The 111291-nt window shown below is 57.5% G+C and carries 105 protein-coding genes and 3 pseudogenes (1 of these 108 only partly in view); 51 read left to right on the forward strand and 57 right to left on the reverse strand.

Going from position 1 to position 111291, the window contains the following annotated elements:
* Nucleotides 1–90: 90 nt before the first annotated feature.
* Entirely contained in the window at nt 91–444 is a 354-nt protein-coding gene (locus tag L6D64_RS22430; protein WP_176507280.1) for a hypothetical protein, read from the reverse strand.
* Nucleotides 445–719: 275 nt separating this feature from the next.
* Here L6D64_RS22430 and L6D64_RS22435 point away from each other — a divergent pair, with 275 nt between their 5' ends.
* Nucleotides 720–5585, forward strand: a complete 4866-nt coding sequence (locus tag L6D64_RS22435; protein ID WP_176507281.1) for an NAD-glutamate dehydrogenase — start codon at nt 720–722, stop codon at nt 5583–5585.
* Between the two features lie 168 nt (nt 5586–5753).
* Here the strand turns inward: L6D64_RS22435 and ppsR are convergent, their stop codons facing one another.
* Nucleotides 5754–6572, reverse strand: coding sequence for a posphoenolpyruvate synthetase regulatory kinase/phosphorylase PpsR (ppsR, locus tag L6D64_RS22440; RefSeq protein WP_054885785.1), 819 nt, complete (start codon nt 6570–6572; stop codon nt 5754–5756).
* Between the two features lie 191 nt (nt 6573–6763).
* Here ppsR and ppsA point away from each other — a divergent pair, with 191 nt between their 5' ends.
* The 8 genes from ppsA (at nt 6764) to L6D64_RS22480 (ending at nt 14981) form a co-directional block, all read left to right on the forward strand.
* On the forward strand, nt 6764–9139 hold the full coding sequence (gene ppsA, locus L6D64_RS22445; protein ID WP_176507282.1) for a phosphoenolpyruvate synthase: 2376 nt from the start codon (nt 6764–6766) through the stop codon (nt 9137–9139).
* Between the two features lie 102 nt (nt 9140–9241).
* Nucleotides 9242–10234, forward strand: a complete 993-nt coding sequence (locus L6D64_RS22450; protein ID WP_236192576.1) for an alpha/beta fold hydrolase — start codon at nt 9242–9244, stop codon at nt 10232–10234.
* Between the two features lie 221 nt (nt 10235–10455).
* Nucleotides 10456–10947 carry a ribonuclease E activity regulator RraA gene (gene rraA / locus L6D64_RS22455; RefSeq protein ID WP_054883439.1) on the forward strand — a complete coding sequence of 164 codons (492 nt, stop codon included), beginning with the start codon at nt 10456–10458 and terminating at the stop codon, nt 10945–10947.
* 27 nt (nt 10948–10974) lie between these two features.
* Entirely contained in the window at nt 10975–11970 is a 996-nt protein-coding gene (locus L6D64_RS22460) for a zinc transporter ZntB (RefSeq protein WP_176507284.1), read from the forward strand.
* Nucleotides 11971–12063: 93 nt separating this feature from the next.
* Nucleotides 12064–12327, forward strand: coding sequence for a CrfX protein (locus tag L6D64_RS22465; protein ID WP_103449775.1), 264 nt, complete (start codon nt 12064–12066; stop codon nt 12325–12327).
* Between the two features lie 2 nt (nt 12328–12329).
* Complete coding sequence (locus L6D64_RS22470; RefSeq protein ID WP_054883442.1) at nt 12330–13154, forward strand: mechanosensitive ion channel family protein; 825 nt, start codon at nt 12330–12332, stop codon at nt 13152–13154.
* A gap of 112 nt (nt 13155–13266) precedes the next feature.
* Nucleotides 13267–13833, forward strand: a complete 567-nt coding sequence (sigX, locus tag L6D64_RS22475) for an RNA polymerase sigma factor SigX (protein ID WP_033696348.1) — start codon at nt 13267–13269, stop codon at nt 13831–13833.
* 110 nt (nt 13834–13943) lie between these two features.
* On the forward strand, nt 13944–14981 hold the full coding sequence (locus tag L6D64_RS22480) for an OmpA family protein (protein ID WP_054883443.1): 1038 nt from the start codon (nt 13944–13946) through the stop codon (nt 14979–14981).
* 91 nt (nt 14982–15072) lie between these two features.
* Here L6D64_RS22480 and L6D64_RS22485 read toward each other — a convergent pair whose 3' ends face one another.
* The 4 genes from L6D64_RS22485 to L6D64_RS22500 all read right to left on the reverse strand — a co-directional run bounded on the left by L6D64_RS22485 (nt 15073) and on the right by L6D64_RS22500 (nt 20364).
* Nucleotides 15073–16740 (reverse strand): bifunctional protein-serine/threonine kinase/phosphatase, encoded by a 1668-nt coding sequence (locus L6D64_RS22485; RefSeq protein ID WP_176507285.1) that lies wholly within the window; start codon nt 16738–16740, stop codon nt 15073–15075.
* 8 nt (nt 16741–16748) lie between these two features.
* Entirely contained in the window at nt 16749–17960 is a 1212-nt protein-coding gene (locus tag L6D64_RS22490) for a nitrate/nitrite transporter (RefSeq protein WP_176507286.1), read from the reverse strand.
* 614 nt (nt 17961–18574) lie between these two features.
* Nucleotides 18575–19150, reverse strand: a complete 576-nt coding sequence (locus tag L6D64_RS22495) for an ANTAR domain-containing response regulator (RefSeq protein ID WP_236192586.1) — start codon at nt 19148–19150, stop codon at nt 18575–18577.
* An 11-nt stretch (nt 19151–19161) separates the two neighbouring features.
* Nucleotides 19162–20364: a CmpA/NrtA family ABC transporter substrate-binding protein gene (locus tag L6D64_RS22500; RefSeq protein WP_176507729.1), complete on the reverse strand. Its 1203-nt coding sequence runs from the start codon at nt 20362–20364 to the stop codon at nt 19162–19164.
* Between the two features lie 127 nt (nt 20365–20491).
* Here L6D64_RS22500 and L6D64_RS22505 point away from each other — a divergent pair, with 127 nt between their 5' ends.
* Nucleotides 20492–21517: a quinone-dependent dihydroorotate dehydrogenase gene (locus tag L6D64_RS22505; protein WP_085674892.1), complete on the forward strand. Its 1026-nt coding sequence runs from the start codon at nt 20492–20494 to the stop codon at nt 21515–21517.
* A gap of 97 nt (nt 21518–21614) precedes the next feature.
* Here L6D64_RS22505 and rmf read toward each other — a convergent pair whose 3' ends face one another.
* A complete protein-coding gene (gene rmf, locus L6D64_RS22510; protein ID WP_079227119.1) occupies nt 21615–21830 on the reverse strand; it encodes a ribosome modulation factor in 216 nt (71 codons plus the stop codon).
* Between the two features lie 563 nt (nt 21831–22393).
* Here rmf and rlmKL point away from each other — a divergent pair.
* Together rlmKL and L6D64_RS22520 are read left to right on the forward strand one after the other, a co-directional pair.
* A complete protein-coding gene (rlmKL, locus tag L6D64_RS22515; protein WP_176507730.1) occupies nt 22394–24586 on the forward strand; it encodes a bifunctional 23S rRNA (guanine(2069)-N(7))-methyltransferase RlmK/23S rRNA (guanine(2445)-N(2))-methyltransferase RlmL in 2193 nt (730 codons plus the stop codon).
* Nucleotides 24587–24680: 94 nt separating this feature from the next.
* Complete coding sequence (locus tag L6D64_RS22520) at nt 24681–27074, forward strand: sensor domain-containing diguanylate cyclase (RefSeq protein WP_176507731.1); 2394 nt, start codon at nt 24681–24683, stop codon at nt 27072–27074.
* Nucleotides 27075–27146: 72 nt separating this feature from the next.
* Here L6D64_RS22520 and dacB read toward each other — a convergent pair whose 3' ends face one another.
* Nucleotides 27147–28610, reverse strand: coding sequence for a D-alanyl-D-alanine carboxypeptidase/D-alanyl-D-alanine endopeptidase (dacB, locus tag L6D64_RS22525; RefSeq protein WP_176507732.1), 1464 nt, complete (start codon nt 28608–28610; stop codon nt 27147–27149).
* 187 nt (nt 28611–28797) lie between these two features.
* Here dacB and L6D64_RS22530 point away from each other — a divergent pair.
* Nucleotides 28798–28860: pseudogene (locus L6D64_RS22530) on the forward strand (hypothetical protein); the annotation flags it as partial.
* 260 nt (nt 28861–29120) lie between these two features.
* Here L6D64_RS22530 and L6D64_RS22535 read toward each other — a convergent pair.
* Together L6D64_RS22535 and L6D64_RS22540 are read right to left on the reverse strand one after the other, a co-directional pair.
* On the reverse strand, nt 29121–29465 hold the full coding sequence (locus L6D64_RS22535) for a YggL 50S ribosome-binding family protein (protein WP_176507733.1): 345 nt from the start codon (nt 29463–29465) through the stop codon (nt 29121–29123).
* Nucleotides 29466–30529: 1064 nt separating this feature from the next.
* On the reverse strand, nt 30530–31723 hold the full coding sequence (locus L6D64_RS22540) for a tetratricopeptide repeat protein (protein ID WP_176507734.1): 1194 nt from the start codon (nt 31721–31723) through the stop codon (nt 30530–30532).
* A 575-nt stretch (nt 31724–32298) separates the two neighbouring features.
* Between L6D64_RS22540 and L6D64_RS22545 the strand changes: the two genes are divergently transcribed.
* Nucleotides 32299–33267, forward strand: coding sequence for a UPF0158 family protein (locus L6D64_RS22545; protein WP_176507735.1), 969 nt, complete (start codon nt 32299–32301; stop codon nt 33265–33267).
* A 15-nt stretch (nt 33268–33282) separates the two neighbouring features.
* Nucleotides 33283–34128 carry a hypothetical protein gene (locus tag L6D64_RS22550; RefSeq protein ID WP_176507736.1) on the forward strand — a complete coding sequence of 282 codons (846 nt, stop codon included), beginning with the start codon at nt 33283–33285 and terminating at the stop codon, nt 34126–34128.
* An 80-nt stretch (nt 34129–34208) separates the two neighbouring features.
* Here L6D64_RS22550 and L6D64_RS22555 read toward each other — a convergent pair whose 3' ends face one another.
* From L6D64_RS22555 to L6D64_RS22570, 4 genes are all read right to left on the reverse strand, one after another.
* Entirely contained in the window at nt 34209–35036 is an 828-nt protein-coding gene (locus tag L6D64_RS22555; RefSeq protein WP_176507737.1) for a hypothetical protein, read from the reverse strand.
* Between the two features lie 258 nt (nt 35037–35294).
* Nucleotides 35295–36578, reverse strand: a complete 1284-nt coding sequence (locus tag L6D64_RS22560; RefSeq protein ID WP_176507738.1) for an SMODS domain-containing nucleotidyltransferase — start codon at nt 36576–36578, stop codon at nt 35295–35297.
* Complete coding sequence (locus L6D64_RS22565; RefSeq protein ID WP_176507739.1) at nt 36571–37191, reverse strand: SLATT domain-containing protein; 621 nt, start codon at nt 37189–37191, stop codon at nt 36571–36573. The genes L6D64_RS22560 and L6D64_RS22565 overlap by 8 nt, the downstream gene beginning before the upstream one ends.
* A gap of 124 nt (nt 37192–37315) precedes the next feature.
* Nucleotides 37316–37594, reverse strand: coding sequence for a DUF3892 domain-containing protein (locus tag L6D64_RS22570; protein WP_176507740.1), 279 nt, complete (start codon nt 37592–37594; stop codon nt 37316–37318).
* A gap of 484 nt (nt 37595–38078) precedes the next feature.
* Here L6D64_RS22570 and L6D64_RS22575 point away from each other — a divergent pair, with 484 nt between their 5' ends.
* The 4 genes from L6D64_RS22575 to L6D64_RS22590 all read left to right on the forward strand — a co-directional run bounded on the left by L6D64_RS22575 (nt 38079) and on the right by L6D64_RS22590 (nt 45807).
* On the forward strand, nt 38079–40760 hold the full coding sequence (locus L6D64_RS22575; protein WP_176507741.1) for a UvrD-helicase domain-containing protein: 2682 nt from the start codon (nt 38079–38081) through the stop codon (nt 40758–40760).
* Between the two features lie 398 nt (nt 40761–41158).
* The gene (locus L6D64_RS22580) at nt 41159–43114 is read left to right on the forward strand and encodes an ATP-dependent nuclease (RefSeq protein ID WP_176507742.1); all 1956 of its coding nucleotides are present in this window, start codon (nt 41159–41161) and stop codon (nt 43112–43114) included.
* The gene (locus L6D64_RS22585) at nt 43111–44775 is read left to right on the forward strand and encodes a UvrD-helicase domain-containing protein (RefSeq protein ID WP_176507743.1); all 1665 of its coding nucleotides are present in this window, start codon (nt 43111–43113) and stop codon (nt 44773–44775) included. Before L6D64_RS22580 ends, L6D64_RS22585 begins: the two co-directional genes overlap by 4 nt.
* A gap of 294 nt (nt 44776–45069) precedes the next feature.
* Entirely contained in the window at nt 45070–45807 is a 738-nt protein-coding gene (locus L6D64_RS22590) for a hypothetical protein (protein WP_054901949.1), read from the forward strand.
* Between the two features lie 576 nt (nt 45808–46383).
* On the opposite strand, the gene L6D64_RS22595 is transcribed toward L6D64_RS22590, so the two are convergent.
* Nucleotides 46384–47415 (reverse strand): hypothetical protein, encoded by a 1032-nt coding sequence (locus L6D64_RS22595; protein WP_176507744.1) that lies wholly within the window; start codon nt 47413–47415, stop codon nt 46384–46386.
* A 149-nt stretch (nt 47416–47564) separates the two neighbouring features.
* On the opposite strand from L6D64_RS22595, the gene L6D64_RS22600 reads away from it, so the two are divergent.
* The gene (locus L6D64_RS22600) at nt 47565–48059 is read left to right on the forward strand and encodes a hypothetical protein (RefSeq protein WP_054901947.1); all 495 of its coding nucleotides are present in this window, start codon (nt 47565–47567) and stop codon (nt 48057–48059) included.
* Nucleotides 48060–48424: 365 nt separating this feature from the next.
* On the opposite strand, the gene L6D64_RS22605 is transcribed toward L6D64_RS22600, so the two are convergent.
* A complete protein-coding gene (locus L6D64_RS22605) occupies nt 48425–49975 on the reverse strand; it encodes a TIGR04141 family sporadically distributed protein (protein ID WP_176507745.1) in 1551 nt (516 codons plus the stop codon).
* 181 nt (nt 49976–50156) lie between these two features.
* Here L6D64_RS22605 and L6D64_RS22610 point away from each other — a divergent pair, with 181 nt between their 5' ends.
* Together L6D64_RS22610 and L6D64_RS22615 are read left to right on the forward strand one after the other, a co-directional pair.
* Nucleotides 50157–50366, forward strand: a complete 210-nt coding sequence (locus L6D64_RS22610) for a hypothetical protein (protein WP_176507746.1) — start codon at nt 50157–50159, stop codon at nt 50364–50366.
* 2 nt (nt 50367–50368) lie between these two features.
* Entirely contained in the window at nt 50369–50695 is a 327-nt protein-coding gene (locus L6D64_RS22615; protein ID WP_236192577.1) for a hypothetical protein, read from the forward strand.
* A gap of 952 nt (nt 50696–51647) precedes the next feature.
* Here L6D64_RS22615 and L6D64_RS22620 read toward each other — a convergent pair.
* Genes L6D64_RS22620 through L6D64_RS22630 form a run of 3 tightly spaced genes read right to left on the reverse strand, consistent with a single transcriptional unit; the run spans nt 51648 to nt 53678 of the window.
* Nucleotides 51648–51821 (reverse strand): hypothetical protein, encoded by a 174-nt coding sequence (locus L6D64_RS22620; protein ID WP_176507747.1) that lies wholly within the window; start codon nt 51819–51821, stop codon nt 51648–51650.
* A gap of 58 nt (nt 51822–51879) precedes the next feature.
* Nucleotides 51880–53079 carry an XRE family transcriptional regulator gene (locus tag L6D64_RS22625; protein ID WP_176507748.1) on the reverse strand — a complete coding sequence of 400 codons (1200 nt, stop codon included), beginning with the start codon at nt 53077–53079 and terminating at the stop codon, nt 51880–51882.
* Nucleotides 53076–53678, reverse strand: coding sequence for a hypothetical protein (locus L6D64_RS22630; protein WP_236192579.1), 603 nt, complete (start codon nt 53676–53678; stop codon nt 53076–53078). Before L6D64_RS22630 ends, L6D64_RS22625 begins: the two co-directional genes overlap by 4 nt.
* A 500-nt stretch (nt 53679–54178) precedes the next feature.
* On the opposite strand from L6D64_RS22630, the gene L6D64_RS22635 reads away from it, so the two are divergent.
* Nucleotides 54179–55393, forward strand: a complete 1215-nt coding sequence (locus L6D64_RS22635) for an FAD-binding oxidoreductase (RefSeq protein WP_176507750.1) — start codon at nt 54179–54181, stop codon at nt 55391–55393.
* 137 nt (nt 55394–55530) lie between these two features.
* Here L6D64_RS22635 and L6D64_RS22640 read toward each other — a convergent pair whose 3' ends face one another.
* A complete protein-coding gene (locus tag L6D64_RS22640; RefSeq protein ID WP_156340891.1) occupies nt 55531–55704 on the reverse strand; it encodes a hypothetical protein in 174 nt (57 codons plus the stop codon).
* Between the two features lie 41 nt (nt 55705–55745).
* Between L6D64_RS22640 and L6D64_RS22645 the strand changes: the two are divergent.
* Nucleotides 55746–55932 (forward strand): annotated as a pseudogene (locus tag L6D64_RS22645) (hypothetical protein); the annotation flags it as partial.
* A 276-nt stretch (nt 55933–56208) separates the two neighbouring features.
* On the opposite strand, the gene L6D64_RS22650 reads toward L6D64_RS22645, so the two are convergent.
* Nucleotides 56209–56499, reverse strand: coding sequence for a hypothetical protein (locus L6D64_RS22650; RefSeq protein ID WP_232964198.1), 291 nt, complete (start codon nt 56497–56499; stop codon nt 56209–56211).
* Between the two features lie 178 nt (nt 56500–56677).
* Here L6D64_RS22650 and L6D64_RS22655 point away from each other — a divergent pair, with 178 nt between their 5' ends.
* Entirely contained in the window at nt 56678–57817 is a 1140-nt protein-coding gene (locus tag L6D64_RS22655) for a glutathione-independent formaldehyde dehydrogenase (protein ID WP_176507751.1), read from the forward strand.
* A gap of 91 nt (nt 57818–57908) precedes the next feature.
* Here the strand turns inward: L6D64_RS22655 and L6D64_RS22660 are convergent, their stop codons facing one another.
* From L6D64_RS22660 to L6D64_RS22670, 3 genes are all read right to left on the reverse strand, one after another.
* The gene (locus L6D64_RS22660) at nt 57909–58157 is read right to left on the reverse strand and encodes a hypothetical protein (protein ID WP_176507752.1); all 249 of its coding nucleotides are present in this window, start codon (nt 58155–58157) and stop codon (nt 57909–57911) included.
* 78 nt (nt 58158–58235) lie between these two features.
* Nucleotides 58236–58700: a hemerythrin domain-containing protein gene (locus L6D64_RS22665; RefSeq protein ID WP_176507753.1), complete on the reverse strand. Its 465-nt coding sequence runs from the start codon at nt 58698–58700 to the stop codon at nt 58236–58238.
* Between the two features lie 93 nt (nt 58701–58793).
* A complete protein-coding gene (locus tag L6D64_RS22670) occupies nt 58794–60548 on the reverse strand; it encodes a glycoside hydrolase family 15 protein (protein ID WP_176507785.1) in 1755 nt (584 codons plus the stop codon).
* A 248-nt stretch (nt 60549–60796) separates the two neighbouring features.
* On the opposite strand from L6D64_RS22670, the gene L6D64_RS22675 reads away from it, so the two are divergent.
* Nucleotides 60797–61030, forward strand: coding sequence for a hypothetical protein (locus L6D64_RS22675; protein ID WP_146024565.1), 234 nt, complete (start codon nt 60797–60799; stop codon nt 61028–61030).
* A gap of 35 nt (nt 61031–61065) precedes the next feature.
* Here the strand turns inward: L6D64_RS22675 and L6D64_RS22680 are convergent, their stop codons facing one another.
* The 3 genes from L6D64_RS22680 to L6D64_RS22690 are packed head-to-tail and all read right to left on the reverse strand — an operon-like array spanning nt 61066 to nt 62540.
* Nucleotides 61066–61509, reverse strand: coding sequence for a DUF421 domain-containing protein (locus L6D64_RS22680; RefSeq protein WP_054902874.1), 444 nt, complete (start codon nt 61507–61509; stop codon nt 61066–61068).
* Nucleotides 61510–61518: 9 nt separating this feature from the next.
* A complete protein-coding gene (locus L6D64_RS22685; RefSeq protein ID WP_054902873.1) occupies nt 61519–62025 on the reverse strand; it encodes a hypothetical protein in 507 nt (168 codons plus the stop codon).
* 11 nt (nt 62026–62036) lie between these two features.
* Nucleotides 62037–62540: a CinA family protein gene (locus L6D64_RS22690; protein WP_054902872.1), complete on the reverse strand. Its 504-nt coding sequence runs from the start codon at nt 62538–62540 to the stop codon at nt 62037–62039.
* Nucleotides 62541–62693: 153 nt separating this feature from the next.
* On the opposite strand from L6D64_RS22690, the gene L6D64_RS22695 reads away from it, so the two are divergent.
* The gene (locus L6D64_RS22695; RefSeq protein ID WP_176507754.1) at nt 62694–62855 is read left to right on the forward strand and encodes a hypothetical protein; all 162 of its coding nucleotides are present in this window, start codon (nt 62694–62696) and stop codon (nt 62853–62855) included.
* A 52-nt stretch (nt 62856–62907) separates the two neighbouring features.
* Here L6D64_RS22695 and L6D64_RS22700 read toward each other — a convergent pair whose 3' ends face one another.
* A complete protein-coding gene (locus L6D64_RS22700) occupies nt 62908–63765 on the reverse strand; it encodes an SDR family oxidoreductase (RefSeq protein ID WP_176507755.1) in 858 nt (285 codons plus the stop codon).
* 196 nt (nt 63766–63961) lie between these two features.
* Between L6D64_RS22700 and L6D64_RS22705 the strand changes: the two genes are divergently transcribed.
* From L6D64_RS22705 to L6D64_RS22745, 9 genes are all read left to right on the forward strand, one after another.
* Nucleotides 63962–64486 carry a hypothetical protein gene (locus L6D64_RS22705; protein ID WP_054902870.1) on the forward strand — a complete coding sequence of 175 codons (525 nt, stop codon included), beginning with the start codon at nt 63962–63964 and terminating at the stop codon, nt 64484–64486.
* Between the two features lie 32 nt (nt 64487–64518).
* On the forward strand, nt 64519–65592 hold the full coding sequence (locus tag L6D64_RS22710; protein ID WP_104834334.1) for a zinc-binding metallopeptidase family protein: 1074 nt from the start codon (nt 64519–64521) through the stop codon (nt 65590–65592).
* Nucleotides 65593–65664: 72 nt separating this feature from the next.
* Nucleotides 65665–66756, forward strand: a complete 1092-nt coding sequence (locus L6D64_RS22715; protein ID WP_176507756.1) for an alpha/beta hydrolase — start codon at nt 65665–65667, stop codon at nt 66754–66756.
* A 55-nt stretch (nt 66757–66811) separates the two neighbouring features.
* Nucleotides 66812–67909: a catalase family protein gene (locus L6D64_RS22720; RefSeq protein ID WP_104834336.1), complete on the forward strand. Its 1098-nt coding sequence runs from the start codon at nt 66812–66814 to the stop codon at nt 67907–67909.
* A 116-nt stretch (nt 67910–68025) separates the two neighbouring features.
* Nucleotides 68026–68319, forward strand: coding sequence for a DUF6555 family protein (locus L6D64_RS22725; protein ID WP_060510441.1), 294 nt, complete (start codon nt 68026–68028; stop codon nt 68317–68319).
* Nucleotides 68320–68357: 38 nt separating this feature from the next.
* Complete coding sequence (locus tag L6D64_RS22730; protein ID WP_172455977.1) at nt 68358–68516, forward strand: hypothetical protein; 159 nt, start codon at nt 68358–68360, stop codon at nt 68514–68516.
* Between the two features lie 16 nt (nt 68517–68532).
* On the forward strand, nt 68533–68757 hold the full coding sequence (locus L6D64_RS22735; protein WP_176507757.1) for a DUF2188 domain-containing protein: 225 nt from the start codon (nt 68533–68535) through the stop codon (nt 68755–68757).
* Nucleotides 68754–69188 carry an HhH-GDP family DNA glycosylase gene (locus L6D64_RS22740; protein ID WP_054902864.1) on the forward strand — a complete coding sequence of 145 codons (435 nt, stop codon included), beginning with the start codon at nt 68754–68756 and terminating at the stop codon, nt 69186–69188. The genes L6D64_RS22735 and L6D64_RS22740 overlap by 4 nt, the downstream gene beginning before the upstream one ends.
* A gap of 82 nt (nt 69189–69270) precedes the next feature.
* Nucleotides 69271–69705: a response regulator gene (locus L6D64_RS22745; protein ID WP_054902863.1), complete on the forward strand. Its 435-nt coding sequence runs from the start codon at nt 69271–69273 to the stop codon at nt 69703–69705.
* Here the strand turns inward: L6D64_RS22745 and L6D64_RS22750 are convergent.
* Complete coding sequence (locus tag L6D64_RS22750) at nt 69702–70118, reverse strand: low affinity iron permease family protein (RefSeq protein ID WP_054902862.1); 417 nt, start codon at nt 70116–70118, stop codon at nt 69702–69704. The genes L6D64_RS22745 and L6D64_RS22750 overlap by 4 nt on opposite strands.
* Nucleotides 70119–70284: 166 nt before the next feature.
* Here L6D64_RS22750 and L6D64_RS22755 point away from each other — a divergent pair, with 166 nt between their 5' ends.
* On the forward strand, nt 70285–71628 hold the full coding sequence (locus tag L6D64_RS22755; protein WP_176507758.1) for a cation:proton antiporter: 1344 nt from the start codon (nt 70285–70287) through the stop codon (nt 71626–71628).
* Nucleotides 71629–71687: 59 nt separating this feature from the next.
* On the opposite strand, the gene L6D64_RS22760 is transcribed toward L6D64_RS22755, so the two are convergent.
* Nucleotides 71688–71906 carry a con-10 family general stress protein gene (locus tag L6D64_RS22760; protein WP_104834338.1) on the reverse strand — a complete coding sequence of 73 codons (219 nt, stop codon included), beginning with the start codon at nt 71904–71906 and terminating at the stop codon, nt 71688–71690.
* A 136-nt stretch (nt 71907–72042) separates the two neighbouring features.
* On the reverse strand, nt 72043–72495 hold the full coding sequence (locus L6D64_RS22765; RefSeq protein WP_176507759.1) for a response regulator: 453 nt from the start codon (nt 72493–72495) through the stop codon (nt 72043–72045).
* A 267-nt stretch (nt 72496–72762) separates the two neighbouring features.
* Between L6D64_RS22765 and L6D64_RS22770 the strand changes: the two genes are divergently transcribed.
* Nucleotides 72763–73041, forward strand: a complete 279-nt coding sequence (locus L6D64_RS22770; protein WP_104834340.1) for a hypothetical protein — start codon at nt 72763–72765, stop codon at nt 73039–73041.
* A gap of 51 nt (nt 73042–73092) precedes the next feature.
* Here the strand turns inward: L6D64_RS22770 and L6D64_RS22775 are convergent, their stop codons facing one another.
* The 3 genes from L6D64_RS22775 to L6D64_RS22785 are packed head-to-tail and all read right to left on the reverse strand — an operon-like array spanning nt 73093 to nt 75900.
* Nucleotides 73093–74418, reverse strand: a complete 1326-nt coding sequence (locus L6D64_RS22775) for an SDR family oxidoreductase (RefSeq protein WP_104834341.1) — start codon at nt 74416–74418, stop codon at nt 73093–73095.
* A 32-nt stretch (nt 74419–74450) separates the two neighbouring features.
* The gene (locus L6D64_RS22780) at nt 74451–74684 is read right to left on the reverse strand and encodes a PLD nuclease N-terminal domain-containing protein (RefSeq protein ID WP_054902856.1); all 234 of its coding nucleotides are present in this window, start codon (nt 74682–74684) and stop codon (nt 74451–74453) included.
* 13 nt (nt 74685–74697) lie between these two features.
* Nucleotides 74698–75900, reverse strand: a complete 1203-nt coding sequence (locus L6D64_RS22785) for a zinc-dependent alcohol dehydrogenase (protein WP_054902855.1) — start codon at nt 75898–75900, stop codon at nt 74698–74700.
* A 280-nt stretch (nt 75901–76180) separates the two neighbouring features.
* On the opposite strand from L6D64_RS22785, the gene L6D64_RS22790 reads away from it, so the two are divergent.
* A complete protein-coding gene (locus L6D64_RS22790; protein ID WP_054902876.1) occupies nt 76181–76492 on the forward strand; it encodes a hypothetical protein in 312 nt (103 codons plus the stop codon).
* A 126-nt stretch (nt 76493–76618) separates the two neighbouring features.
* Here the strand turns inward: L6D64_RS22790 and L6D64_RS22795 are convergent, their stop codons facing one another.
* Nucleotides 76619–77002 carry an NUDIX domain-containing protein gene (locus L6D64_RS22795; RefSeq protein WP_060513155.1) on the reverse strand — a complete coding sequence of 128 codons (384 nt, stop codon included), beginning with the start codon at nt 77000–77002 and terminating at the stop codon, nt 76619–76621.
* 216 nt (nt 77003–77218) lie between these two features.
* Between L6D64_RS22795 and L6D64_RS22800 the strand changes: the two are divergent.
* Nucleotides 77219–77446 (forward strand): annotated as a pseudogene (locus tag L6D64_RS22800) (NUDIX domain-containing protein); the annotation flags it as partial.
* A gap of 75 nt (nt 77447–77521) precedes the next feature.
* Here L6D64_RS22800 and L6D64_RS22805 read toward each other — a convergent pair.
* On the reverse strand, nt 77522–77695 hold the full coding sequence (locus L6D64_RS22805; RefSeq protein WP_156340949.1) for a hypothetical protein: 174 nt from the start codon (nt 77693–77695) through the stop codon (nt 77522–77524).
* Between the two features lie 241 nt (nt 77696–77936).
* On the opposite strand from L6D64_RS22805, the gene L6D64_RS22810 reads away from it, so the two are divergent.
* Nucleotides 77937–78227 carry a hypothetical protein gene (locus L6D64_RS22810; protein WP_054902851.1) on the forward strand — a complete coding sequence of 97 codons (291 nt, stop codon included), beginning with the start codon at nt 77937–77939 and terminating at the stop codon, nt 78225–78227.
* Between the two features lie 35 nt (nt 78228–78262).
* Here L6D64_RS22810 and L6D64_RS22815 read toward each other — a convergent pair whose 3' ends face one another.
* Both L6D64_RS22815 and L6D64_RS22820 read right to left on the reverse strand, forming a co-directional pair.
* Complete coding sequence (locus L6D64_RS22815; protein ID WP_060513156.1) at nt 78263–78490, reverse strand: hypothetical protein; 228 nt, start codon at nt 78488–78490, stop codon at nt 78263–78265.
* Between the two features lie 12 nt (nt 78491–78502).
* Entirely contained in the window at nt 78503–78793 is a 291-nt protein-coding gene (locus L6D64_RS22820) for a hypothetical protein (RefSeq protein WP_054902849.1), read from the reverse strand.
* Nucleotides 78794–79050: 257 nt separating this feature from the next.
* Between L6D64_RS22820 and L6D64_RS28600 the strand changes: the two genes are divergently transcribed.
* Together L6D64_RS28600 and L6D64_RS22825 are read left to right on the forward strand one after the other, a co-directional pair.
* Nucleotides 79051–79485 (forward strand): NUDIX domain-containing protein, encoded by a 435-nt coding sequence (locus tag L6D64_RS28600; protein WP_176507760.1) that lies wholly within the window; start codon nt 79051–79053, stop codon nt 79483–79485.
* A 57-nt stretch (nt 79486–79542) separates the two neighbouring features.
* The gene (locus L6D64_RS22825; RefSeq protein ID WP_054902847.1) at nt 79543–79815 is read left to right on the forward strand and encodes a PepSY domain-containing protein; all 273 of its coding nucleotides are present in this window, start codon (nt 79543–79545) and stop codon (nt 79813–79815) included.
* A gap of 196 nt (nt 79816–80011) precedes the next feature.
* Here L6D64_RS22825 and L6D64_RS22830 read toward each other — a convergent pair whose 3' ends face one another.
* The 5 genes from L6D64_RS22830 to L6D64_RS22850 all read right to left on the reverse strand — a co-directional run bounded on the left by L6D64_RS22830 (nt 80012) and on the right by L6D64_RS22850 (nt 85642).
* On the reverse strand, nt 80012–81148 hold the full coding sequence (locus tag L6D64_RS22830) for a sensor histidine kinase (RefSeq protein WP_054902846.1): 1137 nt from the start codon (nt 81146–81148) through the stop codon (nt 80012–80014).
* Nucleotides 81149–81724: 576 nt separating this feature from the next.
* Nucleotides 81725–82063: a stress-induced protein gene (locus L6D64_RS22835; RefSeq protein WP_104834347.1), complete on the reverse strand. Its 339-nt coding sequence runs from the start codon at nt 82061–82063 to the stop codon at nt 81725–81727.
* A gap of 675 nt (nt 82064–82738) precedes the next feature.
* Entirely contained in the window at nt 82739–83533 is a 795-nt protein-coding gene (locus L6D64_RS22840) for an OBAP family protein (protein ID WP_104834349.1), read from the reverse strand.
* Between the two features lie 247 nt (nt 83534–83780).
* The gene (locus L6D64_RS22845) at nt 83781–84473 is read right to left on the reverse strand and encodes a DUF421 domain-containing protein (protein WP_104834350.1); all 693 of its coding nucleotides are present in this window, start codon (nt 84471–84473) and stop codon (nt 83781–83783) included.
* Between the two features lie 644 nt (nt 84474–85117).
* A complete protein-coding gene (locus L6D64_RS22850) occupies nt 85118–85642 on the reverse strand; it encodes a toll/interleukin-1 receptor domain-containing protein (RefSeq protein ID WP_054902842.1) in 525 nt (174 codons plus the stop codon).
* 1134 nt (nt 85643–86776) lie between these two features.
* Here L6D64_RS22850 and L6D64_RS22855 point away from each other — a divergent pair.
* A complete protein-coding gene (locus L6D64_RS22855) occupies nt 86777–87673 on the forward strand; it encodes a hypothetical protein (protein ID WP_308809884.1) in 897 nt (298 codons plus the stop codon).
* A gap of 168 nt (nt 87674–87841) precedes the next feature.
* Nucleotides 87842–88204, forward strand: a complete 363-nt coding sequence (locus L6D64_RS22860) for a histone-like nucleoid-structuring protein, MvaT/MvaU family (RefSeq protein ID WP_176507763.1) — start codon at nt 87842–87844, stop codon at nt 88202–88204.
* Between the two features lie 72 nt (nt 88205–88276).
* On the opposite strand, the gene L6D64_RS22865 is transcribed toward L6D64_RS22860, so the two are convergent.
* The gene (locus L6D64_RS22865; protein ID WP_176507764.1) at nt 88277–88747 is read right to left on the reverse strand and encodes a helix-turn-helix domain-containing protein; all 471 of its coding nucleotides are present in this window, start codon (nt 88745–88747) and stop codon (nt 88277–88279) included.
* A 249-nt stretch (nt 88748–88996) separates the two neighbouring features.
* Here L6D64_RS22865 and L6D64_RS22870 point away from each other — a divergent pair, with 249 nt between their 5' ends.
* Together L6D64_RS22870 and L6D64_RS22875 are read left to right on the forward strand one after the other, a co-directional pair.
* Nucleotides 88997–89485: a hypothetical protein gene (locus tag L6D64_RS22870; protein ID WP_176507765.1), complete on the forward strand. Its 489-nt coding sequence runs from the start codon at nt 88997–88999 to the stop codon at nt 89483–89485.
* Between the two features lie 62 nt (nt 89486–89547).
* A complete protein-coding gene (locus L6D64_RS22875; protein ID WP_236192583.1) occupies nt 89548–90018 on the forward strand; it encodes a hypothetical protein in 471 nt (156 codons plus the stop codon).
* 245 nt (nt 90019–90263) lie between these two features.
* On the opposite strand, the gene L6D64_RS22880 is transcribed toward L6D64_RS22875, so the two are convergent.
* Together L6D64_RS22880 and gapS4a are read right to left on the reverse strand one after the other, a co-directional pair.
* The gene (locus L6D64_RS22880) at nt 90264–90683 is read right to left on the reverse strand and encodes a hypothetical protein (RefSeq protein ID WP_236192584.1); all 420 of its coding nucleotides are present in this window, start codon (nt 90681–90683) and stop codon (nt 90264–90266) included.
* Complete coding sequence (gene gapS4a, locus L6D64_RS22885; RefSeq protein ID WP_176507766.1) at nt 90683–91618, reverse strand: GapS4a family protein; 936 nt, start codon at nt 91616–91618, stop codon at nt 90683–90685. Before gapS4a ends, L6D64_RS22880 begins: the two co-directional genes overlap by 1 nt.
* Nucleotides 91619–92049: 431 nt before the next feature.
* On the opposite strand from gapS4a, the gene L6D64_RS22890 reads away from it, so the two are divergent.
* Together L6D64_RS22890 and L6D64_RS22895 are read left to right on the forward strand one after the other, a co-directional pair.
* A complete protein-coding gene (locus L6D64_RS22890) occupies nt 92050–93474 on the forward strand; it encodes a hypothetical protein (protein WP_176507767.1) in 1425 nt (474 codons plus the stop codon).
* A 742-nt stretch (nt 93475–94216) separates the two neighbouring features.
* The gene (locus L6D64_RS22895; protein ID WP_176507786.1) at nt 94217–94759 is read left to right on the forward strand and encodes a metallophosphoesterase family protein; all 543 of its coding nucleotides are present in this window, start codon (nt 94217–94219) and stop codon (nt 94757–94759) included.
* 164 nt (nt 94760–94923) lie between these two features.
* Here L6D64_RS22895 and L6D64_RS22900 read toward each other — a convergent pair whose 3' ends face one another.
* The gene (locus L6D64_RS22900) at nt 94924–95688 is read right to left on the reverse strand and encodes a hypothetical protein (protein ID WP_176507768.1); all 765 of its coding nucleotides are present in this window, start codon (nt 95686–95688) and stop codon (nt 94924–94926) included.
* Between the two features lie 437 nt (nt 95689–96125).
* Here L6D64_RS22900 and L6D64_RS22905 point away from each other — a divergent pair, with 437 nt between their 5' ends.
* A complete protein-coding gene (locus L6D64_RS22905) occupies nt 96126–97076 on the forward strand; it encodes an RES family NAD+ phosphorylase (RefSeq protein WP_236192585.1) in 951 nt (316 codons plus the stop codon).
* Between the two features lie 464 nt (nt 97077–97540).
* Here the strand turns inward: L6D64_RS22905 and L6D64_RS22910 are convergent, their stop codons facing one another.
* The 4 genes from L6D64_RS22910 to L6D64_RS22925 are packed head-to-tail and all read right to left on the reverse strand — an operon-like array spanning nt 97541 to nt 103955.
* On the reverse strand, nt 97541–98959 hold the full coding sequence (locus tag L6D64_RS22910; RefSeq protein ID WP_176507769.1) for a tyrosine-type recombinase/integrase: 1419 nt from the start codon (nt 98957–98959) through the stop codon (nt 97541–97543).
* Nucleotides 98940–99554 (reverse strand): hypothetical protein, encoded by a 615-nt coding sequence (locus L6D64_RS22915; RefSeq protein WP_176507770.1) that lies wholly within the window; start codon nt 99552–99554, stop codon nt 98940–98942. The genes L6D64_RS22910 and L6D64_RS22915 overlap by 20 nt, the downstream gene beginning before the upstream one ends.
* Nucleotides 99551–101671 carry an integrase gene (locus L6D64_RS22920; protein WP_176507771.1) on the reverse strand — a complete coding sequence of 707 codons (2121 nt, stop codon included), beginning with the start codon at nt 101669–101671 and terminating at the stop codon, nt 99551–99553. The genes L6D64_RS22915 and L6D64_RS22920 overlap by 4 nt, the downstream gene beginning before the upstream one ends.
* A complete protein-coding gene (locus L6D64_RS22925; protein ID WP_176507772.1) occupies nt 101649–103955 on the reverse strand; it encodes a hypothetical protein in 2307 nt (768 codons plus the stop codon). Before L6D64_RS22925 ends, L6D64_RS22920 begins: the two co-directional genes overlap by 23 nt.
* A gap of 65 nt (nt 103956–104020) precedes the next feature.
* Between L6D64_RS22925 and L6D64_RS22930 the strand changes: the two genes are divergently transcribed.
* Complete coding sequence (locus L6D64_RS22930) at nt 104021–104332, forward strand: 50S ribosome-binding protein YggL (RefSeq protein ID WP_176507787.1); 312 nt, start codon at nt 104021–104023, stop codon at nt 104330–104332.
* A 38-nt stretch (nt 104333–104370) separates the two neighbouring features.
* Here the strand turns inward: L6D64_RS22930 and L6D64_RS22935 are convergent, their stop codons facing one another.
* The 6 genes from L6D64_RS22935 to L6D64_RS22960 form a co-directional block, all read right to left on the reverse strand.
* Entirely contained in the window at nt 104371–107970 is a 3600-nt protein-coding gene (locus L6D64_RS22935; protein ID WP_176507773.1) for a transporter substrate-binding domain-containing protein, read from the reverse strand.
* An 8-nt stretch (nt 107971–107978) separates the two neighbouring features.
* Nucleotides 107979–108599 carry a response regulator transcription factor gene (locus tag L6D64_RS22940; protein WP_176507788.1) on the reverse strand — a complete coding sequence of 207 codons (621 nt, stop codon included), beginning with the start codon at nt 108597–108599 and terminating at the stop codon, nt 107979–107981.
* A 276-nt stretch (nt 108600–108875) separates the two neighbouring features.
* A complete protein-coding gene (locus L6D64_RS22945; protein WP_176507774.1) occupies nt 108876–110207 on the reverse strand; it encodes a deoxyguanosinetriphosphate triphosphohydrolase in 1332 nt (443 codons plus the stop codon).
* Nucleotides 110208–110310: 103 nt separating this feature from the next.
* Nucleotides 110311–110640 carry a hypothetical protein gene (locus tag L6D64_RS22950; RefSeq protein ID WP_176507775.1) on the reverse strand — a complete coding sequence of 110 codons (330 nt, stop codon included), beginning with the start codon at nt 110638–110640 and terminating at the stop codon, nt 110311–110313.
* Entirely contained in the window at nt 110637–111011 is a 375-nt protein-coding gene (locus L6D64_RS22955) for a phage holin family protein (RefSeq protein WP_152955821.1), read from the reverse strand. The genes L6D64_RS22950 and L6D64_RS22955 overlap by 4 nt, the downstream gene beginning before the upstream one ends.
* Before the next feature lie 9 nt (nt 111012–111020).
* Nucleotides 111021–111291, reverse strand: partial view of an ElaB/YgaM/YqjD family protein gene (locus tag L6D64_RS22960; protein WP_099815566.1) — the 3' portion only. It continues 44 nt past the right edge of the window; 271 of the gene's 315 nt are visible here — the last part of the coding sequence; its start codon lies off the right edge, out of view — the gene reads right to left on this strand; it ends in the stop codon at nt 111021–111023.

Raw genomic sequence — 111291 nt, forward strand, 5'->3', positions numbered from 1 at the left:
AATGGGGTCAGTGGGGGGTGCGGGTGCATGAGTGTCTGGTCTCATCTGCGCTGCAAATCGACCGGCGTGCACCCGGCACCCACTAAAAAATCACAGCTCGCTGACAAAGGTGCCGGTGCCATCGAGGATATTGCGCAATGTCAGCGCCACCTCCTCAAGGTCAGTCCCCGCCGAAGTCAGCACGATCTCCAGCGCTTCATCCCCTTTCAGCGCATCCCGATCACCGGCTGCCACTTCGATCAGCAGGCGCTGCGCGCTCAAGGTCACCTTCAACCCATCCAGCGTCGACGGCTCGTCATCCAGGGTCAGGTCGACGGTGTCTTCATCCGGATAACGGGTCAGCAAGAACATCTGCCCCTTGTCGCTGTGGCAGCACAAGGTCGCCATGTTGTCTTCCTCGTCATCGCAAGGGGTGGCGAACAGCACGGCGGTGTGGATTTGCATGGCTACGACTCGGGTCAAGGGTAATGGGAGGGAATTCTGACAGCCTTGCAGCCATCCATAAACGTAAAGTTGCCAGCCCTTGACCGAAATTGTCGCAGCCTCGCAAGCGGCGATGACCGCTCAGTCGTTAAGCTTCGGCGAGCCCTGGACGTGCCTGCCACGTTCAACGTCTGGTTTTTACCGTCCGGCTTGCCATGGGTTGGCTATCGTTGATCCGTACATGGCGGACATGCGCGACGCTTCAACTACTACAAAGCCCAAGCGGAGTACCACAGATGGCGTTCTTCACCGCAGCCAGCAAAGCCGACTTCCAGCACCAACTGCAAGCGGCCCTGGCGCAGCACATCAGCGAACAGTCCCTGCCACAAGTGGCGCTGTTCGCCGAGCAGTTCTTCGGCATCATCTCTCTGGACGAACTCACCCAGCGCAGGCTTTCGGACCTTGCCGGCTGTACCCTCTCGGCGTGGCGCATCATCGAGCGCTTCGACCCCGAATACCCGCAAGTGCGGGTGTACAACCCTGATTACGAGCGCAATGGCTGGCAGTCGACCCACACCGTGGTCGAAGTGCTGCATCACGACTTGCCGTTCCTGGTCGACTCGGTGCGCACCGAGCTCAACCGCCGCGGCTACAGCATCCACACCCTGCAGACCACGGTGCTCAGCGTGCGCCGCGGTGCCAAGGGCGAACTGCTCGAACTGCTGCCCAAGGGCACCCAGGGCGAAGGTGTGCGCCATGAGTCGCTGATGTACCTGGAGATCGACCGCTGCGCCAATGCCGCCGAACTGACCGTGCTGGCCCGCGAGATCGAGCAGGTGCTGGCTGAGGTACGCGTGGCGGTGGCTGATTTCGAGCCGATGAAAGCCAAGCTGCGCGAAATCCTCGCCGAGGTGGAAAACACCGCCTACGGCCCGGCCCAGCATGAAAAGGGCGAGGTCAAGGCCTTCCTCGAATGGCTGCTGGACAACCACTTCACCTTCCTCGGCTACGAAGAATTCACCGTCCAGGCCGACAGCGACGGTGGCCAGATGGACTACGACGAGCAGTCGTTCCTCGGCCTGCCGCGCCGCCTGCGGGTGGGCCTGACGGCGGAAGAACTGCGCATCGAAGACTACGCCGTGGCCTACCTCAACGAACCGCTGCTGCTGTCGTTCGCCAAGGCCGCGCTGCCCAGCCGCGTGCATCGCCCGGCCTACCCGGACTACGTGTCGATCCGCCAGCTGGATGCCGACGGCAAGGTCATCAAGGAGCACCGCTTCATGGGCCTGTACACGTCGTCGGTGTACGGCGAGAGCGTGCATGCCATCCCTTACATTCGCGTGAAGGTCGCCGAAGTCGAACGCCGGTCCGGCTTCGACCCGAAAGCGCACCTGGGCAAGGAACTGGCCCAGGTGCTCGAAGTGCTGCCACGCGACGACCTGTTCCAGACCCCGATCGACGAGTTGTTCAACACCGTCATGTCGATCGTGCAGATCCAGGAACGCAACAAGATCCGCGTGTTCCTGCGCAAGGACCCGTACGGGCGCTTCTGCTACTGCCTGGCCTACGTGCCGCGCGAGATCTACTCCACCGAAGTGCGGCAGAAGATCCAGCAGGTGCTGATGGAGCGCCTGAAGGCCAGCGACTGCGAGTTCTGGACCTTCTTCTCCGAATCGGTTCTGGCGCGCGTGCAGCTTATTCTGCGGGTCGACCCGAAGAACCGCATCGACATCGACCCGCAGCAACTGGAAAACGAAGTGATCCAGGCCTGCCGCTCGTGGCATGACGACTACTCGGCGCTGGTCATCGAGAACTTCGGCGAAGCCCAGGGCACCAACATCCTGGCTGACTTCCCCAAAGGCTTCCCGGCTGGCTACCGCGAGCGTTTCCCGGCGCATTCGGCGGTGGTCGACCTGCAGCACGTGGTGGCGCTGTCCGAGCACAAGCCGCTGGCGATGAGTTTCTATCAGCCGCTGACCCGCCTGGGCGACCGCCTGCTGCACTGCAAGCTGTACCATGCCGATACCCCGCTGGCGCTGTCGGACGTGCTGCCGATCCTGGAAAACCTTGGCCTGCGCGTACTCGGCGAATTCCCGTACCGCCTGCGCCACACCAGCGGGCGCGAGTTCTGGATCCACGACTTCGCCTTCACCTACAGCGAAGGCCTGGACCTGGACATCCAGCAGCTCAACGACATCCTGCAGGATGCCTTCATCCACATCGTCAAGGGCGACGCCGAGAACGATGCCTTCAACCGTCTGGTGCTCACCGCCGGCTTGCCATGGCGTGACGTGGCGTTGCTGCGTGCCTATGCCCGTTACCTGAAGCAGATCCGCCTGGGCTTCGACCTTGGCTACATCGCCAGCACCCTGAACAACCACACCGAGATCGCCCGCGAGCTGACCCGGTTGTTCAAGACCCGCTTCTACCTGGCGCGCAAGCTCACCACCGAAGACCTGGACGACAAGCAGCAACGCCTGGAGCAGGCGATCCTCACCGCCCTGGACGATGTTCAGGTGCTCAACGAGGACCGCATCCTGCGCCGCTACCTGGACCTGATCAAGGCCACCCTGCGCACCAACTTCTACCAGCCGGATGGCAGCGGCCAGAACAAGTCGTACTTCAGCTTCAAGTTCAACCCCAAGCTGATTCCCGAGCTGCCCAAGCCTGTGCCGAAGTTCGAGATCTTCGTCTATTCGCCACGGGTCGAGGGCGTGCACCTGCGCTTTGGCAATGTCGCCCGCGGCGGCCTGCGCTGGTCGGACCGCGAGGAAGACTTCCGCACCGAAGTGCTGGGCCTGGTCAAAGCCCAGCAGGTGAAGAACTCGGTGATCGTGCCGGTCGGCGCCAAGGGTGGCTTCCTGCCGCGCCGGCTGCCGCTGGGCGGTAGCCGTGACGAGATCGCCGCCGAGGGCGTGGCGTGCTATCGCATCTTCATCTCCGGCCTGCTCGACATCACCGACAACCTCAAGGACGGTGGCGTGGTGCCGCCGGCCAACGTGGTGCGTCACGATGACGACGACCCGTACCTGGTGGTGGCGGCCGACAAGGGCACCGCCACCTTCTCCGACATCGCCAACGGCATCGCCATCGACTACGGCTTCTGGCTCGGCGACGCGTTCGCCTCGGGTGGCTCGGCCGGTTATGACCACAAGAAGATGGGTATCACCGCCCGTGGCGCCTGGGTCGGTGTGCAACGCCACTTCCGCGAGCGCGGCATCAATGTGCAGCAGGACCCGATCACCGTGATCGGCATCGGCGACATGGCCGGCGACGTGTTCGGCAACGGCCTGCTGATGTCCGACAAGTTGCAACTGGTGGCGGCGTTCAACCACCTGCACATCTTCATCGACCCGAACCCGGACCCGGCCACCAGCTTCGTCGAGCGCAAGCGCCTGTTCGACCTGCCGCGCTCGGCCTGGAGCGACTACGACACCAGCATCATGTCCGAAGGCGGCGGGATTTTCCCACGCAGCGCCAAAAGCATCGCCATCAGCCCGCAGATGAAGGAACGCTTCGCCATCGAAGCCGACCGCCTGACCCCGACCGAGCTGCTGCACGCGCTGCTCAAGGCACCGGTCGACCTGCTGTGGAACGGCGGTATCGGTACCTACGTCAAGGCCAGCACTGAAAGCCACGCCGATGTCGGCGACAAGGCCAACGATGCCCTGCGCGTCAACGGCAACGAACTGCGCTGCAAGGTGGTAGGCGAGGGCGGCAACCTCGGCATGACCCAGCTCGGTCGTGTCGAATTCGGCCTGCATGGCGGTGCCACCAACACCGACTTCATCGACAACGCCGGTGGCGTGGACTGCTCCGACCACGAAGTCAATATCAAGATCCTGCTCAACGAAGTGGTGCAGGGTGGCGACATGACCGAGAAACAGCGCAACCAGTTGCTCGGCAGCATGACCGACGAAGTGGCTGGCCTGGTGCTGGGCAACAACTACAAGCAGACCCAGGCCCTGTCGCTGGCAGCCCGCCGCGCCCGCGAGCGGATCGCCGAATACAAGCGCCTGATGGCCGACCTCGAAAGCCGTGGCAAGCTGGACCGCGCGATCGAGTTCCTGCCGTCCGAGGAACAGCTGGCCGAGCGCCTGGCCGCTGGCCAGGGCCTGACCCGCGCCGAGCTGTCGGTGCTGATTTCGTACAGCAAGATCGACCTCAAGGAGCAGCTGCTCAAGTCGCTGGTGCCGGACGACGACTACCTGACCCGCGACATGGAAACCGCCTTCCCGCCGTCGCTGGTCAGCAAGTTCGCCGACGCCATGCGCCGTCACCGCCTGAAGCGCGAAATCGTCAGCACCCAGATCGCCAACGACCTGGTCAACAACATGGGTATCACCTTCGTCCAGCGCCTGAAGGAGTCGACCGGCATGAGCCCGGCCAACGTCGCCGGGGCCTATGTGATCGTGCGTGACATCTTCCACCTGCCGCACTGGTTCCGTCAGATCGAGGCGCTGGACTATCAGGTGCCGGCGGAGATCCAGCTGACCTTGATGGACGAGCTGATGCGCCTGGGCCGCCGCGCCACCCGCTGGTTCCTGCGCAGCCGCCGCAACGAGCAGGATGCCGGGCGTGACAGCGCGCACTTCGGGCCGAAGATCGCCCAGTTGGGGCTCAAGCTCGACGAGCTGCTGGAAGGCCCGACCCGCGAGCGCTGGATGGTGCGCTACCAGAGCTTCGTCGATGCCGGTGTGCCGGAGCTGCTGGCGCGCATGGTTGCCGGTACCACCCACCTGTACACCCTGCTGCCGATCATCGAGGCCTCGGACGTGACCGGCCACGACCCGGCGCAGGTGGCCAAGGCGTTCTTCGCCGTGGGCAGCGCGCTGGACCTGACCTGGTACCTGCAGGAAATCAGCAACCTGCCGGTGGAGAACAATTGGCAGGCCCTGGCCCGCGAGGCGTTCCGTGACGACATCGACCTGCAGCAGCGGGCGATCACCATCTCGGTCTTGCAGATGGCCGATGCGCCGGAAGACATGGACGCCCGGGTGGCGCTGTGGGCCGAGCAGCACCGGGTGATGGTCGAGCGTTGGCGCGCCATGCTCGACGACCTGCGCAACGCCACCGGCACCGACTATGCGATGTACGCGGTGGCCAACCGCGAGCTGGTCGACCTGGCGCTGAGTGGCCAGGCGGCGGTGGTGCCGTCCTGAGTCTGGTAGTGAGGTAAAAGAAAGCCCCGGCAGCGATGCCGGGGCTTTTTTTGTACACCTGTGCCGGCCCTTTCGCGGGCAAGCCCGCTCCCACAGGGATCTCATTGACCTTGGGGTATGTGCAATACCTGTGGGAGCGGGTTCACCCGCGAAGAGGCCGGTGCAGGTTTACTTGAACCTGCGCTCGACGCCTTTTTCCACCAGGATCTTCGCCGAAATCTCTTCCACCGAAAAATGCGTCGAATTGATGTTGGGAATGTTCTCCCGGCGGAACAGGTTCTCCACCTCGCGCACCTCGAATTCGCACTGGGCAAAGCTCGAATAGCGGCTGTTGGGCTTGCGCTCGTGGCGGATGGCGGTCAGGCGGTCGGGGTCGATGGTCAGGCCGAACAGCTTGCTGTGGTGCTTCTTCAGCACCGCCGGCAATTGCAGGCGCTCCATGTCGTCCTCGGTCAGCGGATAGTTGGCGGCGCGAATACCGAACTGCATGGCCATGTACAGGCAGGTCGGGGTCTTGCCGCAGCGCGACACGCCGACCAGGATCAGGTCGGCTTTGTCGTAGTAGTGGGTGCGCGCGCCGTCGTCGTTGTCCAGGGCGAAATTCACCGCCTCGATGCGTTCCATGTAGTTGGAGTTGCCGCCAATCGAGTGCGATTTGCCGACGGAATACGACGAATGGGCGGTCAGTTCCTGTTCGAGCGGGGATAAAAACGAAGAAAAGATGTCGATCATGAAGCCGTTCGACGTCGCCAGGATCTCGCGGATGTCCTGATTGACGATGGTGTCGAAGATGATCGGCCGCATGCCATCGCGCTCTGCGGCGGCATTGATCTGCTGCACCATGGTCCGCGCTTTTTCCGGGCTGTCGATGTACGGACGAGTGAATTTATTGAACGGAATGCTTTCGAATTGAGCGAGCAGGCTCTGGCCCAGGGTTTCGGCGGTGATGCCGGTGCCATCGGAGATGAAGAACGCGGTTCGTTTCATTTGCGATCTGGGCCTTAAGCTGATGACGTTTCTTGGATATGATAAGTTCGGTTTGCCGAATGCGGCTGTCAGCAATTCTGCCATATTTTGCGAACCTATATTCCAGGTACAGGCCACAAGCGTCCGGCCCAGTCAACGAAGGCAGGCGGGCGCCCTTGAGCTTTTCCAATACAGTTAGTGGAGAGATCACCTTGGTAGAGTACGTAGTTTCCCTCGATAAGCTCGGCGTCCACGATGTGGAGCATGTGGGGGGCAAGAACGCATCCCTGGGCGAGATGATCAGTAACCTCGCTGGTGCCGGTGTGTCGGTGCCGGGCGGCTTTGCCACTACGGCTCAGGCGTACCGTGACTTCCTCGAACAGAGTGGCCTGAACGACAAGATTCACGCTGCGCTCGATGCGCTGGACGTTGATGACGTCAACGCCCTGGCCAAGACCGGCGCGCAGATCCGCCAGTGGGTGATGGAGGCCGACTTCCCGGCCCGCCTGGATGCAGAAATCCGCACCGCCTTCGCCGAAATGTCCCAGGGCAACGACAACATGGCCGTGGCCGTGCGTTCCTCGGCCACCGCCGAAGACCTGCCGGACGCCTCGTTCGCCGGCCAGCAGGAAACCTTCCTCAACATCCGTGGCGTCGACAACGTGATCCGCGCGGCCAAGGAAGTGTTCGCCTCGCTGTTCAACGACCGCGCCATCGCCTACCGCGTGCACCAGGGCTTCGACCACAAGCTGGTGGCCCTGTCCGCCGGCGTGCAGCGCATGGTCCGTTCGGAAACCGGCACCGCCGGCGTGATGTTCACCCTCGACACCGAGTCGGGCTTCCGTGACGTGGTGTTCATCACCGGCGCCTACGGCCTGGGTGAAACCGTGGTGCAGGGCGCGGTCAACCCTGACGAATTCTACGTGCACAAACAAACCCTGCAGGCTGGTCGCCCGGCCATCCTGCGCCGCAACCTGGGCAGCAAGGCGATCAAGATGGTCTATGGCGACGAAGCCAAGGCCGGCCGCTCGGTCAAGACCATCGAGGTCGACCGTGCCGATCGCGCCCGTTTCTGCCTGAGCGACGACGAAGTCAACGAACTGGCCAAGCAGGCGATGATCATCGAGCAGCACTACCAGCGCCCGATGGACATCGAGTGGGCCAAGGACGGTGATGACGGCAAGCTGTACATCGTCCAGGCTCGCCCTGAGACCGTGAAGAGCCGCGCCAGCGCCAACGTCATGGAACGTTACCTGCTTAAAGAGAAGGGCACCGTGCTGGTCGAAGGTCGCGCCATCGGCCAGCGCATTGGCGCTGGCAAGGTCCGCGTGATCAACGACGTGTCCGAGATGGACAAGGTGCAGCCCGGCGACGTGCTGGTTTCCGACATGACCGACCCGGACTGGGAACCGGTGATGAAGCGCGCCAGCGCCATCGTCACCAACCGTGGCGGGCGCACCTGCCACGCGGCGATCATCGCCCGTGAGCTGGGCATCCCGGCCGTGGTCGGTTGCGGCAATGCCACCCAGGTGCTCAAGGACGGCCAGGGCGTGACCGTATCCTGCGCCGAAGGCGACACCGGCTTCATCTTCGAGGGTGAGCTGGGCTTCGACGTCAAGCAGAACTCGGTGGACGCCATGCCGGAGCTGCCGTTCAAGATCATGATGAACGTCGGCAACCCGGACCGCGCCTTCGACTTCGCCCAGCTGCCCAACGCCGGTGTCGGCCTGGCACGCCTGGAATTCATCATCAACCGCATGATCGGCGTGCACCCGAAGGCACTGCTGAACTATGCCGGCCTGCCCGCCGAGCTGAAGGAAAGCGTCGACAAGCGCATCGCTGGCTACAACGACCCGGTCGGTTTCTATGTCGAGAAACTGGTCGAGGGCATCAGCACCCTGGCGGCAGCCTTCTACCCGAAAAAGGTCATCGTGCGCCTGTCGGACTTCAAGTCCAACGAGTACGCCAACCTGATCGGCGGCAAGCTGTATGAGCCGGAAGAAGAAAACCCGATGCTGGGCTTCCGCGGCGCCTCGCGCTACATCAGCGAGTCGTTCCGCGACTGCTTCGAGCTCGAGTGCCGTGCGCTCAAGCGCGTGCGCAACGAGATGGGCCTGACCAACGTCGAGATCATGGTGCCGTTCGTGCGTACCCTGGGCGAAGCCAGCCAGGTCGTCGACCTGCTCGCCGAAAACGGCCTGGCCCGTGGCGACAACGGCCTGCGTGTGATCATGATGTGCGAGTTGCCGTCCAATGCCATCCTCGCCGAAGAGTTCCTCGAATACTTCGACGGCTTCTCCATCGGCTCCAACGACCTGACCCAGCTGACCCTGGGTCTGGACCGTGACTCGGGCATCATCGCCCACCTGTTCGATGAGCGTAACCCGGCGGTGAAGAAGCTGCTGGCCAACGCCATCCAGGCGTGCAACAAGGCCGGCAAGTACATCGGCATTTGCGGCCAGGGCCCATCGGACCACCCGGACCTGGCCAAGTGGCTGATGGAGCAGGGCATCGAAAGCGTGTCGCTGAACCCGGACTCGGTCCTGGAGACCTGGTTCTTCCTGGCCGAAGGCCAGGGCGCGGCCTGATGCGGTAAATTGCGGGGGCGCGTCTGGCGCGCCTCCGCCTGGTTTTTTCCAGGGCGAGCTCCAGTGATGGATCCCGCCCTTTTTTGTGCACCAAGCAACCTTATGCAAAGCAGCAGCAACCTTTTTCCCGTGGCCTTGCTCAGTGCCGAGCGCCGCGGCGACCTCAGCGAAGACGTGTACCGGATCAAGGCCGGCAACGGCCCGGACCCCAGTGTCGAGCTGGCCGTGACCCGCCTGGGGCTGGCCGATCAAGGCCGGCCCCAAGGTGTGCCGGTGATTCTGCTGCATGGCAGTTTCTCCAACCGGCGCTTCTGGTACTCGCCCAAGGGCATCGGCCTTGGGGCCCATCTGGCGCGGGCCGGGTTCGACGTATGGATCCCGGAAATGCGCGGCCACGGGCTGTCGCCGCGTAACCGCAACTGGAAGCACAACAGCGTGGCCGATTATGCCCGCGACGATCTGCCACTGATCGGTGCATTCGTGCGCGAGCAGTCTGGCCAGGCGCCGCACTGGGTCGGCCACTCTCTGGGTGGCACTACCTTGGTGGCAGCCTTGGGTGGCGGCTTTATCAAGGCTGAACAGGTGGCCAGCGTGGCGCTTTTCGGAACCCAGGTCAGCCGGGTCTATTGGCCGCTCAAGGTGCCTCCGCTGACCTGGGGAGCGAAGCTGCTGCTCAAGCGTTGGGGGCAGATTTCCGGGCCGCGCTTCAAGCGTGGGCCGGAGGACGAGCCGATCGGCCTGGCGCTGGAGAGCATGCGCTGGCATGGCCTGTTCGGGCGCTTTGGCGACAAGCAGAACGACTGGTGGGCGGGGTTGGCCGAAGTGGACGTACCGTTGCTGGCGGTGGCCGGCGCGGGGGACTTCCAGGACCCGGTGTGGGCCTGCCGCAAGCTGTTCGATCAGCTGGGCGGGGAGCGCAAGCAGTTCCTGCGTCTGGGCCGTGAAGAGGGGTTCGAGGCCTTTGGCCATGTCGACATGCTGGTGAGCAAGGCGGCGCAGGTGCAGGTATGGCCGTTGGTTGAGCGCTGGTTGCGCGACCCGCTGTTGCCGGTGCATGAATCGACGGTGGTGCGCGAGCCTTTGCCTGTCAGTTGAATCTGCTTCGCCTGTGCCGGCCTCTTCGCGGGACAAGCCCGCTCCCACAGGTACTGCACAATGCTTGAAACTTGAGCAGTACCTGTGGGAGCGGGCTTGTCCCGCGAAGAGGCCGGTCCAGGTTGAATGCAAATGACTGCCCGGTCCCGGATGACTGCAACAGCTTCTACGGTGTAGCCTTGGCCGATACCCGCCTTCGTTGTGACTGACAGGAGCTTCCCATGCAGCATTACGTAACGCCCGACCTGTGTGACGCCTACCCGGACCTGGTTCAGGTGCTCGAACCCATGTTCAGCAACTTCGGTGGCCGCGACTCCTTCGGTGGCCAGATCGTGACCATCAAGTGCTTCGAAGACAACTCGCTGGTCAAGGAGCAGGTCGAGCTCGATGGCAAGGGCAAGGTCCTGGTGGTCGACGGGGGTGGCTCGCTGCGCCGTGCGCTGCTGGGTGACATGCTCGCCGAAAAGGCAGCCAAGAACGGCTGGGAAGGCCTGGTGATCTACGGTTGCGTGCGTGACGTCGATGTACTGATCCAGACCGACGTCGGTGTACAGGCGCTGGCCAGCCACCCGATGAAAACCGACAAACGCGGCATCGGCGACCTTAACGTGGCCGTGACCTTTGCCGGTGTCACCTTCCGCCCGGGCGAGTACCTGTATGCCGACAACAATGGCGTGATCATCTCGCCAAGCCCGCTGAAAATGCCGGAGTGACGCGCGGTACGCGCTGATGGAGCTTTGATGTTCGAGGAAGACAACGCGCAGTGGGGGTTGGTGCATGCCCTGGTGCTCGATGGTAAAGGTGGCGCGCGTTCGATTGCCCGGACCGAGCTGGACGGCCTGCAGCTGCAACCCCAGCAAAGCCTGTGGTTGCACTGGGATCGCAGTCATCCGCAAACCCGCACCTGGTTGTTGCAGGACAGTGGCCTGAGCGAGTTCGCCTGCGACCTGCTGCTGGAAGAAAACACCCGGCCACGGCTGTTGCCGCAGGCCGGTGAGCAGATGTTGCTGTTCCTGCGCGGGGTCAACCTCAACCCGGGGGCAGAGCCCGAGGACATGGTTTCGGTACGCATTCATGCCCAGGCGCAGCGGGTCATTTCGCTGCGTTTGCGGCCATTGCGTGCCAGCGATGAAATCCTTCAGCAGCTTGAAGAGGGCAGGGGGCCGAAATCGGCGTCCGAGCTGTTGCTGTTGATGGGGGAGTTGCTGACCGAGAAGGTCCAGAGCCTGGTCAGCGACCTCTCGGAGCTGGTCGATCTGGAAGAAGAGAAGGTTGAATCTGACGAACGGTATACACCGGAGCAAGGCAGCCTTCAGCAGATTCGCCGCCGCGCGGCGGGCTTGCGTCGCTTCCTGGCACCTCAGCGTGAGATCTACGCCCAGCTGTCACGCAGCAAATGGAGCTGGTTCTGCGATGCCGATGCCGATTACTGGAACGAGCTGAACAACAGCCTGATCCGCTACCTCGAAGAGCTTGAGCTGACCCGCGAGCGGGCAGCGCTGGTGCTGGAAAGCGAAGACCGCCGGCGCAGCGAGCGGATGAACCGGACCATGTACCGCTTCGGCATCATCACCTGCATCTTCCTGCCCATGAGCTTCGTCACCGGGTTGCTCGGTATCAATGTCGGCGGTATTCCGGGGGCGAGCAACCCTTATGGCTTCCTGCTGGCCTGCATCGTCGTGCTCGGCCTGGCAGTGGGGCAGTGGTGGTTGTTCCGGCGGTTGCGCTGGGTATGAACATGCCGAGCCGTCATGAGACAATCGTTCCACTGCGATGTGTGACCCATCGCCCGGCCGCCTCGTCTCTGAGTGACACTGCGCGAGGTGCCCATGCACGATCCGTTTGAAGAATCACTGCGTGACCTGCTCAAGGCGTCGCCCTCCGGTGAGGAGCGAGACGATGCCGCGTGCCTGGGTCGCGTGCTGAAAACCGCCAACCGCCAGGTCGGTGCCGGTGATCTGTTCAGCCTGCTTGGCCGCTGGAGCCAGGCGCTGCTGATCGCCGTGAACAATGGCTCGGCGCACGTTGCGCCGGTGCGTCGACACTCTACCCGCAACGCTGCCAATGGCAGCAAAGCAGATAAGGCCGATTGAATATGGAACTCGATCTCTGGACCCAGAGCCTGGTCACTGCCATGACCGCCCTATGGACCAAGGTAGCGAACTTCATCCCCAACCTGTTCGGCGCGCTGGTCGTGGTGCTGCTCGGTTTCGTGGTGGCCAAGCTGCTCGACACACTGCTTTCCAAGCTCCTGGCCAAGTTCGGCCTGGACCGTCTCATGGCCGGTACCGGGCTGACCAAGATGCTTGGCCGGGTTGGCATCCAGGTGCCGATCTCGACGTTGATCGGCAAGATCGTCTACTGGTTCGTGTTGCTCATCTTCCTCGTCTCGGCCGCCGAGTCGTTGGGCCTGGAGCGGGTTTCGGCGACCCTGGACATGCTCGCCCTGTACCTGCCCAAGGTGTTCGGCGCAGCCCTGGTACTGCTGGCCGGCGTGCTGCTGGCGCAGGTGGCCAATGGCCTGGTGCGCGGTGCGGCCGAAGGTATCGGCCTGGAGTATTCCGCCGGCCTTGGGCGCATCACCCAGGGCCTGGTGATCATCATCAGCATCTCGGTGGCCATCAGCCAGTTGGAGGTCAAGACCGACCTGCTCAACCACGTGATCGTCATCGGGCTGATTACCGTTGGTCTGGCCGTTGCGCTTGCCATGGGCCTTGGCAGCCGCGAAATCGCCGGGCAGATCCTGGCCGGCATCTATGTTCGCGAACTGTACCAGGTCGGCCAGCAGGTGCGGATTGGAGAGGTTGAAGGAATGATCGAAGAGATCGGCACAGTCAAGACGACGCTGTTGACCGATGAGGGCGAGCTGGTGTCGCTGTCCAATCGCGAGCTCCTCGAGCAGCGAGTCAATAGCCGCTAACCGCACAAAAGCTGTTAATGTATGCCGCCGCGAAATCAGCCCCAGGGGTTGAGCGGCGACATTGACCTGACTGTCGGCCAGATCCGTTTTGAATAAAGTTCATTCGCCGCCCATGCGTTACGACCCCCGCGAACTCACCGACGAGGAGTTGGTGGCGCGTTCGCATGAAGAGCTGTATCACGTAACCCGCGCCTATGAGGAGCTCATGCGGCGCTACCAGCGGACCCTGTTCAACGTCTGTGCGCGTTATCTGGGGAACGACCGCGATGCTGATGATGTCTGTCAGGAAGTGATGCTGAAGGTGCTCTACGGTCTGAAGAACTTCGAGGGCAAGTCCAAGTTCAAGACCTGGCTCTACAGCATTACCTACAACGAATGCATTACCCAGTACCGCAAGGAGCGTCGTAAACGCCGGTTGATGGATGCCTTGAGCCTGGACCCTGTAGAAGAGGCGTCCGAAGAGAAGGCTCCGAAGCCGGAAGAAAAAGGCGGTCTGGACAAGTGGCTGGTGCATGTGAACCCGATTGATCGGGAAATTCTGGTGCTGCGTTTTGTCGCGGAACTGGAATTTCAGGAAATCGCCGATATCATGCACATGGGCTTGAGCGCAACGAAAATGCGCTACAAGCGCGCGCTAGACAAGCTTCGTGAGAAATTTGCAGGGTTGGATGAAACTTAGCCCTCTGCAAATATCTCTAACGGATCGGCGAGTTCTGCTAGACTTGCCGTCGAGTTGTCCCCCGGATGTTGGTGGGACTGCTTAACTATCACCAGATGGGGATTTAACGGATGAAATTGAAAAACACCTTGGGCTTGGCCATTGGCTCGCTCGTCGCTGCTACTTCGTTCGGCGTTCTGGCTCAAGGCCAAGGCGCGGTCGAAGTCGAAGGCAACGTGACCAAGCAGTACTACGACAGCGAGCGTAACTTCAAGAACGACGGCACCAACCCTGGTGTTCGTCTGGGTTACTTCCTGACTGACGACGTCTCCCTGGACCTGGGCTACAACGAGACTCATAACGCTCGTGGCGAAGTCTTCAACAAAGACATCAAAGGTTCCAAGGCCAAGCTGGACGCTACCTACCACTTCGGTACCGTTGGCGACGCTCTGCGTCCGTACGTTTCCGCCGGTTTCGCTCACGAGAGCCTGGGCCAGGCCACTCGTAGCGGCCGCGACCACTCCACCTTCGCCAACGTTGGCGCTGGCGCCAAGTGGTACATCACCGACATGTTCTTCGCCCGTGCTGGCGTTGAAGCCATGTACAACATCGACGACGGCAACACCGAGTGGGGCCCAACCGTTGGTGTTGGTCTGAACTTCGGTGGTAGCGGTGGCAAAGTGGCTGCTGCTCCGGCTCCAGTTGCTGAAGTCTGCTCCGACTCCGACAACGATGGCGTTTGCGACAACGTCGACAAGTGCCCAGACACCCCAGCCAACGTAACCGTTGACGCTGATGGCTGCCCGGCTGTTGCCGAAGTCGTTCGCGTTGAGCTGGACGTCAAGTTCGACTTCGACAAGTCGGTCGTCAAGCCAAACAGCTACGGCGACATCAAGAACCTGGCTGACTTCATGAAGCAGTACCCACAGACCACCACCGTGGTTGAAGGTCACACTGACTCCGTTGGTCCAGACGCCTACAACCAGAAGCTGTCCGAGCGTCGTGCCAATGCTGTCAAGCAGGTTCTGACCCAGCAGTACGGTGTTGAATCCAGCCGCGTTCAGTCGGTTGGCTACGGCGAAACCCGTCCGGTTGCTGACAACGCCACCGAAGAAGGCCGCGCTATCAACCGTCGCGTTGAAGCTCAGGTAGAAGCCCAGGCCAAGTAATTGGTTTGACGCTTCAATGAAAAACCCGGCCTCGGCCGGGTTTTTCTTTGTCTGTCATTTACGCAGCCACTGTATCCCCGGCAAGGCACTTTCAAGCTTTTAGCAGGGCGAACAGCAGCATCACGTTCAACACCAGGGACAGCAGGGCCAAGCTGCGCCACACCTTCACCGGCTCACGCTCCAGCAGCGGGCGAGGGCGGCTGGGCAGTTCCTGGCGGTCGCCGCGTTCGAGCAACAGTAACCATTGCTCGGCGGTCTCGAAGCGATGCGCCGGGTCCGCCGCCACGGCCTGCAGCAAATGGTGCTGCAACCATTCGGGCAGGTCGGGGCGATAGCGGGATGGATTTACGGCCTGACCAAGGCGTGGGCGCTGGAAGGCCTCGATCTCCCCATAAGGATAATGCCCGGTCAGCAAGCGATAGAGCGTGACGCCGGCGGCGTACAGGTCTTGGCGCGGGCTCGGTGGCTGGCCTTGGTAGGCTTCCGGGGCGATATACGACGGCGTGCCGGGCAATTCGTGCAACGGTTCCTCGGACAGCCCCGGGCAATACGCCAGGCCGAAGTCCAGCAAGCGTACCTGGCCGTCATCGCCCAGGTGCAGGTTTTCCGGTTTGATGTCGCGGTGCAGCAGGTTTCGTCGGTGCAGCACGCCGATGGCCTGGAGCAGCTGACGGGCGATTTCCAGCCATTGTGCAAGCGCTAACGGGCCATGGGCTTCGAGGTGCGTGGCGAGCGTCTTGCCGCTGTGTTCGCGCATCACGTAATACAAGTGCTGGCGCCGGCCGGCGGCATGCAGTTCGGGGAAGTGGCGGCCGGCGACCCGGCGCAGGAACCACTCTTCCAGCAGTAGGGCCTGGGCTGCACCAGGTTGCTGTTCCCGCTCGGCGGGCAAGGTTTTCAACAGCCAGGGCTGGCCGTTGGCATCACGTACGCGGTAAAGCAGTGACTGGCGACTGTGCGCCAGGCACGTTTCGACCTGCCAGCCATCGAGCGCCTGGCCCTCGCGCAGCGGGCCAGGCAATGGCCATTGCTGCAGTTGCACCAGGGTGTCGCCGAGGTTGACCGTGCCCAGTTGCTCGACCCGCACCAGCAAGGCGCTGGCGTTGTCCTGGCTGCCGTTGTGATGGGCGCTGGCAACCAGGGTGTCGGCGGCCGCCTGCAGGTCGGGCTGCTCGCGCAGAATGGCCTGAATGTGCTGGTCGCCAAGGCTGGCCCAGACGCCGTCGCTGAGCAGCAGGTAGCACTCGCCAGCTTGCAGTTCGCCCTCCAGGTAGTCGACCAGCAGATGCTGGTCCAGGCCTAGGGCGCGCTTGAGCACATGCTGCATGCCGGGCTGGTCCCAGACGTGGTCTTCACTCAGGCATTGCAGGCGCCCGGCGTGCCAGCGATAGGCCCGGCAATCGCCCACGTGGGCCAGGGTGAAACGGCGCCCGCGCAGCACCAGGGCGCTCAGTGTGGTCAGCAGCGGCTGGCTGCCTTGGGCACGCAACCAGCGATTCTGTGCCAGCAGCAGGCGGTCGAGGGCCTGGGCCACACCCCAGGTGGCGGGCGTCGCGTAGTAATCCATGGCCAGCGCCTGCAGGCTGGCGCGAGCGGCGAGGCCACCGTCGGCACATTGGCTGACGCCATCGGCAAGGGCGAACAGGTAGCCCTTGCTGGCGGCCAGCTCCGCCGCCGGCGTGACCAGGCGCAGGGCATCCTGGTTCTCCATGCGTGGCCCGGTGGCGCTGGCCTGGGCGAAGCTGAGCTGCAGGCTCATGGTCATCCTCAGACCCGTGCAGCGGTAACCGCTGCCGAGCCCCAGGTGGTACGCCAGCGTTGCTTGACCCCGTGCAGGCCGAACCAGGCGAGCACGCCGAGGCTGGCGAACATCCACAGGCCCAGCTGATAGTCGCCGGTGTGCTGCTTGATGGCGCCGAGCCCTGCTGCCAGCAGGAAGCCGCCGATGCCACCGGCCATGCCGATCAGCCCGGTCATCACGCCGATCTCCTGGCGGAAGCGTTGCGGTACCAGCTGGAACACCGCGCCATTGCCAGCGCCGAGGCCGAGCATGGCACTGACGAACAGCGCCAGGGCGGCTGCGGCACTGGGCAGGTTGAAGCCAACTGCCGCGATGCAGATGGCAGCCACGCTGTACATGCCGAGCAGGGTGCGGATGCCGCCGAAGCGGTCGGCCAGGGCACCACCCAGCGGGCGCATCAGGCTGCCGGCGAACACGCAGGCGGCGGTGTAGTAGCCGGCGGTCACCGGGCTCAGGGCGTACTGGTCGCTGAAGTAGCCGGGCAGGGCGCTGGCCAGGCCGATAAAGCCGCCGAAGGTGACGCTGTAGAAGAACATGAACCACCAGCTGTCACGGTCGCCCAGGGCACTGAGGTAATCGGCTGCTGCCTTTGGCTTGGGCCGCTGCGGGGCATTGCGGGCCAGCAGGGCGAACAGCGCCAGGGTCAGCAACAGCGGGAGCACGGCAAAGCCGAACACGTTGTTCCAGCCAAACCCGGCAGCCAGCACCGGGGCCAGCAGGGCGGCGAACACCGTACCGGAGTTGCCTGCGCCGGCGATGCCCATGGCCTTGCCCTGGTGCTGTGGCGGGTACCACTGCGAGGCGAGCGGCAGCGACACGGCGAACGAGGCGCCGGCCACACCGAGGAACACGCCCAGCAGCAGGGCTTGCTCATAGGTGTGCACCCTCAGGTACCAGGCGCCGGTCAGGGCGACGATGACAATCGTCTGGCCGATCAGGCCGGCGGCCTTTGGCGACAGGCGATCGACCAGCACGCCCATGACGAAGCGCAGCACTGCACCGGCGAGGATCGGCGTAGCCACCATCAGGCCGCGCTGCTGGGCGCTCAGTTGCAGGTCGGCAGCGATCTGCACCGCCAGCGGGCCAAGCAGGTACCAGACCATGAAGCTCAGGTCGAAATACAGGAACGCGGCGAACAGCGTGGGCACATGCCCGGATTTCCAGAAGCTGGTACTCATCGAACACCTCACTCGGCAATGCAGCGGAAACGAAAAGACGCCGCTACCCGGTCCACTGGCGTGGAGGGGAGAGCGACGTCTTTGTCGGGAGTTTTATGAGGCAACCGCCGTTGGCTACCGGTGAGGTTTATTCAGCAAGAGCTGGGCCAACTTTTTACTTGGCAGGCGATCCCTGTAGATACTGTCTGGGCTGGCTGGTGCTTGCCTCTACATAGTGTCTGGGCTCAGAGGTGCCTGCCTTTAGCTCTTTAGCACCTATGAGATCGAGCGCCGCCCGCGCGGCGCATCGCGGGCAAGCCCGCTCCCACATCTGTTTCGGGCCAATCTCTCCTATGAAGCCAACAGGGACCGCCTTGTTAGCATGGCGATGCATCTCGGTGGGAGCTTATGCCGCCCCACCTGTCTCCAGTCATACACCAAGGCGGATCCTGTTGGCGGCACAGGAGTAACTGGCCCGAAACAGATGTGGGAGCGGGCTTGCCCGCGATGCGCCGCGCGGGCGGCGCTCGATCTCACAAGCGCTGAACAGTTAGAGACAAGCACCTATCAGCCCTTACACCATCCAGAGGCATGCACCTGTAGCCCTGACACTATCTACAAGGCCGTCAGCAGCGCTAGCCGAGCATCTCATGCATGGCAATGATCTGCTCGGCCACCTGGACCAGCTTCTGCTGCCGGCTCATGGCCTGCCGGCGCATCAAGGTGTAGGCCTGTTCTTCGTTGCAGTCCTTCATCTTCATCAGCAGCCCCTTGGCCTGCTCGATGCGCTTGCGCTCTGCCAGTTGCTGGTCACGGGCCAGCAACTGTGCCTTGAGTGCCTGGTCGCTCTCGAAGCGCGCCATGGCGACATCGAGAATGGGCTGCAGCCGCGCCGCCTGGATGCCTTCGACGATGTAGGCGCTGACCCCGGCCTGGATCGCCTGGCGCATCACCGTCGGGTCGTGCTCGTCGGTGAACAGCACGATGGGCCGTGGCTGGTCGCGGCTGACCAGCACCACCTGTTCCATCACGTCACGGTCAGGTGAATCGGTATCGATCAGTATGACGTCCGGGCGCACCGTTTCGACGCAGGCGGGCAGGTCGATGGTCAGGTCTGGCGCCTCGATCACCTCGAATCCGGCTTCGCGCAATGCGGCCTTGAGGCGGCCAAGCTGCTTCTGGGTGTCGTCGATCAGCAGGATGCGCAGCATGGTCATGGCCCTCACAGACCGACTCGGGCATCGGGCGCCTGGCCCAGGGCGTGCAGGCGGAAGCTGCGGGCGTAGGCATAGGGGTCGGTACCGTCCCAGCGCGTGCCGTCGATGAGCAGGCTGCTGCGCATGGCTGAGCCGGGGCTGCTCACGCCGAGTGCGTCAGCGGCTTCGCGGTACAGCTGCAATTGCTGCACCTGGCGAGCCACGCCGAGGTAGTCGGGGTCATCGCGCAACAGGCCCCAGCGACGGAACTGGGTCATGAACCACATGCCGTCGGACAGATAAGGCAGGTTGGCGCGGCCTTGATCGAACAGGCGCAGGGCGTGCCGGTCGTGCCAGGTGTTGCCCAGGCCGTCCTGATAGTTGCCCAGCAGGCGCGGCTCGATGTTTTCGAGCGGTGTGTCGAGGTAGGCGCTGCCGCTGAGCAGTTGCGCGGTGCTGCGCACGTTCTCCGGGCTCTGTTCGATGAACCGGCTGGCAGCGAGTACTGCCTTGACCAGTGCGCGGGCGCTGTTGGGGCAGTGCTCGACGAAAGCGCGGGTGCAGGCCAGTACCTTCTCCGGGTGGTCGGGCCAGATCGACTGGCTGGTGGCCAGGGTGAAGCCCTGGCCCTGGCTGACGGCGGCGGCAGCCCAGGGCTCGCCGACGCAAAAGCCGTCGATGCGCCCGGCCTGCATGTGCGCCGTCATCTGGGCCGGCGGCACCACCACGCTGGTGACGTCGTGCAGCGGGTGGATGCCCTGGCTGGCCAGCCAGTAATACAGCCACATGGCATGGGTGCCGGTGGGGAAGGTCTGGGCGAAGGTCAGCCGTGCGCCCTGCTGGTGCACCCGCTGCGCCAGTGCCTCAGGGCTGGTCACGCCCTGCTGCTGCAAGGCGGGTGACAGGTTGATGGCCTGGGCGTTCTGGTTCAGCCCCATGAGCACCGCCATGGCGCTGGCCGGTACACCGCCGATGCCCAGGTGCACGGCATAGACCAGGCCGTACAGGCAATGGGCGGCATCCAGCTCGCCGTTGGCCAGCTTGTCGCGCAGGCCGGCCCAGGACCCCTGACGTACCAGGTTGAGGGTCAGGCCGTGCTGCTGGGCAAAGCCCTGGGTGGCAGCGACCACCACCGAGGCGCAATCGGTCAGGGCCATGTAGCCGATGTTGAGGCGGGTTTTTTCCGGCGCGTCGCTGCCGTTTACCCAGGCTAGAGGTGCGGTATTCACAAAGGTCCTCGCCTGTACTGAATAGGCTGTAGGCAAACGAAGTAGCAACCCATGTGCCAAGCCCCTGTCATGCCGGGCGCGCGCTGGCTATAATCGCTGCCTCACTTACCCCGAGCCTTGCCCGCCCATGTATACCCTGGCCCGCCAGCTGCTGTTCAAGCTTTCTCCGGAAACCTCCCATGACCTGTCCCTGGACCTGATCGGCGCCGGTGGCCGGCTTGGGCTCAACGGTGTGCTGTGCAAGCAGCCGGCGGCGCTGCCGGTGACCGTGATGGGCTTGAACTTCGCCAACCCGGTGGGGCTGGCGGCGGGCCTGGACAAGAACGGCGCGGCCATCGACGGCTTTGCCCAGCTGGGCTTCGGCTTCGTCGAGATCGGCACCGTGACCCCGCGTCCGCAGCCGGGCAACCCCAAACCGCGGTTGTTCCGCCTGCCGCAGGCGACGGCGATCATCAATCGCATGGGTTTCAACAACCTGGGCGTCGATCACCTGCTCGAGCGTGTGCGGGCTTCGCGTTACGACGGCGTGTTGGGCATCAATATCGGCAAGAACTTCGATACCCCGGTCGAGCGTGCAGTCGACGATTACCTGATCTGCCTGAACAAGGTCTATACCGAAGCCAGCTACATCACCGTCAACGTCAGCTCGCCGAATACCCCCGGCCTGCGCAGCCTGCAGTTCGGCGACTCGCTCAAGCAACTGCTCGATGCGTTGGCCGAGCGCCGTGAGCAGCTGGCCGCCGAGCATGGCAAGCGCGTGCCGCTGGCGATCAAGATCGCGCCAGACATGAGCGATGAGGAAACCGCGCTGGTGGCAGCGGCACTGATGCAATCGGGAATGGATGCGGTGATTGCCACCAACACCACCCTGGGCCGCGAGGGTGTCGAAGGTCTGGAGCATGGCGGTGAGGCTGGCGGCTTGTCGGGTGCGCCCGTGCTGGAGAAGAGCACGCACATTGTGAAGGTGCTGGCGGGCGAGCTGGGTGGCAAGCTGCCGATCATCGCCGCCGGTGGCATTACCGAAGGCCGCCATGCGGCAGAGAAGATCGCCGCCGGGGCGAGCCTGGTGCAGATCTATTCGGGCTTCATCTACAAGGGCCCTGCGCTGATCCGTGAGGCGGTGGATGCAATCGCGGCAATGCCCAAGGCCTGAAGGCGGGCATAAAAAAGGGCCCCTTCAAGGGGCCCCTGGGCCGAAGCCCGCCGCCCGGATAGGGCGCGCATGGGTAACTCGAATTCAGTGTCCTCGTTCAGCCAACGGCGTGATTTTCGTTGAGTCTATGGATGCCAGCGGTGCCAGTCATTCCGTCCCAGTTATCACCGCGACCTTCGCGCCAGCCGTTGATCCAGGCTTGGCGAACTGAAGGAAGTGTAAAGGGGCAAAGTTCGCGGGATTTGCCGGTGACCCCGTATTGATAGCCACGTGAATATGCTCTTTCCAACGGATCACGCTTAAGTCTTCTCATAGGGTGTTGCCCTCACTTGTTGACTGTAATGTCCCGTCGGCCTCTCCGAGGCCGGGCAGAGTCTTTCTGCCGGTTTTGCGCTCGCTGCCGGCGTGGCGAGCTGAAAGTGCCGCCTCATTGCGAAGCGGCCTGAGACCAGTTCTAACGAATGCAGGTCACGGTGGGAATGATCAATTTGTCATAAGCACGTAACCTTTCCGAGGGTGAGGGGATAAGTAAATAAATGCGACTCAACCTTGTTTGGCGTTGAGCCCGCTATGATCAGGGTTTGCCGAACCTTGGCGTCATTTCGCCAGCGTTGCGACGGGATGACAGAAATATTTGGTAATGCGACGAAGGGTCACACGGCCCGCGACGTCGACGGAAATTATTGGTACTGCCTGATGATCTAAGCTGTTTTTGCCACTTGGCGAGCGGCAGATCGATCAGGCGGCCCGGCCCCTCGGTTGCGATGACGCAGCGGGGAAGGCCACTCGGACGCTTGCTGGAAGGGCGTTCGGGCAAACATCGGCAAGGCGATGCGTCGCCTCGTCACTTACATAGCCCAAGGCGCTGGAATACTCATGTCGGACCGTTTCGAACTCTATCTCACCTGCCCCAAAGGCCTGGAAGGCCTGCTTGCCGAAGAGGCCCGAGGCCTCGGCCTGGATGATGTGCGTGAGCACACCTCGGCCATTCGCGGCGCCGCCGACATGGAAACCGCCTACCGCCTGTGCCTGTGGTCACGCCTGGCCAACCGCGTGCTGCTGGTGCTCAAGCGCTTCTCGATGAAGAATGCCGACGACCTCTATGATGGCGTGCATGCCGTCGACTGGGCCGACCACCTGGCCGCCGACGGCACCCTGGCCGTGGAATTCAGCGGCCATGGCTCGGGCATCGACAACACTCACTTCGGTGCGCTCAAGGTCAAGGACGCGATCGTCGACAAACTGCGCAACCGTGAGGGCCTGCGCCCATCGGTGGAAAAGGTCGACCCGGATATCCGCGTGCACCTGCGCCTGGACCGTGGCGAGGCGATCCTCTCGCTCGACCTGTCCGGCCACAGCCTGCACCAGCGTGGCTATCGCCTGCAGCAAGGCGCCGCGCCGCTGAAGGAAAACCTGGCCGCTGCGGTGCTGATCCGCGCCGGCTGGCCGCGCATTGCTGCCCAAGGCGGCGCCCTGGCCGACCCGATGTGCGGTGTCGGTACCTTCCTGGTGGAGGCGGCGATGATCGCTGCCGACATTGCCCCCAACCTCAAGCGTGAGCGCTGGGGCTTCAGTGCCTGGCTCGGCCATGTGCCGGCCACCTGGCGCAAGGTCCACGAAGAGGGCCTGGCCCGTGCGCAAGCCGGCCTGGCCAAGCCGCCACTGTGGATTCGCGGTTACGAAGCCGACCCGCGGCTGATCCAGCCGGGGCGCAACAACGTCGAGCGTGCCGGCCTGGGCGACTGGGTGAAGATCTACCAAGGCGAAGTCAGCACCTTCGAGCCACGCCCGGACCAGAACCAGAAAGGCCTGGTCATCAGCAACCCCCCGTACGGCGAGCGCCTGGGTGACGAAGCCAGCCTGTTGTACCTCTACCAGAACTTTGGCGAGCGCCTGCGCCAGGCCTGCATGGGCTGGGAAGCGGCGGTGTTCACCGGCGCGCCGGAGCTGGGCAAGCGCATGGGCATCCGCAGTCACAAGCAATATGCCTTCTGGAACGGCGCCTTGCCGTGCAAGCTGCTGCTGTTCAAGGTTCAGCCTGATCAGTTCGTCACCGGCGAGCGCCGCGAGGCCCAGGCCGACAATGGCGAGTCCCGCCGCCCAGCGGCGGTTGCCAGCGAGCCGGCACGCCTCTCGGAAGGCGCACAGATGTTCGCCAACCGCCTGCAAAAGAACCTCAAGCAGCTGGGCAAGTGGGCCCGCCGCGAGCAGGTCGACTGCTACCGCCTGTACGATGCCGACATGCCCGAGTATGCCCTGGCAGTCGACCTCTATCAGGATTGGGTGCACGTGCAGGAATACGCAGCCCCGCGCTCGATCGACCCGGACAGGGCCCAGGCACGCCTGCTCGACGCACTGGCGGCGATCCCCCAGGCACTGAACATCGACCCGCAGCGAGTGGTGCTCAAGCGCCGCGAGCGCCAGAGCGGCACGCGCCAGTACGAGCGTCAGGCCACCGAAGGCCGCTTCCAGGAGGTGAACGAGGGCGGCGTCAAGCTGCTGGTCAACCTTACCGACTACCTGGATACCGGGCTGTTCCTCGACCACCGTCCGATGCGCATGCGCATCCAGCGCGAGGCGGCTGGCAAACGCTTCCTCAACCTGTTCTGCTATACCGCCACGGCGACCGTGCACGCGGCCAAGGGCGGCGCCCGCAGCACCACCAGCGTCGACCTGTCGAAAACCTACCTGGACTGGGCACGGCGCAACCTGGCGTTGAACGGCTTCTCCGAGCGTAACCGCCTGGAGCAGGGCGACGTGATGGCCTGGCTGGAAGCCAACCGCGACAGCTACGACCTGATCTTCATCGACCCGCCGACCTTCTCCAACTCCAAACGCATGGAAGGGGTGTTCGACGTCCAGCGCGACCATGTGCAATTGCTCGACCTGGCCATGGCCCGCCTGGCACCCGGCGGCGTGCTGTATTTCTCCAACAACTTCCGCAAGTTCCAGCTCGATGAGCATGTCAGCACGCGCTATGCCGTGGAGGAAATCAGCGCCCAGACCCTGGACCCGGACTTCGCTCGCAACAACCGGATCCACCGCGCCTGGCGCCTGCAGTTGCGTTAATTGGACGAGGCGCATTGCGCGCCTAGTGGCCAATAGCTATAACTCAGCACAGGGCCAGAAGTTTCGCAGGACGCTGACGTGATGAGATCTCTCTATGTCGAAGTGGGGCGTGCGTGCGAAGGTACTGGGCCTGTGCCGCGAGGCAATGGCTGCCTGGGCGGTGGCGCTGGTCGCGTTGGTGGCCGGCGTGCTGCTGTCGGCTGGCCTCGCGCTGGCCGCGCAGGCGTTCTACAAGCAGCAGTTGCGCCAGCGCTTCGAACTGTTGGCCAGCGAGCGCCATAGCCGTATAGCCGAGCGTTTCGACGACCAGGAGCAACGCCTGGATGGCTTGCGGCGCTTCTTCACCTACGCCAATGAAATCACCCCGAGCGAGTTCGATGGCTATGCCCGGCCCTTGTTGCAGCGGACCCAGGCGTATTCCTGGGCGCCGCGGGTCGAGGGCGGGCAGCGGCGCGAGTTCGAGCGCCAGGCCAGTGCCTGGCTGGGGCAGGATTACCTGATCCGCGAGGTGGATGGCGCTGGGCACTGGCACCCTTCGCCACGCCGAGCCTATTACTACCCGGTGCTGTATACCCAGGCCGAGCGTATGCAGGGGCAGCCCTACGGGCTCGACCTGCGCAGCCAGCCGGCCCGTGAGCAGGCCTTGGCGCGCGCCACGCTGCCGGGCAGCATGGCGGTTTCCGAGCCGCTGGACATGCTCAGCGTCGCCCCGGACCTTAGCCGTGGGCTGTTGATGGTCGCACCGGTATTCCGTGCTGCATGGCCGGATGACCCGCCAGCGGGATATGTCATGGCCTTGCTGAACGTGCGCCAGTTGGTCACCGAAGGCCTACCCATCGCTGAAGACGACAATCTGGTGGTGCGCATCATCGACCCGAGCGGGCGGGACGGCCACGAAGTGTTGTTCGATTCACAGAATCCGGTGGCGGCACTGGCCATGGTCAGCACGCAGCTGCTGCGTCTTGCCGACCATCATTTTCAGCTCGACATGCGCCCGAGCCAGGCATTCCTGCGGGCCAACCAGTCCACTGCCGCCTTGGCCGTGGGGCTGCTGGGCGGCTTGTTGAGCCTGCTGCTGAGTGTTTTGCTGTACAACCTGTTCAGCCAGCGCCAGCGTGCCTTGACCCTGGTCGAGCAACGTACGGCGGAGCTGCGGGTCAGCGAGCAATCGTTGCGCGAGACCCACAACCAGTTGCGCAGCGTACTGGATGCCGCGACCCAGGTGGCCATCATCGCGACCGGCCTCAAAGGCGAGATCAGCACCTTCAACGCCGGTGCCGAACGCATGCTGGGTTATTCGGCCAGCGAGGCGATCGGGCACCTGCACCTGGAGCACCTGGTGATGCCTGAAGAACTCAGCCAGCGTGCCCATGCTTTGAGCCTGCGCTATGGGCGGCACATTGCCGGAGGCCAGGCAATGTTCGCCGAGACCATTCAGGAGAGCGGCGGCGAACCTGGCGAGTGGACCCTGGTGCGCAAGGATGGCAGTCATTTGCTGGCCAACATGCTGGTGACTGCCGTGCTCGACGAGCAGGGGCTCTGGGTCGGCTACCTGGCGATCTGTATCGATGTCACCGAGCGGCGCCGGGTGCACGAAGCCCTGGCCCTGCGAGATCGGTTGCTGGAGAAGCTCAGCGCGGAAGTGCCGGGCGGGATCTACCAGTACCGGCTGGACGCCGATGGCCACTCGTGCTTCCCCTACGCCAGTCAGGGGCTGTTCGACATCTACGAGGTCGACCTGCAACTGCTGCGCGAGGATGCTTCGGTGGTGTTCGAGCGCATTCATCCCGATGACCTGGAGCGCGTGCGCCGTTCGGTGCGTTATTCCGCCGAACACCTGTCGCCGTGGCGCGAAGAGTACCGGGTATGCCTGCCGCGGGCCGGATTGCGTTGGGTGCGCGGTGAGGCAACGCCCGAGGTCGGCGAGAACGGTTGCACGCTATGGCATGGCTATCTCACCGATATTTCCGACCTCAAAGGGGTGGAAGAAGAGTTACGGGCGCTGTCGGTCACCGATTCGCTGACCGGTATTCATAACCGCCGCTATTTTCAGGAACGACTCAAGGTGGAACTGGATCGTGCCCAGCGTGACAAGCAGGACCTGGCCGTGATCATGCTCGACATAGACCATTTCAAGCGCATCAACGATCAGTACGGCCATGCCGTGGGTGACCATGTACTGCGCAGCCTGTGCCAACGCATTGGCCAGCGCTTGCGCCGCACCGATGTGTTCTGCCGGTTGGGTGGGGAGGAGTTCATGGTGCTGTGCCCTGGAAGCAATGTCGAACAGGCGCGGACGCTGGCCACGGAGCTGTGGCAAGGCGTGCGCAGTGTGCCAGTGGATGGGGTAGGCAAGGTGACTGCAAGCTTTGGCGTGGCCGGGTGGCGGCAGGGGGAGGGAGCTGATGCCCTGTTGTTGAGGGCGGACGCGGGGGTATATGCGGCCAAGCAGGCAGGCCGCGACCGGGTTGAGGCAGAGTTGACCTGAAGTTTCTTTGTTGCCTGCACCGGCCTCTTCGCAGGTGAGCCCGCGAAGAGGCCGGTGCAGGTTATCGAAGCATCAAGGTGCTGCAGCCGTGGCGTTGTTGTTCAGCTTCGGCTGGCGGTACAGGTCCAGCAGCACTTGGTCGAGCACCTGCGAGGCGCCCCATGGCTTCGGATCGTTGAGGATCGCCGCCACCGCCCAGGTATTGCCGTTGCTGTCGCGGCTGAAGCCGGCGATCGCCCGTACGGTATTCAGGGTGCCGGTCTTGATGTGCCCTTCGCCGGTCAAAGCGGTGCGCTTCAGGCGTTTGCGCATGGTGCCGTCCATACCCACCAGTGGCATCGAACTCATGAACTCGGCGGCATACGGGCTGTTCCACGCCGCTTGCAGCAGTGCCGCCATTTCGCGGGTGCTGACCCGCTCGGCGCGCGACAGGCCGGAGCCGTTCTCCATCACCAGGTGCGGCGCGGTGATGCCTTTCTTGGCCAGCCACTGGCGCACCACGCGCTGCGCGGCACGGGCGTCGTCGCCGTCGGCGTCGGTGCGGAACTGCGCGCCGATGCTCAGGAACAGCTGCTGGGCCATGGTGTTGTTGCTGTACTTGTTGATGTCGCGGATCACCTCAACCAGGTCGGGCGAGAAGGCCCGGGCCAGCAGGCGAGCGCTCTTGGGCACGTTTTCGATGCGGTCACGGCCCTGGATGCTGCCACCCAGCTCGTTCCAGATGGCCCGCACGGCACCGGCAGCGTAGGTCGGGTGGTCAAGCAGCGACAGGTAGGTCTGCGAATTGCAGCCATCGCCCAGCTGGCCGGTGACGGTCACGCTGATGCCGTCGGCTTGCTGCACCGGGTTGTAGCGCACGTCGCCGCTGCACTGCTTGGAGGCCACGGCCTTGACCTGGTTGTCGATGTGGATGCTGGCGATCGGTGGCTCGACGGCAACGGTGACCTTGCCGCCGTCGTTGCGGGCAACGAAGCGCAGGGCCTTGAGGTTGATCATCAGCGAATCCGGCTTGACCAGGAACGGCTTGTTGACGTCGCCACCGTCATCGTCGAACTGCGGCAGGTTGGGTTGCACGAAGTGGCTGCGGTCCAGTACCAGGTCGCCGGTAACGGTGCGCACGCCATTGGCGCGCAGGTCACGCATCAGCAGCCAGAGCTTTTCCATGTTCAGCTTGGGGTCGCCGCCGCCCTTGAGGTAGAGGTTGCCATTGAGCACACCGTTGCTCAGGGTGCCGTCGGTGTAGAACTCGGTCTTCCATTGGAAAGTGGGGCCGAGCAGCTCAAGGGCGGCATAGGTGGTGACCAGCTTCATGGTCGAGGCTGGGTTGACCGATACATCCGCGTTGAACACGGTCGCCGAGCCAGGACCGTTAAGCGGCAGCATGACCAGTGACAGTGCGCTGTCCTGCAGCTTGTTGGCCTTCAGTGCTTGCTGGACTTTCGGCGGCAGGGAGGTATTGACGGCAGCTGCCTGGCTGGGCAATGCCAGCGGCAGCAGCAGGCCAGCGAGAACGAGGGGGCGGAGCTTTTTGATCATATGGATTAAATACCCTGCGCACGAGGGAAAAAGACAATGGGGCTGTACGAGATGATCACCCCAGGATGAAATATAGAGCGCATTATGCCCCAAGCGCAGCGCTGATGCGCCACGTTCGACGGAAAAGCGCCTTTGTAGCGTGGAAACTGGTAAAGTGCCGCGCGTTAATACTCAAGAGGATTGTTTCATGGCTACCAACCGTTCCCGTCGTCTGCGCAAGAAGCTGTGCGTTGATGAATTCCAGGTTTTGCCAATTAGCGAAAAATAGTCGGTCGGTTGTCAAAAATCCCTCTTCATCTCCTTCCAAATCTGGCTCGCCTCATGCCGCATCCCCTGCCGGCAGCCATCAGTAAGCTCTCGTTCGCACCTATCCAATCCCCCAGATCGCCCCGGCCTTCAGGCTACGAATTGGCCTTGAGCTACAAGCTCGCTTTGCGACCGCCCATAAAAAAACCACCTCGAAAGGTGGTCTTTTGACAATCCGCAGTTACTCGCTGCGGCTCAGCGCGATCACTTAGCTGCGTTGATCGGCTTTTCTGGATACCAGGCGTCGAGCAGAGGGCTGACTTCAACCTTGGTCACTTCGCTACGGCCTTTGAGCCATGCTTCAACAGCTGCACGTTGCTCTTCGGTAACCGAACCGCGCTCGGCTTTGCAAACCAGACCGAAGTCATCGCCGCCGACGTAATCCAAGCCATTAGCGTCCATGGCTTCGGTCAGGAAGTCATCGAGGAATGCGTCGACTGCCTCATCATCCAAATCTTCCTTAAATTCCAGGTTCAGCTCGAAGCCCAATTCCTGAAATTCGTCTACACAAAGCTTTTTGCGAAGACGACGGGAGCGGTTAGTGGCCATCAAAAAATCCTCAAAGTAATTACGGCGCGCAGTCTATCAGCTAACACGTTCGAATGCCTGCTCTGTCCGATCGACCGGGCTAAAGGGTCTGCCATTCAGGAGTGCATTCCAGGGAATTATGACTTAGCGACGGTAGCCCAACTGGTGCGAGTGGGCGGCGAGAGAGGATACGCATGATACCTCTGAAAATGCTCGCCATGATGTGTGCGAAGAAGCCGAAGCAGAGGGCTTCGCATGAAGCGATCTACGAGGTTTGCCAGGAGTACCACGCCGGGGAGGCGTTGGGCTGACGAGATTCAAGATCCGCAATTGCGGTTACTGGTTTAGCAGGCCCTCATGAGCTAGCTGAAGCGCAGGCTGCTATCAAAGAAATCCATCCCTCTGGAAAGGTGATCCGGATTGACGACCGTGCTGGCAGTGTGCCGGACTTCAAGCTCAGTTCCCTGGAGCGGCGAGCCCTTGAATACGTACGCTCGAAGGATTCCTGAATGACTTCAAACTGAAGCAATGCGACTCGGGCGATGTGCTCGATCAGAGGGGAGGGGGTTTTCAAACCAGGCATGCTCGATGTCCTTGAGAAGGTACTGGAGTTGCCCTAGCGCTGCCAAGTGACGGATCACAAAAAAGCCGGCGGGATTCCTCCCACCGGCTTGTCCCTACTCAGACCTTACGTACAGGCAGGGCAGCTCTCACGTCCTGAGCCGTCACACCGTTCACAGAGCCCGTCGTCCGTGCTGCTTCCTTCTCCAGAGCCCAGGCAAAGGCTGCAGGTCACTTCTTCCGTTCCGCCACAAGTCTGGCAGTCGTCTTCGGAGATCGAGCCTGTTCCATGACAAGGCGTGCAGAGAACTGAGCCTTGGCCACCGCAATGCTCACAGGCGTCGGCGTCGACCGCTCCCTCTCCCTCGCAGCGGTTGCATTCACGCAGTTTTTCAGCATCTGGGTCGTACCAGCAGCCATCACCGCCACAGTCAGGGCAAGTGACCATTGCACGGCCTCCTTGGCAAACAGGGCAGCTGGTGTAGCCGTCTACGCAGTGGGGGCAAGCGATAAGTCGGGTCATGTTACTTGCCCCCCTTAGCGCGTTGCTGAGCGTCGTGCAGGTGAGCTGCCTGTGCAGCCAAGCGCTGGCCCATCGCTGACCCAAAACGCACAGCATTCAGAAAGCAGCGCTGAGCCAGTTCGTACTGCTCTGCTTTCATGCCAATGTCACCCAGCGCGAGGAAGGCACGCTTACGTACCTCATCGTTCTCGGGGTTATTGGCAGCCCGCTCATACCAATGGAGCGCTTGTTCAGCATCCTTGTACGCCGTGAACACGTCGCGGTGGCTCTCATCGTGGATGTTGCCCATTTTGAGCTCTGCTGCGGCTAGCCCCATTTCGGCAGCCTGCTGGTACAGCTTTACGGCCTCGTTGAGATCCTGCTCTGCGTGTTGGCCGTTCTCGAACATGTCTGCGAGCCAGAACATTGCCCTTGGGTATCCATCTGCGATCGCCTCACGCAGAAGCTCCTCCGGCGTTGCCCGGAGCGGGAAGGTTTCAGGATCAGTCAAGAACAGCTCGACCATCTCAACGGTAGCTTCCGGGTATCCACGCATGGACGCTTGCCCGTACAGCTTGAACGCCTTTTTGACGTCCTGTTTGATCGACCCAGCACCCTGGTGGTACATCTGAGCCAGCCTGAATGCAGACATCGCGCATTTTCGCATGTCGCCCTTGCGCAGGAACTTGGCAGCTTTTTCCCAGTTCTCTCTGCGCAGGTAGTAATTGCCAATCTCGGAGGGCGCATCGGAGTGGTTGCTATTGAAGGCCCGTAGCATCCAAGTCAGGCCTTCTTCTTCGGTATGCCCGAAGTACTTGCCTGCCGAGCAGTAGAGCAGGCCTAGCTGCATTTTGGCATCGGCGTAATCCTGTTGGGCGCAGGAGAGCAGGTCGCGCTCAACCTTCAGCAAGCCTTCTTCGTGAAGGAACGCAGGTTCGCCAAGCTTGATGGCTCTCATGATGCCGCCCATCAGATAAGCCGCGGCATCCGTCACGATTTCGAAGTGCTGTCGAGCATTCGCTATCAGCTGATCCAGGGAGGTCTCGAAGTGTTCCTGGCAGTAGACGTTGACGTCCGTGCCTGCATGGCGCAGTTCTCCGACGGTGTGACCGTCCGGCAGAAGCAGGTAGTCCGACTTGAAGGTACGATTTTGCTCAATCTGCGCTTGTTGTTCACGAAGCCAGCGAGCGATGCGAGGGGAGGGTTGTTCAGTCATGATTGCACTCTGATTTTAGACAATAGTTAGCACAGGCCCTGCCGCATGGGGGCGGTGCTTAGTTCACTGATTGTCTGGCCAGTGCATCATTTGGGCGGGTGCGGCTTGCATCCCGTGTCTTGTGGCCTACGCAACCCCTGTAGCATAGGCATCTGCAGTTTCGTGTCAATACCCTGCGTGAGGTTCAACCGAAACTGTCATCTCTAGGCCTTCAGAGCCGATGGCTGAGCGAGGTTGGCTAGGAGGGCAGTGCAGGTAGGGCCCTAGGCGGTTACGCGGTACAGTATCACTGTACATTGTACAAAACGGTTTGACTCACCGAGCTGGCCTTGCTTATGATTGCTATACGTCTCCTTGGCTGTCACGTGCGCGCTTAGGAGTACCACTGCGAGATCATTGGGTACCATGAGCTATCCAGATGCATTTCAAGGGCTGTGACATTGCCAGTGTGCTGGTTCGTGTGGCGTTCCGCGCTCCAGATGACGATGTTGACAGTTATGGAACCAGGCAGTTTATGAATTTGAAGATACCCACCACCTTCTGTGGTGGGTTTATCAATCTTGCCTGGAGCAAATATGGACTCCCTGTACCTACAGAATGCCATCCTTGAACTTCTCAAGGGGCGCCCCTCGGAAGTGGGAGCGCGTCTTAAGCAGCGTTTGAATCGTACTCTTGTTGGATCTGGCCTTCAGGCGCTCAACGAGCAGCAGTTCGGTTACCGAAAATTTTCCGATTTCCTTATTGGTGAGCTGGGTCAGCATCTCACGGTTGAAAAGTCCGCTGAAGGTGGCGACATCACTGTGTCCCTCAAAGGGGCGCCTCATCATGTCTCCAATTTTACTATCTCTTCCATCGCCCCTGCGCTAACCATCGGTTCGCCCGTTTCAAAAGGTGCAGAATTACCGGTTGCGGACTCGAGTGCGTCTTGGGCAGCCAAGGAAGCCGGGGAGGCTGCGAAGGTCGTTCGAGGTGACGTTTGGCAGGCGTTTGCGAATCTGAATGCCAGCCGTAAGCGCTATCTGGACAGAACGACTGGCCAGATCATCCACTTTCTTGAAGGCATCCACGCCGACCAGGAAGCGCTGGTCAATGAGCAGCCGCACCGTTTCGCGGAGATTGCCTTGGTTGATGGGCAAACTCAGAAGGGGTGGATGCACAATTTCCTGGCTTCAGGCGGGTTGCCGGCGGAAGATGTTTCGTCTCTTGAGCGCCTGCTCGATGAGCCGTACTCAAGTAAGTTGAACCTACTGTTTGCCCGTGCCTTGGGGCAACGGCAGTCCCAGTGGAAGCAGTTTCGGGCCCAGTGCATGGGCGATATCATCGAACAATGGGCCGAGGCTAATGGCGTGTCGTCTGAGATGCTTAAGGCTAACCCCGGCGGCGAATCTGTGCCGACAGCTGGGCAACCTCAGGTGGCTGTAGCGGTGACGATGGGGCCTCGTGAGCAGGCCCAGCGACTGCTGGCCATGATGGATGACCGCGATATCGTGACGATAGCAATTCCAGCCCTGCTGAGTTGCGTACTGGCCAAGTCGCGATTCTAAGGAGCGGTGGCAGGGATGACCAATGCATTCATTATTGGCCTGCCCCAGCACGAACGTTCCCGCGTTGAAAGTGCTCTGGTTAAGCGAGGGAAAAGGGCACAGATAGTTACTGTGGGCTGGGGTAATCGAGGCGAGTACTACTTGCTGCCTCATCCGGGCACTGCCATCCATTCGCTTTGGGAATATTGCAATACTGTGGGGGATGATTTCAGCGATGCGCTGATCTTCGTGCTGCCCTATGCCTATCTGCCTGATGATTTGCTTGGCGAGCTTCAGGAAATGCAGCAGATGGGCGCCCAGGTGATTTACTTCCGTCAGGGAGAAGACGGCTGGCCTACGCTTCGTCGCAAGACCAAAATGGATCAACAGATATCCACGCTCATCAGCAAGCTGATGGTATCTGCGATCTGCGGCCCCGAAGCCTTCACTTCTCCCTCTGTTTATATTGCTGATGCGGTCGCGGCTTGTCCTACCTTGGTTGTGGTTGGCGACGCGATTGATACCTGCGATGAAGTGACAGTGCAGCGCTATCAGTTCATCAAGGACTCAATCGACCTGTTAGTCGAGACCATACGTCTGAACGGTCGTACAGCCGGCACAATGGAGGCGTTCTTTGGCGCGCGTAACGTCAAGCTTGCTCAGACAGGCGGCTCTCATATCGAGCTAGAAGTGTATTTGGACGGGGCTCAGATCCACAAACTCACCTCGCAGATCCACCTGAAGCAAGGTGATGGCACCACGCGACAAAATTGTCCGCGCATTTATTACCAGCAGGTGGATCACGCCAGTGGCTACTACGTTTTCCTTCTCTACGTCGGGCCTCACCGTGATGGCAATTTTTCGCGCTTCCACCACCTCTAAGTCCGTATAGGGGCTCATTTGGGAGATGGTCGCCCCAGCTATTGGCCTTGGCTGGTAACAGCACAAACGTGACCGGGTGATCAAAGGCCCTGCTTTTTGACTGCCTCGGTTGATACCGCTTCAATAGCTTCAGTCGATTGTGACGTGGTCGCGGCAGCCCAACGCTGATAGCTCTGTTCTGCATGCTCTGGATTATCGAGCTTCGGCTTTGCACGCAAGGCGAACGCCTTCTCTGCCAAAGTCTCCAGCCGCTCAGCCGCCTTGGGCAGCCAGCCGTGCTTGATTGCCCAGCGGCGAATGTTTTCCGCAGGTTCATGATGGTCGCGCGAGCGAAGGATACGAAGGATCCGCTTTGCGTGTTCCTCATCAGACGGATGGAGGATGTTGTGTGCTTTGTTGATCACCTTGGTCAGCGACAACATCGCTTGCTCAACGACTGGGTCTGCTATGAGTTTGGCAGCTGGTTTGGCTGGCTTGCTCGACTGGCCCAACACTTGTGGTGACCAAGTCTGCACCCAATCATCGATCTCCCCCGCCGTCCAAGGGATCGCGACGACCGCTGTCACATTCTGCAGTGCGTCGATCTTGTCCATCATCTTTTGGCTGGCATATACAGCGATCACTATGGACGGCCGCGATAGCCATTGCAGAGTTTGCATCGTCTCGCACCGCATCTCGGCACCACTAGGAAGCTTGATGGGTTTCCCTTTAGCGAGGGCGCCGTGGACTGCTTCACCGAGCGCATTATGCAGGGAGCCGGAGGTAAGGGAGGCTTTGACTGGTACCAGAAATATGACCTCTGGTACATTCAACGAGGCGCTGAGATGATCAGCAACACCGACCCCCTTTAGAATATGTTCAGGGCTCTGGTTGGTGTCAGGCAGCAGGATCCTTTTTACAGCAGGCATGCATTTGTCCTTGTGACGGTGGCAACGAATGTGCGCCAGTTCAGGTTTTGGAGCTTCACCCCCTTCGTCCAATAGATCAAGCGATGGCCTGTGACGACGGCACGATCTGATTTACGACCCCGGTGAATCAACCGTGCTCCCTGCGAGGTATTTTCGCTTCGTATCGTGAATAGCAGCGCGCATCTGTAGGGGGGTATCGGGAGGTTTACCGGGAGCGATCTACATGTTGCCTGCACCTGGCACACCTCCTGGATCCAGTCAGATCGGGACGACGATCCGGCTACGAGCAACACATACGTTCTCTTTGACCGCGTAGCACTCGACGTAGTGGTCGCCCTGGAAGGTAGAGTGTTCAGTGATCTGTCGGTAACCGCTGTCGATGCGAATCTGACCGCGGATCATGTCGCGCTCAATAGCCTGAGGCCCGACGTTCTTCACCTTCCAGTAAATTTTGTATGGGGGTGGAACATCGATCTCGGAGACCCAGAACGTCAATTCACGCTGCCTGGGAATACGATATGCGATGACGCGTGACATCAGATTGCGCAGCCTGTCGCCCTCGTTTTTGACCGAGCAATCGATCCGCAGCGTGTACTGGATGTCGAGTCTGAATTTCTGACCGATAAACTGCTCGCCGTTCTTGACCCGATTTTCTGCGATCGCCTGCCTCTTCTCCTGCTCGACGTACTCAGGGAAGTGCTCGCCAAAGACTGTGCTCCACCGCTCATGGGCCACCTCAACGTCGTCAAGGGCCTCTTGCAAGCGTCTCAACGCTTTCTTGGCCTTGGGGTGGAAGTTGCCTGATTTGGTGACGATGGAGCCACTGCCAGGCGCCCGCCATTGTTCCTTGTCCTCGTCGACATCGACCAAGTAGGCGAAGAAATCGCGGGTCATTTCGCCGTAGGCGGCATAGGACTTGGTGTCATAGTCCGCAGTGCTGTTGAGAAACTGATAGCACAGCGTGTCGATCAGCATGCCTTTCATCGGAACGCCATGGTCGTTTTTCCAGGCGCGAACCATTTTGCACAAGCGCTTGAGGTTATGGTTCTTGTCCTGGTTCAGGCTGTTGATCTCATCAATCTCGGCGACGGGATTGCACTTTTTCCAGCTGCCTCCGTCATTGGCATCCGGGTAGGTGTAGCTGCCGTCGTCGTGCTCGAAAACCGGGAGCACTTCTACCACGTAGTCCGAGAAATCTATCGATACAACCTGCTGCTGCGCCTTGACGTCGTGGGTAGGAAACCGTTCTTTGAGAGCCAGCCGGATCTCCCCCAACAGAGACGACTGCTTGTTGTTTTCGTAGCGCTGGAAGCGATCGTACACCGACCACGGCAACACGAACGCCATGTCCAGATCGCTCACGCCATCTACGGCAGTGTGGCGCCCGTATGAGCCGACTTGCCGGCAGTGCAAGGTGTCAGAGGTGCTGTCGTAGTACTTTTCATTGAGCTTTTCAGTGATCTGCCGGTAGCTCTTGGAAATCTCGTCGGCATTCTTGACCGCCAGGTTCCTGCGAAACTGCTCAAAAAGCTCTTTACTCATGAGTGCAGACATCCTTAAGGGAGAGGAGGAGTTCCGGGTGCGCGGCAAGCCAAGAACCGCCCGCTGCGGCGATCAGAATCACGACGATCAGGGCGTAAACAGAAAAAGGGATCTTGTCTCTGAGGAGTGAGAACTTGCGGTGCTCAGCGATCCAGTCGATCTGGTAATCCCAGAAGAATTTTTTGTGGGCAAGCCAACCCGAGAACAGGATGTGTTTCCTCTGGCAGGCCGGCCCGAAGTCCGCGGTGATTTGATTCAGTTCAGCTTGATCGGCGGCGGTGAATTGCTGGGTGGATTTGCACCGTGCAGACATAGCCTTCAACTGATTGAGCAAATCCGTCAGTTTGTTACCAGATTGGAAGTACTGCTCTTTGGAGTCGGCGTAATAGGTGATGTAAAGGCTGCAGATACCGATCACGGTGATGAGCGCCGAGACATGTTTGGCCGCCAAAAAATCGATGTAGAGTGCCAGGACGCCAATCACCAATGAGATCAGGCCAATCCATCCTGGGGCTTTCTCTACAATGTCGTAGGTAGAGAAGTGAAGCTTGGCGGTGTAGCCAACGTCGTAAGCCTTTTCGGCGATCAATTTCAGCGCTACCTGATGATCCATGAATCTACCTGCAGTAAGTCTCATGATTTGGCCGCGCTGGCGGGGCTAGCGCCGTCTAGGCAGCCTTCGCACTGCAGGAGGCGAGAGTACAGCGTATTTCCCTCAAGCCTCCTGAACGGAAAACCTAGAACTTTCGTAGGTTTCTAAGATTGTCCTTAGCGTTATGGTTCGGGTTTGCCCGGAGGTAAATATTTTCAAATACATCCACATCCGCACCGGTCTGCCACTCCTTGCCGTCATGGTAACGGGACTTGAAGGCCACGCCGGATTGGATAAGTTGTACCACAAACTGCCTTGGGATAATGAACTGCACTTTTGAAGTCGACTTTCGAACACGCACGTATTCGATATGCTCGTCATCTTCGTCGAGTTTGATCCCGTTGATGTAGTAAACGTCTGTCATGGCGGCTCCAGCGTGGGTGAGGGCATGTTACATATATTGGGGCGGAAGTTGGTAGTTCAAGGCAGATCTTTAATTTATTTTCTTTGGCGGAAGCTTGACGGTTAATAAAGTCAATAAGCCGGCATCTACACATGTGCTTGAACATGTTTGTGCCAATTTTCTATCCAAATGGATGTTTTTTTGTTGGCTGTAAGGCTCTTTTAGGTCGCAGCGCTTTATGAGCCATTGGGATTTGATCTCATTTTGCGGTATCTATGCCTACCTCACAGATCACGAGCAGTTTCCCGCTCGCGTATGACCACCGTGATGGAGGTAGTTTTTGAGTAAGGAATACGTTTGGGGCCCGTCTTTCTTTGGCAGGGTTCTGACCGGGTCTTCACCCTGGTTGCTGCGACTCACGAATGGGTGTTTTCACCTGACTGTAGGTAATGAAAGCGTAGCGATCAGCTTGAGTGGTCGTGATCGGATAGTAGCGACGAGAGGTATGCTGTGGGGTAGCCTGAGATACGCGGGAGGTATCCTCGGCGGGCTGCCAAACTCATCTGTAGCTGGGGTCAATGACGTCATTGCAGACGTTATCAAGGCACAGGAGCGACAGGAGGCAGAAAATCTCCTGCAGTCCCAGAGTCAGAAAGACGAGCGAATTGCGCGCTTCAGAACATCGCACACTCTCCTACGTTCGTGGTTGTCCGACGCTAACCGGCTTTTGAATGATTCAAGAACCGAGCGCCGATGGGTCACTCACGAGCAACAGGTCGCGTTGCAAGCAGCTAAGCCGAGCTTGCCGATTGCTGATAATGAGCTGGATGTCTTGCTGCAAGACGAAGCGCTTAGGGATGCTCTGGGTGTTTCCCTCATCGACGTGCAACGTGCGCTGGCCATCTGGCGTGGCGATTGGAACGCGCTCTGGAAAAAGATCAACAAAGAGCACACTGAAAGCGAGCTGGTGGCCTCGAAATGGCTGCTCTCTAATGTGGAAAAGCTGCCGCTGAATGACGAGCAGGCGAGGGCGGTGATCTGTTTTGACAACCGCGTGCAAGTCGCAGCTTCAGCAGGTTCTGGCAAGACCTCCACCATGGTAGCCAAGGCTGCTTACGCGATCGACCGTGGGTTCTTCCAGCCCAAAGAAATCGTGATGCTCGCGTTCAACAAGGACGCTGCTGAGGAACTCGCGCAGCGAGCAGAGCAGTCTTTTGCGCGGCTGAAGATGGACAACGTCAAGGTTAGGGCAAAGACTTTTCACCGGCTTGGCCTTGCCATCATCGGCTATGCCACCAAGAAGAAGCCCCGGGTACCGGACTGGGTGGTCAAGGAGAAACTGGCCTTCGAGAAGTTGGAGGAATTGATCGATCAGCTGAAGTCGAATGAGGTCGGCTTTCGCAGTCGCTGGGATCTGTTCCGCCTTGTCTTTGGTCGCGATCTGCCCGCGTTCAAATCGATGAAGGTGCCCCCCAAGCAAAATTCCAAAGCAGGTCGCCTCATTCCGATTCAGGGCGATCCGGTCAAAAGCCTGGAAGAGTGCATGATCGCCAACTGGCTTCACTACAATGGAGTGGAGTACGTCTACGAGCGACCCTACGAGCATGACACCGCCACCGAGACTCACAGTCAGTACCATCCTGATTTCTACTACCCCGCAATTGGTCTGTATCACGAGCACTTCGCGCTGAACGAGCATGGGCAGCCACCTGAGCACTTCGAAGGGTATCTGAAGGAAGCGCTTTGGAAGCGCGCGCTCCATCGCGAGCACGGTACCCGGTTGATCGAAACGACCTCGCATCAAATCCGTGAAAACACTTGGGTTGAGCACCTTACGCGTGAGCTGACCAGTCGAGGGATCAAGCTGGATCCCAATCCTGATCGTCCAGTGCCACCGGGTCGTCAGCCGCCTTTGTCGGCGATGAAACTCATTGGACTAATCCGCACATTCATCGCTCATGTGAAGAGCAACTGCCTGACAGAGCAAGACCTGCTGGCCCGCGTTGAAGAGTTACCTGCGAGCGTGTTCAAGCATCGCTACAGGATGTTTCTCGACATCCTCTGGCCTGTAATGAAGGCCTGGGATGCAGAGCTTAAGCGCGTGGGTGGTCTCGATTTCGAAGACATGCTCGTTCAGGCTGCTGAGCATGTGGAACAAGGCCGATGCTCGCCAAAATTCCGCTTGGTCATGGCTGATGAATTTCAGGATGCTTCCAGAGCCAGGGCACGTCTGTGCAGAGCGCTGGTGAGCGCACCCGGGCGTCACTTCTTTGCGGTCGGCGATGACTGGCAATCGATCAACAGGTTTGCCGGGGCCGACGTCTCGGTGATGACGGACTTCACAACATTCTTCGGCTCCGGACAGTTGCTGAAATTGGAGCAGACATTCAGATGCCCTCAAGCTCTCTGTGATGTCTCCAGTCGATTTGTGAGCAAGAACCCGGTACAGCTGTCCAAAACGGTGTACTCCAAAACGCCACCGGTTGGGCCGGCTGCGCAAGCAGTGATGCTGCCGCGTATGGACAGTGTTGGGCCTGCAATCGTGAGGTTCCTGGAAAGCCTCGTAGCAGGTCTGATAGATGGCTCGATCCCAAAAGCCAAGGATCGTTTAATCAGAGTCTGCATCCTTGGGCGTTACAACGACGAAGAAAGCTATGTGCCGACCGATTGGCGGGCGAGGTTTGGGAGGTATATCCAGGTGTCGTTTTTGAGCGTCCACCGCTCGAAAGGAACGGAGGCTGACTATGTGATCTTGCCTGCGATGGTCAGCAGGAAACGAGGGCGCAGCTTCCCAAGTACCATGACTGATGATCCCGTGCTGGGCTTGGTCATGCCAAAAGGCGATGCGTATGAATTCGCAGAAGAGCGTAGGCTGTTCTACGTGGCGCTCACCCGAGCGCGGCGCACCGTGTTGATGTACACCGTTCAGGAGCAGGTGTCGGTGTTTCTCAAGGAGCTGGTGCAGGATGGTGCGTTGCAAGTGGAGGACATCCGTGGCACGCCGGTTAGGCTGAATCCGTGTCCGAACTGCACCATCGGTGACCTGGTGGTGAAAGACGGGACGAATGGCAAATTCGTAACGTGCAATAACTTCCCTGAGTGCGACTACAAGCCGCCCAAGAAGAAGCCTGTCAAAAAATCTCGTTACTATGGCAAGCGTTACAGCAGGAATAAATCTCGGGTTTGAGGTTCGTGTCGCCGCCCAATCAGCCTACGGGGATGTGAGTGTTGGGCCCTGGCCGAGCATAGCTATCAGAGGGGCTACGCCTGACGTTGACCGGGCTCGCCAGGTGGTCGGGCGAAGGCTGGTAGGCGTTCGATAGGGTTGATGAAAATGGGGCTGCCGTGATCGATATGGACAGCTGCCACACCTGTCGGTGGGGTAGGACGATGATCTGATTTTGCTCGCTGAAATGCGCTGACTGCCAACGATCGGTGAGTGTATGTCAGAAATTTCCTGAGCCACTATTTAGCTACCACGTCACGATACGCTGGGCTAGGATTGGCCGGCTGCAGCGTTATTCAATCAGAGCGTGCCTGAGTGCGTGGGCCGCCGGTCATGGTTAGCCAGAAGGGATTCGAGCGTTGATACTCAAGCAGATGCGCGTGTGTGGTTTTCAATCGTTTGGTGCGAAACCGGTCACTGTCGATTTCAGAAAACTGACGTTCCTGATTGGCCCCAACGGTTCCGGTAAAACAGCAACGCTGCAGGCGCTCTGCCGACTGTTCTCGATTGACCCTAATCAGCGACGCCTGCGCAAGTCTGACTTCTTCGTTGCGCATGACGAAGAACATAGGCCGGATGAGCGCACGCTGTGGATCGAGGCGGACTTCTACTTCCCAGAGATCGCCGACGAGACCCAGGAACACCCGACCATCCCGTGCAACTTTGGGCACATGCGGTTGGATAACATCAACGGTGTGCCCCGTGTGCGTTACCGCCTGGATGCCTCGCTCGGGCTCGACGATGAGATCGAGCAGAGCCTGCGCTACGTGTCGGAAGTCGACGAAGACGGCAATCCAGTTGCTACGTCCCCGGTACCGCGCGATGAACGTAATCAGATCCAGGTGCACTACCTGCCCGCGCGACGTGATCCGGCTGAACACATCACCTACGGGACAAATGCGCTTCTTGGTCGCTTACTCCGGGCTGTGAACTGGGCGGAGCAGCGCGAAAAGATCAGCCAGCTGTCTGCCGATATTTCCGAGAGCCTCAGCACCAACCCATCAGTGATCAACCTCGGTGATGGGATCGCCAATGCCTGGGGCAGGCTACACAAAGGTAAGTTTTTTAAAGACCCAAGCCTGACGTTCGTCACTCATGAAATCGAGGCATTGCTTAGGCATCTCTCCGTATCCTTTACCCCCGGCCACGGCGAGCAGCAAGTCGATTTCTCTCGTCTGAGCGATGGGCAAAAATCGATGCTCTATCTGACCTTGGTGCTCACCTCCCAGGCCATCGGAAGGGCAGTGCTTAAAGGCGATGATGACTCATTCGACATGGATAAGCTTAAGCCTGCCGTGTTCACCCTCATCGCTCTGGAAGAGCCCGAGAACAGCCTGTCCCCACATTATCTGGGCCGGATCGTATCGTCACTGAAGGATCTGGTGCTCGGTAGCGGAAATTCAGACGCTCAGGCAATGATCGCGACGCATGCTCCATCCATGTTGCGACGCGTCGAACCTGAGCAGATCCGTTACCTCAGACTTGATGAGTCACGCTGCACGGTCGTGACCAAGATCAAGATGCCACCGGACAAGCATGGCGAAGCCTACAAATTTGTCAGAGAAGCCGTTCAGGCGTTTCCTGAAATCTATTTCTCAAGGTTAGTGGTGCTAGGAGAGGGTGATAGCGAGGAGATTGTGTTGCCTCGTTTACTCGCTGCAGAGGGACTTATGGTGGATGAGGCCGCGGTGTGCGTTGCACCGCTAGGTGGCCGCCACGTGAACCACTTCTGGCGTCTTCTTAGCGAGCTGAAGATTCCTTACGTGACATTGCTGGATCTCGATGTCGCGCGGCATGGCGGAGGGTGGGGGAGGATCAAATATGTGGCAACACAGCTCAATCTCCATCAGCCCAGTCGGAGCTACATCTCCGCGGAAAAGCTGGATGAAATTCCTGCATGGAACAGCAAGGACTACAAGATTCTCAAGGTTGAGAAGAGCCGTGAATACCCGTCATACATCGCAGGGCTGGAACCTTATGACGTGTTCTTCTCAAGTCCTATGGACTTGGATTTCGCCATGCTCTGCGCTTTTCCAGCAGCGTTCGGTATCGAGGCCAAGCACCTTGTGACACCGAAGGTGGGCCAACTCAGGTCTGTCTTGGGCGACAGCTTCTACGATGAGAAGCAGTACAGCGTTTCTGAGCGAGAGTACTTCGCTGCCTACCACAAGCTCTTCAAGGTAGATAGCAAGCCTAAATCGCACATTGAGGCGCTCTCAAGGCTCACGGATGAAGACCTGCGGCAAGGCATGCCGTCATCTCTCAAACGGCTCGTCAAGCATGTGATCAAGATGGCTGGGGAGCTCCACGAATGATCAGGGTCGAGGAGTGGGCGCCATCGGACGGAATCGTGCTTGAGCCTAATGCAGATACCGCAGCAAGGGAGCAGATACGCTGTGTAGCGTTGACGGCAGGCCCAGGCTCAGGGAAGTCCGAACTTCTCGCTCAGCGGGCCGACTTCCTGCTCACAACCGGTGTATGCCGTTACCCAAAGCGTATCTTGGCAATCGCCTTCAAAGTTGATGCCAGCAATAACCTGAAGGAACGTGTTTGGCGTCGCTGCGGGGCCGCTTATGCGGGTCGCTTCGACAGCTATACCTTCCATGGGTTGGCCAAGAGAATCGTCGAGCGGTTCCGACCCTTGTTGACGGGCACCGATGCGCTGAACCCGAACTTCAAGGTTGTTGCCAAGGGCAAGGCTCACCCCGTGCAGACCGAGTTCAAGGAGCTCATCCCGCTCGCCATCAAGATTCTTGACGCCTATCCGCCAGCGATCAACGCGATACGCCAAACCTACAGCGATGTCTTCCTGGACGAATTCCAGGACTGCACGGATGAACAATACAAGCTCGTGACTAGGCTCTTCGTAGGGTCTGGTCGCCGCGTGACTGCGGTAGGGGATGTGAAGCAGAAGATCATGGGATGGGCGGGTGCCTTGGATGGTGTGTTCGCTAGGTTCGTCGAAGACTTCGATGCGCGACACCTCAATATCTACCGCAACTTCCGGTCACTGCCTCACCTGCTTAGGCTTCAGAACGACATCATCAAAGTGCTCGATCCTGCATCGGAAATGCCTGGGAATTTGCTCACTGGCCAAGGGGGTGAGATTCATTTGCTGCGCTATGCCGATTGCGAAGATGAGGCCCGTGACCTCGCCGAGCGAATTTCGCATTGGGTCAACGTTGAGGGAGTCGCACCCGCAAAGATCGCGATACTTACGCGTGCTCAGCCCGAGGCCTACTGCGTGCGTTTGACTTCTGAGCTGGAGAGCTGGGGTATCAGCTATCGGAACGAAAACAAGGCACAGGACATCTCCACTGAGCCTATTGCCCAGGTCATCGTGGATTACCTGCTTTGTATCTATGGCCTGCGAGAGCCCAGGGCTTGGACGCGTCTAACTCGCCGGATCATTCCTTCGGAGGACGACGCCGACGGTAAGCTCAAGAGCAATTGGAGTCGTTATGTCAAAGAGGCGCGCAAGTCGGCCGCGGCTGATATGGTTGGCAAGACGTATGCTCAGCGGTGGGAGCTCCTGGAGGAGTTTCTGAGCATGGTGGGGCAGACGTTACTGGCCGGCCTGTCTCATGATTACCAGTCCCGAGAGCATCTACGCGAGCTCATCGAGAGCGTCAAAACCTACATTGACGAAGCCATGGTCAGAGAACCCGACCTTCTTCAAGCGCTGGCTCAGCTCTCAAATGACCAGTCGATACGAATACTCACCGTGCACAAGAGCAAAGGCTTGGAGTTCGACACAGTCGTATTGCTTGGCGTAGAAAGTCAGGCCTACTTCGGTGACCTCCATGAGAGCCGATGCACATTTTTTGTCGGCGTATCACGTGCAGAGCGACGACTTGTGGTGACAACGGCGGAGCATCGGGAAAATCTCGGGCAGGTCAACCACTGGAAGGTATCCCGCACAGCCCAAGCTGAATTCCTAGGGTACGTGAGTCCTTGGATCACCCATTCTAACTGATCATGGAAAACGATCGGCAACCCATGCTTGCCGGCCTGGCACACACGAACGCCAAAAAGTGGCACTGGAAAGTGCTGAACTGCCGTGCAATGGCCCTCCGGCCTGCAGTTGAAGACTGGGGCATCGAGTGGTCAGGCCAGTATCACAGAGGTATCGATGCCGCTCGAAACTTGGGCGTGCTGGTAGGTGAGATCCTGCGAGCTGGCTGATCCGGCTGGGCTGGCAGTATCATGTCAGTTTGAGTGCAAATGGGCCCTGCGGGGCCCTTTTCTTTGGGTGAAGGAAGAAACGGCAATGCTGGATTGGTGGGACAAATATCGGGACAAGGCATTGCTGGTCGCATTCGGGGTGGCTTTTGTACTGCTTGTGTTGGTGAAGGTGAAGCTGGACGTCCCGGCTTTTATGAAAGGGCCGGGCTGGAAAACCTGGATCGATTTTTTCCAATCAGATGCCTTCGAAGATATAGCTGGCGATACCCTTACTGGCTTGATAAGCGGCTATATTTTTTATGTCTTGGTACAGTGGATGCCAAGGGTCAACGCTGAGCGAAAAGCCAAAAAACTGTTGAATTCGCTGGTTTCCGGACACGTTGAAAGCTTCCAAAAAGCAGAGATTTTCGGTCATTCACGATCTCTGGCAGAATTTGATGAGCTAAAAATTGGTGATATTGAGGGCAACCTCCAAACGCTCCAAGGGGAGACTGAGGTGTCTAGCTTGCTGGCGATTTCCTACATGAGCAAGTGGAGCCATCAAATGATGTCGGATTCGCTGCAGGTAGCTCTGATGCTAGGAATTCCACAAGCACAGCTTTGGATGGAGCTGACTTCCAGGGTGGCTAAGATCAAGTACCTGTCCGAGGAGGCTGATAAGGGTGGGGTTCTTGGGCGACAGCGCCAAGCAGTGGACACGATAGGCGCCGTAGTAATCGGGAAAGAGGCTTGTGAGGCGGATCAGAAATGGCACGAGGAAATAAAGTCTCAGTCCACGAAATTCTTCGAGTTGGCAAAGAAATGGGAGAAGATCAACAGCTAAACAAGGTGGATTGAATAATTATACTCATGCAGCGCTGCACTTTATTATCGAGGTGCAGGATTGCTTCTAATTGAATTATTGAATAGAACGAAAAATCTATTGAGAGCTAGCTTCCTTTCGGTGTGCTTCAGACCTAAACTCAGACCCAAATGGGCATACGTAAATGCCAGATGCTAGGCCCATCGTGTTTAAGTAGCCAGAGCATTGCGATAGTAGAGCAAATATTTGCTTTTCTCGACAGTTTGTTGTGGGGCTGCTAATCGCTTCTTGGTGTTGGCTGGAAAGCCTGATGAAACAAGTAGTGCAATTATCACCGGTACCCCATCCAATACTATTCACCCAATATTCCTACTCTCCCCCTACCCAAACACCCCAAACACACCAAACCCCCCTCAACTCGAGCCCCCATAAACCCCTTTTGTCCCTGCCAAATTACCAAATCACCGCATACTATCTACTCACTACTACTACCTCTTCGGGTGCTTTGCCCACGAGCGTTGCAAGCAAAGACACCCCAGCTAGCCCTCCTGGAGAGCCAAGAAAAACATACGCAGAGGGCAGCAGGGTAGGGTGCGATCACGCAGCAGGAGGCCTGACCAGAACCAGAGATTCGTCGTTCTGTTCGTACACTTCAGGTATGGCTTCCTCACCAGGAAACTCCATTGCTACCAGAGCTTTCGCTTGGTTGAACGCTCGGTGGATTGAGTGACCAAATCCGATAGATGAGTAGAACTGTGCAGCGAAGAAGCGAGCGGGCAGATCGCCAACATCGCGGTTCATGCCTATCGCTGCTGGTACGTGCCGGATACATGCTGCGGCTTGGTTAAACGAAAAACAGGTGTTGAAGAAGACGAGCTTCAGGTTGTCGGAGCCGATTGCCATGGCGCTCACGGTACCCTCCAGTGGGACATGCTTTGCGTTCCCCTGGTCATCCTGGAGTACCAGCGTGTCAGCACTTGTGCCGTGGCCGCTGAAGTGGACAATGGTCGGTTTAAGCTCGTTTATGGCTTGGAACACATCCATGGGCCTAACCGCCCAGCGGGTATGAAATTCAAGCACGTCCCGATGTGCGGATGCCCTGATCTTCTCGCCAATCAGACGCGCTTCCTCATCCAGCAGTAGCCTGTTGCTTTTATCGCTACCGGGGTCAGCTGCGAAGAACACCACCGTGATTTTCTCAGGCAGTGCTTTTAGCTTCTCGATCTCTCTGGCAGTTTGATCGTGCAGTTCTTCATGACGGGTCAATCCATCGTTGATCTCCCTCAAGCGCTGCTCCTGTGCAGCATCCAGGCGCTGCTGTTCACGCTTGAGCGCCTGGGCCAGACGCTGTTCACTCTGGGCTAGCCGCTTCTGAGCTTCGAGGATCTTCTTCTCTAGTTGGCTGACATCAGAAAGCGCTTTGGTCTGTTCGCTCTGGTAGCGTTGGGCATCACGTAGCTTAGATTTCACCGTACTAGCGGAAGAGGTCTTGCTGGCTGCGGCGCTTGCATCGGCGCTTTTCTTGCCGGCATTCGCCGCCGCCTTGACCTTCTTTACTTTGTCGCCCTGTAGCCTGGCGATGGTGCGTTGATGCTGCTCCACTTGGGTGCGATAGAGGCTGATGCTCACCGGTAGGATCCTTTCTGTAGGCGCAGGGTGCCCAGCAGGGCGCTGGAGGCGCTATCATAGTGCCACTCCCGCATGTGCGATCGCTACAGCTAGCCATCACAGCCAAGCCTTGCCGCACGACGCACTGCCAGCAATCTTTGGATGGTCTTATGGACGAAACCATTTCCTACCTGAAAGACAGGTTCAAGGATGAGCAAGACCGCTTCAATCACGTCGAGAACAAGAGCGCGCGATTCTTCACGGCGGTCTCGATTCTAATTGCAGGCCTCAGCGCAATCGCAGGCCTCAAGAACGGGGTCATTTTTCAGCTTGGATCGCCGCTGGCCATCCTGACCTTCATTGCCTTCATCGTGGCTGCGTTCGCCATTGCCTGTGCGTGGGGGCACGCCCTGAGCGCACTTCGCATCAAGGACTACCCGAACCTCCCGTCCTCCCGCGCCACTGGCGAGTATTTGATTGCCGTGGATGACGAAGGGCAGAAGAAGCACATCTACAACTGCTACATCGATACGCTTGAGGCGCTTAAGGTCACCGTAGCGGAGAAGACCAAGCCCCTGGATCTCGCATACCAGGAAATCACTATCGGAGCGGGTGCCTTCGCAGCGCTCGCTGTTCTAGTCACCTTGAGGGAGCTAATTGCGTGACCGACCAGAAGAAACCAAGCAATAGCGAGCAAACGCGTGTTCCGCCACCGCCGCCTACAACTGAATACCAACGGCGCGCTGAGGAGCCTCCTGTTAACCGTCAAGGCACAACAGACCGTCGTCGCTGAGCCGTCACTCCAGCCGAGGGGCAAGCCAACCAGGTCAGGTAGACCCACAAGCTATGTAGGTCAACCAGGCCTGGTAAGCTCATCAATATCATCAATCCCTCGACTCTCAAGGGGAGCGATTGCCCTTCATCGAGAAGGGATTAGAACAGCTGCAAACAACAATGCGACGTAGGGCAATCAATGCTCGTGGCATCACAACAAACAATCTAGGCATTGTTTTGGGTAAACGTCAGCGAGTTAATTGCCAATTCGGCACACCTCGACCTGGTAGCCCATCGCACCAAGCCTTTGTGCAAATTGCCTGAAGTTCACCTTCGAGAAAAATGGCATGTGCAGTTCTGCATTGGGTTGCATGATAGCGAACACGATTTTGTTGCGCGGCTGTGTGCCTGGGTTGAAAGCGAATTGAAACCCTCCCAGCTCTGCGAGGTGTGCGTTCACCTGGGTAACAACGTCCGGGGAGTTGATCAGAGCCTCAGCAGACACGTAAGCCTGAGAGAAGAGGTGGCTGAGCACGCTAGACGACGAGTACTTTTTGACGTGGATGATGTGGTGATCCGGTGTGAGCAAATCACAGAACTCGAACGGGCCGCCTGCGCCTGTAAGTCTTACCAGCTTCTGGTCGAGCAGATAGAAATTTACGTTATCGGCAATGCGCCTCAGGTAGGCGCCTTCGTGGTCAGTGCGGTAGGGGGGGAACTCCAGGTTGCACGGAGTTGCAGCCTCAAAAAAGCGATTCACTTGCTCGGTATAGTCGCGATCGATCTGATACCAGTCACCTTCGCTGAGTAGGTAGATTTTGCCTTCGTGCTCAATCTCCGCCTCAAGACACATGTACAAAGGCCAGGTGGCAAGTCGTTGCTCGTCAGCCCCGTAGAGGTAGATGCGCTCAGAATCCAGCGCTGGGCGGGTGACGCCGCCCAGTAAGTGCTTGGCGAGCAGCGCTTGTCTAAGATCCAGGTCAAATGAGATCACTGGGCCATTGTGCGAACGCGCACTACGTTTGACATAGCTAAAGCCGCTGACATCATTTCCGAGCATTTCAGGTGCAGCTGCGCGGACGCAGTCAAACCGCTCGGCATTCATCGCTTCCACGAGCACACGATCTAAATGTCCTTCGAGTGCCGCATCTCGCACCGGGACGATGAAGTCCATCCAGGGATATTTTTCCTTGCAGTGATCATCTTCGTAAGCCGTCAATAAACGAAGCGCGATTTCTGGGAAGTCTTCAAGCTTGACGTCGGAATGTAAGGCCAATGAGTCCGAGCCGCTGACGTACTCGCCTTCATCTTGATCGTTCTCCACGATCCCGGTCAGCGACTTGAGGATCTCCGAATCGAACTTGAAGTCGAATTCGGTTATCGACAACAGCCTCGACGACTGCGCCTTTGAGCGTAACGGAGTGCGGTCAATGTTGGATTTCTCCACAGACTTGATCAGCAGTGGATCCGTAAGGCTGAGCGCGGTGCGTAGCCCGAAGTAGCGCTCAATCGCGAGAGGATCAATCAGGTGCCTGGCATGGCCAAAAGTGAAGCAAAAAACCCTGCCTCTAATTGCCAGGACGAGCAGCGCTTTGAGCGATCTGCCGGTCAGATCAAGGCCCGCTACTTCTGGAACTGCGCCGAGGAGCTGCGTCCACTTTGGATGGGAAGGGTTTTTCTGGTGATAGAAGAGGCATTCAACATCACCTAACGCGAACGCGATTGGTCGTAGGTTGACCTCGTCGGAAAGCGCGTCCTGGATGGTTCGCCCTTCCTTGAGCAAGAACACATTGATTGTGATCTTCACGCATCACTCCTTGACCCCTCGCCTTGATGTTAAATTGGCATCTGCCACTGTCCCCGTCAAGCCAGGTAAGCGACGCGCTAGGCCACCTACTTTGGCCAAGGTGGGGATCATGAAATTAGGGTGTGCAGCACCCGTACGCGCTACCCTGTTGTATCACTCATGCAATGCACGAGGAGCGCAAATGAAGCGAAATCTGGACTCGATGCTCATGCCCGACGATCCCATTGTGCAAGAAGCCGTTGAGGCCATGAAGCGCTATCACCAAGCCCAAGACACAGGCGAGCCTGATTGCGAAGTCGAGCGGCTAAGATTGGCAGCAGAACAGCTGTTCCAGTCAATCAGCGACTACCAGCTCGCAGCCTTGGGGCATCAACCCCTTGTTCGCCACTGAGCATGGCTGAGCACCCTCAGACTCCCGATGGACGCTATTTCGTGGTGAGGGGGCGCCTATGGCGATGCAGCGATCCCACGCTCACCGTTGAGCACCGGCAGCAACTGGTCGACGCATTGATGGACGCTCGACGTGCAGTGAAGCTGGCAAAGGCAGCCAATGATCCTGACCAGCTTCTGAGAGCCAGGCAACAGGTTGACCAGGCGAAAGTTGCCTTGGGTGAGCGCGGGCCAGTTTGGTGGAGCGATGGTGCGCCCGATTACAACCGCAAGCTGGTCATCAACTCGCCTTACCATAGCTGGTACCAAGCTTTGAAATCTGGAGCCTAGCGGGCGCTATGCACCAGTGCACGCTCAGTCCTTACTCGATATATTGATGATCAGCCCGGTTATCGAGTAAGCACAGTTTGTCATTCTTTGAGTGGAATTACCCAGCGGCCCGGGATACTGAGCATCTCGTCTGGGAGGCCGCTGTGGCGGCCTATGGCGCGGATCTGCCTGCCATCCTCAGTGACCTTCTCAATCGCTACACTCGCAGTCCTGGGATGGATGCTGTCGCTCGCGTAACCCCAGAATGCCTAAGTACCCAAGGTTACGCCGCCTTGTTAACGGCGTTGAAAGCCAGCGAACGCCGGGATGTCCGGTTCTTCAATCACGGCTGGCATATCGAGATGCGGTCGCGATTGCGACGGTATGTTCATCGAGGCCTTCAGCGACAGTTAGTGGCGAACGTAATTGCTTCGGAATTGCTTGTCGAGGACTTGCTGGCACATGACCTTGGCGTCTAGCGCATGCGACAGAGATAGATGCATGCCTTCAGGACACGAAATCGACAGAGTTTGGCGGATTCAAAGCCTCGTCCGTGTTCAGTTGGACTAACGCCGAATGGTGCGTTTGTATGCACCTAGCAAAAAAAATCTAAAAAATATCGTTCTTTGATTTCAAATTCTAAAAGCAGCGGTAGCTGACGCTACCGAAAGGCGCGATTCCCCCATGCCCCAAGGGGCAGAGAAACGGAAAGCTGACCTGGTCGATCTCATTCAGTCAGGGCAAAAAAACAGGAAGAGCAGGGGCCTTGACGTTCAATTCGATCCACAAAAAGGGGTGGCATTGAGATCCAGCTTTTCTTTGGGTCTCAAATATAAGAACTCCGTTAATTTTTTAGAATGACAGAGTTGAATTTTGGGAAATGCTGAAAAATGTGATGGCGTTCACAAATTTAGGTCAAATTTGTGGCTCATCACCTGGGGAACCTTGCTCAACGCACGCAGATATCCGCCGCTCACGTCCAGTTCGATGACTCGGTGAGGGCAGCCGAAACTTGTTCGGCCAGCTCCCTGAGGACATCCGATAGTCGTCGATCCTCTCTCGCGTCGCCAGATTCTGGGTTGAAGGATTGGGCATGTCTAAGCAAGGCCTCGGCATCGTTGGTGTTGAGATCCAATTCAATACGCATGATGCGGGCCTTTAATGGAGTGAAAGCGCGACGGTGGTGTCCGTCGCGCCGAGGAGGGCTAGCGATCCTTGTTAAATGGCAGCACGACACCGCTTTCTTCGTGCGGGCTGGAAATGCGAGCTACCGAGCTTTTGAGTTTGGCCAGGTGTATCACCGGCGCCTTGTGAGTCAGGTAGTTCTGAGGCAGGCCGGTTAGCTTCTCGATATCGCTGGCCGACAACCCCACGTAGCCCGAAACAGCTTCCAGTGGCAGCACGCCAGACGACGCCAGGAGCTCGATGGTGCGTTTAAGGAGACGAACCTGCTCTGGGGCTCGTCCATCATCACCTGGTTCAGCCTTGACGCCCCAGCGTGCAGAGCGGCGTTTGAACAGCAGTGACTTGGCGTCATCATCAATGATTTTGAGTGCCCACAACCTCATCACCATGGCGGCAACTGAAACTCCCCAGCGTTGTTTCAGCAGCAGCAGGCTATCGAGGGTTACAGGTGTTTTCACATCCGCGGCAAAGGTCTCGGCAGGCAGCAGGAAGGCACCGGCGAATCGGTGCGCCTGGTCTTCCATGAGCTTGTAGCGATGTGGGTCAGTTGAGCGCTCGATGCCCTTGTGCAGAATCAAATGGCCGAGCTCATGTGCAAGATCAAATCGGCTGCGGAACCCATTGCCTTTGTCGGAGGAGAGCAGGACAAAAGGGCGGGCCAAGGCCTGGCTCCATGCCGACAACCCCTCGATTGTCGCAACGCCGGTTGTTTCGCGAACGACAATAACGCCGGCGCCTTCCACAGCCAGGGCCAAATCGGGAATTGCACGTCGACCAAGGCCCCAGAGGTCTCGGCATTCACAAGCAGCTTCTTCGATGTCGCTACTGGTGATTTGCTCAGGATCGGTGAACGATCGCTTAGGTAGGTTCACCTCAGGGAAGTCGACAAACTCCCCCAAGGACAGCACCACATCCTGTGCCCATTCGAGGCGAGCCTCCAGCATCGATCGGGCGGCGGCGTGGGCGGAAGCATTGCTTCGAAACAGCGGCAGAGAGCACTTATCCGGTAGAGGGCGAGTAAACCACTCTGGACTTACGTCAATCGCTTGAGAGAGGCTGCTGAGCGCTTCAGCTTCAGGGGCCTGCTGGCCATTCTTCCATTTGCTGATTGTTGCAGGAGATACCCCAACTATCGATGCCAGTTGGATCTGAGAAAGCGAACGTGCCGCGAGCGCCTGTACCAGGCGCCCGGGCTGAAAATCATTAATTCCACGGCTCATGATGCTGTTTGCTGTTCCGTATTTGGCAGCTTCGTTTTGAGTTTCGGTTGCGCCAGGTCTTTCTGCTTCGGCGCTTCGTCGTAGCGCGCGATGAAACGATCGAGAGGTTCGCGGAATAGCCAGCCCTGCATGCTTTCGTCAGGCACTGCGATGTAGATCCTCAGCGGCTTTTCCGGACTGAGACTCAGCGAGCCGCTAAAGCAGGCCACGATAAACAGGGTGCCAGAGTTGACGTCGACTGGGCCAAAGAGGGAAGGCTGCAACAGGTGAGCCATCGCCTCATTATCCTCAGCCAGCTTGCGTCGGGTAACGCTGCGGCTGCTGTTATTCCAGGCTGCTTCCGAAATGTTGAGGCGGCTCAGCTTGAAGAGACCGGATTTACCGACCACGACACCATTACCTCGGAGTGGAACCATCTCCGCCCCCGCGGCCATCAGTGCCTCATTGAACAACTCGTTCATGTGGAAATGGCGCATCTGCCCTAGCGCATTCTTCCGATGCCCATGAGCCAGATCTTTGGTCGCCAGGAAGGCGCGCATTGCGCCTGCGTCTAGCGCGTCCTCGATACCCATCAGCAGGTCACGTGGTACGTTGGCCATGATCAGGTCGGGGATGGAGTGCGATGGCTCTGGGATCATTAGATGATGAACTCTGGTTTCGATGAACGGGATTTTACATCAAAAAAATTTCGTGTGAAGGGGCAGTATTTGGTTTTAGTTGCTGCTTATGAGCGGTTGGACGGCCTGATGTCGTCCAGGCAATAGCAGTCCAGCCCGTAACGCAGGCTGATGGGCGTTGCTTGGTCTGGAGTGGAACCGACGTAAAGCAAGCAAAGCGGTCGGATCAGGGGGCGCGCAGGGGAGAGAGCTAAATTGCGCCCCGGTGGAGTGAAGGGGGCCACATTGCAAGGGAAGAAGCAGAGCAGGTCGACATAAGTGTCGGATCGGCGGCGCTTGGATGAAAAAAAGCCACTTCGATGTGAAGTGGCTGAACGCTAAAGCACACAACATTCAAAATCAAAAATGGATCAGGACAGTTTCCAGATGTCGCCGAGACGGTAACCAACTGGAAGCGGATCGGTCGGATCCAGCACGTATTGGTGGAAGCCGGTGAGGCGGTCGCGGCGGCGGTTCGGCTTGCTGCTGCAAAGGGCCTTCAGGTCAAAGCGAGATCCGGAGGTCACAGCTGGAAGGCATCAAGTGTGCGTGAAGACGCCATGCTCATTGATTTGGGAGGCATCAATGACATTCGGGTTGATGCAAAAGCCGCCACGGCAGTCATAGGTACAGGTGCCAAGGTCTACCAGGTGGTGGAGGCTCTGGACGAGACCAACCTGTTCTTCCCGGTCGGACACTGCCCATCCGTAGGTATCGGAGGGTTTCTGCTACAAGGCGGATGGGGTTGGAACTCACGAGCTCTGGGTGTCGCCTGTACCAATGTCACTGCAATCGATGTAGTTACAGCAGACGGCGATCTGATCCATGCTGATGCGGAAAACAACGCTGAGTATTTCTGGGGCGCGCGCGGAGCGGGTTCCGGGTACTTCGGCATCGTGACGCATTTCTACGTTAATTGCTTTGCGAAACCAGAGGGGATCTTGCATCGCCAAGAGATTTATCCGGCAGACTGCGGAGAGGAGGTGCTGAAATGGTCGTTTGGGCTTCAGAACCAACTGCCAAACGAAATCGAATGGTTCGTGTTCTGCAGTCGTCCATCTCCCGATGAGCAGGCGCAATACCGCGTTGAGGCCATCTCCTTCATGAGCGACGAAGCGGCTGGCCGCAAAGCCCTGGAGCTTTTCGACAGTTGCCCCGTGCGCAGTAGGGCAATCAGCAGTTCGCCTATTGCTTCTACTGACATGCCAACACTGCTCGCCGGCACGGACGGTCTTTACATTGAAGGGTATCGATGGGCGGGCGACAACGCTTGGTTCGACAACGCGACAGACGATCTGGCCTCTGCGTTTGTGAAAGCCGCCAATGTTTTGCCGCCATGGCCTTCTCACCTGGTGATCTACGGTTGGCCAACGCTGGAGCTGCAGGACTCCGTCTTCTCCATGGTGGGTGACATTTACGCTTGTGCCATCAGCGGCTGGAATGACCCTAGCCAGGACGATGTCCAGCGTTTGGCGTCCATGCGATCAATTTCGGTACTTGAACCTTTCGCGAAGGGGATGGGACTTGCGGATGAAGGGCTTTTCCACCGAGATGCCCCGGTTCACTCGCCCATCAATACCAAGCGCCTGGAACAGATACGCTCGCAGCTCGATCCACATCATCGCTTTTTGAGCTATCTGACCAAGCCTGCCGGCTGATGGAATCAGTTGCGGCGCGTCGCACCTCCCTGCCGCGCCGCAAGTGCCCGACAACTGCCGATGGCTTCCAGCCCAGCGCTCACCTGAGGGGAGGTTACAGATGGTGTCCGTCGTTATAGATTTGGTTCGGATGCTGCTCAAGCTGAAGTTTCTGCAGATGTTACGAAGGCATGTTGAGCAGCCTGCAGCCGCTCTTGCAGCCGGGCAACATAGGCCTCAGCTTCAACTGCATTCGCGAACGAAACTGGATGGCCGTCAATGATCATTTTGCAGCCTGATCCGTGTTCGTCGACCTGGATATCGATCTTCATGCCCGCCATCTCCTTGGTGTTGTTTTGGCGGCGCGGAGGGTGTGCGGTTGTCGCGAACAGGCAGCACGCAAATTGTTCATAGGCGTGTATGCCGGCAGCGGTATGGCACTGCATGAAGAAGCCTTCGACACGCGTCCAGGAGAGTCGATGACGCGTGCCTTGGTCTGGGGGGGACGTGCGAGGTGCCTCGCTACCGAGCGCAACCAGCCTTCGCAACGGCTTGCTTGAACAAGCAGCTGGAAGCCGTGGGTAGCAATTTCCTCTCAGCGATCCACGGCTTGATGAGTCCAGGTGACATAAGCCGCTTTGAGAGATTGAGGCAGTTGTGGGGAATCGGGTTTCAATTCGCCCGATTTCTTCACCCACTCGGTGAGCCAGGCGATGACCAAAGTTCGAGTGACAGGGCTGGGCCCAACCTGGCGCTCCAGTTCGGCAGCTACCTGATCTAGGAACGCGATCTTCAGCGTCCAACTGGGCTAGCTGATCAGCCATTGTCTCGTCCTCCTACCCCACGTGCTGCTTCGGTTCTTGGGCGGATAGAGCCAGGGCACGACCCCGGCCAGCGCCCCACGCCATGGCCCTAGTTACGTATTCACCAGGCCTTTTTGCATAGGCTTCCTCAATCCTAGCCAAGCCCGAGCGCTCGTAGATCCCGATGAACAACTGGGTGTCCCCTGTGCGGGAAAGCCGAACCTGAACATCGAGCTTGGCTCCGTCATCTAGTTCCTCCACATGGGAATGGAGCTGCAGAGCTGGATCTGCACAAGCCCAAAATACCGCTCCACGATGTCGCATCCTTGCCTCCTCATTAGGTCTCCCTCATTCGCTACATACAAGGACGCGAAATCATAGAGCAACGATGATTAGTACCACCGATCCGAGCTGCGACAGACTGTGGTGAACACCTGAGGCTCAGCGATTACCTGAAAAAGGTAGGGCGCATTTCCGTCGCCCCTGACTTTGGGAGTTCAGCATGAAAGCCATCGTGTACAACGGCCCACGTGACGTCGCGGTCAAGGATGTACCAGACGCAAAAATTGAAAAGTCTACGGACGTGCTGGTACGCATTACCACGACCAACATCTGCGGTTCTGATTTGCACATGTACGAGGGCCGCACCTCGTTTGAAGCCGGGAGAGTGTTTGGTCACGAAAATCTCGGTGAGGTGATCGAGGTGGGGGCAGGGGTCGACAGGGTCAAAGTCGGTGACCGTGTCTGCTTACCCTTCAATATTGGCTGCGGATTCTGTGAGAACTGTGAAAAAGGCCTCACTGGGTTCTGCCTTACAGCGAATCCTGGTGCTGCGGGCGCCGCTTACGGTTTTGCCGAGATGGGCCCGTATCAGGGCGGGCAGGCCGAATTGCTGCGCGTGCCCTATGCGGATTTCAACTGCCTGGTACTACCGGAAGATGCCCAAGAGCGTGAGGATGACTACGTCATGCTCTCGGATATCTTCCCTACAGGTTGGCATGCAACAGAGCTTGCCGGTTTGCTACCGGGTGAAAGCATTGCGATTTACGGCGCAGGGCCTGTCGGCCTGATGGCCGCCCATTCGGCAATCATCAAAGGTGCATCTCAGGTGTTCGTCATCGACAACCAACCGGATCGTCTGCAACTTGCCGCGCAGCTGGGGGCAACCCCAATCAACGCAGTCGAGCAGAAGGCCGTGGAAGAGATCATGAACCTGACCCATGGCAAAGGCACCGACCGGGGATGTGAGTGCGTGGGCTACCAGTGCTGCGACAAGCATGGCCATGAAGCGAACTACCTCACCATGAACAACCTGGTCGCTTCAACCAAGGCCACTGGCGGCATCGGCGTGGTTGGTGTATTCGTGCCAGAAGATCCTGGAGCGAAAAACGAACTGGCGAAGGAGGGCAAGATGGCCTTCGACTTCGGTGCGTTCTGGTTCAAGGGCCAACAGATCCGGACAGGCCAGGCGAATGTGAAGGCCTACAATCGCCGCCTGGCAGAGCTCATCCATCATGGGCGCGCCAAGCCCTCGCAGATCATTTCCCATCGTTTGAAATTGGCCGAAGGCCCAGATGCCTACAAGCATTTCGATGCGCGGGATGATGGTTGGACGAAAGTGGTGCTCAAGCCTGCTGCGTGATCCGCTCTCACTGCTTCCAGGGAAGGAAGCTTGGCGAGAAGGGAGACCTGCATGCTTTAGAAGCTAGCCTCACCGGCTTGTCAGGGCATTATCACCCGGCAACTTCCAGTTGTGTGTTCTTCCGCCACCCTCGCAGATTCATGGCGCAAAGGCAAAACTGCAGGATGATCAGAGCCCAGGCTTGTGCTTGCCAGCCCCACACAGCCCACAGCACGTTGCTTGCGATGAAACAGCAGAATCCTATCTTCCTTCTACCCGGACGGCGCGAACCGATGCACCAGGCTGCCAGTACGGTCATCACCATGGCAGGCCATTCAAGTAACCCGATCCAATATTCCATGAAACTTTCCAACTGATGATGGGATATCTGAAACTAATCACCTGCCAGCGTTCTGAGCGCTGGCAGGTGATCGCTTGACTAAGCCGCTCGCTGCTCGCCCTTGAGCATCTTTTTCTGCATTTCCATGGTTCGCCCCAGCTCCTCAAGGATGTCCTTGCTGAGCAGCTTCTTCGCCGTGGGGAACAGCTCGCCTTCTTCTTCCTCGATGTGATGCTCCAACAACTCTTTCATGACCTTGACCCGCCCGGCGAATTCGACGGTGCCGGTTTCGGTATGCAGGAGGTCGGGTAGGACGAGGGAGTCAACAGTCCGGTGTTCTTCCTTGGCCTCGTAGTACATCTTCGCTTCTTCCTTGCCACCCGCTTCCTTGATGGCCGGATAGAGTATTTCTTCTTCGAGCGCGGTGTGAATCTGCAGCTCCTGCTCGATCCTGTGGAGTAGATCGGCCCGTTTTTTCACTGCTCGCTCGGTGGTGGTCGACAGCTCTTCGAGCAGCTTCTTTACCAACTTGTGGTCTTGAATCAGTAAGTCGATAGCGTTCATGGCGTTACCTCATCACGGATTGAAAGAATGGAGAACTTGCCTGTGGTTGAGTGGCCGCCAAGCGAGACGGTTCAACGCAGATGATGTCTGGCGTCATCGTTCGGGATGGCAGCCCCCGATGGCCATTGCGGCCTTGAGGGCTGCCAGGTGAGTCAGGCCCTGCGGAAGGTTTCCCAGATATTGTCCAGTCTGCGGATCGATCATCTCCGAGTAGATGCCTACACCGTGTGACAGCCCTTGCAAAGCGTCTGCATAGGCGGCTTCGGCGCGATCCTGGTTATCCAGAATGGCCCAGGCTTCGATAAGCCAAAATGTGCAGGCCAGGAAGCAACCTTCCTCTTCCTGTGCATCGGTGTAGCGATAATGGAAAGCGCCCGCCCCCAGATCATGATCAATGGCTTCCAGCGTGCTGCGTAGACGTTCCTGGCTGGGGTAACCGAACCTGACGGCCAGTGCCAGTGAAGCGTCCAGTCGGTCGCTGCCTGGATAGAACAGGTATGCCTGACGCTCTTCGCTCCAGCAGTGCGCCTCGATCCATTGCTGGATGCGCTGTCGCTCGCGATCCCAGCGTTCCCGGCATGTAGTGGGAAGGTGACCGCCATCGGCCAATTCGATGGCCCGGCTCAAGGCTTGCCAACAGCTGATTTTAGACATCGTGTAATGCTGTTTTTCCGGCAACTCCCAGATACCGGCGTCCTGCTGACGCCAACAGTCTGCGCATTGGTCGGCAAGGCCTGAGAGGAGCATGGCGCTCGGGGAATCAAGAATGTTGCCGCTGTCGATGAAGCAACGGGCGGTTTCGAAAATGTCGCCGAACACGCCATGCTGCAGTTGGTCGCGCGCGTCGTTGCCAACCACTGGAGGCGAGTTTTTGTAACCAGGTAGATCGACAGGGCGCACGCAATCACCGATTGCACCGTCCAGGGTATAAAACACCCGTGGCCCATGTTCATCCAACCGGCGCAGTAGCCAAGTGAATGCAGCTTTGGCTTCTGGCTGCGCGCCGATGCCCAGAAATGCTTCGATGGTGTAGCCAGCGTCGCGTATCCAGGCGAAGCGGTAATCGTAGTTTTTGCTGCCGCCAATCCGTTCGGGAAGGGATGAGGTCGCTGCCGCCATGATCGAGCCACTTGGAGAGGACAGCAGCAGCTTGAGGGCCAGCGCATTTCGGATGACCTGGGTCTGGTACGGGCCGTCGTAGACCAGCCCCTTCGACCATTGGCACCACTCCCGATGCGAGCCGTCGATGCGTTCATCGATCAGGGCCAATGGCGGTAGCACCAGCGGCTCATCTCGTCCTGCGATGATTGCGACCACTGAGCGTTGTCCTGCTGCAAGGCTAAGGACAGCACGCACGCCCATGTCATCCTCGCGTTCGATGTGCACCTGATGGTCGTGCAAGAACATGCCGAGTAATCGGCCCGCATGAAAAACGCAGGCATTGTCATTCGGCGCCACGTAGGGGCTTACCGTGTCGGCTTGGGTTCCGAAGTCGATGGCGATGTCGAAGTCGACCTTACCTTCGATACCTTCGATGCGTCTGGCGAGTTCGGCCCAAGGCAGGCGTCCAGCAGGGCCACTGTTCAAGGATTCCGTCAGCCGGGCACGACCCTGACTGGTAATGAAGATTGTCTCAAGGACGTTGCTGTCTGCCAGGTAGCGGCGCTCAGCAACGAATGCCTCGCTAGGGGTAATGGAAAAGAAGCCTCCAGTCTGAGGGGCCAGCAGCTTGTCGAATAGGGGAGGTGAATCCATGTGCGGCACACACCACCAGTCGATGGAACCGTCCAGACCAATCAGTGCCACAGAGCGCCCATCGCCGAGCGCACCATACTGCTCCAGGGGCAACCATCCACCCTCATCACGCTGAGGTGCACCCTGTTGAGCTTCTACCGGTTCTCTTTCCATCGGTATGCCTTCGAGATCACGTGTTCTGATTCCGACAGGGCTATCTGGCGTCTGGTTCGTCTTGTGTGAGCGCCGCCCAAATAGAGGGAATTTAGGATTGGCATGGATATCTCATGTAAAGCGAGACAAAAGGGCGCTTCGTCCCCTCGCATTTACCCTGCAGGGAACAAGAACAAAAGGGGGCTTACATGAGTTGTCTGATTTGCGCGGGGCAAGCTGAGTCCGTCGAATGCACCAGTGGCTGGGAAGAGCGACACTGTTCTCAATGCGGCTGTTACCGAATGTCCCAGGCGCTCATTCTGGTGATGATGGAAGAGGGTCAGATTTTTGATACCGAGCGGATGCGGGCCTGGCTGGTATCTCGGCGCGAATTGATGCCCATCCCTACCATCGACCATAGCCAGGCGATATTGGCACTTTAATCGGGCCTGGGCTCTACCACTGGCTACCTGGTGTCTCACTCAGCAGGAATGATCGAAATCTTTCCATTGCGTTCGACGATGGCGAACTTGACATGCTCTATGTTCTCGATGCCTTGGCTGTCCCGCGCTGACTCAAGGATATCGTCCTCCGTGAGGCGTGCCCGACGCATGCGGTGATGCAGAAAACGTCCATTCTCAACAACCAGGGTAGCGTGCCCATCCAGAAACCTGGCCAAGGGCTTGGAGTTGAGCTTCGCGAGCGAAAGGCCGACGTCCAAAACGATCAGCGTGGCAATCACCAGCATGGCATTGGTGAATGAAAAATCCTCGCCCAGAAGTGCCTGCTGGGTGGCTTCCCCAATGATCAGTAGCAAGACGAAGTCGAAAGTCGTCAGGTCGGCCAGTGAGCGCCGCCCGGCTACGCGAAACAGCAGCATGAGGGCGACGTACATCCCGGCTGCGCGGAGGATCGAATCCATGACGCACTCCTAGGGGTAAAGAAATGTGGAAAAGTGAACGGCGCTTTGGGGGCCAGCCCTGACGCTACCCTCCAGAGTGCCCACGTGATCACTTCTAAGGGTCAGGTACAAGGTGGCCAAGCCATCTTGCCCAGTACCCAGTTGGAACAGCATGGCCTGGCCATGGGACATCGACAGTTGCGGCTGCGGTTGCAACGTCTCGATACTGGCGTTACGAAGCAACGATCCCTCAAGTTGCACCTCCACCGGCTGACCGGAGATACCCTGAACGGTGATGAAAAGGCTGTCTGTCGTGCCACTTCGGCTGAGGCGCTGGTACTCGACCCGTACCCGGCCATCCTGGCTCACCACCTCGGCATCGCTCAGCGGGCCATTACCGAAGAGGCCTGCCAAGGCAAGCAATACGATGGCCACGAGCACGTACCACCCCACGCGCTCGAAGCGCCAGACGCGCTGCTGCATCGGCATATTTTCTTGAACAGGGTGACGTCTGGATACCAATTCATCTTCCGACATGACCACAGCCCTCAGGCGCGCTCACCGCGTAACCAGCGCTGGTGATAGTAGGAAAGCCGGGTCAACCCGAACAGGGCACCTTGGCGCATGACCTCAGACCGCTCGCCGAAGAAACGTTGAGTGCGCGTGAAAACGGCATTTGGCTCGCCGGCGAAAGCCCACGCAAAGCACATCGTCCCCGGTGGTATCCCGGATTCGGGCGCCGGCCCGGCTACCCCGGTGGTGGCGATCACAACATTTGCATCGCTGTCTCTCAAGGCGCCCAAGGCCATTTCCCAAGCTACTGCTTCGCTGGTCAGGCCGTATCGTTCGATGGTTTCGGCGCTGACCCCCAGCAGGCGTTTCTTGGCGCTGGGTGAGTAGACGACGTAGCCGCTTTCCAGCACCTCTCCTGTACCCGGTACCGCGGCCAACAAAGCCACCATGCAGCCCGCAGTGCACGATTCTGCGGTGGTCAAAATCAGTTTGTTGTTTTTGAGATAGCCGAGGGCGGCCAGTACAGGGTCGTTTTCCATTCCAGAATCGACTCGCTTGTTTTGCGGTGGACGCGAGCCTGGGGTAATTGGTTCATCGCCCCTGTTGCCCGCCCATCTCCTGAAGTGTCACTGACCTGAACTTTGCCCCGTGGATTGGCTTCCCTTGTTCAAAGGCAATGGGAGGAGAGCAACATGCAGAAAGTGAGCGACAGGCAAAAAGAAGGTGCGCAGACAAGGCCGCATGGGGAAGAGGAGCGAGACAACGATGCTCATCGTCCGGATGGATCCACCGGTACATCACATGACTCGACAGCGCAAAAAACGGCCCGTGATCACGATCAGCAAAAACCCTGAAACTGCCCACGAAAAGGGTTTGAGGCTCGCCAACTCGGCGAGCCTCTTTTCGCTAAAGGATCGGTTTACCCCCAGTCACTGCGTAACGTGAGCCACTGATGTAGCTGGCCTCGTCGGAGCCCAGCAGCACGTAGATCGGCGCGACTTCGACCGGCTGCCCCGGGCGCCCCATCGGGTAGCTGGAACCAAAGTTCTTGACGGCCTCGTCCGGCATGGTTGCCGGAATCAAAGGCGTCCAGATAGGGCCTGGCGCGACGCTGTTGACCCGAATGCCTTTCTTGCCTAGCAGCTGAGCCAGGCCAGCAGTGAAGTTGGCAATGGCCCCCTTGGTCGTGGCGTAGGCCAGCAGGCTGGGGGATGGATCGTCGGAATTGACCGAGCTCGTATTGATGATCGAACTGCCCTTGGGCATGGAAGGCAGGGCCGCCTGGCAAATCCGGAAGATGGCGGTGATGTTGGTATCGAAGGTTTTCACCCATTCATCATCGTCGATCTCTTCCAAGGTCTCGTGGGACATCTGGAACGCCGCGTTGTTGACCAGGATGTCGATACGCCCGAACTGGCTGACGGTCTTTTCGACGATGTCGTAGCAGTGCTGTTTCTGCGCCAGGTCTCCGGGCAACAACAGGCATTGACGGCCTGCGGACTCAACCCAGCGCGCGGTTTCTTGCGCGTCGTCATGCTCATTCAGATAAGCGATAGCGACGTCGGCGCCTTCACGGGCATAGGCAATCGCCACTGCCCGCCCGATGCCGCTGTCTGCTCCGGTGATAAGGGCAATCTTGCCTTCGAGTCGATTGTGGCCGGTATACGACTGCTCACCACAATCCGGGTAAGGCTCCATCTTGCGTTGTGAGCCGGGGACATTTTGAGGCTGCGAAGGGAAGGGTGGGGTAGGGAAGTCGCGCATGGTAGAAGCTCCTGCAGTTGAGAACGTTCATACCGGTTCGAAAAGCCTGGCCTGCGCGTATTGGTTTCAATCTGCGGTTGGTACGACGAGCGGTGCGGAATATCAATCCAATTGAATTCCATGCCCCATCGCCTGTTCTACTGGACTCAGCTCCAGTCTCATCTCTTCGCTCGGAGCCCAATTCCCGGAGTAGCGAGTGTCTCGAATCATTACCCCAGCGACCCCTGAGCACGAGATCAGCGAGCACAATGCCAGGATGTTTGGCTCTCCCAAGGAGCGTCTGGATTTTTACCGGCGTGAGATCCAGTACGAAACCAGCATCCTGGCCAACCGTACGGATGCCTACCTGGCGGCGCAGTCATTCCTGGTCATCGCTTTCGTCTCATCCATGGGAAACCTCAATCAAGGGTGGGGCGAGATGTTCACCCTCATCGTGCCCGCGTTCCTCGCCTTGCTCGGGGTACTGAGTTCGCTCAACGCCTGGCCTGGCATCCGGGCGGCGTACAACATCATCGATCACTGGCAGTTCAAGCAGAGCCACCTGCTGCGCAGCGAGCCATTGATGGGGTTGGCTTACGACGAGTCGCCGCTGTTCTGTGAGGCGGAAACCTCGCGTGCAGGGCATCGAAAGTCATTGCTGTTCTCGCTACGGACGCCGTGGATCTTTCTGGTGTTCTGGGTGTTATTGGGTAGCTACTCGGTTTACATCCAACTGGCCTGAACACGTTTGCGTGCAAACATGGAGGTAACGTTTTGACGACTGAGGCATTACTGACCGAGCTCCTCAACGCCCGAGGGCCGGGCGGACAAGAAGATGAAGTACGGGCCATTTGTCTGCGCGAGCTGCGCCTATTCTGTGATGACACGCACATCGACCCTGCTGGCAATGTGGTGGGGGTGATTCGTGGGGGCCGCACTGGTAGCCCAGAGGCAGCCATACGCGTTATGGCCCACCTCGATGAGATCGCGATGATCGTCAAAAATGTGCTGGAGAACGGCACCCTGGAGGTGCTCGCTCTAGGTGGTTCGCAACCGATAAGCTTCGGTGTCTGCCCTGTCGATATCCTGGGCGATGAACACATCCTGCCGGGTGTTTTGTCCTACGGTTCCATGCACAACAGCGGTCGTACTTCGAATGGAAGAGACGTGCTGGCAGGAAATGTTCAGTGGAAAGATGTCTATATCGTCACGCGCAAGAGCCAGTCGGATCTCCAGCAACTTGGCGTTCGGCCTGGTACTCGAGTCGTGCTCAGTCAGCACTGGCGTAAGCCCTTCAAGGTACATGACTGTATTGCCGCTCACTTCCTCGACGACCGAGCTCCGCTGAGCGCTGTCATTCTCTGTGCGAAGCTGCTGAGTGAACGGCGAGAAAAACTGAAGCAGGACGTTTGGTTCGTGCTTACGACGCTGGAGGAAGAGTCGAATGCCGGCGCCATGTACGCAGCTTCCCGACTGCCCGGCGACACTACAATCGCTGTCGAGGTCGGCCCTGTACTTGAGGAATATGGCACGGAGCTTTCGGCCAACCCGATCATCAATACCGGCGACCAGAAGGGATACTACAGCCGCACCGTGGTGCAGGGCCTGATCGCCGCTGGCCTAAAGGCCGGCTTTAAGCCCCAGTCGGCATTGCTCGTCGATTTTGCATCCGATGCAAGCGCGGTGATGAGCGCCGGGATCGATGCCCGGGCTGGTTGCATTGCTATACCGACCGAGAATACCCATGGCTTCGAAATGGTGCTTCTGGAGGGGATTACGGCCTGCGCCGCAACACTGGTCGAATTCATGCTGGATGCCCATCTGTCCGACATTTCAAGAACTGGCTGAACGCCATTGGAGTAGGGCGCCCTGAGCTTAAGACAGGCGAAGAAACCTTCGCCCTCGCCTTGGGAGTGTCCTATGCAAAAGTGCCATTGGGTGGCTGCGGTTTCGGTCTTGGGGGTCTCGATAGCGCTGGGCGGGTGCGCCCGCGATCCTGAAAAGCGCTCGGTCTCCGAGCTTGCTGTGAGTGGCACCAAAAGTCTTTTGCGCACGGATTCCGACATGCAGAAGCTGCTGAACAAGTTTGCTAGCTTCGATGCCAAGGCCATCGAGAAGACCACGCCTCAGGAGGCCCGTCAGCAGCCGACCATGGCCGATGCTGTGAAGGGCGTGCTGGAAGATCAGAAACGCAGTTCGAGCCCCGAGTCATTGGTGCCCGGCGTCACCACGCGGGAAATCTCGATACCCAGCCCGTCAGGCTCCATGCCGGCCACGGTGTATACGCCGCCAGGCAATGGCCCTCACCCAGCGGTGCTGTTCTTCCACGGCGGCGGTTGGGTGATAGCAGATCGGAAAGTTTACGATGGCGGCGCACGCGGGTTGGCCAAGCAAGCCGATGCCGTGGTGGTATCGGTCGATTACCGCTTGGCTCCTGAGCACAAATTCCCCGCTGCGCATGACGATGCCCTGGCGGCTTACCGTTGGCTGGCAAGAAACGCCGCCTCCGTTGGCGGGGATCCAGAGCGCCTGGCATTGGCCGGCGAAAGCGCAGGCGGCAACCTCGCCGTCGCTACTGCAATGGGCGCCCGAGATGCTGGCCTGACAGCACCGAAACACGTCCTTTCGGTGTATCCGGTTGCGCAGTCGAGCACCGATACCGCTTCCTACCTCAAGTACGCCGATGCCATGCCGCTGAATCGTCCGATGATGCTGTGGTTCATCGGCCAAGTCACCAGTTCGCCTGCCGATGTCCAGGATCCACGTATCAACCTCGTCAAGGCTGACCTGCATGGCTTGCCTCCGGTGACCATCATCAACGCGGAAATCGATCCGCTGCGCGACGATGGCGCCCAGTTGGAGCAGGCGCTACGCACAGCAGGTGTGGCGGTAGATCGCAAAGTCTACGACGGCGTGACGCACGAGTTCTTCGGCACTGCCGCCGTCGTGAAGAAGGCTGAGGACGCACAGGCCTATGCGGGTCAGCGCCTGAAAACTGACCTCGCCAAATAGAGCGCAAGCATGCGTTAACGCCAATCAGTGCCCTTGAGGCAGCCGGAGAATCCTGATGAATAACCAACCGGATACACCCGTTGCAATTATGCCGCTGCGCTTCCAGCCCTCTTTCGAGCAAATTCCGGATGACGAAGCCGAGACGAGCAGGGAGCTGGCTGAAACCCTACGGCAGATCATGGAAACCACGTTCAAGGACAACGGCCACGCCAACCGCAGTGTCCATGCCAAGGGACACGGATTGCTGCGCGGGAAAGTGACCATCCTCGAAGGACTGCCAGCGGAACTGGCACAAGGTGCCTTTGCCAAGCCCGCTACGCTGCCGGCCTTTCTGCGGTTTTCCACCAACCCAGGGGATGTGCTCGATGACAAGGTATCGACCCCGAGGGGCTTGGCACTGAAGATCGTGGGTGTCGAAGGCTCCCGCCTACCTGGCAGTGAGGGGCAGGTGACCCAGGACTTCGTCACCGAGAATGCCAAAGCCTTCACCTCGGCAACGCCCAAGGCGTTCCTGAAAACGCTGAAGATGCTCGCGAAGACGACGGACAAGGCACCAGGCATGAAGAAGGCACTGTCAGCCGCACTGCGGGGAGTGGAATCGCTGGTCGAATCGGTGGGCGGCGAAAGCGCTACGCTGAAGAGCCTCGGTGGCCATCCCCAGACGCATATTCTGGGCGAGACCTTCACCACGGTGGTGCCGATCCTCTACGGCCCTTATTACGCCAAGCTGGCCATTGTTCCTGTGTCGCCCTCGCTAACCGAGTTGACTGATCTCAAAGTGGAGCTGAAGGGCGACCCGGACGGGCTTCGCCATGCCGTAGAGGCGTTTTTCAGGCAGAACGGCGGCATCTGGGAGCTGCGTGTGCAGCTGGCCACTGACATCGAGAAGATGCCCATCGAGGACGCATCAGTGAAATGGTCGGAAGCGTTGAGCCCCTACGTGACAGTTGCCAGGGTAGAGGTCGAACCGCAGGCCGCCTGGGATGATGAAAAGGTACGCGACATCGATGATGGCATGGCATTCAGCCCCTGGCATGGGTTGGCTGCGCATCGTCCCCTGGGAGGCATCATGCGGGTGCGCAGGCCCTCATACGAAATGTCAGCGCAGTTTCGCGCTACGCACAATGGGTGCCCGATTCACGAACCGCGTTGAATTTACGCAGTTGGCACATTTTCCATCCATGAGCGATGTGCATGCCCCCTGGCAATCCAATGGAATTATCTCTTCTACGGCTTGCTCAATAGCGTATGAACTAGGGAGCGGATCTTGTGCCAGCACTTCAATTGTACGTAATCGAGTATGACCTGCACGGTGACCATCGGACGTTCATCATCCGCTTGGAGAAAATGGACAACGCCGTGGCTTGGCACTGGGCCAGTTGCGATGCCGGCGTTGGCATCATCCCAAGATTCAGTCAGCAGAAAATCAAGTTGGTCAGTCGACCGATGGCCGAGCGCTATGGCATCGCTAAGGTGAAGTGGCGGCTCGCCGGCGATGGCCCTGAATTCGTAGCGCAACCTATCGATGTCAAAAAATTCTCGGGGGTTGCTGAAGGTACTTGAAGCCCGGCGCCCCGATCCATCTGCTTTGAGGTATTGCCATGCAGCCGAAAACCGAAGGCTCCGAAGAAAAAGGGCCAAGCGACGTGCCCTTCATTAACGATCCGGAAAAGCCCACGTCGCCGCCACTCAATGACGCTGATGCAACGGAGGCAGCCGAGGCAGAGGAAGACATCCAGGATGACGGCGAAGCCATTTAACCAAGAGGAGCACACGATGGACAATTACCACCTCAGCCCGACATCAGAAGGATGGGAATTGAAGGAAGCCGGTGCTGAATGCGCCTCCAAACGAGCGTCGACGAAGCACGAGCTCGTCAGCGCCATTGCGGATTTCTTTGATGGCAAGACGGCGTCGGTGAAGATCCATAAAGCGGATGGCACTATCGAAGAGGAACGCACCTACCCACGATCTGCTGATCCGCGCCGTAGTAAAGGTTGAAGACTATAACTGCCTGTGACCTCGGCATTGAGGTCACGGATGCCCTTGGCGTGTTCAGATGGTTGTTGGCCAGCTTTCTCATGGGGAAGCGCATCCGCGCCACCGTAGCAGTGCAGGCGTACCGGATGCTTGTCGATCAGCAGGGCCTGGGTACGCCGATTAAGCTTGCCCAGACTTCTCATTCCACACTGGTCAGACTGCTCGGGCAGGCCGGCTATGCGCGCTACGATGAATCCACTGCCCGACGACTGCATGATCTTGGCAACAAGGTAGAAGTGGAACTTGCTGCTCAACTTGAGGCACTGCAGGAAGAATCAAATGCTGAGGGATTCAAGCGCTGGCTACTGAGTTTCGAGGGCGTAGGCCCAAAGACCGTGGAGATTTTCATGCGTGAAGGCTTGGCCCATTTGACGAAGTTGGAAGGCCATTGAGCATGGGTGGCCTTTAGCCCCCATCGACGCATGTCCGGATGAGTGAAACACTCGAAAATCTAACCATGGACTGGAGCAGGTGATGAAGCTCGACATCGAGGGTTTGTCGCTGTCAGGTAAGACGGTAATTGTGGTAGAAGACGATCCAACGCTTCAGACCCTGTTGGTGGACATCCTGATCGAGTTGGGCGCCACCTGCGATGCGTTCGATAACTCAGAAGATGCCTTGATTCACTTGATGGGACTTAAGAGCGACTGCTCGTTGATCGTTGTCGACCATGGTGTTCCGGGAAGCATCAAAGGTATGGAGTTCATCTCCATGGCACACGAAAGGTGGCCTGGACTACCCGCCATTCTGACTTCTGGCTACCAGCTTGATGCTTCTCAGGTGACGCCACCCGTTACCTACCTCTTCAAACCGTGGTCGATAGACGAGCTCGCTCAAGCTATTAGCCAGGCGCTTCACCCTGCAAATTTACCTTCAACTCTCCCGCCGCTCGACCAACAAGGACTCTAGCGCTGCAGGTTATCCCGAGCACCATCGTCCGTGTGATGCTCAGCAGGCGCCTGATGGTGGGGATCACATTCGCTGCCCATCGCCTGATATTCCTTGCGAAGTTTATGGATTTCCCGGTTATCGAGCGCTTCGAGATCCAATACCGACTGCTCCGCAGATTTCGTAGCGCGGATCAGTTCGTCGAGCTTCACGTGGATGATGTCGTTATCCCGGTTCTGGGTGTTCTGAATCAGGAAAACCATCAGGAATGTGATGATGGTGGTCGACGTGTTGACGATAAGTTGCCAGGTATCGTTGTAGTGAAACCAGGGCCCAGATGCAGCCCACATGGCGATCAACACCACGGCGATCAAAAAGGTGCTCGGTTTACCGGCGTGGTTGGCGAGCCATTGGCAGAACTGGGCGAATTTCATGACGTCATCTCCATTGCGATCCATAGGGTTTGACCGCAGCGGAGCGCTGAAATCTTTTTTTACATTTACCTCAGGTATTGGGTGAACCCACTAAGCGCAGCGGAACGACGTGGCGTGCCGGAAAGTCAAAAAAATACTCGAAAACTTTCCCAAGGCTTCTGCGCAGATGACCTTCATCGTCTGGTTCGCCACGCTGGGCGCAGTCTTGCTGCTGCTCGCACTCTCATCCTCCTACCTGCGCTGGATCCCTGTGACCTCGTCTGTAGTGTGCCTTGCCCTGGGTATCGGCCTGGGTACATCGGGGCTAGGTTTTCTTCAGCTGGACGTGAGCAAGTCGAGCGGATGGATGGAGCACCTTACAGAAGTCGCGGTGTTGTTTTCGCTGTTCTTCAGTGGTTTGAAATTGCGCCTGCCCTTGCACAACCGCCGTTGGTGCAGCGCCTTTTTTCTAGCAGGGCCAGTGATGTTGATCTGCATCGGTGGGGTAACGCTGGTGCTGCATCACGGCCTGAACTTGGGGTGGGGAGTCTCGCTACTAATCGGGGCGATCCTCGCACCCACTGACCCCGTGCTCGCAACTCTGGTGCAGGTGGTTGATGCCCAAGACGATGATCTTGTCCGTTTCATCTTGTCGGGTGAGGCAGGGCTTAACGACGGCGTGGCGTTTCCCTTCGTCATGCTTGGACTGTTCCTGCAACAGGACAATGGCCAGGCCTGGTTCAGTGACTGGTTGTTCAAGGACATGCTGTGGGCAGTAATCGCAGGCCTGTTGCTTGGCTACTGGATGGGGCGCGGCCTGGGCAAGCTCACGCTGTTCTTGCGTCTGCGCAACGACGACAGCACCGTCTCGCCCAATGACTATCTGGCCCTTGCCCTGATTGCGTTGGCATACGTGAGCGCCGAGTCGATACAGGCCTATGGGTTCCTCGCGGTGTTCGCTGCGGGCCTCGGTTTACGGCAGGCGGAGGTGCAGACCGCCAATAGCCCAGAAGAACCGGCTGCTGAACATCTGGTACAGCCTGTGGTGGGTCACCAGCACGTGGCGCCGGAGCTAGCCGTCAAAGGCGATTTGAAAGGGCTCGACGACTCGCAGGTAGCAGCGGGGATCATGTTGGGTGACATGCTGGCTTTCGGTAGCCTGATCGAACGGGCAATGGAAGTGTTTCTGGTGACCCTGCTCGGGGTAGTGCTCATTGAGCATTGGGACTGGCGGGCAGTGCTGGTGGCCGGCGCTTTGTTTTTTGTCATTCGCCCCATCAGTATCCTGCTGTTTCCGGCTCGGGGAGTGCTGGATATCCGCCAGCGTGGGCTTTTGGGGTGGTTTGGTATCCGAGGTATCGGTAGCTTCTACTACCTGTTCTATGCCCTCAATCATGGGCTGCTTCCCACGTTGGCCGCGCAGAGCATCAACCTGGTGCTGTCAGTGGTGGCGTTGAGTATTCTGCTGCATGGGTTGAGTGTCCAGCCGCTTCTTGCCAGATACGAAGCGTGGAAGGAAAGGGTTTCCTGATGGCCGTTCAGGAGAAAAGTGCCAGGGCAGCTATTGCCCTGGCACTGGATCACCGCCAGTTAGCGGTTTTCGCTACCGCGACCGCCGCCGTGGCTGTTTTGCCCGCCTTTACGGCCCGCTTCGGAGGCACGCTCACGGTCGTTGGCAAAATTGCCGCCTGAACTCTGCCCGCCTTTGCGACCTGCCTCCGACGCCTTCTCGTGATCATTGGCAAAATTGCCAGGATTGTTCTGAGCAGTGCCACCTTGATGGCCACGATTGGTTTGGTTGTTAGCCATGATCTTTCACCTCATGTCGTCACACAGGAAAGTCTGTGTTCAACTCGGACGTCGGGGCGCGGGGTGTTTACTCCGTGGGTTTTAGCCGAGGCCGACGGGTTGCGCGAAAGAACCGGTGCAGGCGTGTGTGGCGTCCTTAAGCTTTGTTCGCGAACGTTTGGAAAGGATCAAGCTTGGCAGACGTCGACCTTCCAGCCCCGTCGGCGTGGTTAAGCTGAGCGCAGAGCAGTTCCTGGAGCTGGGTTATTGGCCACGGCTTAGGAAGGAACTCCGCACCTGGCGGCAACACTCTCCCTGCAAATTCGTAGTATCCGCTCATGACAATGATGCGCGTCTGAGGTTTTTGCTGGCTTGCCATCCAGGCAAGATCAACCCCATTGAGTAAACCAGGCGTTTGTACATCCGTTATCAGCAGCGTCCAATCTTGCTTCCTCAACGCCTCATTGCCGTCATCGGCAGTCGCCACCGCTGTCACCATGGCCCCCCATTCTTCCAGGTACAGGGTCAAAAGCTCTCGAATCATGGGTTCGTCCTCAACGATGAGAACAGTTGGGCGAATTATCTTCGCAGCGGGAAGCAGCTCTTTCATACGGGTACTCGGACATGCGGCTGCAGGAAGGGAGGGACATCCAGGTCTGCTTGCTTTCATCCAGCAAGACGTAGCAGCGCGCCATCACTACGACATCGCCAGCGTTCAAGAAATTCACTCCAACTTGAGTCAGTGCCATCAATTCGCATCCGTGAGCGTATCTATAGCGGGGGCGACCCTCTGGACGCATCCATGCCGCTGGCACCGCTCTGCTGAACCTCTGCAATCTTCGTGACTCAACCCTTCATCAGCGTGTGAGGCCTCCTGATGCGAACGTTCGAGAAAAACCTCTCCGCCGCCCAATTGCTGAAGCTCAATTGTTTGGCAGTTTGGTATCGGGTGCTTGAAGACAGGGCATTGCGCATGGACTCGCCGGACGACTATCACGAGGAATTGCTCCGCCAGGCCGATGAGATGGATCGTCGAGGAATTGTCTCCTGGCAGGAATGGCGCGATCTTCGTCTGGAGGCTGACGCTGCTTACCTGAGAGCGGTAGCAGGGAAGGACTATCGCCCGGTTAATCCCACAAGCTCGTCAGCAGAGTAGGATCGAACGTGATCTCGCAACCACGCTCATTCCTCTGTAAGCAGACTTTCTCTATCTATCCCTGCGTCGTGAATGTGTGAATGTAAAACCCACAAGGATTCCCAGCGCCGCTGCGCCGATCAGCAGGGGCGTTTTATCTTTTGGCTTCCTCCAACCTCCGTTGATACCCCTCCTGCCACTCGGAGGCTCAAAGAGGTTGCCTGATGATGCTTCGGCTATGGGACTGCGATTTATCCCCCAGCGCGTCAGCCTTCCTGACAACAGAGGCAGGCCTGGTATCAGGTAGCTGGCCAAATGCGCGAGGCGCGCCGCAGCGCCAACCGTGGTGTGAGCACGAGGCGAGATTGCGCAGGCCACCATAGCCTTCGCCACCATTTCGGGATCGTATACGGGGCCTGGCGGTGTCAGCGCATGCCCGGTGTAGTTACCGCCGTCTCGGAAGCCTGGTGTGTCCATGACGGCTGGATAGATATCGCACACATGGATGTTGGGAAACTCAGTCAATTCGCCCCGCAATGCCTCGGTCAGTCCGCGCAAGCCGAACTTGCTCGCCGAGTACGCGGCGGCGTAGGGCTGTGCCACCCAGCTGCCCAGCGACAGCGTGTTGATCAGAATGCCGCTGCCCTGTGCCTTGAAGAAGGGAAGGGCGACGTAGGCCCCTCGCAGGTAACCGATCAGGTCAGTCTGGATGACCTGCTCGTGCGCCTCCAACGGCGTTTCTTCGAAATTGCCGACCGCGCCGACCCCGGCATTGTTGACCCAGATATCGATCCGTCCCTGTCCAAAGTCTGCGGCCTGAGCGGCAAGCGCTTGAACCTGGTCGCTGTGGGTGACGTCGGTCGTGATCGCTATGGCATCCGTACCGCAATCGGTGCATTCATCCAGCACGTCGAACAACGCCTCTTCATCGCGTGCGGCGAGTACAAGGCGAGCACCTTTGCACGCAAAGGCATGCGCGGCGGCTCGGCCTATGCCGCTGGATGCGCCGGTGATGACCACGACCTTGCCGCGCAGAGGCCCTCTGAGCGGAGCGCCACGGTCAGGCGCTTCTCGTTTCGTAGCCGAGGCGCTGGGGTCAAGGGGTGCAATGGGGTCGCTGGCCTCGATCCGCGAGAGCTCAAGGGAGGTGCCATCGACCAGGGTCAACGTCAGCCCTTCGACCGTGCCTGCCGCTCGGTTTGGAAATACGGGCTCACCTTCAGCATCCAGGCTGTCGTAGATGAAGCGTGTACCTTCGAGCCAGCCCACGGCGGTGAGAAGTTCAGGGCCGAGATAATACTTCCCGTCTTGAAAGAAGCCTGGAAACTGATGAGCGCGCTCCACGTTTTCCACGCGATAGCGTTCGCCTGATTTCATCCCTGTCGCTTGATCGATCATATTGAAACCCCTGTAAGTGGAGCTCGGAAATGTCAGCCTTTGCTGTGCTCGTCGGAAGTGGGCCCGGTACCGCGCTTGATACCGCGCGGGCCAGCAACGCCCCAGATACCTAGGCCAATTAACGGTAGCGCGACGATCAGCAGGGCCCAGGCCGCTTTGACTGCATCTGACTTGTCGCTTCTGAACACGCTGACAATGGCCCACAGATCGATGAGTAAAAGGATTGCCGCGACGGCAATCCAGAAGTAGCTGGCGACCTCATTCATGATCTTGTCTCCTCTACACGTAGTCAGGGCCCAAGGTGCCCGGTGCAGCGCCCGGCACCAGGATGACTTTGCGACAGTTGTCCTGCTTCTGGTCGAACATCTTGTAGCCCATGGCCGCTTCTTCGAGTGCTAGGCGGTGGGTGACGATGAGTTCCGGTTGCAGGCGTCCCGCCTCGATGTGTTCAAGAAGTTCAGGCAAGTATTTCTGCACGTGGGTCTGGCCCATCTTGAACGTGAGGCCTTTGTCGAAGGCGTCGCCGAACATGAAGGCGTGGATGAAGCCGGCGTACACACCCGGCACACTGACAACGCCGCCGCGACGCACTGCAGCAATGCTCTGGCGCAGCGCCTTGCCACTGCTGCCTTCGATTTTCAGCGCCGTCATCACCGTTTCGGCAGTGCTGCCCTTTGCCTCGAAACCGACCGCATCAATCACTGCATCGACGCCGCGCATGCCTGGTGTCTGGCGGATGATGCTGTCGGCGGGATCGTCGTCTTGCTCGAAATTGATCGGTATGACGCCGTAAGCCTCGCGGGCGTAGGCCAGGCGGTAGTCGTTGTCATCGACCATGAAGATGGTCTGTGCCCCGAGCATTCGCGCACAGGCGGCGCTTAGCAAGCCCACCGGCCCGGCACCATAGATCGCCAGCGATGAACCCTGGCCAATCTCGGCATTGATGACCGCCTGCCAAGCGGTGGGCAGAATGTCCGAGAGGAACAGCACCTTGTCATCGGCCAGGTCGGTGGGCACTTTGAACGGGCCGACGTTACCTTTGGGCACCCTCACGTAATCCGCTTGGCCGCCAGGGATACCGCCATAGAGATGGCTGTATCCGAACAGCGCGGCGCCCGGGGGAATGCCCTTCTTGTTGATGATCGAGCCCCGCCCCGTATTGGTGGTTTCGCAGGCAGCGAACAGATCGTGCTGACAGAAGAAGCAGTTGCCGCAAGCGATCACAAAGGGAATCACCACGCGGTCGCCGATCTGGAGATTGGTGACGGCATTCCCGGTGTCCTCGACGATGCCCATGAACTCATGGCCGAAGATATCGCCGGCTTCGGTTTCTGGGATTTTGCCTCGGTAAAGGTGCAAGTCGGAACCGCAAATGGCTGTGGCGGTGACCCTGAGGATGATGTCGTCTTCTTGCTCGATGATCGGGTCAGGAACGTTATCGACCCTGACGTCGTGTGCTCCGTGGTAGGTCAGTGCTCTCATGAATGTCAGCTCCTGCAGCCGCGTAATTTCGTGATCGGTATGCAGGGGAAGCCATGGCGGACAGCAAAGTTCAGACCAACAAGGCAGGCGGTACTGATTCGCTGCCTATCCGAAAGTTGGCTGAACCAATCGGATCACATCGATATCAGAGCGATCTAAATGGAGCTGCTGGGACGAATCGGTGGCCATCCATCATAATCGGCTGTTCGCAAGGGCTAGCTGTGAGAATCCCAAGCTCGGGGGCTTCAACCGTTCCGCTTTAAAGCTAAAGGGGGCTGGCATGCGAATACGTGGTGATGTCTTCTGGAAATGGGCTGACCCCGCGCTTGCCCACCGCAGTTATGATGAAACGCTGGACGACGGAACCGCTATAGAAGTCCAGACGAGGTTGTCACGAACCGGAGCCACCCAGGTTTTTATCGGGGTTTATGCCGCGAGTGGAATGCCCCTTCACGAAGAGGCATTTGCTGCCATGCCGGGCGAATCGATGAATCGTGCGCTGGCTTGGGGGATAGGACGGGCCAAAAGCATTGCCAATGAGCCAAATAGGAAAGGCATTAAGCGACCGCCATTCAGTACGATGGGGGAGTAGGCAAGCCCAGCCAAAACCAGAAAATTTCTCCTCGTACCGATACTTTTCTTGGGACGGGCAAGTTTTCTGATCGATACTCATCAGTGCTGCTGCCTATTGAACATCAAGCTCCTTGGCTGATTCAGGCTATTCGTTAGCGGTGATTATTCCTTCTCGTCTTAGCAGATCTACGTTGGTTGGCTTGACTGAGGTTTTGGTGATTTCCTGGATCGAGAACCAGCGACACTCCACTATCTCGTGCGAAGGTCGAGGCATCATGCTGGCCGGAACGGCCATTCGGTACAGCCAGTGCTCTTCCGCTTGGAGCACGTGATGCCCCAAAAACTGAGCGTCAGTCAGTTCTAGGCACGTTTCTTCCCGTAGTTCACGACGTGCCGCTTCAAGCTGCGTTTCGCCAGGATCGATTTTCCCGCCAGGGAGTGACCACTGAGGTGCCTCCTTGCGTACAAGCAATACCTTCCCTGCCTGCAGGCAGATGACGGTGGAATGAAGTTCTCTCGATGGGCTCATCACTTGTCCTCCCTTTGACGGAAGGCTCTCATGATCTGGTGAAGTTCACTTGATGCGTCGAAAGGCGTTCGACTTACCTGAGCAGGGCATTACACGCTTCGGCGCCGATAACTTGAACGTTGCCCTCGTTACACCGGTCATCTAACCGACACACGGAAGATTTATTCTCGGCAAGGAACCTGCCGGATCTAGGCCAGCCAACGTTAAGGGCAGCGCATGAAGGCAATGGACACTGCAACAGCGAAACGCAAAGGCATCAAGCTGCGCGCCACCATCATCTATCGCAAGGATGGTGAAGTCTTGTTCGTTCGCAAGCGCAACGCCAAGTGGAACCTACCTGGTGGCCGAGTCGAGCGAGACGAGACGCCGCATGAGGCGGCTATGCGGGAGATGGCCGAAGAAACTGGTCTCGCATTCGACGAGCTCCGTTACCTCACGATGTACGGGTGCTGAACCACTCACCGTATCGCTTACACATCAGATGTGATGGGTGAGTATAGATTTTGGTTCGGTGGCTGCTCAGGCTGAAGCTTCTGCAGATGTTACGAAGGCATGTTGAGCGGCCTGCAGCCGCTCTTGCAGACGAGCAACATAGGCCTCAGCTTCAACTGCATTCGCGAACGAAACTGGATGGCCGTCAATGATTACTTTGCAGCCTGATCCGTGTTCGTCGACCTGGATATCGATCTTCATGCCCGCCATCTCCTTGGTGTTGTTTTGGCGGCGCGGAGGGTAACGTAAATAGATCAGCAGGAAAATCGCCAGGGCCGCTCTAGCATGCAGGTTTCATCGATTATCATCAGTTCGGCAAAACGCTGTAACAACTCCAACCGTCTGATTATGAATGGATTTGCCGGCCATTTGGATGCATGAGAGCCGCTGTGGGCTATGGTGGGATGACATCTGTCTAATACTAAAGTCGTAGGAGAGCGGCATGCGCATACGCGGTGACATTTTTTGGAAATGGTCAGACCCGACGCTTCATCACCGAACTCACGATGAGACGCTGGACGACGGCACGACGATGGATATCCAAGTGCGGTTGTCGCGAACGGGCAGCACTCAAATGTTCATAGGCGTGTATGCCGGCAGTGGTATGGCACTGCATGAAGAAGCCTTCGACACGCGTCCAGGAGAGTCGATGACGCGTGCCTTGGCCTGGGGGGTTGGCCGTGCGAGGTGCCTCGCCACCGAGCGAAACCAGCCTTCGCAACGGCTTGCTTAAACAATTTGCTGGTAGCCGAGGGTCGCAATTTTTTCTCAGTGATCCACTTCTTGATGAATCCAGGCGGTATAAGCCGCTTTGAGAGATTGAGGCAGGTGTGGTGAGTCGGGTTTCAATGCGCCCGGCTTTTTCACCCACTCGGTCAGCCAGGCGATGACCAGAGTGCGAGTGACAGGGCTAGGCCCAACCTGGCGCTCTAGCTCCGCAGCTATCTGATCCAAGAACGCGATCTCAGCGTCCAATTGGGCTAGCTGATCAGCCATTGTCTCGTCCTCCTACCCCATGTGCTGCTTTCGTTCCAGGGCGGATAGAGCCAGCGCACGACCCCTGCCCGCGCCCCACGCCATGGCCCGAGTTACCGATTCACCAGGCCGTTTTGCATAGGCTTCTTCAATCCTGGCCAAGCCCGAGCGCTCGTAGATCCCGATGAACAACTGCGTGTCGCCAGTACGGGAGAGCCGAACCTGAACATCGAGCTTGGCTCCATCATCTAGCTCTTCCTCGTGGGAATGGTGCTGTAGAGCTGGATCTGCCCAAGCCCAAAATACTGCTCCTCGATGTCGCATCCTTGCCTCCTGATTACCTCTCCTTCAAGCGAGCTTAGTCCGTTTCGTCTAGATCGGTGGTTTCAATCATTTCAGGACATTCCAGTGCATGTCTTTGACTCACTCATGATCATGTGACCGGTGGGAATTCAGAGACTTCATGCTTCTTCGCATGGAAAACCGTCAATTCGGAACTCTGCATTCAGCCATGGATCATCAGATCATGGATGATCATTTTCGCGTTAAGGATGTCGCCCATTCTCTAGGTGCGATCCCTTATGAGCGTCACTACGCATCGCCCAGTCAGAGCTAAGGCCACGATCATCTGCTTACGAAATGACAAGGTTCTGCTTGTCCGCAGGAAGGGGGCTAAATGGAAGTTTGCAAGCGGCGTGCTCGCGACCGGCGAAGCGCCAATCGTTGCCGCTGCCCGTGAGCTTTGGAAGGCGCTGGCGCTTCATTGCTCAGGCTTGAACGCTGTGGGCACCGTCGAGGTAGGCAATGTTCTCCACCATATTTTTACGACTGACGTACCCGACGGTTGCTGCGTCGCGCTTGGCAGAGGCATCGTTCATTGTAAGTGGATTTGTTGGGAGGAGCTGAGTTCAACCATGCTGAAACCCACAGCCGCTGCTTTGCTTTCACGAGACCTGCAGGAGCTCGTTCACCATGATGGGTGCCCGGAATCAGTCTCGTCTTTCAACACAAACTGAACGTCAAGATCAGCGTTCGGGTCGGATCGTTAACTGTCATGAAAAAGGAAGTTAGTGATGAAAGCGATGACACGAGTGTTCACTGGCCTGGCGTTGGTTGGTGCTATGGGGGCTACTTCTGCATGGGCTGATACGCCCGGTGCTGACTGGAAGGTGAACAAGGATCAGGCTGAGGCCACCTTGAAAGGCGCAGGCTACACCCAGATTACCAAGATCGAAGCTGACGATGGTCACTGGGAAGGCGAGGGTATCAAGGCTGATGGCAAGCAATACGAGTTCCAGGTTGATCCGCACGACGGCAAGATTATCAAAGACGAGCTGGATAACTGATCAGGGCGGGTGTTGCTCTCTGAGCGGCCCGTGCCTAAGGCGCGGGCTTTTTTTCGTTAGTCATCCCAAACGGATTTCGGCGTTTCTGGGCCAGTCTCCTGGCAACGGAAGCAAGCGGCGGCTATCGACCCAGCTAACCTTGAGGTTTCTCCCCAAGGTCAAAGAGCAAGCTTTTCGCTCGTTCTAATAACAGGGATTATGTCGATGGCTGTCTCGGAAAGCTCACTCGAAAAGTCGTGCCTTGCTCAGGGCTAGATACGACTTGAATGCTGCCGGCATGGCTGGCCGTGATTTCCTTGGCTATGAACAACCCTAGCCCTAGACCTTGGCTCTGCTCACCGTCAGCACGACTTGCGCGTGTTAAGCGTGCTTCAGGATCAAATAGGTAGGTGATCTGGTCGGCAGAGATTGGTTTTCCCCAGTTGTGTACCTCAATTACGGCCATGTTCTCAACGCAGCTAGCACCTACTCGAATCGGCCGCTCAACATCCCCGTGTCGTATGGCATTTACCATCAGATTGGATATCACCTGGCTCATGCGTAGCGGATCGACGCTCGCCGGCAGTGCATCGGTACGTTCGAAAACAACGTTAATCTGTGGATGGGCGAAGCAGACCTCTTGTACAACCCTGGCACACAACGAAGTCAGATCGATATCCTGACGTTGCACCGTGATGCCCAGGCCCAGGTTGCATCTGGCGAGATCCAGTAGATCGTTTACCAACTGATTGGCACGTTCGGCACTCGTATCGATCTGCACCGCCAAGCTCTGTTCACGGTCTCCCCACTGCTTGGCTCTGGTAAGCAGCGCCGCTCCCATTTTAATGGCCGTTAGTGGTGATCGAAGATCGTGACCCAGTACCCCCAGCACCATTTTGCGTGTGGTATCGACAGCCTTGCCATAGGATGCGATGGACTCTACAAGAGCCTGATCGATAGCTTCGTTGAAACGGATTATTTCGGGTACACGATCCGCTTGATCGAGTGATGCTTCCTGTGAAAGCCAAAGCCTGAGCACGCTGGATCTGAGGGCTCTGTACTCGGATACCATCTGATCGAGGGTAAAACCATCCAGAAGGCGAAGTACGGCATGAGTCTCAGCAGCGCTTTCGCCCTCAATAGCTGGGCCTAAACCCTGCGATTTATCGATCTCCTGCTGCAAGCTCTGTGGTGTATCCATATCGCGAGCCACGGCTTGGAGGATGAAGGCGGCATGATTTCTTAAGCCCTTGTCACTAAGCGCTTCGCGAGGTAATTCAACGGTACGAGCGAAATCCTCCCAAGCCTGCAGGATGCTGCCCATGTGCTGAGTGATGAATGTCGACAACCGCATGCAGCCTGCCCTCCGTCCTAATCGCGTATCTTTTCCGTTGAGTCTGTAGAAGCGTAGCTCCCTGGCATCTGGTTGGTGACTTCCAGCGCAACGCGACTGATTTGATACTAAAGCAAGCGTCCGCTACGGGGCGACTGCTGTCACTCGCCAAAGGAATTGAGCACGCTGATAATCTCGGCAGTTCAGCTCTGGGTTGCCCAGAGGCATCCTCGTCGAACTGCTTTGTCCAACAGGCGATACGCTTTTGCTGACAAAGGCTGCGCATGAGGGGGCGGATTTACCGGGAGGGTTTCCGCTACAGCAAAGCGGAGGTGCTGTTGCTCGACCTCAGCCAGCGTAATGAGATTAGTGGTGACCTGTTCGGGCTGCTCAGCTAGTGGCGAGTGAGAAGCTGATGGGGGGGCAATCCATGGACGATGGGAACGATGCGTCTGGCGAGCGCCCCGGTCGACCTGTCATGGGGATGATGAGCCAAAGCTTCACGACACGAGTTAATGAGCTCTGTACTGTTTACTGCAAATAGAGCGGGGCCATGAGCAAGGCCAGGGCTTCCAGCTCCCCTGGCCCTAAACAACCTTACCGGTTGTCTTCAGTCATGCCGCTGTCTTCGTCCTGCACCGCTTGCGAAGCTTCGTCAATTTCGCTTTCGCCATTGTCAGACTTGGGCCCCGTGGTATGACCTCCCATGCCGCCTCGATGAGCTGCACCAACTGCGCCCTGGTGGTCGCTTTGGTACCCACCGCCTAAATCCTGACCACCTTGATGCAAATCTCGTGGAAGGTCGGATTCGCTCTCCGACAACTGTCCACCTCTTTGACCAGGCTCAGATGGTCGGTGTGGATCATTCTCGAAGCCGTCAGGATTGTTTTGAGTGGTGCCACCTTGCTGACCGGTTTTTTCTTGATCGTTTGCCATGATCTCGCACCTCGTGTGTTCACACAGAGAGCCTGTGTGTTCTGTTGAGATGTTTGGCGAATTCGGGAGGCTCCCTTTACTTTCGTATTCGCTGACCGGGTGCGCGAAAGATCGTGAAGCGCAACGAATCGTGTAATAAAGATTGCTGCATAGCTTGTGCAGTTGTCCGCGCTCGGTACGCGATTATCCGGCTTCCAAGAGAGGTAGGCGCTGCCTGATGTCGGCAATGAGCCGTCTACCTTCTGCCTCCATCAGATCGCCATAATTGGCAATGGCGGCACACCCTCGGCACGTGAGGATAGCCTTCTTGTTCAACCTCCGTGGTATTACAAGGTCTTGCCCGCCGCATTTGGGACATCTCAAGGTGACGCTCACAGTTTTCCTCTCCATGGATGTTGATCAGGATCCTTCCCTCGCCGTGCTGATCACTAAACACGATGCGGTACATGGAGTGTCGCGGTGTGCTGATCGTTCACTTTGAGACAAGGACTAGGCCGGGCATTTGAGTGTCGGCAACTAGCAAGCGGAGCGCGCAGCCCATGGATGGGCTTAGGCGTGAGGATGGAAGCCCGGTAGGGCCGTGACCCTGGCTCGCCAGGGTGCGGTACACGACAGCCGCTCCCCCGAAAGGGGGACACGCCCGAGGCCCCATCCACACAAAGCTGATGGAGGCGGCTATTGGCTGGATCGGCTATTCCTAGTGGATGGTGTAGCTGTTGAAGAGCGATGTACATGGGCACCGGTTGGATCGGTGATTTGAATGACGTTACCGTGCTGCCAGCCATCCGCCTGGGGATCAGCATCAGGAATACGAATGTCGGCCCGCTCGGCTTTCGTTTTCGCAGCATCCACTCCCAGGCGCCGATTGCGCTGTTCGACCATCTCCGGATCAGCCTGGCCATCAGCGGTAAAGCCCATCATCAATTGCGGCACACCTACAGGCAGCGATTTATCCTGATCGGTGTGCCAGGTGTGCCATGTCTTCCCATAAGTGTGCGCCAGTCGCTCCATCAAGGCATGTTCAGCAGGAGCAGGGATGCCTGGGGCGATCAGCTGCCCAGACGCGACCTCGTAGCCATGACTGTGCCACATCGCCTTCTCCTTGATTGGTAATCCGGCAAACAGCTTCTCGTCGATGATGTACTCGACGCCCATGATCTTCGCACCCTTGGTATTGCCGTCGAATATCACACACTGAATGACATCCTCGTTGAGGATGGAGCAGTAGTGGTGCGCTTCCATTTGCACGTCCTGATGGCCGTTGTAGAAGTGAAATCCATCCAGGTAGGCGTTGATGGCCTCAATGGGCGGCTTGGACTGCAGCGTCGCGGCGCCGGTTTCCAGCAACTGGGTTTTTGCCGACTCTGGCCGGCCTGGTGCCTCCACAGGAGACTTCGTTTCGGGAGCGGCGCATGCCCACAGCAGAGTGCAGGCAAGGGGAAGAGTTATCGATTGGAATAGCTGTCGCATGAGGAAGCCTCTGGCTGATGTCCTTAGAGGACAGCCTTAGCCGATGAAGCGGACAGCCCAACGGACGAATGGCCCGAGTCGATGAGGAATTGCGGGCAAAAGAAAGCCCGCTGCTAGGCGGGCAAGGGAGCTTCTATCACACGTAGGGATAGCTAACGCTCCCACATAGCATGTGAAAAGGGCGTGAATAAATCCGTCAGTGAAGACGGTGCCTGTCCAACCCCCGCGCTATTTAAGTGGATTAGGTCTAGCGGTTGCGCACGGTATCCAATGCAGGTGACCAGACGTTATGTCCGCAGCGTTCACACACGACAGAGTCTTGAGGTTCATGGAAGGTTGGGAAGCCGCAGCTGACGCAACAATGTAGGCCCGCGTTCGGCGGGGCCAGGTATTCTGGGCGATGTTCGACTGGCAGCACCGACAGCCCTGGCCGGGTGTCGTCTTGCCCATAGAAATACAGACTGAGATCGCCATCGGTTTCCAATAGGCCGAGTCGAACTTGGCCGAGATGCTCCACGCCTTGTTGGCGCAGCTCCATGAAGAGCTCGTTGGACGAGATGTTCAAATTCCGCAGCGAATGGATCTCGTACATTCCGTCCTTTACGACCGTGATGGGCAGTCCATCGATCCAGGCCTCGCATGTTTTGCTGCGCCTCATCATGTAGACGGTTCCGCGATAGAGCAGCAAGAGCGTAAGGAAAACCAATGCGACCGGGAGGAGGGGTACATCTTCATAAAAAGTCACATCGCCTGCGGCTGAGCCCAAGGTGAGGATCACCACGAGCTCGAATCGGGACAGCTGCCTGATTCCGCGTCGACCACTGAATTTCAAAAAGAAGAACACGGCTAGAAACGCCGCTGAAACACGAAGGGCGACCTCCAAGAGGAAGGTCAGCGGGAACTCGCCAATGAGCATCCTTTGTAGATCAAATGAAACCATTCGCTGTACCCCGCCAGTTGCAATCTCCCGTTACAGACTGACCCGCAATTATCGATCTTGGTTCATGCGGCGGTGTCGGCGAGATCAGTAGACCTTTTGCCATACGTTGATTGGTGCAAGGCTTTGGATTCCATAGTAGCTGGGTGACGTGCGGTTAGATGGACGCGCGCTTCGGGACTGCGCCCATATCTATGTGGCAGCAGATCTTCGCCCTTGGACGAAGCTCCCAATTATTGGGGGGTGAATTGCAGTTTGGGCAACTGAGCTGGGATTCACTGAAAGTAGCTATTTCATAAGTGCTCAACATGTCCGTAGACTCGCCGAGCTCAGATTGCGACGATGATGTCTTCGCGACCACACTTTTCTGAGCCGCCAATCATCAATACCTGGTTTTGTCCGAGGTCATTGTCACTATCTGCATCTGAGCAGCCTGCAAGTGGCTTGGCACAAGAATGGCTGGTGTTTCGGTACTCCAATGGCGAAGTTGAATCCGTAGGCATCCATTGGCATTGCTGTCGACACTTTGAATCTGGCGGCCCCCCTGGGGAGGAGAAGGCGATTAGCCTGTCGGGATGTCCCAAGGGCAGGCAACAGCGGATGGGCATGCCCGATTATCTCCAGGCATGCTGTGTGGACGCTTGATGTTAGGATGCTTGGGCATCATTAGACTTTAGCAAATCGGCGATCTCAGCAGCGATCTCATCAATGGTGTGCACCGCGGTGCTGCGCGCCACCTTGTCCGCGATCGAAGAACTGAAATCCATCACCTGCTGCTTGGTGATGTTGTGCCAAATCGGCAGCAATATCTGTTCGCCAGAAACCGAGCGGGTAACGATCCCGTCCAATTCGTAATTCGTCCATCCCTTCTTGATAAACGCTGGGGACAGAACCACAAGTCCAACGCGGCTATTAACCAAGCCTTTATCAATTTTTTGACGCAAGCTGTCCCCGATACGAAGTGTCATTTCGTCAAACCATACCTTGAGCCCAACTGCAATCAACGCATTGGCCAATGGCCTGACAAACTCGTCCTTGTCCTCAGATGCATGAGATATGAACACGTCATAGGTTTGCCCGTTCGACTGCGCCGGAGTTGGAACCTCGCTGCGGACTAGGCTTGGTACCTCAGATAGCGGACGACGATAGATTTCCGGAACTCCACTGGGCAAAGCACGTGACGTGCGCCCCCCACCCCTACCAGATGAAGAGGATGATGACGGAGAAGAGTATGAGGTGGAGGAATATGAGCGTGCTCCATAGCCCCCATAGCGATTTCTACACGCAGGACAATTGGCTGCCGCGCTTGCGGAGCGGTGACCCTTACTAGGTGCGGTGCATGTCGCCATATCGATTCTGACTCCCCAAACGCAATGTGCGCCTTGTACGTGCCCTGCCTCAGTCATGGCATTAGCGGGACAATCCCATAGGTTCAGCGCTAGAAAATCATGCCAGTTTGAAGCGCCTAAACTGAAGGATTACTGATATCAACGTGCCATGCAACCCTTTTGGGGTATAGCGAAACGTGGATCGCTGGCAAGCAGCGGAAACTATGTAAGGAACTTTCGAGTGGGCTTGTGTGGCTGAATTGAACTCGGTTTCGTAGATACCTCGAACGGCTGCAAAGAATCGATTGCGGTCGGTCACCACTGGCTGTTTTCGACCCAGGGGTGCCAGTGCAGTTGCCAGTAATTATGTGGGAGTGGGCTTGTCCCGCGAAGCGGCCGGCCCATGCATTGGAGGTAGCTGGCACGGGCTACGCCCGTGTTCGCTGGGCAAGCCCGCTCCCACAAAAATCAACTCTGAGTTCACCGCCAGCAACGCGTCGTAGGCTAGCGGTCATCATTTACCTCTTTCTATCCAAAGCTCCCAAACGGGAGCGATGGTCACGCTCAATTCCCAAAGCCTGTGGCCGTGGACGAAGACCGTGAGATACCCGCGTTGTGAGCTTCACTGGTACCCATCTCCCTGAGTAATAGATGATCAGGCCACATGCTGGATCAGGGCCCGATGTGTTGTATCTCGAAGTAGCACTCCACCTCGTCTTTGGCCTACCTCTTTCGCCTGAATAACCTGCAGTCCCGTGGAGGAATCATGTTCGCTAGGGGCGAGACGGGATCAAATGATGCAGCCAGTTCAAGTTGTGATAGCGGCTATGTTAATGTGCCATCACGAAGCCGGTAAGGAGCATTGTGATGGGGTGGAAAGGGACAGTTCGATCTCTGCAAGCGTCTGCGAGGCGAGCAGAACGTAATGCGCATCGCCGCCAACGTGAGCTGGAGAAGCGGCAGAAAGAGTTCGCGAGAATGGAGGCCCTCGAACAGGCGGCCTACGAAGTCGAGGTGTATGAGAACCACATTGATATCCTGCTCTCGATGCATAAGGAATGCGCTGAGCCGGTCAAATGGAAGAAGATTCTGTCCAAGCCTGAGCCTAAGCCGCCCGTGAAAAGCGGGGCCCTTGAACAGGCCGCTATGCAGGCCTCGGCGACTTATCGTCCAAACTTCTGGGCCAAGCTGTTTAAGTTGGAAAGCCGTCAGCGTGCGGCCCTCATCGCGAAAATCGCCACTGCCGCAACTGAAGATGAACGGCTGTTCCAGGCGCAGTTTGAAGAATGGAAGACTCAGCATTCTGATTGGTCGGAGGAGCGGGACATTGCCCTGCGGATTCTTGATGGCGATCGCCAGGCAAAGCTCGACGCTATCGAGGCGTTCGAGTCGTTCGAGGAAATTTCGCACCTTGGCTCATCCATACAGATGATCGTTCATGAGGGAGGCGTGCTGGAAGCAAAGCTGGCTATTCACGGCTCGCACGTCATTCCCACCGAGATCAAATCGCTGCTCAAAAGCGGAAAACTGTCGACCAAGGCGATGCCTGCAGGCCGCTTCAACGAACTCCACCAGGATTACGTGTGCAGTTGCGCACTGCGGGTAGGCCGCGAGCTGCTGGCCATCTTGCCGGACGACCTCGTCATCGTTACGGCGATGGATAACGTGCTGAACAGCTCTACCGGGCACATGGAGGATCAGCCGATCCTCAGCGTTGCATTCTCCCGTGCCACTGTCGAAGGTCTTAACCTCGAAGCCATCGACCCTTCAGATGCGATGAAAAACTTTGTTCACAATATGAGCTTTAGAAAAGGTGCTGGCTTCTCGGCGGTAACATCCTTGGACGCGCAGCGCTTCGCTCAGGTAGGTGTATGACGCAGTACGAGCCTAATTAGTGAGATGGATATAGTTTCCTTATGTTGCTGCTGAGCCTGCAAGTGCTGTTGTGGTGAACTAACTCCGCCTTGCAGCATCAAATTCATTAGGCCCAGTTCTAAATTTGGGTTAACCTGTAGGCACTTTTCAAAGATTTGAGGGTTACGTATGTCCCGTTTGGCAGAATTCCGAAAGCTTGAGCAGACCCTGGCTGCGCAGCTCGCAGAGCTTGAGGCGATGAAGGGCAGCACCGAGCTGAAAAAAGAAATCGAATTTGAAGAAAAGCTTCGTGATTTGCTGAATAAGTACGGCTTCAGCCTGCGAGATATCATCAACATTTTGGATCCCCAAGCTGGTCGTCGCAGCGCCCCGGCTGTGGCAGAAAAATCACCGCGTCGTGCACGCCAAGTTAAGCAGTACAAGAACCCGCATAACGGGGAGATAATCGAGACAAAAGGCGGCAATCACAAGCTGCTGAAAGAGTGGAAGGCGCAGTACGGGGCCGAAGAAGTAGAAGCTTGGGTTTCCTGATTTATTGATGCTGCACTCAAAACGGCCAATCTGGCCGTTTTTTTGTGTCAGGGAAATTGGTGAGGTAGCAGATCAGCCTTTCTTCCATATGTCGTTTACCGTCGACCATGGAATGCCAAGCTCATCTGAGACTTCTCGCTTGGATTTGCCAGCCGCTTTGGCTTTGAGCACCGCTTCAATCTTCGCTTGCCGTGCTGGCCGACCAGGCTTGTGGATTACAAGATGCCCATCCTGAAAGTGTTCACGGATCTCGACATCAATGCCCAAAGCGCCAATCTTGTCCATCTCCAAGCGCAGTTTCTCCAGGTACTGCTCCTGCCCCATGTCCTGACCAACCTTGCCGGCATAGGCCAGCAACGCGATCAGATCCACGTCCAAGCGCTCAGCAATACCTTCCATCATTCCCAGCGTTGCGCTAGCTCGGTCGTTTTCCAAGAGATGGATATGACTCGCATCGCCAGGCCCTGCGAGCTTTTCCTGCGACAGGCCCCGAGCTGTACGAAGTGCTCTGAGTACCGCGGCCAGTGGTGGCGCGATGCGCATGGTGGATCCTCAAAACTGAGGATAAAGCCACATTGCGAATCACGGAAACATACAATATATTCATAAATACCGTGTGGCGAGACGCCAGCATTCCGGCATCGCGTGCGCTGGCCAGTCGCAGGGACTGGCCGCGGCAACGGGAATCTCCTGTGCGGGATAGAGAGGGATGGCCGGTCAAAATGGCGGCCAGCCAGTCAGCGCGCACCCAGTATCTGCTGGCTCTGCGCGGCGATTTTGAGGGAACAGAGCGTGTCAGATGTGATGGTTGTTAATGGAAAATTGGAAGTTGTCGGCCCGTCCACGGACAAACCGGACGGCTCGGAATACACCTACCTACGCCTGGCTGAAAAGGACGGTACGACCAAGCTCGTGAAGAAAGTCGGGGTAGGACAGCTCATTGAATCTCACATGCGTCCAGGCATCGATGGCAGCTTTTTCTTCGTAAAACTGGGGAGAATGGGATGGATCCTCTTTGCGATCAAAACCGCAGCCGGCGAGACGATCTACGAGCAGAATGGTTTCTCAACCTGGATCAGGAAAATGCGTTGGTCGGCGTTTGTCCTTGCATTGCTATTCCTGCCGCTCAGCTTCGTAGCCTTGCTCATGGGAGGGTTTCTGGGGGTGGTTGTACCCATCGGTTTCATCTACCTCATTGTGAAACTGACCTACTCGTTCCCCAAGATTCTGAATGAGCAATTCCTTCGTCGACAGCTGGAGCAGTATGAATTCAGCAGATAGAGGGCCAGGATCCAGCAGAGCGGGGCAGAAAAGCCCCGCGTCGTGCCCAACCTGGAATGGATTTGTCTGCGTTACGGGGTCTCTTCAAGGTTGGCGAGTTTTTTGAAGGTTTCGATTTTTTCAAATTCGAGCTCTTTGAGGATCGTTTGCTTGGCCTCGTTCTTATCCAGGCTACGGCGGGGCTCATCGAATTCGATTTTCTTGATACGCAGTTCGATCTCGCTATCCCGATTATGACCATTGTTGAAGTCGGGGAAGCCAAGCGAAATCACGCACTGTCCATCCATACCGGACAAGCTGAATCTGAATTTGGCATCCAAGCGGTGGATCAGCAGGCAAGGTCTGTATGCGAGGTTGCTCAGGAAGTCGGAATCCTCAAGGCCTGTACCACGCAGATCCAATCCACGAATTCGTTCCTCCATCCAATCGAGCTGCTCAGGAAGCGCGTGATCCTCGTCTGGAACAAGGCCTATATCAAGTACCTCTTGGAAGGTTATGGAAGCATGTCTGCTGTCCCGCGTAAGCCCCAGTAAGTATTCAAATCGATTGGCGTTGGTGAAGTCGCCGAAGCGAATCTGTCGAACCTTGGCTTTCTGGGCGATCTGACCCTGTGTCTTGAAGTGGCCGATCAGGTGCTTAGATACGGCCCGGTTCGTTTGCTTGGTCTCGGGGGCGGTATGGGTGCTGATGAAGATGAGTTCGTCTTTGTCTTTGCTCTTCTGAATCTCAATGGAAGCTTTGAAGCGTTTGTGCGAATCAGCCCAGCTCTTGGAGCGATCTAGCCGCTCGATCTCGAAATCATGCGTATGGCGTCGTCGCTGTTGGGAACCGGGTAGAAGCTAGGAGCATTCAGGACTTTGAAATTTTTGAAATCCAGATCCAGCACCTTGTTGACGTCGATGTCGTCGGGGATGCTGCTGATCAAGGTTTCAGTGCCTGACCACTCGATGATCTGCGTTGTGATCTTAGGGTTGTCTTCTTTCGCGGTGTACAGTTGCTGCAGTTCCACGAACTCGCTGGGCTTGAGCAGCGATAGCGTCAGCGAGGGGATGCTCTGCTCCTTATCCTGCTGCGACATGAAGACGCCACGACGTCGGAGCAGATGCTTCAGGTCGCCCTTGGACACAAACGGTTGGACGAGGTAGGCCCGAAGATTTTCGCCTTGAGGCAAAATCGAATTTTCATCATTCATGTGCATTACGCGATACTCCTGAAGTCGGAGCGATAGCTGACCACTTCGACCAATTCGGCAAAGCGCTTGTTGGCGATCGACCCCTTGGCCAGTGCCGCCTGGCGGCTATGATCGCCGAAATTGTAATCAGGGAATGCGATGACCACCTTCTGCGGGAAATCCAACGCTACCGAGGACAAATAGCCGATCAGCCGGCGAAGACCTTCCTCACTAAATTCATCGTCGCAGCAGATGGCAAGGTTTTTCGCATCACCTGCCTGGATAAAGAAGGGGATAATCCCGCTCGTGAGATATTCTGCTGGCAGTACATCACCGGCAGCTATGCGCTGGGAGGGGTCAACGTTCTTGCCAGTGGAGGGGTAGAGGAATTTAACGTTGGCGGCGCCGTATGTGTTGCGCATGTAGGAGATGGCCTCATACAGGAAGCAGGCGCGTCGGTTATCGACCACATAGATGGTTCCGAAATTGGAATCGTCCAGCTTCTTGCTGGACGCAACCTCAGAGACGGCATCGAAATCTTTGACGTCCTCACCGTTGATCCAGAACAACACGCCCGCTACCACCTCCGCGCTGATCCCGGTATAGCCAGCATTGAGCTGTTTCTTCTGCACTGATCGTTTGAAGCATTCAATGGCTGTGGCCAGGTCGCTGAAGTGGTTCTTAAAGGTGCTTGCCAAGGGGCGCACGTAGGGCTTGGTCGAAAATTTTGATGAGATACATAGGTGCTTGAGGACGCCATCCTCTAGAGGAGACTGGCCTGTGTACACGTAGTCGATCCCGTGGCTTGTCCGCTCGGATGCTGATGCCGATTTTTTGTGCCCATCCGGGTGGATGCAGCTTACGTCAATGCCCCGGACGGCTGCTTTCCAACCAATGAATTTCAGGAAAGAGAAGACGATGTCTTCCCCGTGCTCACCAATACTTTTCGACCACTCTCCCACTAGCGGGCTCCCCAGTTGATTTATAAAGTGCGCAGCGAGGCCGGCCTCTTGGCCAACCTATGGATCTGATTCGTGTGGAGAATACTCTAGCGAGAAAATTCTGATGGGCAAGCAATTTATTGGAAAATCGCTGGAGGCCATGAAGCACAGGGCTGTGATGTCCGGGGAGTGTTTTTACGATTTGTAAAAAAATACACGTTTTGCTGTTTTCATACACTTTACGTGTAATGAATCCACAAATAGTGAACAGGAATTCTGTGATTAACAGCCATGCTGTTTAATTTTCACTTTCTGTGAGTTTGTTTGCATGTGTTGTCCACTTAAAGTGGATCAAGGGTGTGCGGCGCCAATGTAGTCATCCCCATTGGTTTGCGTGCGGCATCGAGACAAGCGAAGCGCTATGATCACTTTTCTATGCCCGGAGCCCTGTCATGACTGTGAAAACGCCGTGGGAAGCTGCGATCGAGGTTGAGCCCAAAACCGAGTCTGAACGCTATCTAAGCAAGCTAGCGCGCAAGGCATTTTTAAGTCTATGGTGCTATGGGAACGTCCACACCGACGAAGGGAAGAAAACGGCCGCGGGCGACGGGAAGGAGCTGTGCGATCTATTCGTCGTCTTCGGCGATCACATCCTGATTTTCTCGGATAAGCACTGTGAGTACCCAACGCACTCTGACCCCTTGGTTTCATGGGGACGTTGGTACAAGCGGGCGATCCACGCCTCAGTGACCCAGTTGCTTGGCGCGGAAAAATTTATCCGTGAGCACCCAAGCCGGCTATTCCTGGACAAGCAATGTGCTGTGCCTTTTCCGTATCGGCTACCTGACATGGACAAGGCAATTTTTCACCGTATCGCCGTGACGCGCGGATCCTTCGACGCGGCTGTTTCCCATTGGGGCGGGGAGAGCAGCGGTAGTCTGATGATTGACACCACGTTGCTGGACAAGAAGGAGCACCTGGAGACGCCTTTCACGGTGGGTTGGCCGGCGGGTAAGGATCGCTTCGTCCATGTGCTGGATGAGTTGACTCTCGATGTGCTCCTCTCAGAGTTGGACACGGTACCGGATCTAGTAGCGTACTTCTCTGAGAAAGAGCGCTTCCTCAGCAGTGCCCAGTGCATGAGCGTCGCGGGCGAAGAAGAGCTCATCACGCTCTACCAAACCAGCATGCAGGGGGGGAAGCACACACTACCTCGTGATTTTCCCGCCTCAAGCATGATTGTGCTCGCCGAGGGCGATTGGGAAACTTTCAATTCGAGCGCCGAGCGGCTAGCCCGAAATGAAGCCAACCGTCTCAGTTACTTCTGGGACGAGATCATCGAGGTTCAATCCAAATACATCCGCTCTGATGAAGCCGTTGCAGTGGACGGTGAAAACTACACAAATGATGAGAAGGAACAGCTCGTCAGGGCGCTTGCGATGGAGAATCGCTTTGCACGTCGGGTCTTGGGTGACGCGCTTCATGATCTGCTCCGGCAGCCTGTGCCCCTGGGAAGTCAGGCGACTCGGATCATGCCAAGTCCAACGGTGAAAGGGCGGTTTTACGTGTTCACGATCGTGCCTCGCGACCCAGCGGTGGACTATCAGGTTTTCAGGGAGGATCGTGCCGATTTTCTTGCCACCTATTGTCACGGTCTACGACTGAGGTATCCCGACATCATTGAAGTGGTAGGGCTTACGTCTGAACCTTTCTCCTCCCGTGCTTCCTCACAGGATTTGCTCTATATGGCGTTCCCGGAGCCTGCGACTCAGGAGGAGCTGAGTGCACTTCGTGAGCAGTGCGATGAGCTTGGTATTCTGCAGGAGCGATCAATGCGTCCTCACGCGTTCCAAGCGTTCGAGTTTCCTAAGGAGTAGGCCTGTGTGCCGCGGACTCGGGCTCTACGGGAATCACGCGCCCGATCTCTCACGTTTTTAGGCTCAATTTGTTGGAGATGAAGGTGGCAGCGAATTCATGAAGTCGAATCAACAATCCGCTTATTGGGCGATACCTCAGGATTTTCCGCTTGATGACTTGGAGCGGGTCATTCCGCTGCTGCAGGAAGCCGATTTCCTGTTGCCCAGTTTCACCCCTCCTGAGGTTGGCTTGTACCACCCTGTTGGCTATGTCTACGCCCAGCAGGAGGGCGTGAGAACGGTCATTCTGCCAGATCGCAATGTTGCGTCTCGCATGGCCCAGCTGGCCCGGGGTAGAAAGACTGTAAATGACAGGCAGTTGCGGCACTGTGCTGCGTTGCTGTCGTTTGCGCATCTCCTGGAAATCCAGTTTGAGCCTGGTATCTCATTCCATGAGCTGGCCCATCACGCCGGCAATGCGGAGGCAGAGCAAGAGCTGGGTTGGTTTAGAGCCGCTGATAACGCTCCGCCCCAGGACATGTTGAATGTGGCGCTCGGACGGTGTGACGGGGTCTCGCGTATTTATGAGCCTTACCAGGTTCAACTGCAAGACATGGCCAAGCCTATCAAGCGGTGGAACAGAAACTACATCGCCGCACTGAAGATCCTGGAGCTCGATTTCGCCAAGGGCAAAGCGCTGGACAAGGTGCTTCATCTCCTGGATTGGATGCGCACTGACTTTGTCTTCGCCGGGCCCGCGGTCATGCTTGCTTGCGTGTATTTGGGGACGCACTCGCCCTCACGCAAGAATGTGCACATCCTGGACAACCAAACGTTGATCATCGGCGACACCAGATTTTTGGTAGCAACTGCTTGGACAGATTTCACCGCGACTGGGGACTACAGGGCTGCGATGAGGGTGTGTGCGGAGTGGATGAACGACTTCAAGCGCATTCGCATCGGTGAGAGCTACAGCAAGCTTCGCCCTGTTGATCTAATTGCACGGAATATCACCACTCGTGAATTCTTGGCGAATGAGTTAGCGAAGGAGTTCGACGGCAAGACGTTGGTAGTGACTCATCACTGCCCCATCCAGGAAGTGGCAGGCACCGATCATGAGGGGCACCTTGGTGCGGCTTACTTTAACCAATGGCATGACCTGGTGGCTCAGGCTGACGCTTGGGTATTTGGCCACACGCATCATGCAGTCGATACCGTCGTATCTGGATGCCGATTGGTTTCGAACCCACGTGGATACCCGGGTGAGCGTACGGGGTTCTTACCGGATTTCTGTATTGAATTTTGATGAGGCGGTTAGCATGACGAATACATACGGAGTAGGAAGGTTATTTTGGGCATCACTCGGGAGGCCTTTGAGGGCGGCATCAACGGATACGGCTGCTTCTCAGTGGGCTAAGCAGGTACTTTGGGGTTGCCGCCCCTAAGCGCGGAGGTTGCTTGAGTAGGCTACTAAAAAGGTGAATCCTGCTGCTCAAGCTCATGAACTGCATTGTAGATTCGCCGCTTCAAATCCGTCGAAAAGTCCCGTATAGCCACGATGGCGTGGCGCACTTCGGCAGCACCAATCACAATCGGCTCATCGTCTACTGTTCGACCGTTGCGGTGCACGATGTCGTGGCGCTTGATGCAGATAGGGCTGATGTCATCCAGCTTTAGCCCGGACATGTGCTTGCCAAACATTGCGTCCATCACGGTTTTGATGGTTGCTGGATTGTGGAAGGAAAGCTCAGTCAGCGTCTTCAGCACGATGCTTTCCACCCCTTTAGGCTGTAGCACAATCTCCTTGAGCGTGAATTTCTTCTTGCTCAGCTCCTCGTAGCATGTCGCCACATTTATCATGAGCGGTTCATAGTGCACGATCAGCCTGCGAACGACCGAGCTAATCAGCGATTCGAGTAGCGTCACCGCATGGGCGTAGACGAGTTTGTAAACGGTCTGTGCTTTAGGGTCGTCCTGATTGAGTTCGAGGAGATCACTCGCGGTAGCCAGCTCCCTGGAGAATTCGCTGAAGAGTTCGTTATGCGAGTGTCGCCCGAGCCATCGGTACTCAGCCTCTTCGGCGTCAGCCTCCATCGCTGACGAGTATTCAGCGCTCAAGCGCTCCCAGGTCTCAGGATCCTCAGCGGGATCGATGTCCATGCCGTGTTGACGCTTGATCCAGGCCAGGCATCGTTCCTGTTCAACCTCGAATGCGTATTCTTTAGTGAAGCTCATTCGTTGTCTTATACCCCCTGTGGGTTCGGGGCGTTCCGGCCCGCGAGTAAGCAGTAGTTGGATGGGCGGGAAACATCAGCGATCATGCGGGCCCTTGGAGGATGTACTTTGCCATCACTGTGCGAGAGGACGATAGGGGCACCATGGGTGATTTGACGGTTTGTTATAAGTGCGTGATTGACCCGTTTCTCGGTGGGCAGATCAGACGCAATGGCACCTCCACACAATGCAGCCTCTGCCAGTCAAAGCGTAGATGCGTACCGCTTGCGCAGATTGTTGATCGCGTCGAGACCATTCTCAAACGCTACATCCATGAAGGCGAATTTGTCCGTCGCTGAGGCCCGGACGGCGTTGTTGACTCTCAAGGGGGAGATTACGTCGAGTACTGGGTTAGTGAGCTTTTTGGGTGTGACAACGTTGAGCGGATAGTCCAAGCCGTGTGCACCAATCTCAAAGACTTCCACGATGATATCAAGTATGAGCGGTCACCGTTCCGACCAGACCATTTCGGGCATGAGTGGGGCGCGTTTCAAGACGGGCTCAAGCATGGTAAGCGCTTCTTCAATGACAGCGCGAAGGCCTTCCTTGACTGGATTGTCAAAGACCTCGGCAGCTATTCAGCGTCGTCAGAGGAGCATGCGGTAGTTCGGGTTCTCAGTCCCGAAAGCGTCCCACCCATTTATCGCGCCCGCACCTGCATGACGCCCGAGAGTGTTGCTGAAATCACCGCAGACCCGGCGAGCAAACTCGCTGCGCCTCCCAAGGACAAAGCAGGTCAGGGCAGGATGAATCCAGCGGGCGTCCCTGCGTTCTATGGAGCGTTCGCTCGCAAAACCTGCGTGGCCGAGTTGCGGCCTCCGGTTGGCGGAGCGGTGGTGAGTGGGGAGTTCCGGTTGAATCAGTCTGTCAGGGTGTTGGACTTTGGGCGTTTTGAGACCGCCGATCTCGGGCCGGTACCCAGCTTCTTCGATCCCAAATACTTCCAGAAGAGCGGGCGGCAGGAATTTCTGAGGTACCTCCATGATGAAATGACCGTTCCCGTGTTGCCAGGCTTGGAGCGCAATTACCTAATACCCCAAGTCATCGCCGAGTACCTCGCGACTCACTGCAAACCGCAACTGGATGGCGTGATCTTCAAATCGGTTCAGGACAAGGGCGGCAGCAATATCGTCCTGTTTTCTCATGCAGCATGCTCGCCGAGCCCAACGATTTGGAAGCTTAAGGGCACCATGGGGATCCTGGGCCCCAGGTCATCTAATGCTCCGCGCATCGAGTACATAGAAGGGAGTCTCATGCATCACCGCATCGAGGAGGTTCACTACGGAACAAGCGATTTGGAACTGGAGGATGATCGGCCTAAAGCGAAGGTTTTGGAGGCGGAGTGGTGATGGACGTAAGGGGCTCGCTATACGTCTTGCGAATCTACTGCGAGCGTAGTGATGAATACTGAGCGGGGCTTTTTCCCTCTGAGGAGTGGCTCAGGGCTCAAGGATCAAGCTACGCACCAGGACACTTTACGCGCAGAGTTAGCATAACTTTCTGGTGTCGGTTGTGTTGCGCATCTACTTGTGCCTTTGAGTGCGTAACACAGCACTTTCATGGAGTCCACTGGCTTGGTTGAGAGTCCCATCTTCGTGCGCGCATCCGCGCATGAGCGAGACCTTAGGCGGGTAGGCCAAAGCTAATGCAATAATGTGTCGCCTGGGTGTGCCCCCAAAATGCGTTGCCGTGATGATCCTATAGCATGAAGATAATAGGGGTGGCCTGCGTCGTTTTCTTTATGTTCCTCGTATCGATTCATTATCCAAACTGGAGTTCGATCAAATACACTGCCTCAGTAATCCCTGGGTTGTCAGGCGATCATGAGGTCACGGTCTCTATCCGCCATTAGTGTTTCGGTGCGCTCGATGTACTCATCTGTCGATATTTTTCCGCTCTTGAGTGCTTCCAGAAGTCGTTTCATACGTTTTTGGTAGTTTTCGTACATCTTAGCGGTTTCAACATTATGAACTACTTTCTCAAACTTTGACTTTTCCTTGTAAGCATCGTCTACGTATGTCAGAAGGCTTTCAAGTGTCGCATGACCGCTCCGTGAAAGTGCCCGTTCCGCGATCATTTTGTTAGTCATTAATGTCTGGCGGAATGAGTCTGGGCTCAGAGCCTTAGTTTCTGCGATCAGTTTGGCGACCTCGTCTGTACAGAATGTATGTCTAAACAGGTGCGCACAAGCCTGCTCTTCAATACCGGCAGCCCGCCTGATTTTTGAAAACTCAGTCGTGATACTTCCACGCGTCATGTGGCGTCCCCCACGCTCCGTGACGAACAAGAAGCCATGATCTGGAGAACCTTTAAAGCGCTTCATGAGGCTGTAGCGTTCCCCATGAATATAGTTCAATAAATCACGCAATAGTGGTGAGCTGAGCGATATGTCTCGAACTTCTCCGTTGCCCCCATGCTTTAGTGTCTTAAGCCTTACGAACGGTGCTTTGACTTTTGCGGCATTAAGAATCTGAGCTACTGTGATTTCGTGCACCTCACCTCGGCGACCCCCGGTTTCCGAGAATAATGAAATCATCAATTGACGACGAGTGCAGAGAAAATCCGAGATAGATATATCATCTATGGTGTCGCGCAGTTTCTGAATTGTGGCCTCGCCAATGGGTTTTCTGGATTTCTTGGCCTCGGGTGTCCTGAATGATCGGTGATGTACGCTTGCGCGTTTGAATGCCTTGCCGTTACGGTAGTAGATGGAATCAACCATTTCAATTGAGATGGTGCCGCCAATGCCGACGTGGTTGTGGATGCCATATACTTCGCCAACGTAGGCCAGAAACCTCAGGCATTTGCGTCCAATAGTAGTAATTCTCCGTTCACCTTTTTTTCGTTTATGTGGTTTTCGTGGGTCATATTCAGTGCGCAGGCCATCAATGAACTCGCAGAAATCATCATCGGATATGTCAATGAAGTTAAGCTTATTATAGTAACAGAAGCGGATAAGAGAACTAATTTGCGCGGCATACTCACCAAAGGTTCCCCCTTTTTCGCCTTCGCGAGATGGGCCATTACCGCCTCGTCCAGGTAGTTCGCGAACCCTCACCATGTAAGCGTTTGCTAGAAAGCATGGTTTGCCATCAGGCCAAGTCATAAACGGCAGTTTATCGCTATCTAAAGTGATTAATTCGTCACCAGACAAGTGGCTGTAAAGCTTCAGCTTCGGTATTGGTTCGAAAAGTTGGCGTGATTCTGGGTAGTTAACTATTCTTTTTTTCATTGGGCACCAGCTGCAAATGACTTTTTGTTGAGAGGAGAGAGACGTCATTAAAGGGAGTGGGGTTCAGGCTCAATATTCTAATAATGCGGTTAACTGCATCCTTAATCCGCTTCTGCCTTAAGCCCTCAAGAGTGGTGTCAAGAATGCTAATTAAATCTCTGCGATTTACATCCAGAGCTTGAATCAGCACCATATTGGCTGCTTGCAACGAGGCTACTTCCGCTTCTAGCTCCTCTACCTTATCTGCTAGCCCCGATAGACTCCGCTTATCTTGAACCTTTACTGGGTTTTCCTGGAGCTTGGCTAACCCGGCCATGGCATGCGAACGTAGACGATCCAAGTAACTCAAATCTCGTTCTGCACCATTCTCAGATAGCCGCTTTTTTAACGTATTAAGGCTAAGGGGGCGAATGGAGAACTGCTTATCATTGATCGAAAAATCTATATCCAAGTTGCACAAACCTCCTTGGCTTTGTAGAGCAGCGATCACCTGTTCGTTATGTTCGTAATGTCGTGGTCGCTGGCAGATGTCTGAAAGCAATTCGAACATGGCGTCGATTGACTGGTTGATAAGTGTGCGTTTTGGTGTGCTCATGATGCGGTCTGCTCAGCTACCTGTAGCTCTCGATGGCCGTCACTCAGGATGAAAAGGACTTTCATGGCCTTTCCATGTTCGTCCTTATAGAAGTGAGGTTCAATTTTTGCCCTGCCTTGCTCTTGCAAAGCCATAAGCCGATCCTCGATTTTCTCTTCATCTACCAAGTGCAACATGGTTGTGCCAAATTCGGCCTCAAGAAGTTCTTTGAGGTCTTTGTAGTTTTCGAGGCGTTGATTCTTGATCAGACTGACGAAATGCTGCGTGCCTGCCCGCTGGATTTCATTGCCATCCAGGCACTCGCTCAGATAATTCCAAACATGTTCTAGGTCGCGATGCCCAAGCATCCAGCGTAACGTGTCCAGTTCACCAAAGCTGTTAGTAGAGAAAAATAAGATGGCAAAGAAACGTCTTAGCTGATGCTGGCGTACATAATATCGCTCGTTGTTTCCATTGAGGTCGCTTTCAAAGTAATCACATGCATAGTCTAGATGGCGGTTGTAAAGGTGCAAAGAGCAGTTCTGCAGCCCCTTGAGTCCACGTATCGACGGTGTAGCGAAAAGGTCACCCAAACCCTTATTAACGCCAATGCGGCTGAGCTCATCTTGGAAGCGCTGCAGTTCCTCAATCATTTCCACAGCAATTGCGTCAACTGGTCGCGACTCTCTTAGGCGAATTCCCCACGCTCTCCGCGTAGATTTTCCGAGGCAAAAATTTAGCCATGACCTAGATTCGTCTAAGCACGATTTGGCTTTCAATGTAACCATTTCGTCTACGCGGCGTGCCATCAGCATTCCAATGGTCAGTTGAATGCTACCTAGGTAAACATATACCAACTCAACAAGCCCACGGTTTTTGCGCAAATTTTGGTAGTAGGTTTGTCGATCACCCTTTTGTTCCGTCTGATTTTGGCCTGCGTAATTGCACGAAAGTCCAATAGTCTTCACTCCAAAATCTACCAGTTCCGAGCCGAGGATGTTTTCAAGCGCCTCACCTTTAAGTGAATGCATTGGGGTTTTATTGTGGTGACAGTGCTCGGCGACTTTTAAGTATCCGCGCAGGATGGCGGGCCCATGCTCGACATGGAACTCAATGCTTCGGCGAAAAAGTTTAAGAAGATTATCGGCGGGCACGCTCCGGAATCGTGCTGGTTCTCTGAGTTTTGGTATGTAGTCGATAATTGTATCCGTGTCCGAGGGCGTGGGGAGATTCAATGAAGCAAGTGCTGAGCTATGGATTAGGCAGTAGCGGAAAAGAAAATACAAAGTCGTTTGTAATAACTCAGATTCTCCTGTGGTTACCCTTGCTGCCGGTAGTTCTCTATTGTAGATTTGTTCGTTTGGATAAAAATTTAACACATCTAGGGCAGGTTTAGCGGTGCTTCTGCCTCGAATTGTTTCTGGATATAGAATGGCTGAAAGGGAAGTGGTACTTACTTTGAATCCGGAGTGGTTATTGCCGTAGTACAGCCCAGCCTTCATGAGTGCTGCTCGTGCGTTCGGAATATCGGCCCGGGTTAAATTTAAATCCAAGCCATCTTCGGATTCATCGTTTATCTCTAGAATGGCCGGATACTTCGCGAAAATCTGTTCGGCCTCTACTGTGCTCAAGTTGTCCAGTTGCGTTTTGCAGAAAGCAGCGACGCGGCTGCTCCAGTTATAGATTGAACGATGGGAATAAGCATCTGAAGCGAGCGTGCTCAGGATTGCTTTTAGGTCATCACCGTTGAGCGCCCCAAGACCAAACTCGATCAAGCTAAAGCGCTTGGCATTGATTAGTAGATAATCAATTACCTTTACAGTGCACGCGAAGCGCATGCCTCTGGATTCAGGTGCCAGGTGAGCAAATTCTTTGTTGACCCCATTTGCGCCGATAATCAGTAAGTGTTTAAGCGAGAGTAGTAATCGCTCATTCTGGGGGGCTGTCAAAAGACTGCCATCCCACATACGAGCTCCCCAATCAAGGTCGAAAGGTTCTTTCTGAGAATTTTGAACTTTCCAAACATTTTCCTCGAAGTTATTCAATAGCCACGGTGCTGTTCGGTGGCCCGACGATCTCGCTCGTCCAAATTTTTCAAGAAACTCATAGCCGGCTTTACGCCCAGTGCGCGGGGACATAGATCAACTCCTCCATTTTTTTCGCATCTACGAGTTGCAGCGCTGTGGCGAGGTACTTTTTGAGCTTCCGATCAATGCTGGAAGCAATCTCAGTTTTGATTTTGCTGGCGAACGATGCCCAATACTCGGCCTTGCCGCAAACCCGAGCTCGGTCTGTAGATGCAGTCACTGCAGCTTCAAGTGAGAGGATGGAGGCAAGGAAAGGTACGCCGACGGATAGTACGGCTTCACTATTTTCGATCTGTTCGGATTTTGCCTTGCGCTCAGGATCAGCGGCCTCGCTTGGTATTTCTTTGATCCGGTGATTTTCGAGGAAAGCGTCCAGTTCATCCATGTTGGCGAACTTTGTCACCCGCAGCAGGTGAGGGCTGTCCTTCATCGCCTCACACACCATCGCTTTCTGGAAAATCCTAATCCAGCGGGCCTTGATAAAGGACAGTAACGCTTCTGGCAAATAATGGCTCAGCAAGTCAGGGTTATACTCTTCATGACCCAGAGCTCGGGATGTCGCCTCGCTGCTCTTCGTTTTAATGAAGATGGAAACCACCGCTGAACAGCGTATCCGGCCAATACGTGCCCGCTGAATAAAATTGAGTAGTTCTTCTTCAGGCAGGTCGCTGTGCGGTCTGAACTGCTTGAGTATTTCAACCTTCAGTGCCTTGTTGTTTTTAAACGAGCTGTCATTCCACAACGGCATGATGTCGAGTCCGAAAACGGACGCTCCCTTGCCTGAATTGATGAAGAGATAGCGGTAATCTTGATTGCCTTCAGCTTTGAGCTTTTTTCTACCGATGTGTGTAATAGAAATAATGTCATTTACGATTTCGAAAGTCGTGTCGTTGAGTTCGATTACCTGCTCTCGAACATCTGGTTTCTTGCGATTTTTGTAGCCTGTGAGTGTTCGCTTGGTCTCATCAAAACCGGTAAGAACACCGTTCTCATTATAGAGCTCGAAGCCGTTCAGAAAATCCGCCGTGATTTCAGGGTGTTCCATTACCAAGAGGCATTGCAGTGGGTACAAACAGCCTTTAAGTGGAAATCCGTAGGCGTTGGCTAACCCTGCAGCACTCAAATCTTCTCCGGTGTGATGTTTGTGTATTTTGCGCAGGAACTTAAAGGGGACTTCGGAATTCAGACTTTCTAAAGTTGCACAGATATCTGCGAGGCTATGCTGCTTATGTAACCCCCGTCCAACAAATTTGATGATGGGGGTGCCTTCTTTAGCTAACGTAGCCCGTCGTTTATAACGGGCTCTAAGATCATTTGCCTGCGCCGTCGCCCAGTCTCTAACTGTCGTCAAATCCTTCTTGATGTGGAAAAACAAATATTCTACAGCTTCAGCGTCAGTCACGTGTAGAGGGATTGATGTAAGTGTTTTTTCCTGAACTGTGAGCCCATCTTGATCTCTAGTACGTGTCTGGGATGGATGCTTGGTATGGGCAGGAGGTCGTTCGAATGGTGCAGTCAGTTTTGGCCATGCGCCGGATTTACAAAGACTATTTTCTGCGCTAGTTAGGAACTTTCCGAAAGACTTTGACTTATAGGAGTAGTCTTGATTTGCTTTCTCCGCTTCGCTGAAAGTGTGAATGGTGAAGGCCTCCATGAAGTCTTTGGTGGTACCTTCATCGCTGAAAGTTTTAAGCGGCCAAGTCGTACGGTTCTCATGAAGGTAGTCGAACATGAAATTCCATTCGATTCGAAAATCATTACCTCGGCCGCGATAGTATTGCTCCAGCTGGTTAAAAATATTTTCTGTAAACTCACGGCCGTAGTTGGCAACGAGGGGTGCCAATCTTAAATATGTTCCGCCTCCGCGTTTTCTCTCGATAGTCCAACCCTTCCAATACCACTTATGGAAATCGCTGGCTTCTCTCATCTTCTGACATTGGGCGGGGTCAGTTGCAAAGCGATTGAAATCCCATGTAACTGGATGTAGATCAGGATTTGCAGCTCTGGCTACTTCTAAGACGTTATAGATTCTACGAACCAGATTCACCGCTTGCCGGTTGTCAACGCTGACCAACTCTTCACCGGCGAGGGCCGCGGTGTAACCCTCCAGGATGTGTTCAATCAATGGGCTCCGAAGGGTCTCCATCGTGATTCGCTGGCCGGTGATGTCGCAGTACGCTTCGAGAACCTGCAGGGCCGGTCTAATCGTGAAATTTCTGAGGTTCTCTGACGCTGCGTGAGCCTTTCCGGTCGTGAGGATTAGGTCGCCAACCTCTTGATCGATCGCTTTGAGAGGGTGGTAGAGAATGGCCGCGGCTTTTTTGACAATCGTCATTTTCTTTTTCGCAACAGATTCAGGCTAATATGGCCGTGATTAGTGGTTTGAAAGGATAATGACACCTGTCCCTGAATAGTCAAAGCAAGGAGCTGGGTTTCGAACTGAACCTGGGTTTCAAGGAAGACCTGTCCGACGAAGCCATCGATGCCTTCCTCGACGCCTTCCTGGCTGAAGCCATGGATGCCAACGGCCTCGATTACGTTGGCGGCGATGACTTCGGTCTGGTGTGCTCGGCCAAGCGTGGCTCGGTCAGCGAAGAGCAGCGTGCCACGGTCGAAGCCTGGCTCAAAGGCCGCAGCGAACTGACCACCATCGAAGTCAGCCCGCTGCTGGACGCCTGGTATCCGGAAAAGCCGATCAACCCGGCTTCCTGACCTGTGCATGAGCGGCGCCTCGCTCGGGCGCCGCTCAGTCAAGCCTTGGCCAGTTCCCTGGCCAGCGCTTTCTCCACTCGGCGCATATGCCGAGCCAGTACCTGCCGCTGCAGTCGGATGCACCCCGCAGGCAAGGTTTCATCCTCCAGGGCCTCGCAGGCCGTCATCATGCGCCTTGCTTCAAGCAGCCGTGCCGCGCTGAGGATCTTGTGCGCCTGCTCGCGAATTTCATTGGCCTGATGCTGGGGATCAAGGCTCATGAGCAGTGCCAGGTCTTCCTGCAGGCTTGTGTGCACGGCAGTGAGAAAGCGCGTACGGCTTCTGGCGTTGTTGCCGACGATGCCGGCCAGGCCCGCCAGGTTGAACAATGGCTCGATGGCCTGGTGGGGTCTGGGCACGATCTTGGCCAGGCATTGGCTGAGCGTACGCAGGCTGATGGGCTTGAGCAGGCAATCGTCCATGCCGGCGCTGAGGCACTTTTGCCTGACTTCGGGTTGGGCGTTTGCGGTGTAGCCCAGGATGACGCAGCGCGGTCGCCCGTTCTGGCGCTCTTCGCTGCGCACGGCAGTGGCCAGTTGGTAGCCGCTCAGGTGTGGCATGTTGCAATCGAGCACCAGCACGTCGAACGGCGTATGGCGCCATTTTTCCAGGCCTTCGCGGCCGTCGCTGGCGCTGGCATGGCTTAGCCCCAGATAGCCCAGTTGCTGTGCCATCAGCAAGAGGTTGGCTGGGTGATCATCGACCACCAGCACTTTCAGGTCACTGTCGGGTATGTCCACCTCCTCGGCCTCCCGCCCCTGCGGCGCCGGGGCGTCGACGCGCTCAAGCGGCAATAGCAGGCGAACTTGTGTGCCAAAGTCCGGGAGGCTCTTGATGCTCAGGTTGCCACCCATCATCTCGCACAGGTTATGGCAGATAGCCAGGCCGAGCCCAGTGCCGGCGCGGGCACCCTGGCTATGCGGGTTGGCCTGGACGAACGGGTTGAACAGGCGCTGGAGGTCTTCGCCCTCGATGCCGATGCCACTGTCACGCACTTCCAGTTCCAGCGTCGGGTGCGCGCACGGGCCTTCGTCGCGCAAACCCAGTGTGATGTTGATCTGGCCCTGCTCGGTGAACTTGATGGCGTTGCTGACGAGGTTGGACACGATCTGCTTGAAGCGCAGCGGGTCGAGCAAGGCATGGCCACGGGCTTCAGGGCTGATGTTGATGTCCAGGGCCAGGCCTTTCTGGCGCGCTTGCCCGTGGAAGACACGGCCGACCGACTCGACAAGCGCTGCCGGATCGACGGCCTCTGGATTGAGTGACAGGTGGCCGGACTCGATACGCACGATATCCAGGATATCGCCAATCAGGCCAAGCAAATCCCTCGCCGATTGATGGGCGACTTCCAGCGAAGTGGGGTCCACTTGCCCTTGCAGTGCGCGCCGCAACGCCAGTTCGAGCATGCCGATGACCGCGCTCATCGGCGTGCGGATCTCGTGGCTGATGGTGGCCAGGAAGGTACTCTTGGCACGATTGGCGTCGTCGGCCAGGCGCTTGGCTTCGCGCAGTTCCTGAACCAGTTTGCGCCGATCGCTGATGTCGACCCAGCCGCCAATGATCCCTTGTACTTCACCCAGCGAGTCACGGTAAGGCAGGATCCAGTGGTAAAGGGTCATTTCGCGATCCTTGAGGCGTACAGGGCGGTCAATGATCAGCGGCACGCCGGCAGCCATCACCTGTTGGTAATCGGCCTGAATCTGGCGGGTGTTCTCGGCATCGGCGAACAGGCTCTCTTCCAGGCGCATGCCAATCACTGCTTCCTTGCTGGACTGGACGGCTTCAAGGTAGCTGGCGTTGCAGCTTTGCAAGCGGCCCTCGCGGTCGCGCACGTACATGGGGTGCGGGGTGCCGTTGAGCAGTGCACCCATGAACTCCAGCTGGTCGCTCAGCGCACGTTCGGCGCGTTGGCGCTGCTTGATCTGGCCGCGCAGGCGAGCGTTCCACAGCAGCGCCAGCAACAGCAGCACGCCTGTCCCCAGCAGCACTTGCAGGATCAGGCGTCGCAAGCCTTGCCAGCTGGCATCTTCATGCACGTCGTAGCCGCGCCAGCGGTTGTTGATCACCCCCAGTTCTTCCGGCGAGATACTCAGCAGGGCTTTGTCGAGCATGCTGGCAAGTGCTCTGTCCTGTTCGCGGGTCGCCATCGCAAAGTTGGCTGGCTCGCTGCCCACCGTGCTGCGTATGACCAGGTTGGTATTGACGGCAAGGGCGTGGTTGGCGTCGATCAATGGTGTGATCACGGCATCGACGGCACCACTGTTGAGCAGCGCTACCGAATAATAGGGGCTTTCGGTCTCGATCCAGCCGATCTGTGGGAAGTGGTTCGCCAGCAGCTCGTCCATGTTGCTGTAGCGTGAGATGGCGATACGACGCTGGCTCAGCTGCTCCAGCGAACTGAAGCGCTCGTCATGGGTACGGGTGACCAGCACGTGGGGGCTTTCGAGGTACGGCCGGCTCAAACGCAGGCCTTTGTCGTCGATGCCGTCACTGGCAAGGGCGGCAATCATGTCTACACGCCCGTCTTCAAGCCGTGCGAGCATGTCGGCAATGCCATTGGCCCGCTGTACCTCAAAGCGCAGGCCGGTTCGCAGGCGTATCAGGTCCAGCAGGTCGGCGGTTATTCCGCGAAAATGGCCGTTGCCATCGAAATAGGAAAGGGGAGCTGCCGTTTCGTCAATCGCGACCTGCATGACCGGGTGGCTGCGCAGCCACTGCTCCTCGTCTGCCGTCAACTGCAGCTGGCGATTGCTCAGCAGCAGGTCACTGCCAGCGCTCCAGCGCTTGAGAATACTGGCCCGCAGTGAGCTGGATTGGCGGTTGAGGGTTGCATTGACCAGCTCTTTGAGCTGCACATCCTCGGTGCGCATGGCGAAACTGAAACCGAAGTTCTCGTGTTGACCGAAACTGGCCAGGCGCAACCGTGGCAGGTGCCCGCGGTTGAGCTGGTAATGGGTCGAAATGGTATCGCCGACGAACACATCCGCCTGGCCAAAGGCCACGGCGTTGAGGGCCTGGGTGGATGAGCCGAAAACCAGCACCTCGGCATTGGGGTAGGTAGCCTGGACTTCCTCTTGCGGCAGGTAGTGGTAGAGCATGCCCAGGCGCAGGCCATGCAGACCGCCATTGAGGGCACGCGTTTCATCTTCCCGGGTGACCAGCACGGGTTGATCAACCGCATAAGGGTGCGAAAGCGTCACGCCTGCGGTTGTCGCTTCGTAACCATTGGCGCTGCCGAGCAGGTCGATTTCCCCACGTTTGAGCGCCTGCAGCGCTGCCTGCCTGTGGGGGTAGCGCATGACCTTCACCGGCAGGTTCAGTGCCCTGCCGATCAGGCTTGCATATTCGGCGGTGAGGCCCTGGTAGATCTGCCCGCCACTGGTGATGTCGAAGGGTGGGTAGTCGGGCGCCGAGGTGCCCAGGATCAGGCTATGGCGACCCATCAGCCACTGCTTTTGCTGTTCAGTCAGTGGCGGGTTGAGCGGCATCGCCGAAGAGCGGGCGAGCAGGGTATAGGTCTCGACGTTCTGGGATGAAGCCTGCGCCAGGTCGCAGGCGAAGGCCAGGACGAACCCCAGGCAAGTTATCAGATGCAGCATCGAAGACCTCAGACCAGCGCGTTGCGTTTAGCCATTTCGATCAGGTCGACCAAGGTGTCGACCTGCAATTTCTGCATGAGCCGCTTTTTGTAGGTACTGACGGTCTTGTTGCTGATGAACATGCCTTTGGCGATCTCCTGGTTACTGCGGCCTTGGGCGAAAAGTTGCAGGACCATCAGTTCTCGGTCGTTAACGAGTCGGAAGAGTTTCAGGTCAGCGTCAGCTGTTGCATGGTCATTGTGTATCGCCTGGCTGGGGAAATAGTTATAGCCAGCCAGTACGGCCTTGATTGCGCTGAGCAGTTCGCTCAGGTCTTCCTGTTTGCATACATAACCTGCAGCGCCGGAGTGCATGCAGCGCATCGCGAACAATGCCGGTGTCTGTGCGGTGAGTATCAGAATCTTCAGCGGCAGTGCCATGGCCTGGAAGCGCGAAAGCACCTCAAGACCGTCCAGTTTGGGAATGCTGATATCCAGGATCACCAGTTCTGGCTGGGTTTCACGAATCATCTGTATGGCATCCACGCCATTGTCCGATTCACCGACGACCTTGTAGTTCTGGTTTTCCAGCAACATACGGACAGCAAGGCGGATGACTGGATGGTCATCGACGATAAATACGCTATTCATGTTCAATTTCCCTGCAGCGAATGGCGGAGGCAGGGTGGCACCTTACCCCAGTTGCAAGTCGACGGGGGCGAGTGGATGGATAATTCGATATATATGGGAAACGGCTTACAGCGGAATTCAAATTGGGCTACGAAGTGTAAGGATTTACTTCGTCGTCAAAGGCGTTTTGGGTGCTTTTTGTTCTTTTGTGTATACGTTGTTTATAAGGCGGTAGAGTTTGTAGGACGTTTCTTAGATAAGGGCGTCGCTCGGTTTGTACGGAGCGACGCCTTGCCCTTAGCTCAGGTTCGAGTGCCCGGTCATTTCCCGAGCCATATCACTCGCATAGCTGTCGGTCATGCCTGCGATGAAATCGATCATGCGCAGGAACGCCTGGTGCAGGGAGTCGTGCGGGTCAGGGGCGTTGTTACCGATCAGGTCCAGCACGCGGCGGCTCTTGAATGACGGCGTACGGCCCCCATGCTGTTCCAAGGCGGCAGCGCAGAACGTGTTGAGGAGGATTTCCAGCGTGGTGTATGCGCCAATTTCATGCAGCGTCTTGCGCTTGTCCTGGAAAATCTTGTTTCGCGCCATGGCTTTGGCCTGCAGCACGCAACGCTTGGCCGGGCCGTGCATGTGCTCGACCAGGTCGCCGCTCAGGCGACCGCTCAACAGTGCTTGCTGCTGCTCGACAAAGGCGTGGGCAGCGGCATTGGTCAGGTGCTCGATGGCTTTGCCACGCAGTATGGCCAGTTTGCGTCGGCGCGAGTCGGCAGGGCCAAGCTGTCGATAGGTCTCCGGCAGGTCATCGCCGACCAGGTCGAGCAGCAGCGCCTCGACTTCGGCGTAGTGCAGCAGCTCCATCTCCAGGCCGTCTTCCAGGTCAATCAGGGCGTAGCAGATGTCGTCTGCCGCTTCCATCAGGTACACCAGCGGATGGCGCGCCCAGCGCTGTTCTTCGAGCTGCGGCAGGCCGAGCTTGCGGGCAATCTGTTCCAGCAGTGGCAGCTCGCTCTGGTAGCAGCCGAACTTGTGCTTCTTGTACCCGAGGGCATCGGCATGCCGGGCAGTCCAAGGGTACTTGAGGTAAGTGCCAAGGGTGGCGTAGGTGAGCCGGGTGCCGCCATCGAACTGGTGGTACTCGAGCTGGGTGAGCACACGAAAGCCCTGCGCGTTGCCTTCGAAATTGAGGAAGTCGGCGCGTTCGTCGTCGCTCATGTCGTCCAGCCAGCCACGCCCGGCGGCCTGCTGGAACCAGTGGCGAATGGCGTCTTCACCGGAGTGGCCGAACGGTGGGTTGCCAATGTCGTGAGCCAGGCAGGCCGACTGCACGATCATGCCCAGGTCGCTGGGCTCGCACCACTCGGGCAGGCTGCTGCGCAGTGTTTCGCCGACCCGCATGCCCAGTGAGCGGCCAACGCAGCTGACCTCCAGGGAATGGGTCAGGCGCGTGTGGATATGGTCGTTGCTGGTGACGGGGTGGACCTGGGTCTTGCGCCCGAGGCGGCGAAAGGCCCCTGAGAAGATGATCCGGTCATGGTCTTTGTGAAACGGGCTGCGGCCCAGTTCTTCGGCGCTATAGAGCGCTTTGCCAAGGCGTTCGCGGGTGAGCAGGGTGTGCCAGTCCAAGGCGCGGTCTCCTGTCGATCGAGAGGGATAGCTTCGAGCGTCGCGAGCAGGTGTGCAAGGGGAAGATCGTGACCGGCCTTGGGCAGGGGGCCGGTCACGACGTTCAAGGGCGACGGTTGCCTTGCAGGTACAGGCGCACCAGCGGCAACAAGCTGGTTCCCAGCCGGACCAGGCGGCCCAGGTTGCCGCTGCGTACCCCTTTGCCGGTCAGAAAGCCCAGTGCCACGACGGCACCGATGCCCCACAACGGCGCGTGCTTGATACCCAACCCGTCATGCAGCGAGCTGCCCATGCCGCGCAGGCGCTGCAAGGGTTGCAGCATCTGGCCGGACTCATGGCGGATCTCCTGGCGGTGCATTTCCATGCGCAGGCGTAGCAGCGCCTTGCGCAGCTCCCGTGGATTACGGGTATTCGGTAGTTCAGGCAGGCTCATGGCAACAGGCGCTCCCGGTCCTTGGCCAGTTCGTCTAGGGTCGCACCAAAGGGTGATGACTCATCGAACACAGCCGCTTTGAGGCGCAGGCCGCAATACAGCGCAGCCGCGCCATAGAAGACGCACAGGCCAATGATGCCAGCCAGCCGATAGCTGTCCCACAGCAGCACCAGCAGCAAGCCGGACAAGGCCGTCAGCAGCAGCAGTGCGAACACCAATGCCAGGCCAGCGAACAGCAGCAGGCTCAGGGTGCGTGCTTTCTGCTCCTGCAGTTCGATGCCGAACAGTTCGATGTGGCTGTGCAGCAGCCCCAGCAGTGCCGCGCCCAGGCGTTTGCCGGAAGCGCTGGTGCCAATGCTGTCATTCTCCATGGGGACTCCTCAGCGCCGATTGGCCAGCAGGCCGATCAGCAGGCCGACGCCTGCGGCAATACCAATGGCCTGCCAGGGTTTCTCCTGGACGTACTGTTCGGCGCTACCGAGCGCTGCCTGGCCGCGCTCACGCACTGAATCCTGGGTCAGTTGCAAGGTTTCACGGGCTTGGGTCAGACGCTCGTGGATCTGCTCGCGCAGTTCATCGGCCTGGTCGCCCGCGAGGTTGGCGGTATCGGCCAGCAAGCGCTCGGTATCGCGAACCAAGGCTTGGAAGTCA

Source organism: Pseudomonas urethralis, assembly GCF_021602465.1.
Lineage (GTDB): Bacteria > Pseudomonadota > Gammaproteobacteria > Pseudomonadales > Pseudomonadaceae > Aquipseudomonas > Aquipseudomonas vlassakiae.

What these genes read in the sequence shown, in the direction of transcription:
- L6D64_RS22815 (WP_060513156.1), bottom strand. Translation starts at nt 78,490, where the DNA reads ATGGCTGATCAGCTAGCCCAATTGGACGCTGAGATCGCGTTCTTGGAT.
- L6D64_RS22845 (WP_104834350.1), bottom strand. Translation starts at nt 84,473, where the DNA reads ATGGTTTCATTTGATCTACAAAGGATGCTCATTGGCGAGTTCCCGCTG.
- L6D64_RS22665 (WP_176507753.1), bottom strand. Translation starts at nt 58,700, where the DNA reads ATGAACGCTATCGACTTACTGATTCAAGACCACAAGTTGGTAAAGAAG.
- L6D64_RS22770 (WP_104834340.1), top strand. Translation starts at nt 72,763, where the DNA reads ATGCGAACGTTCGAGAAAAACCTCTCCGCCGCCCAATTGCTGAAGCTC.
- L6D64_RS22925 (WP_176507772.1), bottom strand. Translation starts at nt 103,955, where the DNA reads ATGACGATTGTCAAAAAAGCCGCGGCCATTCTCTACCACCCTCTCAAA.
- L6D64_RS22685 (WP_054902873.1), bottom strand. Translation starts at nt 62,025, where the DNA reads ATGTCGGAAGATGAATTGGTATCCAGACGTCACCCTGTTCAAGAAAAT.
- L6D64_RS22430 (WP_176507280.1), bottom strand. Translation starts at nt 444, where the DNA reads ATGCAAATCCACACCGCCGTGCTGTTCGCCACCCCTTGCGATGACGAG.
- L6D64_RS22735 (WP_176507757.1), top strand. Translation starts at nt 68,533, where the DNA reads ATGGACAATTACCACCTCAGCCCGACATCAGAAGGATGGGAATTGAAG.
- L6D64_RS22700 (WP_176507755.1), bottom strand. Translation starts at nt 63,765, where the DNA reads ATGCGCGACTTCCCTACCCCACCCTTCCCTTCGCAGCCTCAAAATGTC.
- rmf (WP_079227119.1), bottom strand. Translation starts at nt 21,830, where the DNA reads ATGAGAAGACTTAAGCGTGATCCGTTGGAAAGAGCATATTCACGTGGC.
- L6D64_RS22880 (WP_236192584.1), bottom strand. Translation starts at nt 90,683, where the DNA reads ATGCACATGAATGATGAAAATTCGATTTTGCCTCAAGGCGAAAATCTT.
- L6D64_RS22695 (WP_176507754.1), top strand. Translation starts at nt 62,694, where the DNA reads ATGCAGAAAGTGAGCGACAGGCAAAAAGAAGGTGCGCAGACAAGGCCG.
- L6D64_RS22450 (WP_236192576.1), top strand. Translation starts at nt 9,242, where the DNA reads ATGCAAAGCAGCAGCAACCTTTTTCCCGTGGCCTTGCTCAGTGCCGAG.
- L6D64_RS22860 (WP_176507763.1), top strand. Translation starts at nt 87,842, where the DNA reads ATGTCCCGTTTGGCAGAATTCCGAAAGCTTGAGCAGACCCTGGCTGCG.
- L6D64_RS22820 (WP_054902849.1), bottom strand. Translation starts at nt 78,793, where the DNA reads ATGCGACATCGAGGAGCAGTATTTTGGGCTTGGGCAGATCCAGCTCTA.
- L6D64_RS22895 (WP_176507786.1), top strand. Translation starts at nt 94,217, where the DNA reads ATGCTTGCTTGCGTGTATTTGGGGACGCACTCGCCCTCACGCAAGAAT.
- L6D64_RS22690 (WP_054902872.1), bottom strand. Translation starts at nt 62,540, where the DNA reads ATGGAAAACGACCCTGTACTGGCCGCCCTCGGCTATCTCAAAAACAAC.
- L6D64_RS22805 (WP_156340949.1), bottom strand. Translation starts at nt 77,695, where the DNA reads ATGAAGATCGATATCCAGGTCGACGAACACGGATCAGGCTGCAAAGTA.
- L6D64_RS22600 (WP_054901947.1), top strand. Translation starts at nt 47,565, where the DNA reads ATGGACGAAACCATTTCCTACCTGAAAGACAGGTTCAAGGATGAGCAA.
- L6D64_RS22540 (WP_176507734.1), bottom strand. Translation starts at nt 31,723, where the DNA reads ATGACTGAACAACCCTCCCCTCGCATCGCTCGCTGGCTTCGTGAACAA.
- L6D64_RS22935 (WP_176507773.1), bottom strand. Translation starts at nt 107,970, where the DNA reads ATGCTGCATCTGATAACTTGCCTGGGGTTCGTCCTGGCCTTCGCCTGC.
- L6D64_RS22550 (WP_176507736.1), top strand. Translation starts at nt 33,283, where the DNA reads ATGACCAATGCATTCATTATTGGCCTGCCCCAGCACGAACGTTCCCGC.
- L6D64_RS22465 (WP_103449775.1), top strand. Translation starts at nt 12,064, where the DNA reads ATGCACGATCCGTTTGAAGAATCACTGCGTGACCTGCTCAAGGCGTCG.
- L6D64_RS22495 (WP_236192586.1), bottom strand. Translation starts at nt 19,150, where the DNA reads ATGCTGCGCATCCTGCTGATCGACGACACCCAGAAGCAGCTTGGCCGC.
- L6D64_RS22620 (WP_176507747.1), bottom strand. Translation starts at nt 51,821, where the DNA reads ATGCGTATTGAATTGGATCTCAACACCAACGATGCCGAGGCCTTGCTT.
- L6D64_RS22855 (WP_308809884.1), top strand. Translation starts at nt 86,777, where the DNA reads ATGGAGGCCCTCGAACAGGCGGCCTACGAAGTCGAGGTGTATGAGAAC.
- L6D64_RS22630 (WP_236192579.1), bottom strand. Translation starts at nt 53,678, where the DNA reads ATGGCCAACGTACCACGTGACCTGCTGATGGGTATCGAGGACGCGCTA.
- L6D64_RS22785 (WP_054902855.1), bottom strand. Translation starts at nt 75,900, where the DNA reads ATGAGAGCACTGACCTACCACGGAGCACACGACGTCAGGGTCGATAAC.
- L6D64_RS22900 (WP_176507768.1), bottom strand. Translation starts at nt 95,688, where the DNA reads ATGAGCTTCACTAAAGAATACGCATTCGAGGTTGAACAGGAACGATGC.
- L6D64_RS22660 (WP_176507752.1), bottom strand. Translation starts at nt 58,157, where the DNA reads ATGGAATATTGGATCGGGTTACTTGAATGGCCTGCCATGGTGATGACC.
- L6D64_RS22615 (WP_236192577.1), top strand. Translation starts at nt 50,369, where the DNA reads ATGGCTGAGCACCCTCAGACTCCCGATGGACGCTATTTCGTGGTGAGG.
- L6D64_RS22480 (WP_054883443.1), top strand. Translation starts at nt 13,944, where the DNA reads ATGAAATTGAAAAACACCTTGGGCTTGGCCATTGGCTCGCTCGTCGCT.
- L6D64_RS22755 (WP_176507758.1), top strand. Translation starts at nt 70,285, where the DNA reads ATGACCTTCATCGTCTGGTTCGCCACGCTGGGCGCAGTCTTGCTGCTG.
- L6D64_RS22775 (WP_104834341.1), bottom strand. Translation starts at nt 74,418, where the DNA reads ATGATCGATCAAGCGACAGGGATGAAATCAGGCGAACGCTATCGCGTG.
- L6D64_RS22955 (WP_152955821.1), bottom strand. Translation starts at nt 111,011, where the DNA reads ATGGAGAATGACAGCATTGGCACCAGCGCTTCCGGCAAACGCCTGGGC.
- ppsR (WP_054885785.1), bottom strand. Translation starts at nt 6,572, where the DNA reads ATGAAACGAACCGCGTTCTTCATCTCCGATGGCACCGGCATCACCGCC.
- L6D64_RS22890 (WP_176507767.1), top strand. Translation starts at nt 92,050, where the DNA reads ATGACTGTGAAAACGCCGTGGGAAGCTGCGATCGAGGTTGAGCCCAAA.
- L6D64_RS22505 (WP_085674892.1), top strand. Translation starts at nt 20,492, where the DNA reads ATGTATACCCTGGCCCGCCAGCTGCTGTTCAAGCTTTCTCCGGAAACC.
- L6D64_RS22560 (WP_176507738.1), bottom strand. Translation starts at nt 36,578, where the DNA reads ATGAGTAAAGAGCTTTTTGAGCAGTTTCGCAGGAACCTGGCGGTCAAG.
- L6D64_RS22760 (WP_104834338.1), bottom strand. Translation starts at nt 71,906, where the DNA reads ATGGCTAACAACCAAACCAATCGTGGCCATCAAGGTGGCACTGCTCAG.
- L6D64_RS22765 (WP_176507759.1), bottom strand. Translation starts at nt 72,495, where the DNA reads ATGAAAGAGCTGCTTCCCGCTGCGAAGATAATTCGCCCAACTGTTCTC.
- L6D64_RS22835 (WP_104834347.1), bottom strand. Translation starts at nt 82,063, where the DNA reads ATGGCAAACGATCAAGAAAAAACCGGTCAGCAAGGTGGCACCACTCAA.
- L6D64_RS22940 (WP_176507788.1), bottom strand. Translation starts at nt 108,599, where the DNA reads ATGAATAGCGTATTTATCGTCGATGACCATCCAGTCATCCGCCTTGCT.
- L6D64_RS22435 (WP_176507281.1), top strand. Translation starts at nt 720, where the DNA reads ATGGCGTTCTTCACCGCAGCCAGCAAAGCCGACTTCCAGCACCAACTG.
- sigX (WP_033696348.1), top strand. Translation starts at nt 13,267, where the DNA reads ATGCGTTACGACCCCCGCGAACTCACCGACGAGGAGTTGGTGGCGCGT.
- L6D64_RS22470 (WP_054883442.1), top strand. Translation starts at nt 12,330, where the DNA reads ATGGAACTCGATCTCTGGACCCAGAGCCTGGTCACTGCCATGACCGCC.
- L6D64_RS22790 (WP_054902876.1), top strand. Translation starts at nt 76,181, where the DNA reads ATGCGAATACGTGGTGATGTCTTCTGGAAATGGGCTGACCCCGCGCTT.
- L6D64_RS22640 (WP_156340891.1), bottom strand. Translation starts at nt 55,704, where the DNA reads ATGAAGATCGATATCCAGGTCGACGAACACGGATCAGGCTGCAAAATG.
- L6D64_RS22485 (WP_176507285.1), bottom strand. Translation starts at nt 16,740, where the DNA reads ATGAGCCTGCAGCTCAGCTTCGCCCAGGCCAGCGCCACCGGGCCACGC.
- L6D64_RS22625 (WP_176507748.1), bottom strand. Translation starts at nt 53,079, where the DNA reads ATGAGCCGTGGAATTAATGATTTTCAGCCCGGGCGCCTGGTACAGGCG.
- rraA (WP_054883439.1), top strand. Translation starts at nt 10,456, where the DNA reads ATGCAGCATTACGTAACGCCCGACCTGTGTGACGCCTACCCGGACCTG.
- L6D64_RS22920 (WP_176507771.1), bottom strand. Translation starts at nt 101,671, where the DNA reads ATGTCCCCGCGCACTGGGCGTAAAGCCGGCTATGAGTTTCTTGAAAAA.
- L6D64_RS22750 (WP_054902862.1), bottom strand. Translation starts at nt 70,118, where the DNA reads ATGAAATTCGCCCAGTTCTGCCAATGGCTCGCCAACCACGCCGGTAAA.
- L6D64_RS22555 (WP_176507737.1), bottom strand. Translation starts at nt 35,036, where the DNA reads ATGCCTGCTGTAAAAAGGATCCTGCTGCCTGACACCAACCAGAGCCCT.
- L6D64_RS22575 (WP_176507741.1), top strand. Translation starts at nt 38,079, where the DNA reads ATGCTGTGGGGTAGCCTGAGATACGCGGGAGGTATCCTCGGCGGGCTG.
- L6D64_RS22840 (WP_104834349.1), bottom strand. Translation starts at nt 83,533, where the DNA reads ATGCGACAGCTATTCCAATCGATAACTCTTCCCCTTGCCTGCACTCTG.
- L6D64_RS22780 (WP_054902856.1), bottom strand. Translation starts at nt 74,684, where the DNA reads ATGAATGAGGTCGCCAGCTACTTCTGGATTGCCGTCGCGGCAATCCTT.
- L6D64_RS22730 (WP_172455977.1), top strand. Translation starts at nt 68,358, where the DNA reads ATGCAGCCGAAAACCGAAGGCTCCGAAGAAAAAGGGCCAAGCGACGTG.
- L6D64_RS28600 (WP_176507760.1), top strand. Translation starts at nt 79,051, where the DNA reads ATGAGCGTCACTACGCATCGCCCAGTCAGAGCTAAGGCCACGATCATC.
- L6D64_RS22650 (WP_232964198.1), bottom strand. Translation starts at nt 56,499, where the DNA reads ATGCGACATCGTGGAGCGGTATTTTGGGCTTGTGCAGATCCAGCTCTG.
- L6D64_RS22865 (WP_176507764.1), bottom strand. Translation starts at nt 88,747, where the DNA reads ATGCGCATCGCGCCACCACTGGCCGCGGTACTCAGAGCACTTCGTACA.
- L6D64_RS22545 (WP_176507735.1), top strand. Translation starts at nt 32,299, where the DNA reads ATGGACTCCCTGTACCTACAGAATGCCATCCTTGAACTTCTCAAGGGG.
- L6D64_RS22565 (WP_176507739.1), bottom strand. Translation starts at nt 37,191, where the DNA reads ATGGATCATCAGGTAGCGCTGAAATTGATCGCCGAAAAGGCTTACGAC.
- L6D64_RS22910 (WP_176507769.1), bottom strand. Translation starts at nt 98,959, where the DNA reads ATGAAAAAAAGAATAGTTAACTACCCAGAATCACGCCAACTTTTCGAA.
- L6D64_RS22810 (WP_054902851.1), top strand. Translation starts at nt 77,937, where the DNA reads ATGCGCATACGCGGTGACATTTTTTGGAAATGGTCAGACCCGACGCTT.
- L6D64_RS22830 (WP_054902846.1), bottom strand. Translation starts at nt 81,148, where the DNA reads ATGCGGTTGTCGACATTCATCACTCAGCACATGGGCAGCATCCTGCAG.
- L6D64_RS22490 (WP_176507286.1), bottom strand. Translation starts at nt 17,960, where the DNA reads ATGAGTACCAGCTTCTGGAAATCCGGGCATGTGCCCACGCTGTTCGCC.
- L6D64_RS22655 (WP_176507751.1), top strand. Translation starts at nt 56,678, where the DNA reads ATGAAAGCCATCGTGTACAACGGCCCACGTGACGTCGCGGTCAAGGAT.
- L6D64_RS22825 (WP_054902847.1), top strand. Translation starts at nt 79,543, where the DNA reads ATGAAAGCGATGACACGAGTGTTCACTGGCCTGGCGTTGGTTGGTGCT.
- L6D64_RS22570 (WP_176507740.1), bottom strand. Translation starts at nt 37,594, where the DNA reads ATGACAGACGTTTACTACATCAACGGGATCAAACTCGACGAAGATGAC.
- L6D64_RS22610 (WP_176507746.1), top strand. Translation starts at nt 50,157, where the DNA reads ATGAAGCGAAATCTGGACTCGATGCTCATGCCCGACGATCCCATTGTG.
- L6D64_RS22590 (WP_054901949.1), top strand. Translation starts at nt 45,070, where the DNA reads ATGCTGGATTGGTGGGACAAATATCGGGACAAGGCATTGCTGGTCGCA.
- L6D64_RS22950 (WP_176507775.1), bottom strand. Translation starts at nt 110,640, where the DNA reads ATGAGCCTGCCTGAACTACCGAATACCCGTAATCCACGGGAGCTGCGC.
- L6D64_RS22585 (WP_176507743.1), top strand. Translation starts at nt 43,111, where the DNA reads ATGATCAGGGTCGAGGAGTGGGCGCCATCGGACGGAATCGTGCTTGAG.
- dacB (WP_176507732.1), bottom strand. Translation starts at nt 28,610, where the DNA reads ATGATCAAAAAGCTCCGCCCCCTCGTTCTCGCTGGCCTGCTGCTGCCG.
- L6D64_RS22745 (WP_054902863.1), top strand. Translation starts at nt 69,271, where the DNA reads ATGAAGCTCGACATCGAGGGTTTGTCGCTGTCAGGTAAGACGGTAATT.
- L6D64_RS22915 (WP_176507770.1), bottom strand. Translation starts at nt 99,554, where the DNA reads ATGAGCACACCAAAACGCACACTTATCAACCAGTCAATCGACGCCATG.
- L6D64_RS22675 (WP_146024565.1), top strand. Translation starts at nt 60,797, where the DNA reads ATGAGTTGTCTGATTTGCGCGGGGCAAGCTGAGTCCGTCGAATGCACC.
- L6D64_RS22795 (WP_060513155.1), bottom strand. Translation starts at nt 77,002, where the DNA reads ATGAGCCCATCGAGAGAACTTCATTCCACCGTCATCTGCCTGCAGGCA.
- L6D64_RS22680 (WP_054902874.1), bottom strand. Translation starts at nt 61,509, where the DNA reads ATGGATTCGATCCTCCGCGCAGCCGGGATGTACGTCGCCCTCATGCTG.
- L6D64_RS22535 (WP_176507733.1), bottom strand. Translation starts at nt 29,465, where the DNA reads ATGGCCACTAACCGCTCCCGTCGTCTTCGCAAAAAGCTTTGTGTAGAC.
- L6D64_RS22720 (WP_104834336.1), top strand. Translation starts at nt 66,812, where the DNA reads ATGAATAACCAACCGGATACACCCGTTGCAATTATGCCGCTGCGCTTC.
- L6D64_RS22520 (WP_176507731.1), top strand. Translation starts at nt 24,681, where the DNA reads ATGTCGAAGTGGGGCGTGCGTGCGAAGGTACTGGGCCTGTGCCGCGAG.
- L6D64_RS22460 (WP_176507284.1), top strand. Translation starts at nt 10,975, where the DNA reads ATGTTCGAGGAAGACAACGCGCAGTGGGGGTTGGTGCATGCCCTGGTG.
- rlmKL (WP_176507730.1), top strand. Translation starts at nt 22,394, where the DNA reads ATGTCGGACCGTTTCGAACTCTATCTCACCTGCCCCAAAGGCCTGGAA.
- L6D64_RS22715 (WP_176507756.1), top strand. Translation starts at nt 65,665, where the DNA reads ATGCAAAAGTGCCATTGGGTGGCTGCGGTTTCGGTCTTGGGGGTCTCG.